This window comes from Sphingobacterium paramultivorum (assembly GCF_014109745.1).
Taxonomy (GTDB): domain Bacteria; phylum Bacteroidota; class Bacteroidia; order Sphingobacteriales; family Sphingobacteriaceae; genus Sphingobacterium; species Sphingobacterium paramultivorum.
Map to the genome: position 1 here is coordinate 3,459,147 of NZ_CP058555.1, position 115,343 is coordinate 3,574,489.

The 115,343-nt window shown below is 39.9% G+C and carries 91 protein-coding genes and 1 pseudogene (2 of these 92 cut by a window edge); 38 read left to right on the forward strand and 54 right to left on the reverse strand.

Annotated elements, in window-relative coordinates; genetic code table 11:
• From HS960_RS14680 to HS960_RS14745, 14 genes are all read right to left on the reverse strand, one after another.
• Positions 1 to 1,288: the 5' portion of a DUF4832 domain-containing protein gene (locus tag HS960_RS14680; protein WP_228280021.1), read on the reverse strand. It extends 278 nt beyond the left edge of the window; the window shows 1,288 of its 1,566 coding nt (coding positions 1–1,288); the start codon lies at positions 1,286 to 1,288; the stop codon falls past the left edge of the window.
• A 44-nt stretch (positions 1,289 to 1,332) separates the two neighbouring features.
• Positions 1,333 to 2,547, reverse strand: coding sequence for a SusE domain-containing protein (locus HS960_RS14685; protein WP_200845622.1), 1,215 nt, complete (start codon positions 2,545 to 2,547; stop codon positions 1,333 to 1,335).
• A gap of 123 nt (positions 2,548 to 2,670) precedes the next feature.
• Positions 2,671 to 4,311: a RagB/SusD family nutrient uptake outer membrane protein gene (locus HS960_RS14690; protein WP_120335571.1), complete on the reverse strand. Its 1,641-nt coding sequence runs from the start codon at positions 4,309 to 4,311 to the stop codon at positions 2,671 to 2,673.
• A 16-nt stretch (positions 4,312 to 4,327) separates the two neighbouring features.
• Complete coding sequence (locus tag HS960_RS14695) at positions 4,328 to 7,324, reverse strand: SusC/RagA family TonB-linked outer membrane protein (RefSeq protein WP_182329804.1); 2,997 nt, start codon at positions 7,322 to 7,324, stop codon at positions 4,328 to 4,330.
• Positions 7,325 to 7,759: 435 nt separating this feature from the next.
• Positions 7,760 to 8,989 carry a glycosyl hydrolase family 28 protein gene (locus HS960_RS14700; RefSeq protein ID WP_228280026.1) on the reverse strand — a complete coding sequence of 410 codons (1,230 nt, stop codon included), beginning with the start codon at positions 8,987 to 8,989 and terminating at the stop codon, positions 7,760 to 7,762.
• Between the two features lie 78 nt (positions 8,990 to 9,067).
• Positions 9,068 to 13,042, reverse strand: a complete 3,975-nt coding sequence (locus HS960_RS14705; RefSeq protein WP_182329808.1) for a hybrid sensor histidine kinase/response regulator transcription factor — start codon at positions 13,040 to 13,042, stop codon at positions 9,068 to 9,070.
• A 290-nt stretch (positions 13,043 to 13,332) separates the two neighbouring features.
• On the reverse strand, positions 13,333 to 14,103 hold the full coding sequence (locus HS960_RS14710) for a hypothetical protein (protein WP_182329810.1): 771 nt from the start codon (positions 14,101 to 14,103) through the stop codon (positions 13,333 to 13,335).
• A 14-nt stretch (positions 14,104 to 14,117) separates the two neighbouring features.
• Positions 14,118 to 16,883: a sugar-binding domain-containing protein gene (locus HS960_RS14715; protein ID WP_228280027.1), complete on the reverse strand. Its 2,766-nt coding sequence runs from the start codon at positions 16,881 to 16,883 to the stop codon at positions 14,118 to 14,120.
• Between the two features lie 86 nt (positions 16,884 to 16,969).
• Entirely contained in the window at positions 16,970 to 18,757 is a 1,788-nt protein-coding gene (locus HS960_RS14720; protein WP_182329812.1) for a glycoside hydrolase family 2 protein, read from the reverse strand.
• Positions 18,758 to 18,785: 28 nt separating this feature from the next.
• Positions 18,786 to 20,174, reverse strand: a complete 1,389-nt coding sequence (locus tag HS960_RS14725) for a DUF4832 domain-containing protein (protein WP_228280028.1) — start codon at positions 20,172 to 20,174, stop codon at positions 18,786 to 18,788.
• A 616-nt stretch (positions 20,175 to 20,790) separates the two neighbouring features.
• On the reverse strand, positions 20,791 to 23,343 hold the full coding sequence (locus HS960_RS14730) for a tetratricopeptide repeat protein (RefSeq protein WP_159729629.1): 2,553 nt from the start codon (positions 23,341 to 23,343) through the stop codon (positions 20,791 to 20,793).
• 228 nt (positions 23,344 to 23,571) lie between these two features.
• On the reverse strand, positions 23,572 to 24,021 hold the full coding sequence (locus HS960_RS14735) for a nuclear transport factor 2 family protein (RefSeq protein WP_182329816.1): 450 nt from the start codon (positions 24,019 to 24,021) through the stop codon (positions 23,572 to 23,574).
• Between the two features lie 355 nt (positions 24,022 to 24,376).
• On the reverse strand, positions 24,377 to 25,012 hold the full coding sequence (locus HS960_RS14740) for a hypothetical protein (protein WP_182329818.1): 636 nt from the start codon (positions 25,010 to 25,012) through the stop codon (positions 24,377 to 24,379).
• A 595-nt stretch (positions 25,013 to 25,607) separates the two neighbouring features.
• Complete coding sequence (locus tag HS960_RS14745) at positions 25,608 to 26,054, reverse strand: nuclear transport factor 2 family protein (protein WP_182329820.1); 447 nt, start codon at positions 26,052 to 26,054, stop codon at positions 25,608 to 25,610.
• A gap of 68 nt (positions 26,055 to 26,122) precedes the next feature.
• On the opposite strand from HS960_RS14745, the gene HS960_RS27160 reads away from it, so the two are divergent.
• Entirely contained in the window at positions 26,123 to 26,239 is a 117-nt protein-coding gene (locus HS960_RS27160; protein ID WP_153847003.1) for a zinc-finger domain-containing protein, read from the forward strand.
• A gap of 471 nt (positions 26,240 to 26,710) precedes the next feature.
• Positions 26,711 to 29,098, forward strand: a complete 2,388-nt coding sequence (locus HS960_RS14755) for an ABC transporter permease (RefSeq protein ID WP_182329822.1) — start codon at positions 26,711 to 26,713, stop codon at positions 29,096 to 29,098.
• 38 nt (positions 29,099 to 29,136) lie between these two features.
• Here HS960_RS14755 and HS960_RS14760 read toward each other — a convergent pair whose 3' ends face one another.
• From HS960_RS14760 to HS960_RS14770, 3 genes are all read right to left on the reverse strand, one after another.
• Positions 29,137 to 30,459: a BNR repeat-containing protein gene (locus tag HS960_RS14760; protein ID WP_153847007.1), complete on the reverse strand. Its 1,323-nt coding sequence runs from the start codon at positions 30,457 to 30,459 to the stop codon at positions 29,137 to 29,139.
• A 69-nt stretch (positions 30,460 to 30,528) separates the two neighbouring features.
• Entirely contained in the window at positions 30,529 to 31,770 is a 1,242-nt protein-coding gene (locus tag HS960_RS14765; protein WP_153847008.1) for a DUF2264 domain-containing protein, read from the reverse strand.
• Between the two features lie 13 nt (positions 31,771 to 31,783).
• Entirely contained in the window at positions 31,784 to 32,899 is a 1,116-nt protein-coding gene (locus HS960_RS14770) for a glycoside hydrolase family 88/105 protein (protein ID WP_182329824.1), read from the reverse strand.
• A gap of 322 nt (positions 32,900 to 33,221) precedes the next feature.
• Here HS960_RS14770 and HS960_RS14775 point away from each other — a divergent pair, with 322 nt between their 5' ends.
• Positions 33,222 to 37,283, forward strand: coding sequence for a hybrid sensor histidine kinase/response regulator transcription factor (locus HS960_RS14775; protein WP_182329826.1), 4,062 nt, complete (start codon positions 33,222 to 33,224; stop codon positions 37,281 to 37,283).
• Positions 37,284 to 37,355: 72 nt separating this feature from the next.
• Here the strand turns inward: HS960_RS14775 and HS960_RS14780 are convergent, their stop codons facing one another.
• From HS960_RS14780 to HS960_RS14810, 7 genes are all read right to left on the reverse strand, one after another.
• Positions 37,356 to 40,538: a glycoside hydrolase family 2 TIM barrel-domain containing protein gene (locus tag HS960_RS14780; RefSeq protein WP_228280029.1), complete on the reverse strand. Its 3,183-nt coding sequence runs from the start codon at positions 40,536 to 40,538 to the stop codon at positions 37,356 to 37,358.
• Between the two features lie 86 nt (positions 40,539 to 40,624).
• Positions 40,625 to 42,379, reverse strand: a complete 1,755-nt coding sequence (locus HS960_RS14785; RefSeq protein ID WP_182329828.1) for a family 43 glycosylhydrolase — start codon at positions 42,377 to 42,379, stop codon at positions 40,625 to 40,627.
• 157 nt (positions 42,380 to 42,536) lie between these two features.
• Positions 42,537 to 44,534: a RagB/SusD family nutrient uptake outer membrane protein gene (locus HS960_RS14790; RefSeq protein ID WP_182329830.1), complete on the reverse strand. Its 1,998-nt coding sequence runs from the start codon at positions 44,532 to 44,534 to the stop codon at positions 42,537 to 42,539.
• 11 nt (positions 44,535 to 44,545) lie between these two features.
• Complete coding sequence (locus HS960_RS14795; protein WP_182329832.1) at positions 44,546 to 47,746, reverse strand: SusC/RagA family TonB-linked outer membrane protein; 3,201 nt, start codon at positions 47,744 to 47,746, stop codon at positions 44,546 to 44,548.
• 507 nt (positions 47,747 to 48,253) lie between these two features.
• The gene (locus HS960_RS14800) at positions 48,254 to 48,700 is read right to left on the reverse strand and encodes a nuclear transport factor 2 family protein (protein ID WP_182329834.1); all 447 of its coding nucleotides are present in this window, start codon (positions 48,698 to 48,700) and stop codon (positions 48,254 to 48,256) included.
• Positions 48,701 to 49,214: 514 nt separating this feature from the next.
• A complete protein-coding gene (locus HS960_RS14805) occupies positions 49,215 to 50,429 on the reverse strand; it encodes an outer membrane beta-barrel protein (RefSeq protein ID WP_182329836.1) in 1,215 nt (404 codons plus the stop codon).
• Entirely contained in the window at positions 50,426 to 51,004 is a 579-nt protein-coding gene (locus HS960_RS14810) for an RNA polymerase sigma factor (protein ID WP_120335478.1), read from the reverse strand. Before HS960_RS14810 ends, HS960_RS14805 begins: the two co-directional genes overlap by 4 nt.
• A gap of 162 nt (positions 51,005 to 51,166) precedes the next feature.
• Between HS960_RS14810 and HS960_RS14815 the strand changes: the two genes are divergently transcribed.
• The 4 genes from HS960_RS14815 to HS960_RS14830 are packed head-to-tail and all read left to right on the forward strand — an operon-like array spanning position 51,167 to position 53,966.
• On the forward strand, positions 51,167 to 52,024 hold the full coding sequence (locus HS960_RS14815) for a hypothetical protein (RefSeq protein WP_182329838.1): 858 nt from the start codon (positions 51,167 to 51,169) through the stop codon (positions 52,022 to 52,024).
• Positions 52,025 to 52,047: 23 nt separating this feature from the next.
• Positions 52,048 to 52,455, forward strand: a complete 408-nt coding sequence (locus HS960_RS14820) for a c-type cytochrome (RefSeq protein WP_182329840.1) — start codon at positions 52,048 to 52,050, stop codon at positions 52,453 to 52,455.
• Between the two features lie 10 nt (positions 52,456 to 52,465).
• Entirely contained in the window at positions 52,466 to 53,017 is a 552-nt protein-coding gene (locus HS960_RS14825; RefSeq protein WP_182329842.1) for a YceI family protein, read from the forward strand.
• A 19-nt stretch (positions 53,018 to 53,036) separates the two neighbouring features.
• Positions 53,037 to 53,966 (forward strand): DUF5777 family beta-barrel protein, encoded by a 930-nt coding sequence (locus tag HS960_RS14830; RefSeq protein ID WP_182329844.1) that lies wholly within the window; start codon positions 53,037 to 53,039, stop codon positions 53,964 to 53,966.
• Between the two features lie 155 nt (positions 53,967 to 54,121).
• On the opposite strand, the gene HS960_RS14835 is transcribed toward HS960_RS14830, so the two are convergent.
• Both HS960_RS14835 and HS960_RS14840 read right to left on the reverse strand, forming a co-directional pair.
• Complete coding sequence (locus HS960_RS14835) at positions 54,122 to 54,307, reverse strand: CsbD family protein (protein ID WP_046672091.1); 186 nt, start codon at positions 54,305 to 54,307, stop codon at positions 54,122 to 54,124.
• Between the two features lie 127 nt (positions 54,308 to 54,434).
• Positions 54,435 to 54,830: a hypothetical protein gene (locus tag HS960_RS14840; RefSeq protein WP_182329846.1), complete on the reverse strand. Its 396-nt coding sequence runs from the start codon at positions 54,828 to 54,830 to the stop codon at positions 54,435 to 54,437.
• Positions 54,831 to 55,157: 327 nt separating this feature from the next.
• On the opposite strand from HS960_RS14840, the gene HS960_RS14845 reads away from it, so the two are divergent.
• The 5 genes from HS960_RS14845 to HS960_RS14865 all read left to right on the forward strand — a co-directional run bounded on the left by HS960_RS14845 (position 55,158) and on the right by HS960_RS14865 (position 62,095).
• Positions 55,158 to 55,523, forward strand: a complete 366-nt coding sequence (locus HS960_RS14845) for a hypothetical protein (RefSeq protein WP_182329848.1) — start codon at positions 55,158 to 55,160, stop codon at positions 55,521 to 55,523.
• Between the two features lie 79 nt (positions 55,524 to 55,602).
• On the forward strand, positions 55,603 to 56,133 hold the full coding sequence (locus HS960_RS14850) for a sigma-70 family RNA polymerase sigma factor (RefSeq protein WP_120335467.1): 531 nt from the start codon (positions 55,603 to 55,605) through the stop codon (positions 56,131 to 56,133).
• 44 nt (positions 56,134 to 56,177) lie between these two features.
• Complete coding sequence (locus HS960_RS14855; protein ID WP_182329850.1) at positions 56,178 to 57,203, forward strand: FecR family protein; 1,026 nt, start codon at positions 56,178 to 56,180, stop codon at positions 57,201 to 57,203.
• Positions 57,204 to 57,228: 25 nt separating this feature from the next.
• Positions 57,229 to 60,585, forward strand: coding sequence for a SusC/RagA family TonB-linked outer membrane protein (locus HS960_RS14860; protein WP_182329852.1), 3,357 nt, complete (start codon positions 57,229 to 57,231; stop codon positions 60,583 to 60,585).
• A 10-nt stretch (positions 60,586 to 60,595) separates the two neighbouring features.
• Positions 60,596 to 62,095, forward strand: coding sequence for a SusD/RagB family nutrient-binding outer membrane lipoprotein (locus HS960_RS14865; RefSeq protein ID WP_182329854.1), 1,500 nt, complete (start codon positions 60,596 to 60,598; stop codon positions 62,093 to 62,095).
• Between the two features lie 352 nt (positions 62,096 to 62,447).
• Here HS960_RS14865 and HS960_RS14870 read toward each other — a convergent pair whose 3' ends face one another.
• Together HS960_RS14870 and HS960_RS14875 are read right to left on the reverse strand one after the other, a co-directional pair.
• Positions 62,448 to 63,338, reverse strand: a complete 891-nt coding sequence (locus HS960_RS14870; protein WP_182329856.1) for a DUF6694 family lipoprotein — start codon at positions 63,336 to 63,338, stop codon at positions 62,448 to 62,450.
• Between the two features lie 362 nt (positions 63,339 to 63,700).
• On the reverse strand, positions 63,701 to 64,255 hold the full coding sequence (locus tag HS960_RS14875) for a hypothetical protein (RefSeq protein WP_182329858.1): 555 nt from the start codon (positions 64,253 to 64,255) through the stop codon (positions 63,701 to 63,703).
• A gap of 302 nt (positions 64,256 to 64,557) precedes the next feature.
• On the opposite strand from HS960_RS14875, the gene HS960_RS14880 reads away from it, so the two are divergent.
• Complete coding sequence (locus HS960_RS14880; RefSeq protein ID WP_182329859.1) at positions 64,558 to 66,321, forward strand: LVIVD repeat-containing protein; 1,764 nt, start codon at positions 64,558 to 64,560, stop codon at positions 66,319 to 66,321.
• A gap of 123 nt (positions 66,322 to 66,444) precedes the next feature.
• Here the strand turns inward: HS960_RS14880 and HS960_RS14885 are convergent, their stop codons facing one another.
• The gene (locus HS960_RS14885; RefSeq protein WP_182329861.1) at positions 66,445 to 67,380 is read right to left on the reverse strand and encodes a hypothetical protein; all 936 of its coding nucleotides are present in this window, start codon (positions 67,378 to 67,380) and stop codon (positions 66,445 to 66,447) included.
• Between the two features lie 250 nt (positions 67,381 to 67,630).
• Here HS960_RS14885 and HS960_RS14890 point away from each other — a divergent pair, with 250 nt between their 5' ends.
• From HS960_RS14890 to HS960_RS14900, 3 genes are all read left to right on the forward strand, one after another.
• Positions 67,631 to 68,227 (forward strand): porin family protein, encoded by a 597-nt coding sequence (locus HS960_RS14890; RefSeq protein WP_182329863.1) that lies wholly within the window; start codon positions 67,631 to 67,633, stop codon positions 68,225 to 68,227.
• Positions 68,228 to 68,431: 204 nt separating this feature from the next.
• The gene (locus HS960_RS14895; RefSeq protein WP_182329865.1) at positions 68,432 to 69,337 is read left to right on the forward strand and encodes a sensor histidine kinase; all 906 of its coding nucleotides are present in this window, start codon (positions 68,432 to 68,434) and stop codon (positions 69,335 to 69,337) included.
• A 9-nt stretch (positions 69,338 to 69,346) separates the two neighbouring features.
• Entirely contained in the window at positions 69,347 to 70,075 is a 729-nt protein-coding gene (locus HS960_RS14900; protein ID WP_202883689.1) for a LytR/AlgR family response regulator transcription factor, read from the forward strand.
• Here HS960_RS14900 and HS960_RS14905 read toward each other — a convergent pair whose 3' ends face one another.
• The 5 genes from HS960_RS14905 to HS960_RS14925 all read right to left on the reverse strand — a co-directional run bounded on the left by HS960_RS14905 (position 70,076) and on the right by HS960_RS14925 (position 74,090).
• A complete protein-coding gene (locus HS960_RS14905) occupies positions 70,076 to 70,984 on the reverse strand; it encodes a DUF6268 family outer membrane beta-barrel protein (RefSeq protein WP_153847031.1) in 909 nt (302 codons plus the stop codon). It lies immediately after the preceding gene.
• Between the two features lie 138 nt (positions 70,985 to 71,122).
• Positions 71,123 to 71,884: an SDR family NAD(P)-dependent oxidoreductase gene (locus HS960_RS14910; RefSeq protein WP_153847032.1), complete on the reverse strand. Its 762-nt coding sequence runs from the start codon at positions 71,882 to 71,884 to the stop codon at positions 71,123 to 71,125.
• A gap of 36 nt (positions 71,885 to 71,920) precedes the next feature.
• The gene (locus HS960_RS14915) at positions 71,921 to 72,769 is read right to left on the reverse strand and encodes a TraB/GumN family protein (RefSeq protein WP_153847033.1); all 849 of its coding nucleotides are present in this window, start codon (positions 72,767 to 72,769) and stop codon (positions 71,921 to 71,923) included.
• A gap of 79 nt (positions 72,770 to 72,848) precedes the next feature.
• Positions 72,849 to 73,061 (reverse strand): hypothetical protein, encoded by a 213-nt coding sequence (locus HS960_RS14920; RefSeq protein ID WP_153848488.1) that lies wholly within the window; start codon positions 73,059 to 73,061, stop codon positions 72,849 to 72,851.
• Positions 73,062 to 73,646: 585 nt separating this feature from the next.
• Positions 73,647 to 74,090 (reverse strand): SRPBCC domain-containing protein, encoded by a 444-nt coding sequence (locus HS960_RS14925; RefSeq protein ID WP_153848487.1) that lies wholly within the window; start codon positions 74,088 to 74,090, stop codon positions 73,647 to 73,649.
• A 224-nt stretch (positions 74,091 to 74,314) separates the two neighbouring features.
• Between HS960_RS14925 and HS960_RS14930 the strand changes: the two genes are divergently transcribed.
• From HS960_RS14930 to HS960_RS14945, 5 genes are all read left to right on the forward strand, one after another.
• Positions 74,315 to 76,954 (forward strand): alpha-L-rhamnosidase, encoded by a 2,640-nt coding sequence (locus tag HS960_RS14930; protein WP_182329868.1) that lies wholly within the window; start codon positions 74,315 to 74,317, stop codon positions 76,952 to 76,954.
• Positions 76,955 to 77,194: 240 nt separating this feature from the next.
• Positions 77,195 to 77,449: a hypothetical protein gene (locus HS960_RS26800; protein WP_200845629.1), complete on the forward strand. Its 255-nt coding sequence runs from the start codon at positions 77,195 to 77,197 to the stop codon at positions 77,447 to 77,449.
• Complete coding sequence (locus tag HS960_RS14935) at positions 77,450 to 78,451, forward strand: FN3 domain-containing metallophosphoesterase family protein (RefSeq protein WP_202883691.1); 1,002 nt, start codon at positions 77,450 to 77,452, stop codon at positions 78,449 to 78,451.
• 119 nt (positions 78,452 to 78,570) lie between these two features.
• On the forward strand, positions 78,571 to 79,050 hold the full coding sequence (locus tag HS960_RS14940; protein ID WP_182329870.1) for a GNAT family N-acetyltransferase: 480 nt from the start codon (positions 78,571 to 78,573) through the stop codon (positions 79,048 to 79,050).
• A gap of 193 nt (positions 79,051 to 79,243) precedes the next feature.
• Positions 79,244 to 79,780: a GNAT family N-acetyltransferase gene (locus HS960_RS14945; RefSeq protein WP_182329872.1), complete on the forward strand. Its 537-nt coding sequence runs from the start codon at positions 79,244 to 79,246 to the stop codon at positions 79,778 to 79,780.
• A gap of 24 nt (positions 79,781 to 79,804) precedes the next feature.
• On the opposite strand, the gene HS960_RS14950 is transcribed toward HS960_RS14945, so the two are convergent.
• From HS960_RS14950 to HS960_RS27025, 3 genes are all read right to left on the reverse strand, one after another.
• Positions 79,805 to 80,662 carry an alpha/beta hydrolase gene (locus tag HS960_RS14950; RefSeq protein ID WP_182329874.1) on the reverse strand — a complete coding sequence of 286 codons (858 nt, stop codon included), beginning with the start codon at positions 80,660 to 80,662 and terminating at the stop codon, positions 79,805 to 79,807.
• Between the two features lie 172 nt (positions 80,663 to 80,834).
• A complete protein-coding gene (locus tag HS960_RS14955; RefSeq protein WP_182329876.1) occupies positions 80,835 to 81,056 on the reverse strand; it encodes a methyltransferase type 11 in 222 nt (73 codons plus the stop codon).
• A gap of 157 nt (positions 81,057 to 81,213) precedes the next feature.
• Positions 81,214 to 81,342: a hypothetical protein gene (locus tag HS960_RS27025; RefSeq protein WP_256602545.1), complete on the reverse strand. Its 129-nt coding sequence runs from the start codon at positions 81,340 to 81,342 to the stop codon at positions 81,214 to 81,216.
• A gap of 762 nt (positions 81,343 to 82,104) precedes the next feature.
• On the opposite strand from HS960_RS27025, the gene HS960_RS14960 reads away from it, so the two are divergent.
• Positions 82,105 to 84,564, forward strand: a complete 2,460-nt coding sequence (locus HS960_RS14960) for a glutaminyl-peptide cyclotransferase (protein WP_153848482.1) — start codon at positions 82,105 to 82,107, stop codon at positions 84,562 to 84,564.
• A gap of 71 nt (positions 84,565 to 84,635) precedes the next feature.
• Here the strand turns inward: HS960_RS14960 and HS960_RS14965 are convergent, their stop codons facing one another.
• A complete protein-coding gene (locus tag HS960_RS14965; RefSeq protein ID WP_227550356.1) occupies positions 84,636 to 85,235 on the reverse strand; it encodes an HD domain-containing protein in 600 nt (199 codons plus the stop codon).
• A gap of 178 nt (positions 85,236 to 85,413) precedes the next feature.
• Here HS960_RS14965 and HS960_RS14970 point away from each other — a divergent pair, with 178 nt between their 5' ends.
• From HS960_RS14970 to HS960_RS14995, 6 genes are all read left to right on the forward strand, one after another.
• Complete coding sequence (locus HS960_RS14970) at positions 85,414 to 86,436, forward strand: LLM class flavin-dependent oxidoreductase (protein WP_182329878.1); 1,023 nt, start codon at positions 85,414 to 85,416, stop codon at positions 86,434 to 86,436.
• 12 nt (positions 86,437 to 86,448) lie between these two features.
• Positions 86,449 to 87,564 carry an NAD(P)-binding domain-containing protein gene (locus HS960_RS14975; protein WP_182329880.1) on the forward strand — a complete coding sequence of 372 codons (1,116 nt, stop codon included), beginning with the start codon at positions 86,449 to 86,451 and terminating at the stop codon, positions 87,562 to 87,564.
• A 271-nt stretch (positions 87,565 to 87,835) separates the two neighbouring features.
• A complete protein-coding gene (locus HS960_RS14980; RefSeq protein ID WP_182329883.1) occupies positions 87,836 to 88,150 on the forward strand; it encodes a hypothetical protein in 315 nt (104 codons plus the stop codon).
• A 145-nt stretch (positions 88,151 to 88,295) separates the two neighbouring features.
• Complete coding sequence (locus HS960_RS14985; RefSeq protein WP_153848478.1) at positions 88,296 to 89,069, forward strand: helix-turn-helix domain-containing protein; 774 nt, start codon at positions 88,296 to 88,298, stop codon at positions 89,067 to 89,069.
• A 409-nt stretch (positions 89,070 to 89,478) separates the two neighbouring features.
• Complete coding sequence (locus HS960_RS27165; protein ID WP_394353595.1) at positions 89,479 to 89,769, forward strand: anthrone oxygenase family protein; 291 nt, start codon at positions 89,479 to 89,481, stop codon at positions 89,767 to 89,769.
• A 408-nt stretch (positions 89,770 to 90,177) separates the two neighbouring features.
• Entirely contained in the window at positions 90,178 to 90,681 is a 504-nt protein-coding gene (locus tag HS960_RS14995) for a hypothetical protein (RefSeq protein ID WP_182329885.1), read from the forward strand.
• 527 nt (positions 90,682 to 91,208) lie between these two features.
• On the opposite strand, the gene HS960_RS15000 is transcribed toward HS960_RS14995, so the two are convergent.
• Positions 91,209 to 92,015, reverse strand: coding sequence for a LexA family transcriptional regulator (locus HS960_RS15000; protein ID WP_153848475.1), 807 nt, complete (start codon positions 92,013 to 92,015; stop codon positions 91,209 to 91,211).
• Between the two features lie 341 nt (positions 92,016 to 92,356).
• Here HS960_RS15000 and HS960_RS15005 point away from each other — a divergent pair, with 341 nt between their 5' ends.
• The gene (locus tag HS960_RS15005; RefSeq protein ID WP_153848474.1) at positions 92,357 to 92,929 is read left to right on the forward strand and encodes a hypothetical protein; all 573 of its coding nucleotides are present in this window, start codon (positions 92,357 to 92,359) and stop codon (positions 92,927 to 92,929) included.
• A gap of 150 nt (positions 92,930 to 93,079) precedes the next feature.
• Here the strand turns inward: HS960_RS15005 and HS960_RS15010 are convergent, their stop codons facing one another.
• The 3 genes from HS960_RS15010 to HS960_RS15020 are packed head-to-tail and all read right to left on the reverse strand — an operon-like array spanning position 93,080 to position 94,410.
• Positions 93,080 to 93,595, reverse strand: coding sequence for a hypothetical protein (locus tag HS960_RS15010; protein ID WP_153848473.1), 516 nt, complete (start codon positions 93,593 to 93,595; stop codon positions 93,080 to 93,082).
• Positions 93,552 to 93,929, reverse strand: a complete 378-nt coding sequence (locus HS960_RS15015; protein ID WP_153848472.1) for a hypothetical protein — start codon at positions 93,927 to 93,929, stop codon at positions 93,552 to 93,554. Before HS960_RS15015 ends, HS960_RS15010 begins: the two co-directional genes overlap by 44 nt.
• Complete coding sequence (locus HS960_RS15020; RefSeq protein ID WP_153848471.1) at positions 93,916 to 94,410, reverse strand: N-acetylmuramoyl-L-alanine amidase; 495 nt, start codon at positions 94,408 to 94,410, stop codon at positions 93,916 to 93,918. Before HS960_RS15020 ends, HS960_RS15015 begins: the two co-directional genes overlap by 14 nt.
• A 734-nt stretch (positions 94,411 to 95,144) precedes the next feature.
• On the opposite strand from HS960_RS15020, the gene HS960_RS15025 reads away from it, so the two are divergent.
• The 3 genes from HS960_RS15025 to HS960_RS15035 are packed head-to-tail and all read left to right on the forward strand — an operon-like array spanning position 95,145 to position 97,210.
• A complete protein-coding gene (locus tag HS960_RS15025) occupies positions 95,145 to 96,041 on the forward strand; it encodes an SIR2 family protein (protein WP_182329887.1) in 897 nt (298 codons plus the stop codon).
• Positions 96,042 to 96,077: 36 nt separating this feature from the next.
• Positions 96,078 to 96,932 (forward strand): DUF2071 domain-containing protein, encoded by an 855-nt coding sequence (locus HS960_RS15030; RefSeq protein WP_159729750.1) that lies wholly within the window; start codon positions 96,078 to 96,080, stop codon positions 96,930 to 96,932.
• Complete coding sequence (locus tag HS960_RS15035; protein WP_075991365.1) at positions 96,929 to 97,210, forward strand: hypothetical protein; 282 nt, start codon at positions 96,929 to 96,931, stop codon at positions 97,208 to 97,210. Before HS960_RS15030 ends, HS960_RS15035 begins: the two co-directional genes overlap by 4 nt.
• Positions 97,211 to 97,270: 60 nt before the next feature.
• On the opposite strand, the gene HS960_RS15040 is transcribed toward HS960_RS15035, so the two are convergent.
• Together HS960_RS15040 and HS960_RS15045 are read right to left on the reverse strand one after the other, a co-directional pair.
• Positions 97,271 to 98,428: an FAD-dependent oxidoreductase gene (locus tag HS960_RS15040; protein ID WP_182329889.1), complete on the reverse strand. Its 1,158-nt coding sequence runs from the start codon at positions 98,426 to 98,428 to the stop codon at positions 97,271 to 97,273.
• Positions 98,429 to 98,458: 30 nt separating this feature from the next.
• Positions 98,459 to 99,220: a helix-turn-helix domain-containing protein gene (locus tag HS960_RS15045; RefSeq protein WP_228280031.1), complete on the reverse strand. Its 762-nt coding sequence runs from the start codon at positions 99,218 to 99,220 to the stop codon at positions 98,459 to 98,461.
• 476 nt (positions 99,221 to 99,696) lie between these two features.
• Here HS960_RS15045 and HS960_RS15050 point away from each other — a divergent pair, with 476 nt between their 5' ends.
• The 3 genes from HS960_RS15050 (at position 99,697) to nudK (ending at position 102,852) form a co-directional block, all read left to right on the forward strand.
• The gene (locus tag HS960_RS15050) at positions 99,697 to 100,926 is read left to right on the forward strand and encodes a hypothetical protein (RefSeq protein WP_159729754.1); all 1,230 of its coding nucleotides are present in this window, start codon (positions 99,697 to 99,699) and stop codon (positions 100,924 to 100,926) included.
• A 31-nt stretch (positions 100,927 to 100,957) separates the two neighbouring features.
• On the forward strand, positions 100,958 to 101,797 hold the full coding sequence (locus HS960_RS15055) for a helix-turn-helix domain-containing protein (RefSeq protein ID WP_159729756.1): 840 nt from the start codon (positions 100,958 to 100,960) through the stop codon (positions 101,795 to 101,797).
• Between the two features lie 473 nt (positions 101,798 to 102,270).
• Complete coding sequence (gene nudK / locus HS960_RS15060) at positions 102,271 to 102,852, forward strand: GDP-mannose pyrophosphatase NudK (RefSeq protein WP_159729758.1); 582 nt, start codon at positions 102,271 to 102,273, stop codon at positions 102,850 to 102,852.
• Positions 102,853 to 102,875: 23 nt separating this feature from the next.
• On the opposite strand, the gene HS960_RS15065 is transcribed toward nudK, so the two are convergent.
• The 7 genes and pseudogenes from HS960_RS15065 to HS960_RS15095 form a co-directional block, all read right to left on the reverse strand.
• Positions 102,876 to 103,304, reverse strand: a complete 429-nt coding sequence (locus HS960_RS15065; RefSeq protein ID WP_159729760.1) for a hypothetical protein — start codon at positions 103,302 to 103,304, stop codon at positions 102,876 to 102,878.
• A 136-nt stretch (positions 103,305 to 103,440) separates the two neighbouring features.
• Positions 103,441 to 103,701 (reverse strand): Ada metal-binding domain-containing protein, encoded by a 261-nt coding sequence (locus tag HS960_RS15070; RefSeq protein ID WP_159729762.1) that lies wholly within the window; start codon positions 103,699 to 103,701, stop codon positions 103,441 to 103,443.
• A 10-nt stretch (positions 103,702 to 103,711) separates the two neighbouring features.
• Positions 103,712 to 104,425, reverse strand: a pseudogene (locus HS960_RS15075) (2OG-Fe(II) oxygenase).
• Between the two features lie 112 nt (positions 104,426 to 104,537).
• On the reverse strand, positions 104,538 to 104,969 hold the full coding sequence (locus tag HS960_RS15080) for a MarR family winged helix-turn-helix transcriptional regulator (RefSeq protein WP_159729766.1): 432 nt from the start codon (positions 104,967 to 104,969) through the stop codon (positions 104,538 to 104,540).
• A 46-nt stretch (positions 104,970 to 105,015) separates the two neighbouring features.
• Complete coding sequence (locus HS960_RS15085) at positions 105,016 to 105,651, reverse strand: nitroreductase family protein (protein ID WP_182329891.1); 636 nt, start codon at positions 105,649 to 105,651, stop codon at positions 105,016 to 105,018.
• Between the two features lie 12 nt (positions 105,652 to 105,663).
• Entirely contained in the window at positions 105,664 to 106,032 is a 369-nt protein-coding gene (locus tag HS960_RS15090) for a DUF1304 domain-containing protein (RefSeq protein ID WP_145327696.1), read from the reverse strand.
• A gap of 3 nt (positions 106,033 to 106,035) precedes the next feature.
• On the reverse strand, positions 106,036 to 106,461 hold the full coding sequence (locus HS960_RS15095; protein ID WP_182329893.1) for an organic hydroperoxide resistance protein: 426 nt from the start codon (positions 106,459 to 106,461) through the stop codon (positions 106,036 to 106,038).
• A gap of 166 nt (positions 106,462 to 106,627) precedes the next feature.
• Here HS960_RS15095 and HS960_RS15100 point away from each other — a divergent pair, with 166 nt between their 5' ends.
• The 3 genes from HS960_RS15100 to HS960_RS15110 all read left to right on the forward strand — a co-directional run bounded on the left by HS960_RS15100 (position 106,628) and on the right by HS960_RS15110 (position 109,327).
• Positions 106,628 to 107,542 (forward strand): helix-turn-helix domain-containing protein, encoded by a 915-nt coding sequence (locus HS960_RS15100; protein WP_182329895.1) that lies wholly within the window; start codon positions 106,628 to 106,630, stop codon positions 107,540 to 107,542.
• Positions 107,543 to 107,635: 93 nt separating this feature from the next.
• Positions 107,636 to 108,397, forward strand: a complete 762-nt coding sequence (locus HS960_RS15105) for an SDR family NAD(P)-dependent oxidoreductase (RefSeq protein ID WP_159729776.1) — start codon at positions 107,636 to 107,638, stop codon at positions 108,395 to 108,397.
• A 192-nt stretch (positions 108,398 to 108,589) separates the two neighbouring features.
• Positions 108,590 to 109,327 carry a metallophosphoesterase family protein gene (locus HS960_RS15110; protein WP_159729778.1) on the forward strand — a complete coding sequence of 246 codons (738 nt, stop codon included), beginning with the start codon at positions 108,590 to 108,592 and terminating at the stop codon, positions 109,325 to 109,327.
• Between the two features lie 140 nt (positions 109,328 to 109,467).
• Here HS960_RS15110 and HS960_RS15115 read toward each other — a convergent pair whose 3' ends face one another.
• The 3 genes from HS960_RS15115 to HS960_RS15125 all read right to left on the reverse strand — a co-directional run.
• The gene (locus HS960_RS15115) at positions 109,468 to 111,624 is read right to left on the reverse strand and encodes an IPT/TIG domain-containing protein (protein WP_182329897.1); all 2,157 of its coding nucleotides are present in this window, start codon (positions 111,622 to 111,624) and stop codon (positions 109,468 to 109,470) included.
• 61 nt (positions 111,625 to 111,685) lie between these two features.
• Positions 111,686 to 114,937 carry a TonB-dependent receptor gene (locus HS960_RS15120; RefSeq protein WP_182329898.1) on the reverse strand — a complete coding sequence of 1,084 codons (3,252 nt, stop codon included), beginning with the start codon at positions 114,935 to 114,937 and terminating at the stop codon, positions 111,686 to 111,688.
• Between the two features lie 100 nt (positions 114,938 to 115,037).
• Positions 115,038 to 115,343: the final stretch of a fasciclin domain-containing protein gene (locus tag HS960_RS15125; protein ID WP_159729782.1), read on the reverse strand. 693 nt of this gene lie beyond the right edge of the window; 306 of the gene's 999 nt are visible here — the last part of the coding sequence; its start codon lies off the right edge, out of view; the stop codon is at positions 115,038 to 115,040.

Sequence of the window (115,343 nt, forward strand, 5' to 3'; positions counted from 1 at the left end):
ATTGAGGAATATTATTCGGGAAATACCCCCAGCCCATATTCCGCCAGCGGTGGTTAATTGTTGTTTCAGTACCCGAATTGACTTTCTCCGGTAAATAAATACGATCGGGATACAAACGATAGCCACCTTCAGAAATAAAACGCTGGCATAAGGTAAAAGATTTGGTGAACCAGCTTTCAATTTCACCGATACGGAAATCCATCATATTTACAGCAGCTTCCAAGGAGCTGTCAAATTCGCCCTGCCGAACATCTTCGGGATGGTCTTGCCTGTATTTACCGCTTGGATCAGTCCAGTAACGGTGTGTACCAGTCGTAATCCAACCACCTTCCATAATAATCGGGCGTTTAAAATTCCAGACCTTGGCAAAATTCTTCTCCCAGCTTTGATAATAATCGGTCATTCCAAAGGCATCCTGACGCAGGCTGTACCCTTTATTGATCATCTTATTCAACAGCTTCTCCGAATTAGGATTAGGAGCTCCATTGCCCGCAGGGTCGCCAACTAAGCGGTGATAATTGATCAGCAAAGGCACTTTTGTAAAGTTCTTGGAATACACATCTGAAATCCAATCAACAACTTCTTCTTTGATCACCTCAATATTTTGGCCGGAAGGATTATTAGGATCTTCGTAAATGACACTATGTCCCTCCCCCCACAAACCGAGTCCATAAGCATCGACAAAGGAGGTTTTATTTAAATCATTAAAATCCTTCGCCAACTCTTCGATCAGCTTGCTATAATATTTCCGAAAAACAGGATCTTGCAGCACGGGTGTTTTTCTATCCGGAAAAGAAGCATTGGCAACATAATACTTGGCGCCTGCATCGAAAACAAACTGCGGCGTATTTGCTCCTTGATCGCGACCGTCGACGACGATACGAAAGGCGATTGGCAATCCTTTATCTTGTGCCCCTTTGATCATTTTATAGATTGCCGTGCTGGGATCCCTCCAGGCATATACGCCATCTACAGGATTAAAAGTTCGCCAGCTGGTACGGATATAACAGGCAGATGCATAGTCAATTGCTTTGACCGTTTTACCTAAGTCAGGTACATAGAATTGGGTGTCCCAATAGGAAGGAGTCCCCGAAGCTGAAGCATACATGACCCAGCCGTTTAAAGGGTTACGAAACATGGCACTGCGGTTGTAGCTGGGTTTCACCAAGGTCCCTGCTATATCTTTTTCGTTATCAGCACTATCTTTCTTGCATGAAACCGCTAGAAAGCAAAGCATGATAGCAAATGCGCTGAGGCAGGCTTTTTTATAGTTTATATTGTTTTTCACTTTCAGAAATGTTAAAATTAATTTAAATGCTTTGATACAATTGCTTACCGTTTTAGCCCCAGAATTGTCATGTTCCTTAGATCAAAAATCAGCACATTGGTCGTGGCCGGAATGGTGAAATAAGAATTTCGGTTCGCGCCAACGGTACCTCCGCCCAATTCTGCGACTTTTCCTAAAGTAAGCGTCAGGGTCTGAGCCACACCTTCAGTCGTAGGCGGAGCACTAAAAGCATAAGCCAGGTTTTTGTTATTACTGTTGTCTCCTGTCACGATAAACTTGGTGGTCCCGACTTTACCCCCAGTATAGACCAAAACCTGCGGATCCGCCAAACTTACCTGACAATCCATTTTTACCGGAGTTCCCCAGCCATTGATACTTCCGTGCATCCACAAATCCGCCACCGTGGTCGTATAAGGCTGATCCCCTGTCCATGTCACTATTTTGGGAGCAAGTGCTTTCGCTGGAGAATAAATGGTTGCTGTCGCTTTTTGCATATTGACCACAACGCGATACTCGCCCGCAGTTGCTATTTTCCAGGAGAATACGTTTTCTCTCATTTTGATGCCAACGGCATTTCCATCGTTTAGTTCACCGCTTCCATCGGAGGTAACAACATAATTGGTTTCACCGTTAAATTCGACCGGAATTTCCAGTTCGCCAGGCTGCAAATTCAATACATAAGCATACTGATCCAGATTTTCCAATGTTTTTGGCATCTCCACTTTGCTCCCGCCAACGGCACTTCCGCTCAAGAACACTTTATCGGCATCAAAAACAACCGTCTTGATCGGGTTTACTGTAATTCTTACAGTACGTACTTCGGGTGCCTCAAAAGTTGCACCGCCCTCCCATTGGGCAACCACTCTAAACTCTAGTGTAAAGCTTTTATTTGCTGGTATGCCCCACTTTTCATTTGCCCAATTTTGTAATTGTTCGGAAGTAAAGCTTCTGCTCAATACGTTATCGTCTTCATAGTTGAATATGGCTGTACCGGTACCAAAATTGTTCCCCACCACATCTAACATCGTACTGTAGCTGACCAAATGATCATCTGATTGTACCCTAGCGGGTTTCCAGTTAAATGTGACGATATCTTTGGTCAAATTGACTTCGTCCAGCGTAATGTTTTCCGACGAAGGCTGAAGGTCCATCGTTTCATTGACTTTGGGTATATCCTGAATTTCCTGTTTGCAGGATAACTGGCAAAGTACCATGCTTAAGAAAAATAAGGTTTTGTATAAATAATTGATGATTTTCATTGATTTATAGTTTTGCTAACGTTTGGATAGAATCATGCGCTTGACTAGCGCAACTGCTTTTTTGTCATCAGATGGGAAAGCTGCCGAAAATACGATTAGGATTTGGACAGCCTCCCATAACCATTAATTATAACCCGGATTCTGCGGGAACGGTGCCCCTGTATTGGCATCCCTGATCACCTGTGGAATAGGCCATAAGATATTGTTGTCCGTAATTTTATCCTTGATCGCATTATTATATTTTTTGACCCGCTCCACCAAAGTATTGGTACGCACCAGGGTAAATCTTCTGCTTTCTTCACCAACTAATTCGCGGATACGCTCATCGAGCAGGAAATCCATATTCATCTGAGCGCCGGTAATTTCGGACGCTCCCGCTCTTTTCCGCACTTCATTGACGGCTTGGGCAGCTTTATCCGGCATATTTTGTCCCAAATAGGCTTCAGCAAGCAACAGATAGGTTTCAGCCAAGCGGAATTTCATACGGTCTTTATAACTACCGGTCAAACTTAAATTTTCAGTACGTCCGTAAAAGAATTTTGTAATCGCTGGAAATAAGCTTTTTGTCGTAAACCAGGTCTGTTCGGTAATATTGGCTTTTTTACCATATAGCGAGGCCTCATTCGCGTTGTTGTAATACCAGTTGCGTTTAATGTTATAACCTGAATTACGGATATCATTTGCTTCGAAAATACCAGCGACATTGCCTGTAGCATTGGTACCTGTGGTGCCTACCCACCACTTCATTGGTACTAATTGTGCAATACCACGGCCGCCCAATGTGTCAGCCAAAACAAATCCTGTAATCGTCGAGTAATTGGGTATCCAAGCCCTACGCGTCCAGTCATCCGAATTGGTACCACCACCGATCGTGTTAAACTGGAACTGCAATACCCAGATACTTTCTTTATTGCCACTTTTTCTATTTTGGTTATTTTCCAGAAATAAATCGCTAAATACATCGCCTGGTTTGCTGCCATTTACGCCATATCTGTTTTTCATAAGGTTATAATACCCACTATTGATGACCGCCAATGCGGCCTTTTCTGCTTCGGCATGATTGCCCTGCAATAGGTAGATTTCGCTCAGCAAATGACTTGCGGCCCATTTGGTCAGCTTTCCTTCTTTTACGTCGTCCGGATTTGTAGGCAGGTTATCCACCGCAAACTTCAGGTCGTCTACCATGTGGCCGATGACTTCGGCTTTTGGTGTACGGGTAAAATTAAGCTGAAAATCATACAGGATAGTTTCCACATAGGGTACATCGCCATAGAGATAAACCAAGGTACGGTAAGCATAAGCCCGAAAGAAGCGAGCTTCAGCCTGAAAACGTGCCTTATCCGCAGGCGTATCCCAATTGGTATTTTTTTCGGAATAAACCAGCATCAGGTTTGCCGATGAAATGAGGTTGTAAGCCCAATTCCAGTAAGTACCCACAAACCGTTCTGAGGCAGTAAGTGTAAGGTTTGCAAAAGCCGTCAGCGAGCCATCGCTATTAATGGCATCGGCGATATCTGTAGATACCTGTAAAGCTTCATATGGGCAGGCACCATTATGGATGAAGGCGCCACCTTCGCCATAGGTATTGTATTCTGAACGTGTGAGTGTATACAAACCAGCACTCCCCACCTCGAAACCGTAGGTGCTGGTATAGGTATTGGAGGGGGCCAGTTCAGTTTTCAGTTCTTCCTCCAGAAACTTCTTACAGCCTCCTAAGGTTAACAATACGATAAGCCCTAAACTTGTTGTGATAATATTTTTCATTTTCATGTCCATTCGATTAGAAGTTTACATTTAAGCCAAACATATACGAACGTGCCGTCGGATAGGAGGCCATCCAGGTGTTGTCGTAATTGAGTACCTCTCTGATATTAGAAATCGTATTCAGATTGTTCACGCTAGCGTTTATATCAATACCATTTACACCGACCTTTTTAGCAATTTTGTGTGGCAATTTATAACCAAAGGTGATGTTCTTCACCTGTACGTAGCTCACCTTTTTATAGTACCCGTGTCCTAATGGATTGAGATAACCGGGTGAAACAATCGTCGCATTGGGGTTCTCCGGTGTCCAATAATTGGCATCGTGTACATAGTTGGTAATCCCGAAAGTCCAGGCCCCAAGATTGGCCATGTGATCATCGCGCCATACATCAAAAACCCCGGTTACCAACGCAGATGCATAAAAATTTTTGTAAGAAAACCGATTGGCTAAAGAGGCTGTATAGCGTGGATTTTTAGATCCGATGACCACCCTGTCACTCGCTTCTATCTTGCCGTTACCATCGCGGTCGTACAGCTTGGCAGCTCCGGGTGCTGCCCCATCCACAGTAATGGTTTCTCCATTTTGCCATACACCGATCATTTTATAATCGTAGAATACTCGTAATGGCTTACCAATAAACCAGTTGTTGGCAATATCATCGATACCATCCCCTCTCAACTCGACAATTTTGTCTCGGTTTAAGGAAAACACAGCGGTCGTATTCCATTGAAAATTTTCCCCTTTCACGTTCGTGGAGTTTAAGGTGACTTCAATACCTTTATTTTGGGTGGCGCCGATATTGTCCCAAATCCGGTTATACCCGTTCATGATAGGTACAGTGCGGGTCATCAGTAAATCTTTCGTTTTAGAGAGATAGGCATCGATAGTTCCCCCCAATCTGTTATTAAATAACTGAAAGTCCAGTCCCAGGTTGGTCGAATAGGTGGTTTCCCATTTCAAATTAGGGTTCCCCACACCATCACCGGCCAAATAGGCTGTCGTAACGGCAGTACCATCATCGCCCCAGATATATTTTACATTGGAGTATAAGCGGTCTAACGTGCGGTATGGTGTAATCGCCTGGTTACCGTTGGCACCATAAGAAAGGCGGATTTTCAGCATGTCCAGCCATTTGGCGTTATCTTTCAGAAAACGTTCCTCCCCGATTTGCCACGCCGCCGCTGCGACAGGAAAAAATGCGTATTTATTGTTGACACCAAATACAGAGGCTCCATCTGTACGTCCTGTCAGGGTCAATAGATACTTGCCTTTGTAGGCATAATTTATTCTGCCCATGTATGACAGCATCGCAGATTCCGATAAGGAAGCGCTGTTGGAAACAAGACGGCTGGCCGAACCGATCATAAAGTATTCGGTATCATCGGTTACAAAACCTGCACCGCTTTGGGCTGTTGACCAGCTTTTCGTTTTTTGCATACTGAATAAACCCGTCACATCAAAACGATGATCGCCGATCTGCCGCTCGTATTTGAGCAGGTTCTCCCAGGTATAATCGTTATAATTGGAATTGTTAATGGAAGCACTGCCTCCAGCCTGCGTACCCTGATCCCTGCCTTCAAAAGTATTGCGCCCGTAATAGGTTCCGGTAAATCCGTTCCGATAATTATAACCAAAATTTGATCGTAAGGAAAGACCCTCTACCGGCAGCAAAATATTGGCATAGCCAGAAAGAAAGAAGTTGTTATTATACCTATCCTGAATCGCGTTAACGTTGCGCATCGGATTGACGATCAATGAATACTCCATGGGCTCGGGTACATACTTCCCCGATTCGTCTTTATAGCTCCCATAAGGACTTTGTTTTATGGCATGTTCCAAATTTGGCGTAATACCACCGTCGCTTTTCCGGGTATATTGCAGGCCAACACCAGTGGTTAACCATTTATTAAAAGTCTGATCCACATTTGTGGTAATATTTAAACGGGACAACTTAGAATTGTATACCACACCCTCTTGATCCAAAGCAGCAAGGGCAGCCATATATTTTGTATTTTCTGTTCCACCGGAAATGCTCAACTGATGATCCATGGTCATGGCTTTTCGAAAGACGTAATCCTGCCAATTGTTAGTAATGCCTTTCGCATAATTACCGCGCTCTGTTACGCTAATAATATCCCCGGCGATAGGATCTAATAGCGCTCCAGTATAGCCCTGCCTAATTCGGGCAATATCTTGTTGAAAGCGGATATATTCATTTGGTCCCATAACATTGATGCGTTGCATAGGCTCGGCCATGCCGATCAAACCTTTATAGTTTACCTGAGCTCTACCCAGCGCCCCCCTTTTGGTTTGTATCAGAATAACCCCATTGGCCGCACGCGAACCGTAGATGGCCGAAGCCGAGGCATCTTTTAAGATCGAAAGGTTTTCGACGTTGTTGGGATCGATATCTGCCAGGGATCCGCTGTAGGGAATACCATCTAAAATAATCAACGGACTATTGTTGGCCGATATCGAATTTTCACCGCGTATCAACAGGGTCTGTGATGCTCCCGGCGCAGCCTCGCCGGTCGTAATGGAAAAACCGGCAACCTGTCCCACCAAGCGATCCATCAGGTTTGAGGTAGATACCATGCTTAGCTGCTCTTTTCCGACCACAGCCAAACCTCCTGTTAAATCTTTCTTCTTGGCTGTACCATACCCTACGACCACAACCTGATCCAGGACATTATTTCCTGACATCTTCACATTGATGATTCCTGATGGATTGACCTTTAATTCCTGGTTATTAAAACCGATGTAGGTAAAAAGTAGCGTAGCCGTGCGTGGCGCCAGAATGGTATAACGGCCATTTGCATCTGTCTGAACACCGGTTTTCGCCCCTTTAATCATAACCGAAACACCCTTAAGTCCTTCTCCCGCATCATTGGTGACCTGACCTTTGACATTTATTTGATCTGTTGCTTGCGAATAAGCATAATTAGCCGCCACCACCGATAGGGTAGCACTCATTATCCAGCTCCTGAGCCAGATATGTATCTTTTGTATCATTGATTTATAATGGTTAGTTTAAAATTTACTTGCGTTCTTTACTTTCCCTTTCTCGTAAAGAATATGAGTTTAAAATAGGTCTGCTTCAATAGGCTTGGATTTTTAATTTAAATTTTGTGATACATACTATCTCATTGCTGCAAATGCATGCGCAATGCCGATGGCAAGACTTCGTTTTCGTTCTTATTGACGAAACCTAAAATTCCGTTGCGCCTTGCTATTGATTTTTGTAAAGTTCGGATTACCCTGCGTGAGCCTAATCACGTGGTCGGGAGGAATTTTCATACACATATTTTGCTTTTTTAAAATTGGTTAAGACAAAACTATAATCATCACCAATTCGTAGGGTTCGTTTTTGTACGAAAATGGTTTGATTTTGTACAAAAGGCAAAAACATGTGTTTTTCGCTGTAAAATGGAGGTTAGAAGCGCTTTATTATTCTTTTTTTATACACATTAGATGATCTAGGATAACGGTATCGCTTGGTTGCACATCGATAGCTTCACCCCGACCTTTATAAATGATATCGCGGAAACTGGCCTGCGAGATACCTTTGGCTTTTATAGGTTGATGACTGATTAAATTTCGTACAAATAAGCCCTGCACATGCTCGCCATACTCGACCACCAAACCTTGTTTTGCTAGCGGACTGATGACCATATTCTCGATAAAAACATGACTTATACGGAGCTTACCCACAGGCATAATCCGTATGGATCGGTGTGAAATTGAATAGAAGTCCTGCCAGTTCTGGAGATAAATAGTTGAAATGTTGTCGATTTCGCCCCTATAAATCGAACCACTTACCACATTTACATTTTCTTCACCTGCTCCCACTCCGGTATCTGTCAACCCTATATTAATAAAGTCGTCACCGCTTTTACCTTTGCAGTTCGCAATAATAATATTTTTACAGCCAAAACGTATGCCCATGCCGTCTTGGTTCAAAATCTGTTTGTCTACTCCATCAACAGTTACTGCCTGCCTTACGTTAAAAGTAATATCGCTTACCTTACCGTTTGTACAGTGTTCCAATACCAGTCCATGCCCATGATAATCCTTTAATGTAATGCCGCTAACCTCAAATACATCAGTGTGAGCCAATATGATGGCGTGGTTCCGCCATCCACCTTTTTGGTTCTCTCCGGGCTTACCTGCATCTGTACCATAAGATTCTCCAAATCCGCTGGGATTTAAGGACAAGATTTTATTATGGTCACCGGTAGCTCTGGGATGATCAGCTCCTTCTAAAAGAACATTTCCTTTTCCAATAATCCGGATATTCTTTGTGGGTGCTATATCTTTAATTGACAGCCCTGCATTTGCAGAACGGATAAAATTATCCCGGCATTTATCCGATAGCTTAATGGTACAGTTATTCAATTCAAGTTCAAAATCGCCCGGAAGCAAAATGGCCTGATCGATGAGCCAGACACTTTTTTTTGTTACCGCATCGTATTTAGGGATCACTACTTTCCCAGTCGACTTTTTTGCTTCATTTATGGCTTTTTGTATACGTTCTGACTGGGAACCACTCTTGTATTTATTGGGGCTGATCGAAGTCTCATCTACCTTTTGGGCGACAGCCGCTGTCAGATAAATTACGTTAAACAAGCAAAAGCAATATGTAAGCAGAAGCGTTTTTCTAAAAATTGTCATTTTCATGATCGTTAGGATTTCAAAAATATAGAATGGCCTTTCACCTATCTGAAAGGGTATATCGGTCAACTATTGGCTGTATTTTTATTTCTTTCCACTGGAAACCTTTTTCTTAAACTCTGAAGGGCTCAGTTCAAACTGTTTTTTGAAACAGACGCTAAAGTATTTGGCATTGTTAAACCCGGTTTGGTAAGCAACTTCCGCTATCGTCAAATCCGATTTTTCTAACAGATAAGCACTTCTTTTCAGCCGCATATTCAAAATAAATTCTTTGATGGACATTCCCACAATATCATGTATTTTTTGATAAAGAATGGTTCTGCCTACGTTCATATCAGCCACAAAATCTTCTACGGAATAACTGGCATTGTCAATATTTTCTTCAATTACCTGAATGGCCTTAATCAGCAGTTCCTCGTCCATGGAGGTAACGGTTACATTGGAGGGATCTACCTGAATGTGTTTGCTGTATTTTTCTTTTAGTTCCCGCTGATTTCTTAGAATGGTTTCCGTCTGTTGCAACAGGTAGTCGACATGAAACGGTTTATCAATAAACACATTAGCGCCATATTCCAATGCTTTTATTTTATGCTGGTTGTCATCTCCCGTACCCGAAATCATAATAATAGGAATATGGCTCGTCTTAAAATTTTGTCTAAGGCTACGGCATACTTCCAAGCCATTGCGATTTGGCATGATCAAATCGGTAATAATAAGTTGCGGATAAATTTTTTCGGCTTTAATTAAGCCCTCTTCCCCGTCACTCGCCGTGTACACATTATATTTTTCGGCCAGACGCTGCTCCAGATAGACACGCAGCTGTTGGTCATCTTCAATGAGCAGGATATTATCTGTCTTTTTTATAGGGATCGATCCTGTTTCTGGGGCTGCAGTATCCTGCGTGATAATATCGTCGATTTCAGAAACGGTGTAATCATACACGTTAGGCTGCATGTCCCCTGCCCCGGCCTGTTTCCTTAACGGTAGTGAAAGGGTAAATGAAATTTTATCGGTCTTATTGACCATCCATATTTTACCCTCCAGCACATCTACCAGTTCTTTCACAATAGCAAGTCCAAGTCCTGAACTTTCTTCAAAAGTTGGCCGATGAGAAGATAAGCGGTTGAAAGAAGTGTAAAGTGTCGCGATCTGTTCTTCAGAAAAACAATCACCGGTATTTATAACTTCAATGGAGATGTATTCGACTTCCGTTGGATTTAACGAAGGAAACCGTTCTTTTTCTTCTGCTGTTGCACTATAGATACGTACGCCCACATACCCATTATCTGGTGTATATTTTAGGGCATTGGAGAACAGATTAGTCAATATTTTTTCGATAACATCGTAATCAAAGGCAACATATAAATTGTCCTTGTACGCGGAAATATTGGTTTCAACACCTTTTTTATTGGCATAGAGCTCAAACAGGCTAAATATATCCCTTACAAAATTGATAAAATCACCGACCTGCGGATTGAGCGTAATTTTTTGGCTTTCTATTTCGCGAAAGCGCAGCAATTGGCTAATCATCCGCTGTATTCTGGATACATTTTTCTCTATTAAATCCATGTATACCAAAGCAGTATCGTTGGATACAATAGTATCTTTGAGTTGCTTAAGCGGCTGTAAAACCAAGGTTAGCGGTGTTTTCAAATCGTGTGAGATATTGGTAAAGAAGTCGGTACGCGCCTGGTTCAGCTCTTGCATATTCTGTTCTTTTAAACGCTCGAGTGCTAATCGCTCTTTAAACACTCTTTTATTGCTGTAATATCTCATTATGAAAAAGAGCAGAGCAGAAACAAGTGCTGCATAGCAGCAATAAGCCCACCAGGACAAGAAAAATGGTGGATCGACATGGATATATAATCGTGATATTTGATCGCCCCATAGCCCATCATTGTTGGAAGCCTTGATTTCAAAGATATAATCTCCGCCCGAAAGGTTGAGAAACTGTACAGATTTCTGGTTGGCATGACTGATTTGCCAGTCTTCACCAAGCCCCAACATCCGGTAAGCGAACTGGTTCTTCTCTGCGGATAGATAACTATTTGCCGAAAACTTAATTTCTACATTGGACTGGCTACTGGAGAGCCTTATCTTGTCTTCTTTTTGATTGGAAAGACTACCAATGTCTTTCGTTAAAACTGATGAGCCATCCGCTGGTTTCACGAGTTTATTGTTGACCAGAAATCCTGTAAAAAAAACTTTCGGTTTTTGCAGATTTTTATTGAGGTACGCCGGATCGAAAAGTAGAAATCCATTGGTACCACCAAACAGCATTTCACCCCTAGAAGTTTTGTAAGCGGCATGAATATAAAATGAACCAATGTTATTTTCCTGATAAAATCTGGCTTTCTCAAATTTACTGGATTTCCAATTGAAACAAAAAAGACCATCACTGGTACTTAACCAGATATTTTTCGTGGCAGCATCTTCTAATATGCCAAATACCATTTTCGCCGGGAATCCGTTACTTACACTATAGTTGACATATGTCCCATCTCTTTTGAGTACATTTACGCCTTTACCCAATGTCCCCAACCATACTTCGCCATTTGAAGTCACTGTATAACTACACAGGTAATTTGCTGAATAGGAAGCATCTTTGAGCGCGTAGTGTTTCAATACCTTTAACGTATGGGGATTTACAACAAAAAATCCTTGATGGCTAATTAAACAGAGCTGATCTTCGTTATTCACATATAATGCTTCGACTTCGAGTTTCATTTTTTTGCCCTGCGCATCAAGGACGCTCACCATCTCTATAGGACCTAGCGGCTTCTTTCGATATAAAAATGATTTATCGGGATCTGTCATCCACCAGATGCCTTCCTTATCGTTTACAAAATCATAAACGGTGAGTGGTTGCTGGCTCTCCGGAGAGCGGAAATTGAAACTGCTGAAATGCTGATTGTCCACATCATAACTACCAATACCGCCGTTATAGGCTGAAATCAACAGTTTTTTGCTCGTTCGGTCAAATTTCAGGCGTTTAATCATATGGGGACTCGACGAACTACCCTTCGATTTTTCTAGAGGGTTAAACTGATCCTTTTTTCTATTCCAGTAATTCAGGCTCCCCCCCTCGGTACCGATCCATATATTTCCCAGATGATCTTCCTGAAAACTACTGACTATGGGGTGATTGAGTCCCCCTGGGCTGGGCTTGAAGTAACGTACTCGGGAATCGTAAAGCGAGCAATAAGCTATTTTACCACCGTAAGTACCTATCCAGGCCCCTTGGTCCGGATCTGGATAAATTGTCCATATCGAGTTATTCGGTAATGAATAAGCATCGTTCAAGTTCATTTGCAAGGAGCTGCTGCTTTCATTGGATGGATCATAAAGATACAATCCAGCTTGCGTAGCCACCCAGATCACCCCGGTTTGGTCCAAATATAATTTTTTGGTTAACACGGCTGAATTTCCCATTATGCTTACTGGGATCTTCTGTTTTAAGTTACCTGTTAAATCTGTTACATGGATTCCCCCTCGTTGTGTTAAAAAGTAATATTCCCCCCCGTACGCGACCGCATCGTTCACCTGATTTGTCGTACTACCAAAATCCGCAAACTGGATTAGGCGTTTTTTCGCCATTTCAACTTGGTACACGACAGCGCCTTGGCTTAGAAACACCTGATCTTTAGCACTCAATATATTTTGGAAAGACTTGTTTTTGGGCAATAAAAAGCTTTCTGTCTGTTTATTTTGCGGATTATAGCATAGTATGCTATTGTCTGACAGCATGTAAACCTGACCATCGCTATGTACACAAAGCGAACGGATCATTCCGGGAACCACGACATGAAAAGAAAACCGTTCGTAATCGAATTTTAATAAGCCTTGCCCAGAAGCTAGAAACAGATTTCCCTTTTTATCCCGAATTAAAGAACCATAACCCCATTTTTGCGCTGGTTTGATCGCAGAGACGATATCATTTAACTGATAAAAACTATTGCCATCGTACATGAAGAGCGCATCGGGCCCCGTGTACCAAATACGTCCTAAACTATCTTTTGCGATGCTCTGTATACCGCCATAATAGGAAGTTTCGGGCATCAGATGAAACCTATACCTCGAAAGATCGATACCGAGAACACATTGTCCCCAAAAAACGACGAAACAAATTATCAGACTGTATTTATTCATTTACCGATGCTACTAAAGCTGTTTAAATTTCTATCCAAGATTTACGCGTGCCAGGTTCAATCAAAATACCCTGCTGCTAATTGTTGATCAGTGGTTCTATAAACTTCGATTATCATACTATTAGGCAATGAGCTTCGTCGAAATTCTGGCCTTAGCTCTTTTTCAGCTGTTCAGATCCATGCGAAGCCAACAGTACCAATTTACTTAAAAACAGGCGTTGGGGACAAACTTATCTTCTTTTGCTGATTATTTTTGAGTTCGAAGATTACAAGTTCATTTTTTCCGGGTTTTAAATCCGTAGAAGGAATTAATATCGACTGCTGTTTTTCTTCCTCCCAGTAAGATCCCAAATATTTTTGATTTAACCATACCTCGCCCATTCCCCATCCTGTCATATTAAGATACTTGTTTCCGGACAGATTGTGTTCGAACTGACCTTTGTAAAAACCGGGGCTGTCATTCGCTGATCTTTGTTCAAAAACCAAATCCTTCAGTGGATAATTACGCACCGTTAAGGGGATCATTTTCCAGTCTTGAAGGTCGTTTCCGTCTAAAGTAATGGTGCCAAATATCCCTTTTGAATTATCTGTAATTTCTGGTCCGTAAGTGATCCGGCCAATATTCTCGACATAAAATTGAAGTAAGTGTTTGCCTGGATGTGTTTTGATGGCTAGTTTTTTACTCTTATCTGTCAGGCTACCCTGTACCTTACCGTCGAGATAGACCACGGCATAATCGCGTACGTTTTCTAATTCCAGCTCTTCGCTTTCGGCATCAGTGTTTATCTCGGTCTGATAAAGTACATAGCCCGATTCGATGTCCAAATCATTCAAAGATAATGCATTTTCCGCCTCGACAGCCTTATTATAAACCTGGTTTACAGACGCTTTCTCTTCTAACCTAATTTCCTGTGCCATGAGGGGCTGACCCCAAAAAACAGTCATCACAGATAATATCATTGTTCTTACCATTGTGTAAATCTTTCTTATTTCTCTAAAAATGATTGAATAAAAGTTTCGTCCACGGCCACTTGCGGCGAGAATTTCTCACTTTTTACATAATTATCAATACTGTACAACAATTGTTGGGTAGCGGGACGGTTATCCATATCATTTTTGGTATCCAATGCCAGTACCAGCAATTTCCCGCCGTGCAGTTTGGCTTCGAAACCTATACCCAATTTCTGGTTGTTGTCGTAGCTGTCGATGACCTGTATAAATGGACGCAGTTGTTGTGGTGCATGTTGCATTTCGATTACTTTTGCATGGTTCAGGATATCCCACCACTGCCAATCGGTATGGTATGAAGTAAGAAAATCATTAAACATGGCCTGCTTATGATGAACCAGATTGCCGATGGTCATCGGTGCCCATGCAAACATAATGGGGTTCCAAAAATGATTGTGAAACAGTGACTTTCGACCTTTCACCTGGTCTGGAGAAGGATAAAGAACCACGGTTTTACCCTGGGCCAACTGCCTTTTTGCAACATCATCGTAGACATCGGTGTACAATACATTAGCTGTAGACTGCATCAGATGTTGATGCTTTGGATATACCCAAATGTCCCAGCTATTCTTAATGCTATCGTTCACCGCAAGATGAACCGTAACTTTTTGGGTGCTGATGTTTTTTAGGGAAATCTCAAATTCACCTACCGGCGATACATTTTCGTTGGCAATGGTTTGCTTTTTCAGTGTTCCCTTTTTCAATACGTTGCCAGCGGTATCGGTCAACCACCATTTAATTTTCGCATTTTCAAGTGCAGAATTGCTAAAGTTATATACCTCGGCTTTTCCCCTAAATGTTTCTGTGTTGAAAAAACTGCTTTTATCGTAGCGCAGTAGAGCGACCGTTGGCGCGCAAAACTCGCTGAATTTTTCTGCTGTAACCAATCCTTTCGAATCCCAGAAAGGATCGAAGATCCCCACGGGCGCGTACCCTTGTCCCGGAAAGTCATTCATCGACAAAAGCTGAAATCCGGCAGATTTACCTGATCGCAACAGAGCTTCGATCACGGCTTTGTACTCCAGCACGGTTAACGCACCAGATGCTCTGAAGAAATCCTTTGCTTGGTCCAACATGCCATTTTTTTGTAATAGATCGCTAAATACTTCAAAATTGCGGGCCTCTACGGGACTGTTGGCATATTTCTTTATTTCATCAAAATTTGGATAAATACAGCGTTGTCCTGACTCGTGTGAAATGACGGGCACATCTACATCAGATTCCAAATTCTTGTCCCAATCGGTACCGGGCAGACCTTCGTACACCTTCACCGGCCCTTTATTGGTTTGCTGGGAAACGTAATATTGATCTGATTTAACGCGTGTTCGTGCCGTGGAACCGCTGTAAAGATGACGGGGATCAGCTTTTCTGCCTTCGGCAGTCAACTCCTCGATAAAGTCGAAATTCCCGGTAATTTCATTTCCGTTGCAGTACAGAACAAAAGAAGGATGGTTGCCATATTCTTTTAAAATAGCTTTAATTTCCCTACGGAAGAAGTTATATCTAGACTCGTCGGGTTCGGCATCTTTGCCCCACATAGGCATTTCCACTTCAAAATATATTCCATGTTTGTCTGCCATGCGAAAGGCCGCCGCCGGCGGGCACCATGAATGGAATCGTAAATGGTTCATGCCATACGCCTTCATCAGCACCATGATTCGTTCCCAAGAGGCATCGTCGAGCGGAGCATGGCCTGTTTTTGGAAACACTGCATTTTCTACATTGCCTCTTAAATGGATGGGACGATTATTGAGCAGTACATGGTTTTTTCCTTGTTTTACTTCACGCATACCAAAGGTTGTCGCTTTTTCATGTCGGTAGCTGTTTTTGCCGTCGGAGGTATTCAGTTGACAATTTATACGATAGAGGTTTGGGTTAAACTCATCCCACAATTTGATATGCTTACCTAATGGAATAGTGGTCTCTACGAAGGTCACCGAATCGGTACTTACCAGTGCAACTTCATCCTTAAGACTGTAGTTTGTTCCCTCGATGACGAAAGACACTTTGCCCTTTATCTGTTTTTTGGTCGCATTATTTACCCGTAATTTTACTTTTATGGACTGATCGGCTATATTTGGATATACCTGAAGATCTTCCAGATAAACTGGGTCTATGGCCAGCAGTTTTATTTCTCCTAGAATACCGTTCCAGTTAATCTGCGTAAATTCAGTATGCGCATGGTTCCATTTGTGTGTATTATACTGAAACCGGTTATCGATACAAATGGTCATGCGATGCTTCTTTCCGGGCTTTACAAATGAGCTCAGATCGTGGTTGTGGGGCACACTTACATAATCGATACTGCTGACTTCCTTGGTATCTACAAAAACTGAACTCAACCAGTGGGTACGCTCAAAGTATAGGAATATTTTTTTCCCTTTCCATTCGGCAGGGATTTCAATATCACGTTGGTACCATGCCGGTCCCATGTATTCGTATTTTCGGGTCAGGCGATCGATATATTTATAGGGATTTTTATATCCTATCTGATAATCATCGGTAATACCGGGAAGCTTAATTGTTTCTTGCAAAAGATGATTATAGCGGGGGGACAGCGATCCTCTACGGAAATCCATCACGTCCGTCTGGAACCCCCAAGTTCCTGATAAATCGATAGCATCTTGAGCCTTTAACAAGGATGCCAGCAGGAAAAACCCCATTAGGCACATCATTTTAAAGTATTTATAGATGCTTGTCCTGTATTCATCCATTTTGTGTTTCGATAGTTTAGGTGCTTTCATTCTTTTCAGTATATTATTTTTGTAGGCATCGAAAAAATAGTGTCACTGTGATACTCCTCTTTAAGCTCGGTTTCGTAATTGAAGTCTTATTTATTATCATAATAATGCTTCATCAGAAACCAGGCTTTCTTTCGGTAGCCTTGGTCTGAGATCAATCCTTTGCGGTTCCAGCCATCTTGGTTGGTCGGATGAAAACGGAACGGCGAACGGAAATCAAATAGCACCCAAGGTGAAGTTCCGCGCAGGTTTGGAATATGCTTAAACATTTCGAGGTTGTTTTTGTACAAAGTCGCTTGGTAATCTTCACTCCATGAACTGACGACATCCTTTTCGCCCGTTTTGCCATACAGCGCCTCGCCTCCAAATTCAGAAATAATTAAGGGCTGGCCTTTTGCCACATCCCATACTGCTTTATCAGGAGAAACTGGCCAGGAATGGTACCAGCCTAAATATTTGTTGACAGCTACGACGTCCAATTCTTTCGTAAAAGGATCATCCATAACAAAGGTTTCCTTCTCCTTATTGAAACGAACAAGATCAAAAGCAGCGGTTATAAGCCTGGTCGTGTCAATGGCTCTGCATGTAGCAATCAAATGCCTGATAAAAGCATTTCTAGGCTCGGATGGTTGGGTTTCATTGGCTACGCCCCAAAAAGCGAGTGCGCAACGATTTTTGTCTCGAGCAACCATTTCCCGCATCATTTTACCGGCTTTCTCTTTGGTCGATTCATTTTCAAAATTGATGCCTTGCCAAATGGGAATTTCTTCCCACAACAAGAAACCCATTTTTTCGGCCATTCTCACGATATATTCATTTTGTGGATAATGTGCCAAACGAATCATATTACAGCCCAAAGCTTTCGCTTCTGAAAGCAGCATCACTGCATCTGCCTGTGAAAAAGCACGACCTCTGCGCTGAGGTATTTCCTCATGAAATGAAATGGACTTAAGAAAAATAGCTTCGCCATTCAGGAAGATATCTTCCCCTTTTACCCAAATATTGCGAAAACCTATTTCCTCTTCTATTTGATCGTCGCGCGTTGAAATCTTCACGTTATACAGTTTAGGTGAAGTGGGCGACCAACGTTTGATTTTTCTCGATAGGAATGAAGTTTTTACTTCCCCCTGAGCATCTGTTTTAAGCGTTTGTTTTAGTTGTAGTTCCGGTATTTCGATAGTTACCGAGGAATTGGCCATCGTTTCCGAAAGTTTGACCTTCGCATTGATTTTATCGGCTTTGGTTTTGTCCAATTGAACAAAATAATCGTCGATAAAAACTTTTGGCGTGCTTACCAAAAAGACATCTCGGGTGATACCGCCATAGTTCCACCAATCAAAGGCCATTGCCGGAATGGCATCAACCTGCCGGCTATTATTTACCTCAACTGCCAAAAAATTATCGTTTTCTTTAGCTGCATCTGTTATTTCAATCTGAAAGGGGGTAAAACCACCTTCATGTTGTGCAATCTCTTGTCCATTGAGATATATGCGACAACGGTAACTTACCGCAGCAAAATACAAGAACAACCTTTTGTTATTTTCTTTCACTACATCGAACTTACGCCCATACCAGATGGTACCTTCGTAATATTTAAGTTCAGGCATTTGACTGTTCCAATCTGAAGGCACATTTAAACGGAGACCATTCTCGAAAGCGTATTCATAAAAATCAGTCTTGCTTTCGGCTTTTTTATTCAGGTAGATTTGGTTTTTTCTTCCCTGGTCGTACAAGTCTACAATAGCGTCCCACTTTCCATTTAAGGATTGAGCTCGCCTACCATACACATTGGCCATATTTTGCTGTGCAACAAGGTTGGAGGTTATCAGGCTAAAAAAAAGGGACAATATCAAAGATAGATTGATCAGCTTTATCATAATAGGTGTTAGTTGTTAATAAAATTTTCTATTTTACCTGTAATGCCGAAAGCTTTGTCCAACCCTGAGCCGTCAAATCTCCATCAAGAGCAAGTTGAATTGCAGGCTTATTTTCCTTGGTCGTATCAACAATGGCGACTGCCCAGCTATATATCCCTGCAGGTAGATCTACTTTTGCATTTATTTTATAACTCGCAGCAGCACCTTTCAACCAAGCAGACGGTTCACTCTGACGATCTACAAAAATCTTTTTAACATTCCCTTTGGCATCTAACAGTGCAAAAGCAACTTTATATTTGTAGTTCCATTGTGGAATATTATTAGGTAAGTAGCCCCAGCCCATATTCTGCCAACGATGGGCGATTTGCGCTACTTTTCCCGTCTTGATATCTTGAGGGAGGTTGATTTGGTCTGGATATACACGGTACCCCCCTTCTGTAATAAACCGTTGAACCAAATCAAAGGACTTAAACCAGGATTCAGTTTCTCCCCCCGCTCTAAAGTCCATCATATTGACATGGGCTTCGGCCGACAGGTCCAACTCACCTTTCCTCACATCCTCATCATGACCTTCTCTATATTTTCCACTGGGGTCTGTCCAATAACGGTGCTTACCTGGAGCAATAATCCAGCCTCCTTCCATGATGATAGGACGCTTAAAATTCCATTTCTTGGCAAAATCCTTTTCCCAATTCTGGTAATAGCCAGTCATGCCAAAAGCATCTTGGCGAAGGCTATACCCCTTATCAATAGCTTTATCCAATAAGCGTTCACTATTCGGGTTGACTGCTCCCCAACTTTCGGGATGACCGACCAGACGATGGTAGTTGATAACCAAAGGAACTTTTGTAAATGTGTTAGCATATAAGCTGGTCACCCATTCAAGGGTTTCTTCCTTTATTTTTTCAGTACTTTCGGGTGTTGCCATTTTAGGATCTTCATAGACAACATAATGTGCTTCGCCCCATTTCCCCAAGCCATAGGCATCAATAAAAGAGGTCTTTTCAGGATCATTAAATTCCTTGGCCAAAGCTGTGATAAATTTGGTATAGTATTTTCTAAATACCGCATCCTGAGGATAAGGTGTTTGCCTATCGGGATGATTTTCATTTTCCAAATAATATTTGGCTCCGAGGTCGAACACAAATTTGGGTGTATTTTGACCTTGGTCGCGACCATCTACCACAATACGGAGCGCTATGGGCAACCCTCTCGTTTGTGCGCCTTTAAGGAGCTTTCCTATTTTAGAGTTTGGATCATCCCAGGCATAAACACCGTCACTGGGATTCAGCGAAGACCAGCTCGTGCGTACATAACATGCCGAAGCATAATCAATGACCTTTACCTTTTTACCCAATGCTGGTACAAAATATTCGATATCCCAATACGTATCATCGGCATTACGGGGAGCATACATTACCCAACCATTTAATGGGTTGCGCAAGACTGAATGACCATCGTATTTTGGCTTTAATAAAATATACCCGGTGTTGCCCGAACCGCTTTTCCCTTCATTTTTTTGAGAAAAACCAAGCAATCCAGAAGTGCACAATAAAAGCGTTAAAAAAAATTTTATTATCCAATTTGAGATTAGCTGTTTGTTTATCATTTCGTATTTGAACATATTTTCAAGTCTATTGGTTATTGTAGTCTATGCTATATTGGTCTTCTTTAAATCAAATTGATCAAATGGGACGACACAAAAATAGCCACAGCAGATTTCCGCTATGGTATTGATTTGTTCAAAAAAGGTTCGTTTTTGTACAAAAATTAGGATTTAATCCGCTACGAAGGACGATGTGAATAAAATCATTCACTTATGGAGACTAAGTGATAAAGAAACAGATCTTCCTTCTTGGATTTATACCGTTTAAATTATTAGGGAGGTTTCTTATCAGATTTATAGCAGTCTACTTAATGCAAAAAGCCCGATTGTTGTCGGGCTTTTTAGGTTCATGTTCCATACGATCCTCTTCATTCGAAAGAAATGAAAAACGCTATCACATCTGGCGTATGCCAAATTTTCAGAAGTATTACTTCAACTTCTGTAAGCGCTCTTTCGCCGCGGGCACGATATCATCGTTTTTATCATAATTGTCAATCACACTTTTCAAGGTACTCTTCGCCTGGAAAGCATTGCCTTTACGCGCATAGGCATCAGCAAGCAATAGGAAGCTCTTGGCAACCCAATATTCTTGTGCTTCCCTATTGTTGATTACATCAAAGGCTGTTTCCAGCGCTTTATCATATTCCTTGTTATCATACTGTAGCTGCCCCACACGATACCGCGCTTCTGCGCCGACTGCCGATTGGCTTTTCAGCGCGGCCAGGTTGAATTCTTTCATGGCAGACGCTACATTCTTTTCTTTTAGCAAGGCTTTTCCACTATACAGATGCGCTTTCGCTATTTCTTCCTCCGTTGCTCCGTTGTAATTCTTGACCAGGCTCACGTACTTAGCCATTTGCTCCATATCGCCGAGTTCGAAGTAACACACCATCAGGTTCGTTACCGCATAGCCATAGTTCTTTTTATATTCTTCGTTGAGCTCCAATTTTTTGAGGTGCACAATGGCTTCATTGTATTCTTTAAGATCCAGATATAGCGCAGCAACCGTCAGCAAGGTATTCTCTGAATATTTGCTCGTCCAGTCGTTCAATATGATATTCAGATCGTGTAGTGCTTCCTGTGGATGCCCAGTGCGGTACGAACTCACCCCACGGATGTAACGGGCAAATTTTTCTTGTCTGGGTTTTGGAAATTTATCAAAATAGGCATTGATCGCTTCTACAGCCGCTCCGTATTCTCCCCTGGCGAATAGCGACTGCGCAGCCTGGAAAGCCATGTTATCTAGCTCTGCAGGACTCAGATTACTGACATTGGTACCGACAGCATAACGGATATAGCTTGAAGCATCCCCCTGATCGAGGTAAATATTTTCGATGAAACGCATGGCCTGCTCGGCTTCAGCAGTTCGGGTATATTTCTCCACCACCTTCTGAAAAGTCGCTTTCGCCGCTTCGGGCTCATCGTTATTGTACTGCACGAGCCCTATGGTCATTAAAGCGCGCGGAATATAACTGCTACGGGGGTACTTTTCGACCATTGCTTGCAATCCTTCGATAGCACGACCATAATCACCCATCGTGAAATAAGTATAGGGAATTTCAAAGGCCGCATCATCCGCATAGTTCGAAGATGGAAATTGCTTCAAAACGGACCGCAGCGTACTGAGCTTGGTTTCGTTGTTACCTTGCAGACCAAATAAGATACCGCGCTGGAATAGGGCATAATCCTGATTGGGCGCTTTGCTGTCGATCAGCTGATCATAGTACTTATTTGCCCGGCCGTAATCGCGCAGACACAGATACGAATCGCCTAGGCGTGCAATGACATCATACCGTATATTTTGATCCACCGCATTTCCTCCAGCAGCCAAAAAACGTTCAAAATAATTGGCCGCCAGTTCAAAACGGTTGTTTCGGTAAGCCGCATACGCCAGTCCATAATTTGCATAATTATACAGGTCGCTATTCCGAGCGACGGGCAGGCTCAGAAACTGGGAGAAGTTTTCTACGGCTTCACCAAATTTGCGGACTTCATACATGGCCTCTGCTTTCCAATAGGTCGCAAGAGCGGCCATTTCAGCATTGACGGGAAACTTTTCAGATCGCATAAACATGGATATGCTATTTTCGAAAGCACGCTCGTTATAAAACTCCAGTCCGCGGTAGTAGGTGACCTTTTGATAGATCGCATTGACCTCCCGACCGCGCTCTTTTAGCGATTCCAGCATACTAACACCGGCATGGAAGTTGGTGGTCCCACGTAGAATTTCAGCGGATAGTGTTTCGGCACTTTCCTTTCTTTTTGAACCCGGATCGACAGGTTTCACTTCTTGGGCGATATATTTTTCGAGGACTTTTTGTGCCGCTTGGGTGGAGTCCATTGCAAACAAGATTTTAGCATAGTTAAATAGCGCATCGGCTTTCACTTGCTGGTCTAAATCCAGTTTTGTCGCTTTGACAAAAGCATTTCGTGCAGCTTGCTTGTCGCCAGTCTCCAGAGCGATATGGCCTAATGTCATGATCGCCCCCTGATAAAAGGCATCCGAAGGTTTTATGGCCTCCAGCATACCGCTCGCTCTTTTGTATTCGCCAGCGCCATAAGCCAGATAGCTGATGCGATAATTATCGATATTACTTTGCGAAGCGTCTGGGTGCCGTTTCATCAATTCGTGATAATAGGCCTGTTTATATTTTTGCTGCGCTAAATAGGTGGCTGTGGCAATCTGGCGTAGCTCTGTCTCGATAGCATCGCGGTTGATATGCGTCATATCCGGACTGCGGCGTACCTTGACCGCATCGGCCAGCATAGGCCGGTAGTCGCGTACGACATCAATGGAATCCATGGTTTGAACCTCTCCGCCGCCACCTTGCACACTATGTTGCTGTTGCTGTTGTTTCTCTTTCTTTTCTTTCTGTTGTTTCCCCACTTCCTGCGCATAACCTGTAACCAGCAAAGCCGAAAGCGTACCAGTAAACAGGTATTTCAGGTAATTGTGACCGATTCTTTCTTTCAATATCATTGTTCGTCCGTATTTCTGAATTGTTCCAAACGTTCCTTTGCCGAGGAGACATAGGGTTATCCCTAACTAGTGTATTCAAAACTAAAGAATTCCAAGCACATTCGGTAATTTACACCTCATAGTTGCTTCGTTTCAACGATTTAGAACAAAACACGCTATTCCATTGCTCTATCGGCAACTGAATTTATACAATAATGGAGCCAAGAAGAAAAAATAAAAGAGTGGTTCTTACTGATAGGAATGGACTGACTTGGATACCTGCCAACTGCCATTCTCATAAACTAAAGTCACTACGTCAGTCATGCTAAAGCTGTCAAATTTCAATACAATTTTTGCAATCATATAATCTGTGGATTTTTCGACAATCTTGATATGCGTTTTACAGTTCAGAATTTCTCCCTGCTGTTTTTTTAAAGATTTAATCAAAGCCTGGCGTCCGTAGTAGGTCTGTATAGTGGAAGCCTGGATCCTTTGGCTGAAATCTTCCGCAAATAATTGCTCTAAACCCACAGATTCTCCAGCCATCGTTACAGCAACATAATGCTGCAAAGCGAAGTCTGCTGTGGAAAGATTAATGCTAATTTTTTCTGGTTTTGATGCTGGCTTTTCAGTTGCCATGGCAACTGACGATAAGCAGATTAAAGCTGCTGCCGTGAATGTTTTTACGAATGCTTTCATACTATCTTTTTGTTCTATTGTGTTAGTCTATATACCCTTACTTGTTGATCCAAAACTAAAGTTCAATATATCGCTGGCCTATGGACTTTAGACCAACGGTATTTGAATATCGGTGAATGGCGGAAATGTAAAGGTGAATATAACAACCATCTTAGCTGCTGCATGCCAAATACTATACCAGTGGCTACAATAAAAACATTTGTGCCTCTCAGCACATTTAAAGGCATTTTCAAGAATCTTTACGAAAAAGAAAATGTGCGCATACGAACAGTTTCAAAATAGATTGTTCGCATGCGCACACCGCATAAAAAGCCTAGCAAAAGATTAATGATTACTGTCTGCTGACCAAGTTGATTTATTTCGTTTTCTTAATTGGTGTATCGGCTGATAGCGCAAAAAAATCGTCAGGAAGTTCCCTCGCTTCTATCTTTTGAGCTACCGATTCCATTTTAAATTGCCCGTTATCGACCACAATTTTCAATGGAACAGACTTGGCTTTTGATAAATAGTAGTTCCAGTTTCCATAGCTGTGCATCTGAAATTTGGTAACGTCAATAGGATACTTTGATGTGTAGAAATAGGTTGTCTGCCCACCTTGCGTCTTTAAAATCAAGGCATCACAATCTTCCCCCAATATTTTCTCTTTATTCTTAACGAGCTCATAACTTATAACTGCATCTGATTTCACATCGGCATCAAACCAATAAAGTGTGTCGGATCGGCTCGTCTTATTGTAAAGTCTATTGGTTTCACCAATATATAACTGCATTGTTATACCGACACCATTTGTGCACGATTTATAGTTCCCCGATTTAATAAAATATTCTTGCTTATCACCTAGAAGAACCTTCATTTGTTCACTAGTAACGCTTGAATTCTTACTTTGAAAGCTATTTTGATAAATAATTTCCCCTTCAAATGCCTCTTGAGCATAGCCTTTCAATGTGACGGATAGTAATAATAAAAATAACAATAATCTATTTGCGTTCATTTGATATTAATAAGCTTTTTATGCTGTAACTATTAAAGTGGGAACTTCAACCGAGTGTCTAAACTAAATTGAATCACTTTTTGAATATAATACAGGTTAATGCCGCAAACTTAAGAATATTAGTCGTATTTCATTGATTTCACTCAATTAACCGATACACCACTATTGATCAAGATTTAGTTAAAAAAGAGAATTTTTAATGAAATAGCTATGCTTATTCCTTGCTGATTCTTTGCCGTTTCTTTGGTGTTTCTTTGGTGTTTCTTTGCTCTTTGTTCGGGTCTTCTTTGGGATTGGCTTGGGCTTCGTCTGCTATTTCTTTGGTGTTTCTTTGGTGTTTCTTTGGTGTTTCTTCGGTAAAAAAGCAAAGAAACACCAAGAGAATACGTATCTATAAGATAACTTGGTTCCTGCCATAAGTGAGCATTTGTCCCGAAAGAAGCAAATGATGATTAGCAAATTCACGTATAACGATGCTGAATGTTAGCGCACGTTTCGTAAGTTAGAGTTAGAAAAACGAACTGTCCGCAATAACATAAAAAAGCCACATCTCCTGATGTGGCCCTACAACCTATATATTGAATTAAAATGACTCCTATTTATACGAATTGATCGATTTGGAAACTTTCCAGTCATTTCCTTCACGGACAAAAGTCACTAGATCTGTCTTGCTGAAATCCTCAAATTTCAAGGTCACCCTGGCCACCATATAATCTGCTGATTCTTCAAGTACATCTGTACTCACTGTACAGTTAAGCTTTTCGCCTTTTTGTTTTTTCAAGGACTTAACCACTTCACTACGGCTATTTGACTTCAGTTTTGCCGTTTGGACCTTTTGATTAAAATCCTCAGCAAACAATTGTTCTACACCAGCCGATTCACCTTCAGTCATTACAGCAACATAGTGCTCTAAAGCAAAGTCTGCTGTTGATAGGTTAACGTTTGTTTTTGCTGATTTTGATCCGGGACCTTCAGCTGCCATAGCACATGTTGAAATTGCGATTAAGGCTGCTGCTGCGATTGTTTTTACTAGCGTTTTCATAATATCTTTATTTTATCGTGTAAGTTTTTCATCTAAATAATTTGTTCTTCAATTGTGATGAAGCTATCATGAGCATTTCCATCGATGCTCATGATGGTTTTTGTTCTTATTTGTTGATTCAAAATTACTGCTCTAGATGCTTCTTGCTCACAGACTTTAGATCAACAACCGGTAAAACTCGGTGAATGACTGAAATGAAAAGGTGAACTTCAAAATGCATAAAGAACATAATATCAATTTTATTAGCTCCGTGCCAAATACTATACCAGTTGTCCTGTGAGTTCAATAACGGCTTCTATGGGCTTTTAAAGCATATTCCATATCTTTTTCAGAAAAAGTAGCTGTACGGAAGCGAACAGTTTATAGCGATATTGTTCACATGCGTACACCCTATTAAATGCCAGCTAAAAGATGAATTGAAGCCATAAGATGTGAGCTGGCTAACTATGTAATCATTCTCCGTTCGCAAGCGAACAGTATTGTTCACAATCGAACAATTTAATACGGTTAAAAAAACAAACAAAACACTGAATATCAAAAACTTAAAGTTTAGGCAAAACTATTGATGCGTTTAAAACCAATTGATCTCAAGCATGTTGTATGAGATAAAAATGACATGAAATGCAATGAATTTTTAAGATTAAAATTAGGAAATCATGTATAATTACTTAAAAGTCGGTTGGCGGAAATTGTTCAGAAACAAAATCTTCTCCTTAATCAATATACTAGGATTATCGTTGGGCCTAGCCGCATGTTGGATTATCCTCTTATTTGTGAATGATGAATTGAGTTATGATCGTTATTTTACGCAGGCAGACCGTATATATCGCGTTGTTTCTCACGGAAAATGGGATGGCGGTTCCTTTGATATAACAGGAACTGCAGGTCCCCTGGCAAATGTTATTAAAGATGAATTTCCCGGCGTAAAAGAAGCCACGCGATTCGATATTGAGGGCGGAGGCATAATTACCATTGATAATCAACAAACAAAAGTCAACGAAATCTTCCTCGCAGACAAGAATTTCTTCAATCTATTTGACTATAATTTTCTTGCTGGCAATCCTGCAACGGCATTGGCTAATCCCCAATCTATTGTACTGACAGAAGACTTAGCCGTACAATTGTTTGGATCCGTAGAAACAGCAGTCAATAAAACGCTTTATTTCAATAAATCTGAACCCAGTCTTGTCACGGCTGTTATACAAAATGTACCTCAAAATACACATTTCAGCTTCAGAGCTATCCGTTCCTTTTCAAAAGACTTTAATCCTGATTGGAATCAACTTTACCTTTATACTTACGTACTATTAAAAGATCAGTCATACTTGCCCCAACTTCAAAAAAAACTTCCTTACATCGTAAAAAAATATATTCATGGACGGGATCTCGATTTTGATTATAAAATCGAATTACAACCAATTACGGATATCCATCTGCATTCTAATCTAAGTTATGAGCTCGGCAATAATAGCAATATCAAATATGTTTACATCTTTTCCATTGTCGGTGCATTAGTACTCTTAATTGCGATCGTAAATTATATTAATATCACGACGGCGCAGGCTTCAATAAGGATAAGAGAAATTGCCGTCCGGAAAGTAATCGGATCCAGCACTTTAAATCTAACAAAGCAGCTTCTTGTTGAAACGTCTTTAATCATCTTTTGTGCAGCATTGTTAAGCATATTGCTGGCCTCAACTTTTCTTCCATGGCTAAACCAAATGATCGGTAAGCAATTGGATTTATGGCATTTTGGAATAGGGAAAACCTTACTGTTTGTACTTCCATTTATCGTATTTTTAGTATTCACTACCGGTATTTATCCAGCTTTAGTACTTGCAGGACTAAAGACTATTCCTTCGCTAAAAAATCAGATCGGAACACATGGCTTCCAACATCTACTGAGAAAATCACTTGTGGTTTTTCAATTTGTAATCGCAGTATTGCTTATTGTATCCACCATGGTGATTTTTCTACAATTGAACTTTATGACTACAAAAAACCTGGGTTTTGACAAAAATCAGGTCATGGTTTTCCATCTGGACAATGAATCCACGCGCAATAAAGGCGACGAGCTCAGGAATAGCTTACTTGAAGATAGCCATATTACAGAAGTAGCGTTCGCCAGCAATCCAATTGGGAAAAACGACATTGGCGTGGGGACTTTCAATGTTGAAAATAATGGAAAAATTGATCCCAACTTTACACTCGCCAATACCTTAAAAATTGACCCTAATTTTATCCCAGCAATGCATATTCAACTGGTTAAGGGAAGAAATTTCGACAGTACCATGCCAACAGATAGCGCCTCTGTCATTATAAACGCAGCATTTGCAAAAAAACAAGGCTGGACAAACGCGATAGGCAAAAGGATCGAATTTGGAAGAGACACAACTGGAAAATCCATCCTGAAATCTGTTATCGGGGTGGTCGGCGACTTTCATATTTATTCGCTTCAGCACAAAATAGAGCCTCTTATCCTAGAACTTCCAGCTAATAAAATGGAAATGGACAATATTTATATTCGCATGAAATCGACAAATGTAGAGCATACAATTTCGCATATAAACAAAGTTTACAGTAAATATGTACCCGATTATCCTTTAGAATACACATTTTTAGATAAGACCTTTGAACATCAATACAATTCGGAAATAAAACAGGGTCAAATTCTCTTAATTTTCGCCTTATTGTCTATCGTTATTGCCTGTTTAGGACTATTTGGTGTAATCACATTTGCTATTCAATTGCGAATAAAAGAAATTGGTATACGCAAAACATTAGGTGCAACATTAAGCAACCTCGTTTATCTTCTGTGCTCTGATATGGTTAAACTGGTCGGTATAGCCCTGTTGATTGCACTGCCGCTCGGATGGTTATTGATGAACCAGTGGCTGCAAGAGTTCGCTTATCGCATTTCGGTCAGCTGGTGGATACTTGTAGTTGCCGGGATCATCGCACTGTTAATTGCTATTCTAACCCTATGTACCAGAGCAATAGCCGCTGCAAAAGCTAATCCGGTCGACAGCTTAAAAGTGGAGTAAGAATTTGTATCCACTATACTTTCGAGCTATCCTCTTGCTCAATCACGCCATTCTACTACCCGTATTGCTGTCGCGGGAGCATCAGCGAGTCCCTCAGCATCCTTTTGCACTGTAGACTGCACAAATAAAGCAACTTTACGTTTCTTTTGCCACAACTGGGTATCATATGTAGGTTCCCAAGCCCCTACCGACTGCTCACAAAGATCAATAATGTCATTTGCCTCTTGATGCATGCCATTCAACCTTAGTATCGAAGGTCGGTAACCGCGCTCTTGATCCCGAAAGACCAGCGTCAACATTATTTTATTGTCTTTTCCGCGAACCAACACCTGGGGCCTGGCAATTGGAATATCCTTTGTTCCACCACCACTCAAACTAAAGGGTGTTTTTCTAAAATCAAAAGACCGGATCTTCCATTCACCCTCTTGTAAATAGATTACCTTATATTGTGGGATCTGTGTTCCTGCATCACGCCAATAACTAGCGATAAAAGGATTCCCTTTTTCATCCGCAGCGATAGAGGTTTGATTAATCAATTCGTGCTGCTGGGGGATATGGGCCGCATACTCGACCGTAGATTCTTTCATGGGCAAATCGTACCGCATTCCATTACTCTTTTGCCAGGTTAATCCGCCATCTTTTGAACATGCATAAGCCATATCATGATTGCTTTCCACGTTGGGACTCTCCCGCCAGACCCAAGAAAGATGTATCGTCCCCCGACGATCCACATAACTTTGCCAATAGGCATTTCTCCGTCCCTCGCCATCAATCAGATTGCTATGCATCCGCTTCCATTTTTGCTGATTACTATCGTACTTATTGACCACAAGATTACCATGACCGGATCCGCCGTCACGATATAAAAACAGTAACTCGCCACTGGGCAACTTTAAGAATTCGGGATAGGTTACCTTTGACTCATTTTGTCCCAGCATGGCTTGCTCATAACCCAGCACAAGACTATTGGGATGAAGGGTACGTGCATATCTCAACTTGCTGTCATGCTGATCCCAACAAACGTGGAGATATCCAGCCTTATCCACCATAATACTAATCACATTATGAGCATCCTTCACAAGCCCAGTATAGCCGGTACGTCGCAACTTCCAGACCTTTCCAGAAAGTAATCGCTGGCCTAAAACTACATATCCAGCTTCATCATAATAAGCGATATATTGGTATTTACCATTGCTGGTTAATGAATTTTTACGAAATACGGTTGTGTTGACCGTGTTCTTTGCCCAGCCATTTCCGACAAGCGTATTCTTAATTTTCTGCCCTTGTGCATTGTAAATAAACAAGAGACACGCGCAAGTGAGCATCCCCACTCTTACTAGTTGATTTAGATATTGCTTCATTGAATTTTTTATACACTTGTTGAGTCCACCAGATCCTTTTGAAAGGAGTCTTATTCCCGGAATTTGGGGTTATTGAATGGCTTTACCCTGATCTTTATGCCAGTCCTGTCCTGACCAGATACGCCGTGCACTCCAGTCGCTCGCTTCACTTGTCCAAAAAGAATCTCCGTCGGGTAATCCCAAAGGCAAAAAAATAACTGAACATAAATAGGGGCTACCCTGATTATTGTATGGATCACCCAAGCCCGGCTGATTACCATACATACCCAGTGTCAACCAGCCATTTTCATACGTATTTGGGTTTTCGGTCGATTTTTTCAGTACTGCAGACAAGGCAGCCTTCACCTGTCCTTCGCTGAGTTCCCTAGGGAGTCGCCTCTTGAACGCCATATCTGCAAGATGGTGGAAAGCTGCCGCGCGATAGATTACAGACCTTCCTGTCGGGGGAAAGCTGCCGTCGGCATTGATCAGCCGCTCCTGAATAATGGCATAGCGCTCATTTCGAAGCTTGATTTTTGCAAACATCCCATCATAGTTTTTAGTTTTCAACTGTATGAAATCCATAATTCCGGCCAAGAAGGGATGGATAACATAACTATTATAGTAATCAAATGCATAATGCGGACCATCCATATACATTCCATCTCCAACATACCACTGTTCCAATTGCTGCAGCGCATAATCAACACGCATCACATCCCAATCATCAGAATATTTCGCTAAAAAAACTTCATTCATTGCTGAAAAGAGTAACCAATTTGAATAAGCCGGCCGAAATTGGCGTGTAATTTTTATGGATGCTACCAAATTCTTTTTTGTCTGATTGTCGATATGATCCCACAGCCAAGGACTGCGCATAAATCCCAAAGCGATAAATGAGGCATCAACAAGCTGTTGACCACCGAGATCAAAACGCATAAAATCACGTGCGCTGCTGTCCAAAGCATTTTTAAGTGCTTGAATAGTCCATACTCTGTATTGATCGCGTAACTTTATCTCTTCAGCCGAACCGCCATCCAAGGAAAGCCAAGGTGCTATGCCTGACAATACCCTTCCCAAGACTTCAACATATTGTACTTTGATGCGTTGTTCCTTATTATCCACGTGTATAGAAGTCATTTGTGGCATAGTTAACCGCAGGCTATCATGGGCCAGACTGCGGAGGACGGGACGCAGCATATGATCCATTTCTTTAAGCCAAAAAGCTCTATCCGTCTCTTTTGTTGATGCAGGTTTCTTCTTCAAGCCCTGTCCAAAGACAGTATGGCCTGTCAGAAGAATGGCCAAGAACAATAAAATCTTATTTTTCATTTTCAAATCCAGGCTATTTTTTAGCTAAATAACGATACATTTCCGAGCCGGCTAATAAAAACGCACCTACACCAAAAGGAGCTGTAGAGTTGGTATCCACTACTTGTCCGGGGATAGCTTTTTCACCGATAGGTTGTACATACCCAATTCTGCCATCGGGTTGTAAAGCGATCTCACTAAGGTATTTCCAGCCTTTAACCGCAGCATCTTTAAATTTAAAATCGCTTAGCAATCCATTATTTATTCCCCAGAGCAACCCATAAGTAAAAAAAGCGGTTCCGCTTGTTTCCCGACCGGGTGCATGTTCGGGATCTAACATGCTTCGAGTCCAGAATCCCTCCTGCTGTTGGCAATTAATGATAGCGGCTGCCATATCCTTAAAGCGCTCCTGATAGTAGGTATAATGTTTATCCTCCTGAGGTAGATCTTGAAGAACCTTTGCAAATGCAGCGAACACCCAGCCATCGCCACGAGCCCAAAAATCCTTTTTGCCATGTAAGCTCTGGTGTTTGGGGAAGACATATTTTGCATCGCGGTAATACAATTTCTCTTCCCGATCAAACATGATACTATCGGCGTATTGCAAATAAGTATACATCTTATCCAGATAAAGTGAATTTCCTGTCAATTTGTACATTTTAGCCATCACGGGCATCACCATATACAAACCATCGGCCCACCACCAATAGTCCTGTTTATTGGAGTGGATCTGATAGTCCATGACTTCCTGAGCACGTGCAATCTTTTCAGGGCTTGGCGATATATGATAGAGATCGATATAGGTTTGGAAACAAATTTGCCAGTCACCAAAAAGAACGTGTTCGTCTGTTTCCCCATAGTTGTATTTCCAAAGTTCTGTATTGGTAGACTTGGCACCTTTCCAATCATTGTATCTCGCCCAATCCTCAGCATATTTTAAGTCGCCCGCTGATTTTGAAATCTTATAGAATTCCATATTTCCGGTATGATAAGCTGCCTGATCCCAAAAAGCCCAAACCTCCGGCTTATGATGAGACTGCCAGTATTGGTTTGCCTTACTTAGCTGAGCAAGTACGGCTTCTTTGTTCAGTTGCTGTCCAAATGAAAAATGTCCTACAAACAATAGACATAAGATTAAATTGATCCGCATATATTTAGATGTATAGTATTTTTTGATAAACCAGCGCAAAAGCTACTTTAAATTGGTTTGTACACTATTTAATGGAGACACTCATTACTTTCTTCCCGATTTTTTTGCTTTATAAAGCAAAAATGTTAGCTGTAATACAGGTGTCCTTAAATAAACGTACAATATACACTTATTTTAAAAAACAATCGTATCTTTAGCCATACAATCTTCAAATTGACTGTTTCCGATTGCAAAAAGTCGTTTTCAAGATAATAACCTATGATAATGATGAATCGATAATTTTACCTGATATCGGAAATACCATACGAACAAAACTGCTAACATGCCTAGTTTCAACAGACTCCTATATTCTCGTCAGGCCTTGATCCTGGTATTCGTTCTTATCCTTGTTCACTCAAGTATGCTGACCCTAGCACAATTTCCCAAGGAGATGAATAGAGGTTTGTCCAATAGTTCGGTGAAATCCATATTTCAGGATAGTCAGGGCTTTATGTGGTTCGGTACCTTCGACGGGCTTAACAGATTCGACGGTTACGATATAAAAACCTATAGAAACCAACTAAATAACGAAAATAGCATTCCGCATAATTATATCTATTGTATAGCAGAAGACCACAATAAAAAATTGTGGATAGGAACCGGTCAAGGGATTGGAATCTACGACCGAAATTTTGATACCTTCTCCCGTTTAAATTATAGAGACCAAAAATCGAAACGGTCATATCATCTCAACGCCGACACGAAATCCATTCAAATCGATAGTGACAATAATATTTATATAGGCACAAACGGCTGGGGGCTATTTTACAAAAGCCATAAAGAAGCATATGCCATGCAAATCGCTTTTAAAGATTATAAATCGAACCTATCCAGCTTATACTACCATGTATCCGCCACGCATATTGATACGGCAGGCCGAATATGGGTTTTTATAGAGGGAAGCGGTTTATATACTTTCGATAAAAAAACACAGCAGTTGCATCTTGTATCAAAGGTCATTACCAGTGCAACCTGTATGGCTAGTACAAACAGTGGTGAACTCTTTATTGGTAATTACGAGGGACTATTTGTTTTGAAAATCAAAGACGGCAAGCTTTCGACATTGTATCCGCAGGAGCTTAAATCGAGTCAGATCAATATGCTGACGCTGGAAGGACAAAACAAACTTTGGATAGCCACCCAAAACAATGGCATTTTTATACTTAACCTATCTCATGGAAAAGCAGAAAACAAAAATGATCTACAGCCCGTTCAATTTTCACTGAATAGCAAGACCATTTATACGGTTTACATAGACTCTCAGCATAAAATATGGATCGGCACCGGAAAAGGCGGCATTGAGACGATTGATAACAACGGCTATAAATTTAATTATTTACAGCAGAAACATTATACAGGCTTTAACTTAGCGCACAAATTTGTCCGTTCTTTTGTTGAATATGATAACAAGATCTGGATTGGTACCGAAGGCAATGGTCTTTACGTATGGGATAACAAGACCAATCAGGTTCAGTCTTTTCAAAAAGGGCCACAGCAATTGCCAGACAATACGGTAAACCATCTTTTGACTGGAACTAATGGAGGACTATGGATAGCAACCGAAAGGGGCATTGCGCGTTACACAAAGGGTTCGGGATTTAAATATTATGTTTGTAGAACCCCAAATGGGGTTCTAAATAACAGTGTACAGTTACTTTTTAAGGATCAGGATGAGAAGCTCTGGGCAGCGACATTTTCTGAGGGAAGAGTATATACATATAATCCGACAAGCGACCAATTTGAAGTATTCAGCGAAGACATCTATGATATCAATTGTATGATTGATGATCAGAAAGGTAATATCTGGATGGGGAATTACAATGAGATCATACAGTTAAACAAGCAGACGAAAAAAATCTCGAGATATTTAATCGGAAAACCTGTTCGTGCCATTCAGCTCGGAAAAAATAACAGACTTTGGCTGGGAACAGAAGGAAAGGGACTCTTGGCATTTGATATCAGTTTAAAAAAGATTGTCGAAAATTATTCCACAAATGAAGGATTGAGCAACAATGCCGTACTTAATATTTTGGAAGATAAAACCGGAAAATTGTGGTTAAGCACCTTTAATGGGCTTTCGAAGTTCGATCCTTCCACTAAAAAATTTGTACGGTACGAAGAAACTGACGGACTTCAAAGCAACGAATTTTCCTATGGGGCAGCTCTTAAGCTCAAAGAGGGCCATCTTCTTTTCGGAGGAAACAACGGTTTTAACATCTTTGACGCCGATAGCATTAAACTGAAAATTTATGAACCTGCCTTAGCTATCACTAGCCTTAAAATTAACAATAAAAAGATTGCAGACCAGAGCGACCGGGTCGATATTAGAACAGATCATAGCATTCACAAATTGACGCTCCCCTACAATCAATCCACTTTTTCGCTGGAGTTTGCAGCCCTGGAGTTTGATTCCCCACAAAAGATAAAATACAGGTATCTATTGGAAGGATTGGACAAGGGATGGAACGATGCAGGGTCTACCCGATCAATAAATTACAACGGTCTGCATGAAGGAACTTATATTCTGCATATTCAATCGACCGACTCGGAAGGCAATTGGACGAATAAACAGATTAAGCTCGAGATTCAAATTCTTCCGCCTTGGTATAGAAGCTGGTGGGCCTACCTGCTTTACACGCTGGTTATTGCCTATATCGGACTATGGTATCTGCGCTATCGGAGAAGGCAAATCGCTTTAAATTACGAAATACAGCTTTCAAAATTTACCATTCAGAAAGAAAGAGAACTCAATGATAAGAGGCACGCATTTTTCACGAATATATCGCATGAATTTAGAACACCACTGACCTTAATTATTAATCCGATTAAAGATCTGCTTAAGACCAAAAACGAGTCCAAGGACAACGCTTCCCTTCAGGTTGTACATAGAAATGCCAAAAGACTGTTGAGCTTGGTGGACCAGCTGCTTGTATTTAGAAAAACAGAGGACGGTGCCGAACAGCTCAAAACAAGTATTTTTGACTGCCAAAGCTTTATGAAAGAAATATTTCTATATTTCGCTGCTCAGGCAAAATTGCAAAAGATAGATTATCAGTTCCAGGAGAATTCCGATCCGATTTATGTCAATGCCGACAAAGAAAAAATTGAGATCATCTTATGCAATCTCATATCAAATGCCTTTAAATTTACGCCTTCAAATGGTGCAATTTATATTGCCTTATCGCAACAGGGTCGGGAATTAACCATTCAGATCAAAGATTCGGGAAAAGGTATCCCCGAACATCTTGGCGATAGGATATTTGACAAATATTTTTCGGATCCACTTAATGGTCCCAAAAAACAAACAGGATTCGGGATTGGGATGTACCTTGTCAAAACTTTTGTTGAAATGCACGCCGGAACAATAAGTTACACGAGTTCAGCAACAGCGGGAACAACATTCGACCTCGTTTTGCCTATCTTAGCACAACAAACCCCAGCCCAAGAACCATTGGCAGATGTTGCGCTCCACAATGAGTCGGGGATTCAAATGCTATACGATTCGCAAGTAGTGACGGAAACCGTTCCCTTATTCCCGACAGCTATATCAAGCAAAAAATTCAGTGTCTTATTGGTCGACGACGACGATGCTATCCGCAGCTATCTTAAGGACATTTTTAAGGTAGAATACACGGTCTATAATGCCCGTAATGGTGTTCAGGCACTCGATATGATCAAGGAAAAACAACCTGATCTGGTGATAAGTGATATTATCATGGAAGAGATGGATGGATTGTCACTTTGCAAAGCCGTAAAATCTAATGCTACGCTCAACCATATTCAAATCATCCTACTTACTTCAAGTACCTCTGAAAGCACTAAATTGGCCGGAATTCAATATGGTGCCGATGATTATATCCATAAGCCATTTGATTCGGAAATATTGTTGCTCCGGGTAAAAACATTACTACAGAACAAAAAGAACCTGCAGGACTTTTTCTTTAATGCGATTACGCTACAGTCCAATGAGCTAAAGATACCGATCACAGATAAGTTATTGATAGAACGGTGCATTGAGATTATTGAAGAGAACCTGTTAGAAGAACTGACTGTAATAAGTCTTGCCGAAAAAACAGGCATGAGTCATTCTTCACTCTATAAAAAAATTAAAACTATTTCAGGCAAATCGATCAATGAATTTATCAGGTCGGTACGACTCAAAAAAGCAGCAGAGATGCTCATATTGACGGATTCAAAAATTAATGAAGTAGCTAACTTAACAGGTTTCTACGACCAACGCTACTTTAGACAGCAGTTCAGCAAATTGTTTGGCCATACGCCATCCGACTATGTCAAAAAGTATCGAAAAGCGTTTCAGAATGAATTCCATGTCGATCGGCCTTAGTCTGAATTGTCAAAAATAAAATAAGCCCTGTATAACAATTACGCGTGTTTGTTGCTATACAGGGCGTTATATTTATTCGACTGGTTTTATGATAAAGGAGAATGTATAATCTTTGTAAGGCAATGTATATTCATTCAGCGGCCATGCTCCCCAACTATTGATTCCACCCACGCCCATTTGTCTGAGGTCAATATTAAGTTGCGTTTGCTTTCTTTTAACAAGGTCAGCTGCATGACGTTGTTGTCGCTTGAGACCATCGTCCAAATCTTTATCAAAGTAATGCAAAGCGCTCATACTAAATGTAGAGTCAGAAGTAAAGAACAATCCCCGACCTTGTTTATTTTTTATTTCCATCCATCTGATATCGGTCTTATTGCCGGTCTCCTGTGGCATTACATAGGGAAAATACTGTTGATCGACGGTCTGTTTATAAATTCCGACATGTGATGCAAAATTACGATCGATGTAGTTCTCCTGTGGTCCCCTACCGTAGTAATTAATCGCCTCAAAGCCAGATGGCATAATCCATTGCATACCGAAACGTGGCAGAACTGCAACCTTTTTTGTGGTGTCGGCAAAGAATGACTGAGAAACACGCATTTCACCCAATTGATTAATGCAGTATTTCATTTCTAATTGCCCATATACCTGAGGCATCTGGTAAGTCGCATATACATAGGCCAGGCTATCGATTAATTCGGATCTAATTTCAAGCAGTTCAATCGAATCTGTAACCAGTTTCCAAGATTTCAGTTTTTCCGGCGTATTGGCACCGAAATCGTTATCATTCGGCGCACGCCAGAAATTAGTCTTAAATAGCGCATGTTCATCCAAAAAATCCTGTCCTTTATAATGATATTTCGCCAACCATCCTGATTTAAGGTCAAACTCCATCAGCAGCTGTTTTGCCGAGACAATCAGATTTCCATCTTTTCGCTCTGTCTTGATTTTGCCCTGTGCCAAAATGGCTGTTTTAGGCTGAAAAGCCCCCCCCAGAGGCAACTGTTCAGTTGCAATAATATGCCCTATGGGAAGTAAGGCCTCGGCTTTTTTCAATCGATAAGTCAGATTCAGAAATTTTTCCCCCGGAATATCTGCTTTATAAGGAATCGACAGTACAGCAGATTGTTGAGGCAACACATTCAAATGCTTGATTAAACCAGATTGCGTTCTTTTTCCGTCAACAATAAGCGCCCATTGAAGTTCAACATTTTCAAGTCCAGTAAAAAAACGTTCATTGTAAACCTGTATCTTTTTCTCGTTCAATAGGCTACTATGGATATCTTGATATACTTTTTTCATTTCCCAAGCATGTGGATAGGGTGTTCTATTGGCATAAAAAATTCCTTTGGAAGCATAATTCCAGTCCGTTATGGCTTCTTTAGGTTCATAATCTCCGCCATAAGTATATACCGTATCGCCTTTAGCATTGGTTTTAACAAAACATTGGTCCACAAAATCCCAAATATATCCGCCTTGAAATATTCCTTTGTTTGCCCGAATGATGTCCCAATAATCCTTAAAGTTTCCCAATGAATTCCCCATGGCATGTGCATACTCACATTGAATAAAGGGTCTTTGAGGCTTTGGGTTACGCGCTGCATAATTTTTCATTGCAGATGGACTTGCATACATAGGTACAATCAGATCCGTATTCCAGTCAAATCTTAATTCCCCATAATTATTCACAGCCCTTTCGTATTGTACAGGGCGACTTTTATCGAGCTCTTTCATCCGGAGGTAGGCCCGATAGAAATTGTAGCCATTTCCGGCTTCGTTGCCCATACTCCAAATAATTACGCTAGGATGATTCCGATCGCGCTGAATAAGGCGTTCAACACGGGCAACATGTGCTTTCTCCCAGGTCGGCCTATTGGCCATCGTATAGGACAGGTCATAACCCATGCCATGTGATTCGATATTAGCCTCATCAATTACATACAAACCATATTGGTCACAGAGCTGCAACCAATATTCGGCATTGGGATAGTGGCTGTTACGAACAGCATTGATATTGAATTTTTTCATGAGCTGTACATCGCGCAACATACTTTCTTTCGAGATCACATGACCAGTAACGGGATCTGTTTCGTGCCTGTTTATTCCCTTGACAAGTATGGGCTGTCCATTAACGAGCAACTGACCTTCTTTGATCTCAACCCTACGGAAGCCCACTTGCAGGGGAACGATCTCGCTGAGTTTGCCCTCAGAGTCTGTAAGTTTAACAGTCACCTGATATAAATTGGGCATTTCGGCCGACCATAGTTCAGGATGGTCTATGGTCTGTTCAATATCCATTTCCTGTCCGTCGACTTTAACAGTTTCAATTGACACAAGCAGACCGTTTCTATGAAGTGTAACCTCTGCCATTAGATCCCCATGACTGGCCTGGTTAAAGATCAGCTTAGTATTTAACTGTCCTTTATCAAAGGCATCATTGAGGGTCGGCGACAATTGAATATCACGTAGATGCACTGGTTGCCGAACCAGCAGATAACAGTCTCGCGTGATTCCACTAAGGCGCCACATATCCTGATCCTCCAAATAATTTGCGACTCCCCATCGCATGACACGCATTGTAATTAGATTTTTTCCTTTTCTCAAATATGCTGTTATGTCAAACTCGGATGGTAATTTGCTATCCTCCCCATACCCGACATATTGACCGTTTACCCAAACAGATAGATTTGATTTGGCTGCCCCAATATGGAGAATTACGGGCTTTCCTTGCCAATCCTCGGGAATGACTACCTCACGGCGATACACAGCTGTAGGGTTGAAATCCATCGGCACAATTGGTGGATTTGGTTTCCCGATTAAATAGGTAAATTCAAAACCTGAGGTAGTATACATCGGGAAACCGTATCCATTGAGTTCCCAGTTTGCAGGCACCTGAAAATTATCCCAATGACGATCGTCATAAGTTAATGATTCAAAGTTAGCTGGTAGTTTTGAAGGGCTATTTACCCATTTAAATTTCCAGGAACCATTCAAACTTAAATACGCAGAGGATCCACGCCAATCGCTGTTGATGATCTGAGACTCCTGCGGAAAGGTCACAAAATCTGTATGCATGGGCAGCCGATTTTCTTCGGTAATCGTTTCATCCAACCAAGGGATCCCTTTTCGGACAACAGTATCTTGCTGTTGCATTTTATTCCGCTCAAAAGTCAAGGTAACACTGGATTGCGCATACCCGAAAGTGAAGACAAAACTATAGAACAGAATAAGCACTAATTTATTCAGAGATTGCATTTTTTATTATTTATCGATTAATAAATCATTTCAAAAAGATTGATTTGTTTAACTGAATCTAGGTTAAATACAGCCATACGATCGAATTAGTGAAATACACTTAAATCCCACTGATCCTTCCAATTTATCTGTACTTTTTCATTCTGGAGATCAACCGGAAGCCAGATGTATCTGCTATCCATAAGATCTTTGGGATTCCAGCGGTCGGCCATAAAGATAAAGGAATCCTTTTTTCCTGCGACAGGAAGGATAAATGTCGATTGACCACCATAAGTCAACGCCGAATTCGGTCCTTGCATTGGATCCCCAAGGGATTTCCAAGGGCCAAAAAGGTCTGTAGCAACATGAAGCTCTGCACGATTTGGATCCCAGCCAGTGCATCCGCTGGTGATCAGATAATACTTATCTTTGTACTTGAATAAAGCTGGGGCTTCCCTATGATTCCGGAAGAGTAAGGAATCTTTCGCCGTCACATGCAGGTAATCATCGGTTAATTGAACCAGGCGTAAGGCATAGTTTTCATCCGATGAATAGATTTGGTAAGCCTTGCCATCGGTGTCAACAAATAGGCCCATATCGCGTGACATATTGTTATTTGGCCGGAAGCTATGGACAAACTGAAAAGGCCCAAGCGGAGAGTCACTGGTAGCAACGGCGGCCCTGGCTGCTGCATAGCCTTGCCCTTTTAGCTCGAGATGGAACCACATCACATATTTCTTTAGCTGCTCGTGATAGATAACCTTTGGTCGCTCCATAATACAGCCCCAAGCAATATCGTTTGTAGAATCTGTGCTAGGTGTGAGAGCCAATCCTTCAAACTTCCAGTTATACAAATCATTGGATGAGTACACATTGACTCCCTGGGATGTAGTTCCGCCACGTTTCTCACCGTACCAATAATATTTTCCATTTTGATGAAGTACGCCGCCGCCGTGCGCATTGATCACATGACCGGACTGGTCTTTCCATATTTCCCCTGGCGTAAAACTATGCATCTCAGCATGCTCCATTTTTTGATAAACCCGTACATAATCAATTTCATATTTTGCAGGAAGTAATTTATCAGCTATCGTGCCGCCATTTATTCCGCCGAGGGCCAAATTTAACAGGAGATAATGCGGTTGGGTAAATGGATTGAATCCGGTACCATCCCGATTGACCAGTTGATCCATAGGAACGTGAAGCATTTCCATATTGTCCACATAAAGCGTAATAGCGTCTTCATCCCAAATCATTCGCCAGGTATGGAACTGATCTGCCCAAGCCTTTCCGCCAAGATCTTTGACTGCTTTCGTCTTACCAAACCAATGTGCTTTCCAGCGTTGGTCAGTACCGGTTGCAATATTGGCCAATATATTGCCTCGGTAATATTCCATGATATCTATTTCACCATTGGATGGCCATTCTTTAGTGGTGCCTAACGTCCAGAATGCAGGCCAAAGGCCCTCACCAACTGGGATACGTGCCCGGATTTCAAAAATCCCGTATTTCCAACTCTGCTTTCCCAAAGTATTTATCGAAGCCGAAGTATAGGTTATCTTTTTACGGCCGGCAATCCAATCATGACTGCCCTGAATAAAACCCGGATGATTACGTTGTTCTTTTTTTGCTTCAATAACCAACAGGCCATTACGACAGGAAACGTTTTCCTTTTGATACCACTGCTCTTCCCGGTTACGTTTGAAACCTTCTTCATAACTCCATTTAGTCGTGTCGGGTGCACCATTATAATTAAACTCATCCGACCATACCAATGTATACTGTGGTGGGACGGGCTGTTGACTATATGCAGTAAAACAACTTGACAGCAAACTAAGACAGACAGATAAAAGTTTTTTCATGATTTAGTTTAAGTTTCTTTGAGCTAACAGTTCTTGATGATCAGTAAACAAAAATATCCCCCTTTTTCTGCGTGATCAAGGGGGATATTGAGTCAAAAAGAGGGATATATTCGTATTTGTGTAATAATGAGATGACACATATCCATTTTCATATTTTCTACAGTCCGGTTGGGGCAGTTCCACTGATAAGTGACCATCCTGGATTTTGATAAATAACAGAATTTTCTGCTGTTCCATCATCCGAAGCCAACTGGAAATGTTCTATGGCAATGGGGGCGAGGTAATGTGCCATGGCAAATTTTACACCGGTATAAGACAGTGCATTGCTTCTGATCTCCAATGGTCTGAGGTATTCACTCCGTGCGGGATCCGAAACGACAGATTTATCATTGGTAGCACCATAAATCAGCTGTTCGGGTTTATACCAATCTTTCATCGGTCCCCAAAGTTTAAAACCTTCAAAATGGTCTGCTGTTGTAATCAGCTGATCCATCGCACGCCAGCGCTTGAGATCCATCCAACGTAGACCTTCCGCCATGAGTTCGTTTCTGCGTTCGCGACGTATATTGTACAATGTAGGTGACACAAACTGTCCTGCAGAATACGCACCCCAATCTTTCTTCTCTTTCTCCATTTGTGTTGCCGCAATGGTTGCATTGAAATCTTGGTCGACCTTAGCACGTGTACGCAATGAGCGCCAATAGGCCTGCGCCTTCGTATCTAAATTTTGATTCTTTTCATAACAAGCCTCCATATAATTGAGGTAAGCTTCGGTAGCTCGGAAGGTAATGCTACCCGTAAATCCCTGACCGTTGAGCGTTTGTAAACCGTCGTATGAAATGCCTTTACGAATTGTATAACCTGTTGTGTAACGTCGTTCCCAATCGGTATCGTATACCGTCGGGGTGGGCTCTATGAGCGTGTAGTGCGTACCTTGTCCAATATTGACCAATACATTCTTTTGGCCAGGCTCTTTTAAAAACAATTGTAAACGACCATCGCGATTCTTCCGAACATCTGCGATGTAATCATCGCCAGCATAACCGCTGCCCGAAGCGTAAATAGGCAGTCCATTGGACATCAGGAAGCTTTCAACAAGGCCGCGTGTCAAACCAACCGCATAATTGCCACGCTGTGCATATACCGGTACATTGTGTGTCACCAGGCTTTGATTATATTGTCGCCACAAAAGTACTTCGCCATAGCTGGACATATCCACGGCACCAAACATGCTGAAATATGGATTCTCGTTATTGGCAGATTCTATTATCCCGGTATTGCTCACCAGCGGCACATTGTCAGCAACCGCAGCTGCCGATTCCATGGCCTGCGTTAAAAAGTAGTCGATCTCTCCAGTAATACTTCCAGTCGGGAATGCGTAATTGCTATTGTATGATTTTGCAGCCCCCGGCCATCCTGGTCCTTTAGGGACGAATGCGGTTCCGCTGAAGTATTTGAGCCATGTACCTTCGTACAAAGCTACTCGGGACTTGAATAGTTGCGCGACATTTTTTGAGATCCGCTGTTTTTTACCATCAGGAGAACTTTGGTTCAGCAAGGTAATAGCCGAATCCAAGTCAGAAAGAATAAAACGAGCGACTTCATTTCTTGGCGAACGCTTACTTGCTTCTACCAAAATATTCTTGTCCTTATCCGACATCACATTGCGAATAATAGGAAAATCACCCAAGGCCTGCAATTTCCCAAAGTAAACGTAGGCCCGTAAAAAATAGGCTTCACCGATATAATGTGATATATTACTGGAATTTCCGAGAATACGATTTTCTTTCCATTTGGGAACCACCGTATTTATAAAATAATTCATTTGATAAATACTTGAAAAATCCCAGTCACCGCCATTCGATCCTACGCGCCATTGGCCCGGAATAAATTTGTTATCGAGTGTTGGAATAGCCATATTGTCTGTGTTTCCGTCGATGCCGAAAGTGCCAAATGACCAGTTGCCGTGCGAAGGAAATAGTCCAGCATATTGATTTACGGTATAGGCAGCAAGTTGTGATTCCTCATCCAGATAGGCTTCAGGTATAATGGACGAAGGGGGTGCAATATCCAAATATTTATTGCAGGAAGCTAGACCTACCAAAGCGACAAGGCCCAATTGCATCAATCTAAAAATAGTACTATTGAATTTCATAATGAATCGACTTAAAATGTAACACTTAAACCTGCAGACCAGACTTTAGTCAATGGGTAAACGGTTCCGTTGCTTCCGCCATCAATAGTTTCGGGATCAAACATTCCCGCTACACTTGAGCCGGTCCAGATATTTTCTCCAGAAACGTATACACGTAAACGCTCTACACCGAAACGTTTTGTTGTTTCTTTCGGCAAGGTATAGCCCAGCTGAATATTTTTTATGCGGATGTAGGCTGCGTTCTGCAAAAAGCGCGTCTGCGTCTGCTGGTTTTTAGCAGTACCAAAAACAGGGCGTGCGTAATATGCTTCAAGATTTTCACCCAGGGGATTATCTGCAGTACGGAAATAATCAAGATGATCGACCAAGCCCGTTGACCACCATTTTGAAGTTGCTCCCCAAAAATAGTAGCCCCCTTGCCAATAATCGCGTTTCATGACACCTTGCATGAAAATGCTAAAATCAAAATTTTTGTAGTCCGCATTCAGATTCAATCCAAAGGAGTAACGCGGTGTGCTGTTACCAATCACACGACGATCACCCGGATCGGCCTCTGTATTGCTTCCACCATCTATTTTTCCGTCTCCATTAAGATCAGCATACATGATATCTCCTGCCCCCCATTGTGTTCCTAATGCATTTTGTCTACCATTGGGCAAGCTCGCCAGATGCTGGCTCATTTGTTCTTCTGTTTTGGCAATACCAAGGGTTTGATACCCCCATATTTCACCCAGCTTTTGACCTTCACGATAGTTTGATAATGACCCTATTGCGTTAGGATAGCGTGTTACTGTTGTGGTATAATCGGACAAGAGGAACTTTGCTCCATATGCAAAACCACTGGCAGTACGGTCATTCCAGCCCAGGGTAGCTTCAAATCCTTTTGTTTTTAAATCGGTATTGTTTGTTTGAGGAACTGTTGTGCCTAATGTATTTGGCAACTGCGGAGCTGGGCCGACCATATTAAATGTTTTCCGTTCGAAGACCTCAAAAGATCCAGAAAGACGGCTATTTAAAAAGGCAAAATCGACACCTAAGTTTTTCGTATTGATAGATTCCCAGGTCAATAAAGCACTTACGAGGCCTGGAGCCGATGCAGAATTTGGTCGCGCATTATTGATCAGCCAAGCACCATTGGCTGTCCCCGTTGGTTGGGTGACATAAGTCGGATACCAGACATCGGTATTTTGATTGCCTAGCTCTCCGTAGGAAGCTCTTAATTTCAGCATATTAATAAATGGTGCCGACTCTACAAGGAAGTTTTCTTTGGCGATGTTCCATCCTGCGGAAACTGAAGGAAACCAGCCCCAGCGGCTATCGCTACGGAAACGTGATGAACCGTCATAGCGCAAATTAGCTTCCAATAGATATTTTTCAGCATAATTGTAATTCAATCGGCCGAAGAAACCCGCTGTTGCCCATTTTTGATATTCGCCAGAGACGGAAGGCACTACTGCTTTTCCATTGATATCTGTGCCGGAAGTCAGATTCAATACCGGTTGATCCGGGATAATGATTCCATCACGTTGCACACCGAGATTGCGATAGGCCGTGTGTTCAATCTGACCACCGACCATAACTTTAAAATGATGGTCGCCCCAGCTTTTATCGTAATCAGAAAAGATATTGATGTTATAATAGTTTTCCTTTAAACCAAATTCGTAGACGTTTGAAGAGTTTTTATACAAATAAGGATCACCATTTACGTCATGATTGTAAAGACGCTGCGAATCCCAGTGACGAAATTGAGTTGTGGTCCTATAGTTAAAATTACCGGTTGTACGCCATCCTTTAATTGGTTCAAGGATCAGTTGTAACTGTTGATAAATGTAATCCTTACTGGATTTATCCTGTCCGCCTTCTTTCATGGCAAGTGCAGGTGAAGGAGAACTGAACAAGTATCCATTCGGATCATAAAGTGGCAGCGTTGGCCAGCCCTGTCTTCCTAAATCATCATAGAAACTATTGGTCAATGCCGCAGGACGGTCGTAGTCTTCACGTACCAACCTAGCGTTGTAATTTACCTGAAAGATGTCAGATACTTTAGAATTGATTTTAGCCGCAACAGAGTAACGGTCGTAATGGTCTGTATTGAAGGCCATCAATCCTTGTTGCTTCATGAAATTGCCAGAAAGGTAATAGGTTGTTTTTTCGGTTCCACCATTGAGACTTAGGTTGTGTTCCTGGGCAAAAGCCTGATCCCGGTACATGACATCGAACCAATCGTTATTGTCGTTACCATAGGCATATCCTTCAGCCCAGTACAACTTATTATTCGGATCGACAATGGTCGAATTTTTCAGGCTTCCGTTTTGATAATCCAAGATGCGCTGCAGATGCTCCGCGGAGAAATGTGGTGAACCGCCTGCATTGACTTCGGCCTGATTGAAGTATTGAGCAAAAGTGTAAGAATCCATCATCTTAGGCATCAATGTCGGTGCGTTCATACGAAAGCTATTATTATAATTTACCGAAGTACGTCCAGCCTTTCCAGATTTTGTTGTGACCAAAATAACCCCAAAAGCGGCTCTAGAACCATAGATTGAAGCAGCACCGGCATCTTTCAATACAGACACACTTTCGATATCTTGTGGATTTAATGCCGCCAAAGATCCTTCAGAACCGTCAATTAGGACCAATGGTGCCGAAGAAGATGTTCCGATTGTACCTGTCCCCCGGATATTAATGGATGGATTGGTTTCCATCGTTCCCGAGTTTTGGGAAATATTTAGGCCGGGGGCCAGTCCTTGCAGTGCCTGGATAGCATTTCTTACAGGTCTATTTTCCAGCTGCTTGGCATCTACCACCGCAACAGAACCAGTCAGGTTTGTTTTTTTCTGCGAGCCAAAACCAACGACCACCACTTCATCCAAAACATCTCCTTCGGAAGCATCAAGCTGCACGTTAAGCTCGTAGTTTCCTTGGCTGATCTGTTTAAGCTGACTGAATTCAAAGCGCTGTTTCGCATAACCTAGAAAGGTAAATTCTAATGCCGTGACTGTCGCAGCACTGAGTGTATATTTTCCCTGTGTATCTGTTTGCGCCTGCATTGTGGAACCGATATTTTTAACGGTCACTCCAGCAAGTGGCCTGTTATTTTCGGTAACCTGGCCCCGTACAGTTATTGACTGTGCATAAGTCTGCTGTAAGCTTAAAAGTAAAAAGCAGATACAACAAAGCCAGCGCTGTGTTAATACTATTTTCCTTTTCATAAGTAAAACTGTTTAGTGATTAAATAATATTTTGATGAAGAGTAACATGGCAATATGAGGTAGCAATATTGCGTTCCATTAGGAATTCAAGGATCAAACAATCCACTTTTGATTGGTAAATTCATCATAATTAAACTTGGTTATTTAGCTGTTTTTGAGTTTTAGCCAACTTACTTTCCCCCCACCTATTTTTTATGTGATTTGGAGCGGGTATTCATCTAATCAGGCAAACACTCTTGGTTATTTAACATCGTCAATACAATAAAACGTCATATTGACACTTGCAATATTATCAAAAACGTTACAGAGGAAGGGGGGTAGAATCTTCTTATTTTAAGGGGTAAATTCGTCAATTTAGGCTTTTTGACCTTGTTAAAGGATATTCTGGTTAAGGCAGACAAAAAAAGCCACATCTCCCGACGTGGCTTCTAAACTAAATTTATAAACATGTTATTCACTAGGGATCAGCTTTTGGTATAACTGAACTGGCCCCAAAATTATGAGCTTCTATTTATAGGAATTGATCGATTTGGATACTCTCCAGTCTTTACCTTCACGCACTAAGGTAACAAGATCGGTTTTGGTGAAATTTTCAAATTTCAACGTAACCCTGGCCACCATATAATCTGTAGACTGTTCAACTACATCTGTGCTAACCGCACAATTCAGGTGGATATTTTTTTGCTTTTTCAAGGATTTAACCACTTCATAGCGGCTATATGACTTTAAGGTGCCCGTTTGTACCTTTAGATTAAAGTCTTCAGCAAACAACTGTTCTATTCCAGCCGACTCACCTTCAGTGATCACGGCGACATAGTGCTCTAGCGCAAAGTCTGCGGTTGATAGATTAATGCTGACTGGGTTTGATTTTGAACCCGGTCCTTCAGCTGCCATAGCAAATGTTGATACGGCCATTAAAGCTGCTACTGTGAATGTTTTTACGAGAGTTTTCATACTATCTTTTTTTTGTGTTTTTTTTACCTTGCTTATCTGTTGACTCAAAATTATCGCTCCAAATGCTTGTTGCCCATGGATTTTAGATCAATAACCAGCAAAAGTCGCTGAATGGCTAAAATGGAAAAGTGAACTTCAAAATGCATAAAGAACATACGATCAATTTTATTAGCTCCGTGCCAAAGACCATACCAGTTGGCCCCAAGGTTCATTTATGCCTTTTAAAGCCCATTATGGGCGATCTAAGCTCTTCTTCAAAAAACGAAATGTACGTATGCGAACAGTTATTAACCGAATTGTTCACATACGTACAGCACATTAAAATGTAATAGAAGTTTAATTTTCTGTGCATTTTGAAGTGAATGACGATATACAGTAAAAAAGAAACGTACTTATTTGCCTGATCAGAAAGATCAGGTGCCAATTTTTTTCGGGGGGTACAAACGGGCTAGTAACAGGGTACAAGCTCGCTAAAATAGGTTTAGTTGGTCGTCTGCGACGGAATATATCCGAATTACAAACTCATTCCCAAGGTAAACGCGACGCCTTTAGATTCCAGGTCCACATTTCCGTAGCCTATCCCTGTCAATGGCATTTTAACAAAAGGTTTTACACCGATGTTAATTTTATCATTGATTTTCTTCTCAATGGAGATCGAAAAATCGGCAACACCGAAGATATGCTGGTTCTCTCCATTCACTTCATAGACGGCACTTTTCTGAGATCCACCGTAGCTACCTCCGTTTTCATAATCAAAAGTGTATTTTTCCTTTAGCATAAAATAACTCGAAAGTCCTGCGCTAACATTAAACTTCACTTTTTTACTTTTCAATACCGTATAACTTGCTGTCAATGGTACATCAATAACATCACATACAGCACTCACATTGCTTGGCAATTGCGTCATTTCCGGCGGATTTGATGGCGCATAAAACTTATAAGCTGACTTATAATTCTTTTTAGCATAGGTGGCTCCCACAGACACACTTAATCCTTTTGTGAGGGGATAAGAATAAGCCAAACCGATATTCTCACTAAGTGAGGATTTGCCTGCTCCACGCACGCTTGTGAGATCTGGTCCCGCCAAGAAACTTACAACCGACCGTTCTCTTTCCTGTCCTTCGGATCCGATACCTTCTTTAGGCTGATAGATGGCTGCCAGACGCTCCCCTAGCCCATCGACCGATTCTTCTCTTAACTTGAAATGAGGCAATCTCGGATTGTTATACTCCATGCGTGGAATTGTAAATTCAGTATTCAGTTTTCCTTCTTGCACGCCTATCGGATATGCATCGGCTATCTTTCCCAAACGAATATCCTGCAGTACTATAGTTTCATTTGAAATCTGTAATGCACGATTCGTGCGTTTGATCGGCTGAAACGCAATCCAACTCTGATCCCCTTTGGCCTCGTCTACCGAATTTTCCTTAGGTTGAACAGTTTTGATCTCCCGAACCTCTTTTTTGGGCGAAATACCGGCCTCATTTATTTCACTTTGTGAATTATTCGATTTAAATAACGCGCTATTCCAAATAAAAAAGACCGTTAAAACCGCAGCGAGCGTGGCTGCAAGGGTCATTAAAACGATGATCTTTCGTTTCTTTACACGCCTTTCATTGTCTAACCGCGATTCTATATCTTGCCAATGTGATTCATCAAAGTCAAAGTTAGTATCACTTAGGCCATCCTTAAATAGCTCGTCAATCTTGTTCTTATCCTTTTCCATCATCTTTTCTCTTCCGTTTTACCAAATTTTACCCCTTGAACTTCCACCATTTCTGCCAGTCGGCCACGTGCCTTATGCAGATTAGATTTTGATGTTCCAATGGCAATACCCAACATGCCACTAATTTCTTCGTGTCCATAACCATCGATCGCATAGAGATTGAACACTGTCCTATAGGCAGGTGGAAGCTGCTGCACCATGGCCAATAAATCTTCATAGTTTAACTTTTGACTGATGCTATCATCTTCAACAATGGTATGCTCATACATGGAAACATCGACCAAGATGCCCTGTTTAATCTTTGCTCGATAAAAATCAATTGCAGTATTTGTCATGATTTTTTTGATCCATATAGAAAAAGGCTTCTGAAAATCATATTTACTGATATTTTTAAAAACCTTGAAAAAGCCTTCATTTAAAATACTTATGGCATCCTCTCTGTGATTAGCGTAACGCAGACATATCCCTAAAGACATAGCGTAGTAGATAGTATAAAGATCTTTCTGAGCCCTGCGGTCCTCATCAATACATCCTTTAATAATATGGATAGATTTTTCGTCAACTTCTGTTATCGCCACTCGCTATTGCTTCTTTCTTTTGATAAATATAGTATTAAGTCTATTACGAGTAGATAATCGAAAAGGTTGCCTGCAAAAAATATTTTTTTTCAGCGCGATTTCAAAGCAACCTTTACGCTGACCTGATCGTAATATCAAGACATTATTTTAAAACATACAATTATGAAATCAAACCAAAAACAAGTCAAATTAACCTTTATAGGTGGTCTATTGGCCTTAGCGATGTTTTCTGCATGTTCAAAAAGCGATGGTGAGCCTGGCAATGTCGAAAATAAAAACAAGGGCGTGCAAATGTCTGCCAATACACAGTTTGGCAATATTCTGACCGATGCCGACGGTAAAACACTCTATTTCTTTTCGAATGATACAAAGGGAACTTCGACCTGCAGCGGTAATTGTATAGCCACTTGGCCGGTTTATTACAGCAGCGAAACAAGTACAGACCTGAAAATTGACAAAAGCCTGCTCGGTGAAATAACACGTGAAGATGGTTCCAAACAAAGTACATATAAGGGCTGGCCTCTTTACTACTATGCAGGCGATAGTCAATCTGGTCAGGTGAAAGGAGATGCTGTCAATAAAATATGGTATGTGGCCAAACCAGATTATTTACTCATGGTGGCCAATGCACAACTTATTGGACACGATACTAAAAACTATTTAGGTGACTACACCGAAGGAACCGGAAAAACAATTTATCTGACAGATGATAAGGGCAGAACGCTGTATGCTTTTAAACCCGACAAATTCAACAAAAACAATTATACTGCTGCAGATTTCAGTAATGATGCGACCTGGCCTATCTTTCAAAAAGAGACGGGAGCTCTGCCTTCCCTTGTTCGTACAGCTGACATTGCTGTCATTACCGTCTATGGAAAGAAACAATTAACTTTCAAAGGATGGCCCTTATATTACTTCGGCCAGGATATACAACGCGGAGACAACAAAGGAATAAGTTTCCCACGCGTTGGTGTTTGGCCAATCGTAAATGACAACACAGCCGTTGCTCCTGCTAACTAAGTCAAGACTAACTATTCAAACTTATGGAACAAAATCTAAAAACGACAAATCCTTGCCTCAGCGCACATCGTTACTTTGTTATTTCACTCTTGACCTTAACGGTTCTCTCGTTCTCGGCCTGTACCAAAAAGCAAGCACAAGAACTTACGACCAATCCAGATAACGGAACTGAAACGGTGACAGTCCAGAATGTGTCCTATACGAATTTTTCTAAAGCACTCTTTGAAACGAAATGTAGTTCATGCCACGCAGCAGGACGTTCGGCTAGTGGACGATGGACGTTCAGTGGTTATACCTCTGTCAAAGACAATATTGCAAAGATCAACAATGCAGTACTGGTGACCAAATCCATGCCACTGGGCGGCTCACTCACAGCAAAAGAAATAGAACTGCTGGATGCATGGATTAAGAGAAATTCACCTGAAAATTAATGTTATACCTATGAACAAAATCAACATTTATATAGCGCTCTTCATGATGCTCATTAGTATGAAGACATTTGCGCAACAAAAGGCTTCCCTTGTTTCAAAAGAGACCAGCATCACCTTTTTCAGTAATGCACCATTGGAAGACATCGAAGCCAAAAGTATCTTAGGCGCTTCAGCGATGAACCTCCAAAGCGGAGATATCATCTTTCGGGTAAAAAATACATCTTTTCAATTTGACAAAAAGCTCATGCAAGAGCATTTCAATGAAAATTACATGGAAAGTGATCGATATCCCCTATCAGAATTTAAAGGTAAAGTCGAAAATGCAGACAAATTAACAAAGGACGGCAACTATACGCTGAACGTAACGGGCACACTTCAGATCCATGGGGTTACCAAACCTTACAGCACGAAGGCTGCGTTTATTGTTAAAGATGGGACATTAAAAGCTGTTACAAGTTTTCAGGTAAAACTCGCCGATCACAAAATTTCTATTCCTTCCATCGTCGGAAAAAAAATTGCTGAAGTAGTAAAAATCACCGTTGATGCGACCTACAGACCATAATTACTCGAATTCATTGCAAATGAGAAAAACGCTATTTATACTCCTGTGCTTTACTTCCACAAAGTTACTAGCTCAGGAAGACCTGGATAAATTAGTCCATATCGATGGGGATAAAAATGAAAGAGTCACTGCAACGTTTAAATCCGGTAACCTGATCAATCTCAAGACGACAGAAACAATTCACCGACATGAAATGGACTTTAGAGTAGATCACCGTTTTGGCGATATCGCAGGCAGTGCCGGTGGAGGGAAGAATTTCTTCGGCCTCGATAATTCGACCGACATCCGAATCGGTTTTGATTACGGTCTATTAGATAATCTAAACATTGGAATCGCCCGCGCGAAGGGGGCAACAGAAGTTAGACAACTCTTTGAGGGTAATGTGAAATACCGATTTATCGAACAAACGGTCGACAATAATGTACCTGTTTCCGTTGCTTTTTTTGGAAGTACAACCCTATCTGCAATGGAAGCCAGCCCGGATAAATCTTCGGCAGCAAGCTTTGAAGACTTCAATGACCGATTGAGTTATGTGACGCAGCTCATCATTGCCCGTAAATTTAGCTCAAATCTATCGCTCGTTGTGGTACCGACCTATCTTCACCGGAACTATACGGCTTATAACGATCAGAATGATGTATTTGCTGTTGGTATTGGCGGGCGGGCCAAGGTCAGCAATAGGATCGCATTAGTAGCAGACTATACATTACCTTTCCGAAAGTCGTCGAACAAAAAATACCGTGAAGATGTAAGCGGACAGCGTTATTATAATGCATTAGGTGTCGGTTTGGAAATGGATACCGGAGGACATATCTTCCATCTCAATTTTACCAATGCCACCGCAATACAAGAATCTCAGTTTATTAGCGAAACAAATAGCTCCTGGGGTAAGGGACAATTCCGCTGGGGATTTAGCATTGCACGCCGTTTCAATTTTAACAAAAAATAAAAAGTAAATTGCTCCATCGGGGACTTGGAAAGAAAAGAATCTATCCAAAGCAATAGGAATTCAAAATGCTCAAAATCCTCATGAGTGATATGGCCTTAAATAAAAAAAGCGGATAACAATGCTGTTACCCGCTTTTTTATCACACAATTCTAAACCTACAAGTCATTTAACCACTTATTTACCTCATCTTGTGTTTTACCGGTCTTCTTTTGAAGTTTACCTACCAACTCATCTTCTTTGCCCTCGGCATACAATAGATCATCATCAGTAAGATCTGCATATTGTTGTTTTACCTTACCTTTGATTTCGTTCCAACGGCCTTTCCATGTTAATTCGCTCATAATTATTTCCTTTCGTTGTTTACTAATAGAACAGTATCGTACAGCTAATCGTTTAAAAAATAATGTTATAAAATGTTAATTCTATAACATTCACCTGGTAAACAAGCACTTTCTATTCTTCATAATATTATTTCCGGTTACAATTGGCCGTCCATACCTTGCTGTCTTTTGTATAACCAATTGTCAATTTACCGGCATCAATACGGATAACTCCTGTACCTGCCGAACCAATGTTGACCAAGACGTTATCCTTTTTTTCAAAATCTACGCCGTTGAGATTTGGAATCCCATTTCCAAAAGCGAAATTATAGGTATCGCCAACTTTTGTTACGGTAACTGTTCCTTCTGCAGCGGTAACATCATTGTCATTGTTATTCATATCATCATACGAGATAGTGCCTTCATATTTACCAACAAAAAGATCGTTGTCGGCCGGATCATCGTCTTTGCTACATGATGTAAAGCCTACTAAAACCGTTAAAATAAGCATACCTAGTCCCAGTGTTTGAATTAATTTTTTCATACGTTGATGTGTTAATGTGAATACTCTATTTTATTACAGCTGGGTAAAATTCAAACTTTATGCCAGTCCAAATAGAGTCTTACAAACACCCGTATCAAATACACAAGAAGGAGTATAAATACCGACCTAGCGAATAAATACACAACGATCGTATGCAGATATCCGTTAAATACCCCATTTCTATTAATAAGTCATTATGATTTTTTTGTATTTTTAAGACCATAACTGGTTTTTCCCACCACATTGGAGTAATCTAACTCCAATGTAGTGGGAAAAACCTCCGGTATAATGCATGATTAGATCCCATATAAAAAAACAGACTTATTTATGAAATTATTTTCCGTCCTTCTATTTTTTATTGCCCTCCAGTCTTGCACCGTTCAGCGGATAGAAAAAAAAGAAAAAGGCTCTTTGTATATCAATACATCAATCCCCGCACATAGTTCCTTAGCCATCTCAACAGAAGATGCCAGTCCATTTTCCATTACAGCTAAAAAAACATCGACCGGTCGGCTAAAAATTTTGAATGAATCAGAGGAGATTGAGATGGAGAAGAACAAAACATACACACTGAATGTCAACCAGAAAGGGAACATCGTATTCCTAAATCAATCCAATCAAGGAACTAATATCCAATTGAGAGTCTATAACCATACATCGAAGATCATTCAGAAAACAAATCTCATCCACTAAGAAAAGAGGCAAAATATTTTTTAAAAAACTTGCAGCGAAAGCGCATTATCGCTAAATTCATTTATTCCAAGCCTACACTATGGAAATCAATTATGCGCTTATCGTTCGAAGATTCGAGGAATATTTTGACCTATGGAGTTCCAAAGTATATCAATATGCAGTCCATAAAACCAAATCTTCTTATCTAGCCGAAGAAACTGTACAGCGTGTATTTATCAAACTCTGGAAAAATATGAGTGACAAAAATATCGATGCCACCATAGAATCCCAAATTTTCTGTATCACCCGAACAGTGGTGATCGATCTGGTCAAGGCAGAGTATAACCGCAAGAAACTTCTGGATCACGATCAGACATTTGTCTTGCGCCATAGCCCCCAGGATGATTTTTATGCCAAACAACTTACATCCACACTCCATGAAATTGTCGATAAACTACCGGAGAAACGCAAGGAGATTTTTATGCTAAGCCGATTTTCTAATCTTTCGCATAAGGAAATTGCGGACAAGCTGGCCATATCGACAAAAACTGTGGAGAACCAATTGACACTAGCACTAAAAACCATTCGAAAGGCTTTACTGTTCAGTATGCTGGTGCAAATTATTTTTTAATTTCTTTTTGGGGGGTACCTCATTTTCAATCGTAATCTTTATACATGAAGATTACAAAAACACTCATCGACAAATACCTAAGCGGTAAAGCCAGTACGGAAGAAATTGCCGCAGTAGAAAATGCGCTGGCCAATAACGAGTTTTATTGGGAGGATTTTATGCCGGAAACGGAATGGCAAGCATATGAGATGGATTCGGATTTTAAAAACCAAAAGGAAATAAAAGCACGTATTTTCAAACAAATAGGACAAAAAAATAAAGATCGTTTCAGCTGGTTAAAATATGCGGCTATTATCTTCTTCATTGGAATCGGGGCTTGGCTGGGATTAAACCAGATCGATTCTCCTAAATATAACACCGCATACCGTAGCGCGAAGAAAGTCCAGCCCACACCGCAGGAGCAAACAAGTAATTTATATTATATCAATTCAGGTAATACCATTCAACAAATTGCCGTCCCAGACGGGTCTACTATCGACCTATACCCCAATTCTGAAGTAAAATTCAGTTCAGATTTCACAACTATTAGCGCGCGAGAAATCCAATTGAAAGGTAAAGCCAAATTTACGGTAGCAAAGGATAAGACAAAGCCTTTTCGCGTTCATACGGCAGATTTGACAACAACCGCACTTGGCACTGTTTTCAGTGTAGAAGAAGGTGGTAGCGCGATTACGAAAATAAAGCTCTATGAAGGCCGTATTGAAGTCAAAAGCAATCAGCGTCCTGAAAATAAACAGACCTTAAATCTACAGTTTCAACCCAACGAAGAAATCAGCATTGATCGCAAGCTACAACAGATCATTGCCGAAACCCGAGTCAATACTTCTCAATCCAGCAAAAGGGGGTCTTACTTAAAAACTAGCGGACAGCTGATCTTTAAAAACCTCCCATTACAAGATGTACTTCACATCATCAGTCATAATTATGGCCTTAAACTAAGCTTTGAACCTAAAGATATACAAGATAAATACTATAGTGGAACGTATAAAAATACAGCATTAGCATACGTCAACATGCTAGCTGATATCCAAGCACTCCATAAAATAACCATTCATGTACAAACCGAATAAAATTCACTCACATAACCCACAAATTATGCACAATTATTTACCTTCCAAGCATAGTATCCTGACTATGCTATTGTTGAGATCCAACATTCGAGCCGACGTAAACTGGGCACTGCGTCTTGGCCTCGTGGGGCTTTTGTCAACAAGCTATCTTCTTGCTAATGCCCAACAAAATGCGTCCATTAACGGAGTAATCAAAGATGAAACAGGAAAGCCCATCCCCTCGGCGACGGTTACCATACGTAATGCGACGAACGGAATGAAAAAAACAACAACCAGTAGGCCTGACGGAACTTTTTCATTCGACCAGATTCCCGCTGGACAGGGCTACCAGATCAGCGTATCGTCTATCGGTTTTAAAAGCAGAGAACTGTTGGATTACACCATTACAGACAGAGACAAGCTAGCGATCAATATCAGTTTGGAATCGAGTGCGCAAAACCTACAGGAGGTTGTCGTTACAGCACTCGGTATCAAACGCGAAAAAAAAGCGCTCGGTTATACGGTCGCTGAACTCAAAGGCGACGAGCTGACGCAGGGTAAGGAAACCAATGTGGCGAATGCCTTATCGGGTAAAGTTGCCGGCGTGCAGGTGAGCCGCGCCGCATCCGGTGCCGGAGGTTCATCCAAGGTCGTGATACGTGGTAACAACTCACTTATCGGTAATAGCCAGCCGCTCTATGTTGTTGATGGAGTACCGATTGATAATCAAAACATTTCCTCTCCAAACCAATCTGGGGGAACCGATTATGGCGACGGAATCGGAAACATCAATCCCGAAGACATCGAAACAATGTCGGTATTAAAAGGCCCGAATGCGGCCGCACTTTATGGACAAAGAGGAAGTAACGGAGTTATCTTGATCACAACTAAATCCGGTAAAGCTGGTAAGACCCGTTTTAGCTATGGTACAGATTTTTCATTGGGCAATGGACTGGTCTTACCGGATTTTCAAAATGTCTATGGACAAGGATTGAACGGAACATTTACACATTTCAGAAAAGATGACGGCACCATTGTTTCTATGAGCGAAGCGCTGAAAAATGGTTACAGTGGTATGCCTAAAATGAGTGCCGGACGTGACCGTACGACACGGGCAAGCTGGGGTGCAAAAATGGAAGGCCAGACTTATGAAGATGCTTATGGCAACATCTTACAGTTAACACCAAAACCAGATACCTACTCGTCGTTTTTTCAAACGGAGAAACAGTTTGTCAACAACCTTAGTATCGATGGCGGAACCGACAAAGTAAACTACCGTTTTTCATTTGCCAATACAGATGTAAAGGGTTATATCCCAACCAATACGCTGAAGAGAAACAATTTCGGTCTGCGCACCCAAGCAAAAATAACCGATAAATTTCACATCGACATCAAGGCGAACTATATCGCGCAAAAGGGGCAAAACCGGCCAACACTGGCCGATGCTGCAGACAATCCTGCCTACCTATTTATCAGCCAGCCGCGAAGCTTGGGCAACGACATCATGGCACAGTATAAATGGAACGCACAGGAGATCAGCAGACAGCTTGGATTTTCGGGATTGACGGAAGGATTGGAGAAAACATATGCCACCAATAGTTCCACAGCCAACCCCTTTTGGACCATTCATGAAAACCACAATGAAGATCGTCGGGACCGCATCATAGGGTTACTCCGTCTGAGTTACGACTTTGCTCCTTGGCTTAAGGTCACAGCGACCGGGGGTACGGACTTCTATACCGATCAACGGTTTCGTTACCGTCCAATAAACACCTACCAAAGCTTGAACCGAAAGGGTGATATTCGCGAAGAGGTCATCAGAGCCCGCGAAGACAATTTTGACGTCCTCGCTAGCTCCAACTTCAAATTGACTGATGACATTAAACTCAGTGCCAACTTAGGGGCCAGCCATCAAAGCCGGTATTTGCGTATGACAGGAAATTCAGGCAATCAATTTATTGTTCCGAATCTCTTTGTAATCAATAACACCACGACAAATAGTTACATATTTGACCTGATCGAGTCCAAGATTAATTCGGCTTATCTATCGGGCCAGTTCAGTTACAAAGACTATTGGTTTGTTGATTTGTCTGCCCGTAACGACTGGTCTTCGACCCTGTCAAAGGAAAACAATTCGTTTTTCTACCCGAGTGTAAGTTCCAGTTTAGTCTTATCGGATGCCTTCAAATGGCAATCTGACGCACTGTCTTTCGCCAAAATCAGAGCTTCATGGGCCCAGGCCGGTAGTTCAGGAAACCCATATCAGCTGACAGGGGCATATAGTCTCAACCAGTATACCCATGGTGGTGTACCAATGGCTTCTTATACAGAAATTATTCCTGATCCGAATTTGAAAAACGAATTGACCACGTCTATCGAAGCTGGGGCAGATCTGAGATTTCTAAAAAACAGACTTTCTTTCTCCTTCACCTACTATCAGGCCAAGACAAAGAATCAGATTTTGGACGTACCAATCGCCCCTTCCAGTCTCTATGTAAAAAACAGGATCAACGCTGGAGAAATTAGCAACAGAGGTATTGAATTTGTATTGGGAGCAACACCGATCAAAAGCGAATCGGGTTTCGAATGGAATACAACCTTCAATTACAACCGCAACAGAAATAAAGTTGAATCACTCTATCCCGGTGTAGAAAGCTTTTTACTCGCTACAGACCGCGGGATAAATGTGGTTGCGGAGGTCGGAAAACCATTTGGCCAGCTAATTGGGACACAGTTTGCTTGGATCAAAGATGATCAGGGAAATAGGTTGATCGACCCTACCACTGGACTCCCTTTGCGCACAGCTGGACGTGTAGAAACCGATCTTGGAAATGCACAACCCGACTGGCTGGGTGGTTTTGCCAATACCTTTAAATATAAAGGTTTCAACCTCTATGCACTTGTCGATATCCGTCAGGGCGGCGTGATCTTCTCCCAATCCAATCGTGAGCAGATCATTTATGGTACTTCTAAAAAGACCTTGGAAGGCCGTGATGGTACCTACATTGCCGAAGGGATAGTCGGACAAAAAGATGGATCAGGAAACTGGACAAGCACAGGAACAAAAAACAGCAAGCAGGTTGCCGCACAAGATTACTGGAACATGGTTGCGAGTGACAAAGAAGTCATGGTATCCGAAGAAATGATCAATGATATGAGTTATATTGCCATGCGCGAAATCAGTCTCTCCTATTCTTTCCCTAAAAAGCTGATGCCACATAAACTTGTTAACTCCCTAAAATTGGGCGTCTATGGACGTAACCTATTTTATTTTCAACGGAAAACTGATGGATTTTCACCAGAAGCTTCTGCTTTCAATGTAAACAATAGCTCGATTGGTATTGAATCAACTTCACTTCCAATGATGCGCACATTCGGTATTAATCTCACTGTTGGTCTGTAAACCCTTTATCATGAAAAAGAAACTATTTAAAAATACATTCATCGTCGGACTTATTTCTTTGGCAGGATTAGGTTCATGTACCAAAGATTTCGAACGGATCAATACGCCGCCGACATCTGTCACCACTGTAGACCCTTCCTTACTCATAGCTCGCATTTTACGTGATGGTACTTTTCAGGAATCTGGGGAACTACCCAACAACAAGTTTGGCTCTTGGATCCAACATTGGGCTGGTGGACCGGTAGTGCCTGTTTCTCGATATTTTGAAGGACCCGAAAATCTTATTTGGTCGCAGCACTACACCTTGCTCCGCAATATTGTTCAGATCAAACAGGAATTGAGCGGCAAGGAAGACAATGCAGAAGGGAGAAGTAAACTGGCTATCGCCGAACTTTATGAAGCATACCTCTATCAGCGCCTTACAGACTTGTTTGGTGACATCCCCTACTCTGAGATCACAAAATCCAATAAGGAAATTAACCGTACGCCCAAATTTGACAAACAAGAAGAGATCTATCCGGCACTGGTTCAAAAGGTCGATGCAGCTTTAGCGAGGCTTACGAGCGGAGACCTGTCTTACGGCTCTTCAGATTTCTTTTACAAAGGCAGTATCGATAAATGGAAAAAATTTGGCAATTCGCTCAAGCTAAAGCTCGGCATGCGCATGCGGTACGCCAATCCTTCTTTGGCCCAGAAAACGGTTACCGAAGCAATGACTTCTGCTATAGGTCTATTCTCCAGCAACAGTGATAATGCAGCAGTACCGACCTACAACGATGCTCAAGCAGAAAACCAGAACCCGATTTTACGTCAAATGACTACCGGAAGTGCCGATCTACGTTATTTGGCTAATACCCTGGTTGACAAACTCAAAGAATACAATGACCCAAGGCTTCCTTTACTTGCCGAACCAGTCATTAGCAATGGAGTCGCAACCTATCAAGGTATTGGGGTTTCGTTAACCGATAACCAGCTATCACAACTGATTCGCGCCAACTATTCAACAGCCAATAAGTCGACTTGGTTCAGCCTTTCATTTGCACCGATCCCAAGCTATGCGTTTACGTATTCGGATATCTGTTTTTACAAAGCCGAAGCTGCACTTCTTGGCTGGGGTGCTACAAGTGCAAATGCCCAAACGTTCTTTACAGACGGTGTTAAAGCGGCGCTGGCACTTCCGCCGTACAATATGACGGCAATCCCTTCTTCATACGAACCTGTGCTCAATCTAAGCGGCTTGACAGACGAACAGAAAATGGAGAAAATAGCGACACAAAAATGGATTCACCTATTTGGCCGGGACATGGAAGCCTTTGCCGAATGGCGACGTACAGGATATCCTCGATTAACCCCCGGTCCTAACCCAGGTTCCACCAACGGACAAATACCGCGTAGAGCTATTTATTCCAGTGAAGAGGCTGAGTTAAACGCAGCAAATTTAAAAGAGGCTGCAGCACGCTTGACAAATGGTGACTCTTTCCTATCCAAAGTTTGGTGGGACAAGAAGTAACTGCACTTTTTTAGCCGAGATTATAGACAGAAAAAGCTGTTCACAATCATTCAAAGATGTGCTAATAAGTAGGGCCCTGATATTAATATCAGGGCCCTACTTATTTCTTCTCATCTCCAATTCGCGTGGTTGTCAGGTCTTACCAATAAAATATAAGTCAAACGATACTATCGGATCCTCTTAAATATTTCCGTTTTATTGTGCTGTATAATTTTCAACTCATTACCGCTTATGGAAAATTTTCCGGAGTAATAAATTAAGCTATCTTTACCCAAGTCATCATTCCCCTTTGGAGGGTAAAACAACAGTGAGTCCGCTGAAACACGAAGGAAGATTTTAAGTACTTCAAAAATTAGTTCAATTCCAAATCGTCAAGGCTAATTTTCTCTTTCTTTAGTTCAGTAATTTCCTTTTCTAATTTTTTTAAGTTTTCATCAATCAATGCTATACTACCTTCAGGAAGAACTGTCTCCCGGTCATTCGATTTGATCGATTGCGTCGTCACAACTAATTCTAGATCATAATCTGTCAGATTGATTCCTTTGACGGGATAGCGAGGAAAGCTCCAGAGTTTAGGATAATCTTTTTTTTGCTGATTGAAGACTATCGTATTGACACGAGAATCACCTGGCTGGAGCACACTGTCAGATTCGCCAAAAACAGCCTGTTCATTACTGATAATAGTTTGTGAAGAACGTTTTTTCAGCACATACGAAAAGCCCTGACTTCCTTTTAGCGGCTTTTTACCCATATACTTCATAGTCACTATAATTCTGGGAACAGGTTCGCCAAAGAAATCTTCGAGTCCCAGTTCAATAGGTTCCAACTGAAAAACAGCCAGCTCTTTCTTTACCTGTTCAAATTCAGTTTTATGTTTTTGTAGACTATCGATCTCATTTTGAAGATGAGCTATTTTCCTTTCCTGTTGTTTTTGAAGGATGTCATCGGCCAGGTCCAATACTGCAGCATAAGATTTTCCATCGATCATACCCAACGAAATACGATTTATTGATTCCTCATTATATTTTTGAGGTTCGTTCATTTTGAGCCACATCGCTTCGGATAGTGTCACTCGCAAGGCCTTTTCCAAGTTCGCTTTTTCTTTGTCATTCAGCTTCGCTTCTACCTTTTTACGGGAACTGTCAAAGGACGATTCGTCCTTTCCACTTAGTCTTTCGCTACAAGAGCTTATAGATAATGTCAAGAATAGTCCGATCAGTGCGATTTTTATGCATTGTTTCATTTTAAATAGTTTTAGTATACAATATATCGGCTAAGCTTGCATAAAGCTAATGCTTAGGTAACGCTGTTCTTAAATCAATTGAACGTTCTCTTACTGCTTATTCGTTAATATCGTTCAAGCAGAACATAAGAACACAGAATTTAACATTCAGTTTTTTTATGAGCTGATAAAAATATACAAAAAACGTTATCTTAAAAATTAATTCAACACAAAAAGCTACATTTCACAAGGTAGCACCCAACTGACACTTTCCAACTGTCGCTATTGGTAACAGCCCGCTGACTCAGCGATAATTTGTACTAGGTATTTTGGTCTAACACCTTAGAACAATCGGAAAATAAATGAATTCGAAAGGTGAAATTTTATTTTCTCCTGAGTAAAAGATGCAATTTATCGTAATCTTCCCAATCACCGAAACCTGCGAAATTTGGTTTTTCGCTCCATGAAACCATAGCTTTACAATCAAAACAGATCTTAGCGATCCCAATGCATTGCTTATTTTTATAGAACACAAGGATATCTCGAAATTCATAAATACAAGAGGTGTCGACATGATCTGTTCTTGTTTTTAAGAAAAATAGTGAGTCGACAGCACTATAGAGAGATTGACCCAGTGAGCCTCTAACATATCCTATATTCTTCAAATGAGGTAAAAGGGAAAGATCCAACTTATCATCTTCCAATACTGATAACAAAAGACGCTCTTTCTCAGATTTATTCTTTTTGTCCTCCAATTCACCTATTTTAAATAAATCAATATCCACAAAATAATACTCCAGTGAATCAAAATTAGATGGTATCGGGACTGAGGGCTCTTTTCCCCGCTGTTCTATAGTATTTCCACTATTCATGCAACCTTGCAGATAAATAGCACTGAAAAGTAGACATCCAATGGTAAAACATATTATTCTTTTCATAGCTGATAATTTACAGATTTTTGAGTGGTTTAGCTATTTTCAAAATTATCAATTTCATATCATAATCTAGTCGAAGAGAAAACCACATTTCTTAAGTACCTCATTACATAGCTGAAAGGGAGCTGTTGCGAGCGCTACAGATGCTAAACTCAGTTGAACAAGCTATGGAAAAATTTATGTTCACTAGAAGTTTACACAGCATAAAATGTAGTAGTAAAACAACTACAGCTTTATGAAAATTAACCGCAACAAAACTTAACTATAAGATTTTTCGTTTACTTTTGTGATAGATATATAATATTATGAAACAGAAATTTTACCTGCCTCTTTTAGCATTCACCTTGACCGCAATTATTAGCTGTAACAAAAACAGTGATAACATTGATGATCCTAAAAATCAGTCTGTTGTTATTGACAATAATGCAAGTCAACTGAATGCACGTTTAGATCATCAAAATGCTGGTTTATTGCCGTTATCTAATCTTTTAGCATCCGGTAAGCGAGCAGCCAATGGTTCGACAGTCACTGCCACTCAAAACCCAGACTTCTCATTAGCTTTGGTCGCACAAGTCGCTCCTCCGGATTATGAAGGCAATAAGCTTCGGGCAACCCATGTTGCTGTTTCGGGCAACTACGCTTATGTAAGTTACAATACCGAAGGCGATCGATATCTTGGTGGTGTCGATGTCATCGACATTTCAGATATTAATAACCCACGTCTTATCGTAAATGCTAAATTGCCGAATATCGACATAAGCTCATTGGCAGTTGATGGCAATAGCCTACTCTTAGCTGGAGCAGCAGATGAAGGTGTATTGGCAAAAATGACCTCCCCTGCAGTTCTTATTGTTTTACCGCTTCAGAATGGCTTACCTACCGATGCTTATCGTTATACAGGTCTACCAAGCTATGTGGCAACAGATGTTACTTTTAACAACGAAAGCCAGTATGCTGTTTCAGGTAATGCGGGTGCTATTTCCAAAATCAATAAATCTTCGGGTGCTATCGAAAAATCGGTAACTATTGCGGATCTCCTATCTGTAAGAACATACCAAAATCAAATGTATGTGCTTTCAGGAACACAGGGGATAAAAGTTGTATCCAATAATCTTGATCCGGTTAAAACAATCAATGTGGGTCAAAATCCAAGTTCAGCAAAGCGTACTATCGATTTTTACAGCAATTATCTTTTAGCTTCTGAAGGCGCTCAGGGCTTGGGTATTTATAATATAAATACAGGAGCTTTGGATAAACGCATTAGTATTCCAGTAAGTCCTGATGACAGCAACATGGATCCAGAAGATATTGTGACCAATGCTGTATCCACAAACGACAAACGTGTATTTGTTGCCAACGGTGGTGCTGGTATCGCAGCCTATCAATTTGATACACAAAACAACTTTAACTATATCGGTAGTGCAAGTTTCAATGCGATTGACAACAGTTCAAGTAATTTTGTGATCAGTAGAGATAACTATGTTTTTGTAGCAACGGGAAAAGGTGGCTTAAAAATTCTTAAACTCATCGATCTGAAACCAACAACTCCAAGCTGTAATGGTACTTATCCAGCTTTCACAGGCAGTACACAAGGAGACCTGAATGTTAATAATGAAGCGAGCTACTCAGATACAAAAACATTTGCCTCAAATGTCAATATCAACCGGAATTTTAACTGGTGTGGCACACTTAATATCAATGGAAATTCTGTTAACATCAACAGCGGTGTATTCAATATGTATGGTTCAATCGCTTTGAAGCAAAACATTAACATCAATTCAACAATGAATTTGGTGGGCTCAGGTGTTATTGGTGGAACTTTTACCGTAAACGGAAGCGGTATCTTGAGTGTAACAGGTTCACTTTCTCAGGGAACTGTCGGATCAAAATCCACTTCATTTATCAATGGTAAGATGGTTATTGACGGTGAAGTTGTCGTATACGGTAACTTGACTATTAATGGTAGCGGAAAGGTAGAATTTGCCAACAGTAAGTCCAAATTAATTGTTTATGGAAGTCTTACAAATTGGGGAAGCGTTACTAACGGAACAATTACACAAGTCAAATAAGACATTGTATAGCCATTAAGCAGAACACAAAAAAGCCACATCATCTGATGTGGCTTTTATATTTACCGAGAATTACAAAAAGGTCATTATATTGTTGTTATGCTTAAAACCTCATAAATAATCTTATTGCAAAATAGTCCGTGGGGTCAGCGGAACCTTTTGCTTCCAGGTACCCTTCACTTGGAATTCGTGTCCGGATGTTTTATTCTTGATCGTGAAGATATAATTGCAAGTTCTTTCGAGGTATTTGAATTCACCTCTCGCGGTTATCTGGGCATTGGGCTTGAGCAGCAGTTCTTGTTTATCTCCAGATTTAATATAATTTTCAAAAGTTTTGCCTTTGCTGTAAGGAACTTTACCTTGCCAGCGAACTCCACCATTTACCATTAATTCATCCATGAAGATCGTAGAGTCTGTTTTATTGAGCCAGTCAAAAGCGCCGTAGCTGTCACTTATGAATTCGGAACTATACTTTACGTCCTTAAAAATGGCAGTGATATCGACTTTTCGCTCCCGATTTGAGCTATTTACCAGATTCATCGCAGTACACCCTTCGGTACTGACATAGATTTTCCGGCTTTCCTTCACTTCTTCGATTTCTTTTTTGACCAACTCATATCCATCAGCTCTAGTTTGAATAAAATTCACTTCATCCATTTTATCCGCTGATAATATGCCAATAGCAAAATTCCTAGGCTGATCACTAAAATTTTCCAATAAGGTCAATTTAAGCTCGTTATTAATTGTTTTTTCCAACTGTAGCCACCCGCCGTCAACCCCAATCGAGCCCGTACGCTCCAACTTGAGCTTTTTTCCAGTGGAATCTTTCAATATTTCTCCTGTAAGGGCATCTTTGACATAGGACACATACCATAAATCCGCTTTGATCGGAATTACATTTTCCTTGATTCCGGTTTGTAAGTTGACAGCTTTAAAACCGGGATCTATTAGACCTCCTTGTGAATTAAGTCCCTCTTTAGAACAGGATGTTAGTATAAGCAGACAAAAGGGCCATACCAGATAAGAAAAGGAAAACGTTAGCTTCAATGGATTTTTCATAAAATCGATTATTTGTACAACACAATTTACCAAACAAAATCTATCTTGTAAGTTAAAAAAAACAATAGACCTTTTCCCATCAATCCTGAAAAAAATACGCTTAAGCCAGAAATCTTGACAAACAAATAGAAATCTTGACAGACTAATCATCCCTATATTAACCTTCGTCACTACAAAAATGCCGTTCGTCAAACTCTTTTTGCCAAGGAATTGATCCTTTGTTCTTTTGAACAAATCAAAACAATATAAAATGAATAACAAAGCAATTTTATCATGCATCGTATTATTTGCCATGATGTTTAGCAAAAAACTGTTTGCTCAGGAGCAACCTTTCATTCAATTGGGTATTAAAGGGGGAAGTAGTCTCAACAAACTCAATACCGAATTAGCAGACTTAGATGACAAATATGCCATAGGGTTACACGTAGGGGGTATGGCAAGAGTTAATCTTGGAAGAGCCTATATCCAGGGTGAAGCTCTTTTCAATAAGCGTAAAGCAGCACTTAAACCGCAAGGGCAAACCGAAAGCAAACTCAAATGGAATGCGATTGATATCCCCGTCGTTGCAGGCTACAAAATCTACCAAAATCAGGACATCAATTTCCGGGTATTAGCTGGTGCAATTTACAGCTATACGCTAAACGACAACTTGCCGCCTCTAAAAGCAATACAACAGGGAATGAAACATTTTGATAAATCAAACTTACAAGTTACCGGCGGTCTGGGAGTCGATATTCAGCGATTTACACTCGATGTTCGTTATGAACGCGGTTTTTCTGACCTTAATAAATCTTTTAAATCCAAACCACAGGCATTTTCCATTGGATTGGGTTACTTTATCTTCTAAAACAATGAATAAGTTTTACCTTTGGAGCTACCTCGGGATCAGGCTCCAAAGGTATTTTTTTTAAATCGTCATATGTTCAAAAAAAACTATTTAAATAAACATCTTTTTCTCATTTCTTTTTGGTTCGTTCTTGGGTTTGCTGTATGGATTCAAATAAAAGGCGAGTTCGATTCGCTCCAGGCGTTACTGCACACCTCGCTAATCATGGCTTCTTCGATTATTGTATCGCAGTGGCTGAGTGACCGGGTTCTACCACGAGCGATCAAGGCTCAACAAATGAAACCTTTTGTACTAAAAGCAGTGCTTTTTGTAGTTATTTTAGCTATTTTAATTGGAAGTATAGATTTCTATTTCATTCTCACCAAAGAAGGAATAGCTAACCATGAAAGGACAGAGCTAATACTCACTCATTTCTATCAAGCAATTCCATCTTCCCTACTGATCAATGGTACGGCCTGCGGAATTAGATTTTATCAGGAACATGCAGATATTCAACGTATCCATAGTCAATTGCAGCAGAATTTTCTTGAAAGTCAGGTAAAATTTTTACAGGATCAGGTCAATCCTCATTTTATGTTTAATGTCTTGAACCATATTCATATCCTCATGAAAAAGAATGTGGAAATGGCCGATTATTTGCTTCTGAAATTTTCGGACATTCTGAGGTATCAGCTCTATGAGTGCAACCAACCGCTCGTACTTTTAACACGCGAACTGCAATATTTACAGGATTTTATAGCCATAGAAAAAATGCGGTGGGGTAACGAACTGGATGTAAGCTGTTCATGGAATCAATCTTCAAAGGATTTATATATTGCACCATTGATGCTCATCTGTTTTGTCGAAAACGCATTTAAACACGTAAACCGCCTTCCAAATCAAAAAGGAAGCATAGAGCTATCCTGTGTTGAGGAAGAAGGAAAACTTCAATTCAACATCAGTAATAGTTATCAGGACTATCCGCAATTAGCTTCGACAGGACACTCGGGCATAGGGCTGGAAAATGTAAAAAAAAGACTGGAACTGCAATATGAAAACAACTATTCGTTAACAATACATAAACTTGACAACAGTTTTACTATACAACTGACCATCGATCTTAACAGCTAACTATTGACAATGGAAGAAATTAAAATGAAATGTATCATCGTAGACGATGAACCTATGCTGCGGCAACATATTGCCGAAATGACCGAGCAGATCGATTTTTTGGATTTAGTGGAAACATTTCCTTCAGCACTAGCTGCAACTTCGAGGTTACAGCAGGGCGATATAGATCTTATTTTTTTAGATATTAATATGCCCTATCTCAATGGTATAGACTTTTTAGACTCCCTTGAAAACCCGCCTTTATGTATCTTCATCACGGCTTATTCAGAATATGCGTTGGAAGGATTCAGACTTCAAGCTGTTGATTACCTGCTCAAACCTATAATTTTCCAGCGTTTCTATCAGGCCAGCACCAAAGCTTATCAGCTTTTTGTACAGCGGAACAAACCCTTACAGGAAAGTAGTCCGAATGACAATATGTTATTTGTAAGACAGGGGGATGCTTTTGTTAAAATCTCCTGGACAGATATTCTGTACGCGGAAAGTATGCAAAATTATACAAAACTTCACTTTAAAGAACGTACAATTACAATCCATCAAACCATGTTAGCTTTGGAAGAGGCATTACCCGGCAACCATTTTTTTCGTATTCACAAATCCTACCTAGTCAATGTAAACCACATTGATATTATTACTGGGGGGAGAGTATATATACAGGAAAAAGAATTACCGATATCGCGTACAAAAAGAGAGGAGCTTCTCCAAAATGTTGTTTTTAAGAAGCTCCTCAGCAGATGATTAAGGCATATTCCATTTAAGTGCTATGGAAGTATAGAAGGTTGGAGAAAACCGGGGATCCGCCTGACTTTTGTTCTTGAATAAACTTTTCAGCGACCTATCATTCTCTACATACAATCTGGCAAGTGTGCTTCCGCCGGTCAGCTGAAGTTTAAGGCTCTTGCCCAAATTGAACTGAGGCTGAAGCCCAGCTGTCAATAACATAAAACCAGCCAAAGTAGATTTCCCATTCTTTTCTCGCTCTGCAGTCATACCATCTAGATTAACGACAGCACGAAGATCAACCAATTCATTGAGGTGATAGGATGCGGAAAGACCCTGTGGGAAATTCACATTGAACTTCACTTTTCCATTTGTTTTCCAGTCAAAATACAAGCCAGGTAAGATCATTGGCACGCCAAAACTATTGCTCAACACAGGGCCAAAACCAAAAGCTAAATTCGGTCTAAATTTTTTGATAAAAAGCACTCCCCCCTGCCCCAGTACATCCTTACCATTTACTTTAACGAGGTCTGAATAAATCCCAACGGAGGCGAAAGTCAATAGAGACCAATTTTTCCTTAATGAGGTCAGGTATTGAAGTCCCATTTCTGCATTGAGCATTTCAGTCGGGAATAAGGGCTCTTCGTACCCTCTATTTTCCATCTTTGCATAAGCTGCCCCTATCTTCCAGGACCAGCGTTTTATATTGCCAGAAGAATCTATTTTGGTAGATAATGGAACTTCCAGGTTAAACTGTATCCGCCTAAAATCGCTCTTTGAACCTGTCTTAACACTATCTTCAGGGCGAATATAATTTGATAGTGGGACATAATCCACAGCAACCTGTCCCGATACTGCATTTTGAGCATGTGCAGCCAGCGTAGTAAAACCGCTGAGTATAACTGCACATAATACTTGTTTCCTCATGTTTTTTCAACAAAGGAAGCTTTTGGACGGCTCAAGCACCAATCTTTTTGATATAGTGCATGTATACGTTGACCAAATGCAAATTTATCGCGATGTCAAAAAATTTATAACGGCAAGAAGTGCGGATCAAAAGCAATGTTATAGATTAAAATCACACATTGCCGGCATATTAATTTCCTTTACACAGCTTGCCGCCGAAGTAGAGATAATAAATCGTAATGCCTGGATTACATCTTGCAGGGGAATAAGATTACCTTGTGTTTGTACAATAACGTTTTCTATTGTTTCATTATGATCAAATTCTGTCGCTAAATAGCCCAAATTTAATATGGAAACACCTATTTTATCTTTTCTAAGGTTTTCTCGTAAGGAATGGACAACACCACGTAATGCAAACTTTGTCGCAGAGAATGCAACTTCTTTTCCACTATGGTTATCTAAACCCCAAGTAGAACCAATCAATATAATCTTAGCGTTGGACGATTGTCTTAAATTATCTATTACCGACTGTACATTTAAAATGCAAGACGTAATATTCGTATTGATTAAGTTTATTATTTCGGAGGCGCTGCTATCTGCAAAATTATACGCTTCCGTAAATGCATCTTTTTCCCATATCCCAACATTATAGATAAAATAATCAATCCGCTGATTTCCTATTATTGCCTTTATCGTCTCCGAAGATTCTTTCGGTTGGGATAGATCGGTAGCAATCCATCGGATGTCTGAATTGGCACTTAAATAATTTGGTTCATTCCTGGAAATACCAAATATTAGATCATTCTCATTTGGCAAATTCAACGCTATAGCTCTACCTAATCCCCTACTTATACCAAAAATCAAATATGTCTTGCCACCTGTTTTCAATATCTCTACTGTTTTGTTGTGCTCGGATGCCATTTTTTTCTTAGTTTTAAATATCCACTAAGATAAGATTTATTTTACGGCCTCTACTTTGAATCCTTTTTCTCGGAGTAAGGTAATCAGCCCCTGATCACCGGCCAAATGCCCTGCGCCAACGGCAATAAAACAGGATTCTTCATTGATCATAGGGGGTATCAGGTTACTCCAATTCAAATTTCTCCCGATTAACAATTTTTCCTTTTGTTCTTTCGTCATCCAGGCTGGATCTTGGAGCAATTTTGTCAACTCTTCCAAATTCTCTGATTTATAAGCTTGAACCATCTTAACGGTCAATGCAGGGTATTCCTCCAACTGAAAAACAGATTCCATGAACAATTTAGGTGTAATGAGATCCTTCAGCAAATTAAATTGAAAATCAGGTGTCTCCAACTCTCCTATTACCTTTCCTTGGCTGGTCGCAAGTGCTGACAGCTCAACCTCATAAGACTTCATCTTTGTAGGATCCGGGCAATTAAATCCTTTCATCGAGAACAAGGATATAACAGCAACAGGTGATACATAATCCAACAATTTGATTGAAAGCTGCTGTGCGATCAACACGCTGTCCATCTTTTTGATGTCGTCTTCAGAAAATGACTTTATAAAATTCGGATCCGAAACAGTAAATGCCTGTAGAGATTTTGCATTTTCTGGTTTGGAAAGATCAACTTCAAAAACTACCTTTTTACTAGCATTGAGCGCATCTAAATTCTTCTGTTTGATGACAAAGTCGTCTGGACACAACATATGGATCGTACCGAACAAATAAGAATCTTGTTTTAGACCATTACCGGAAATTTTCCATAACATCGAACTGCCTTGGGCAAAGCTATTAATGGTCATACAAATCAGCAGCGCCAATAGAAGTAATGTCTTTTTCATAAGATCGTATAAATTGATTTTTTATATAAAAAATATAATTTTTGGCTTTTCACCAAAATATTATCTACTGTTTATGGTATTAAATGCTAGTCCCCCAAAATTCTCGCTGCTGTTTTTCGCTTTTAATATCTTCGATATTTTTTTCAATCAACCAGGCTCTAAAATGCTCCGGATCTTGTGGTGTAAAATGGATTACTTCACCACATTTTAAAAGTAGGGAAAAGATTCCGCTAGCGGCAGCGAATTTTACGATTTCGTTAGAATGGTATCCAAGTTGGGAAAAATACTCCATTGTTCTTATTCAATTCTAGAAATAAATGCTTTCCACATCAATGCGGATCCATAGGTCCATTGATCTTTCAGAAAGCATATTAATTTTTATTTCCTCACAGTTTTATAATTCATTCAAATATCGTAAATTATTTCAATTATTTCATCAAACAGATTATTAATTTAATTGTTATTTTCATAAATTAATCAAACAATTAACAAAGCTTCTACAAGAAATTATAGCTATCATAGTTCCATTGTATTCAGATCCAATCAATTTTTCCACAGTGGAGAGGTTTATTTCGACCGTGTCATTCTACATGACATCAGGAGTAAATCTGAAGATGAGCTGGGATCCAATGGATATGTGATAGACAGCTTAGAATCAAGCCTATGTTACTTTTTTTGGGAAAGAAAAATTATAGGGGCACTCTGTTTTAGGGATTATTAATCTTCGAGGAGAGACAGATACTGGAGCCCCCCAAGGGCTGGCTCTCAGTTATATATTTTATTATGGTAAAAAATCCATTCCGGAAGCTTGGTTGCCACATCCAGCCCACTATGAAGATAGTAATACCTTAACAGAAGCTATATTTGCTAGCAAGGATCAATTCGAAAAAGGCTGTCCTTTACCTGTTTTAATATATGCTTCTAAACTTTTCACAAATTGTCGCCATCCATCTGTACAAATATCATAGCATTCGATTTCAGGGGATAAGCCAATATGTTCAAGTTGCAACACAATCCCGTTTTCTTTTTCAGTGATGTCCCAAACGATCGTTGTGCCAATCCATTCTTTTTGATTTTTCAATCCAGGAAGGGTTATCAATGAATCTTCGACATGCCAAACAACTTTTGCATTTTCATATAAGTCTTCCACTTGCATTACTTTGTAAATAAGATCGCCAAAGCGAATTGTAAATCTATCGCCCTTCTTATTGGAAGAGCCCTCAAACATGGTTGTCCACCAAAATGGTATTTCATCGGTTAGCGCTTTAAAAAGCCGATCCTTTGTTACACCCAACTGGATAGTTTGACTATAATTTTCCATTGTCAATTTTTATTTTTTGAATATTAAACACGGCCTGGATTTTCCGTTATTATTAACGAATTTATAGATAGATTTCCCAATCGACCTTAGCATAAGACAAGTTTTTCTTTAGTGTCAGGATAGTACATGACGCTTATATAAAATTTATTGCGGATAATAGCTATATTACTATTATACTCCAAGCAACACGTTACTAATCAAATATAAAACCATCTATGAAGACTATGCTTCAAAAATTAGGAATATTAGGATTTCTGATCGTACTAAATCTCTCCACTTTCGCTCAAAAACTAGAGGTAATTGACCTAAAGGTAGAACATCTGAGCAATCCATTGGCCGTTGAAACCGAGATTCCGAGATTGAGCTGGAAAATAAACTCTACGGAGAAAAACACGCAACAAGCCGAATATGAAATCCGAGTGGGAACAGACAAAGTTTTCTTAAATAAAGATAAAGATCTAGTTTGGAAACATCGTGCTTCCACAGATCAATCTGTGTTAATTGACTACGCGGGATCTCCCCTTCAGTCAAAGAAAAAATATTTTTGGCAAGTTCGGGTAAAAGACAATCATGGCAATACATCTGCCTGGTCCACAATTGGATTCTTTCAAATGGGAATCTCAGCCTCAGATTGGTCTGCACAATGGATCACTGCCTCAGGAAAGGACACTTCGTCCCGAAGTCCACTTTTCAGAAAAGAATTCAGCCTGAAAAAAAAGATAAAATCAGCGATGGCCTATATTACGGCAAAAGGCCTATACGAAGCCAAGCTTAATGGCGCCCGTATAAGTGACACATATTTTGCTCCGGGATGGACCAGCTACAAGAACCAGTTGCAATACCAAGTTTACGATGTTACAGCATTGCTTAGGATCGGTTCGAATGTGCTGGGCGCAAGTCTCGGCAATGGCTGGTATAAAGGCCGTATTGGATTTGGAAACCAGCATAATTTCTATGGCGATACACGGGGACTGCTTTTACAACTTGAGGTCGAATATACCGACGGCACAAAGGAAACAATAAATACGGATGAGAACTGGAAGTATACTTATGGGCCTATTATGGCGTCGGATATCTATGATGGAGAGATTTACGATGCTAGAATGGAGATTACTGGATGGGATAATACTGATTTTAAAGAAGATAGCAACTGGAAGAATGTAAATGTGATGAACAAAGGAACGGAAAAGCTTATCGCGATGAGCGGTCCTCCTGTTAGGAAACATGAGCAGTTTAAAGCCCTCAGCATTTTTAAAACCCCAAAAGGGGAAACTGTGGTAGATTTTGGGCAAAATTTGGTGGGATGGGTGATTTTGAAGGCACAGGGTCCTACTGGAACAAAGATTACACTAAGTCATGCTGAAGTACTTACTAAAGAAGGTAATTTTTATACAACAAATCTACGATCTGCCAAGGCTCAGGACAGCTATATTTTAAAAGGTGGGGCCGAACAAGTCTTTGAACCGCATTTTACTTTTCAGGGTTTTAGGTATGTAAAAGTTGAGGGCTATCCCGGAGAATTAAAATCCGATGATCTAACGGCCGTGGCTCTCTATTCTGATATGGCGACAACGGGTAAATTTACGACTTCCAATCCCCTAATCAACCAATTGCAGCACAATATTCAATGGGGACAAAAAGGAAATTTCCTAGACGTACCTACCGACTGTCCACAACGCGATGAACGCTTAGGTTGGACAGGCGATGCACAAGCTTTCGCGAATACCGCGGCTTACAACATGGATGTAGCAGGATTCTTTACGAAATGGTTAAAGGATGTCAAAGCTGACCAACAACCCAGCGGACTCATTCCTCATGTCGTACCAAATGTACTCGGGATCAATGATGGTGCGTCAGCTGGTTGGGCCGATGTAGCCACAATTATTCCTTGGGATATGTACCGCGCTTATGGAGATCGCAGAATATTAGAAACACAATACGAGAGTATGCAAAAATGGGTGGGTTATATTACTTCTGTTGCGAAAAATAATCTCTGGAATTCAGGTTTTCATTTTGGGGATTGGCTTTTTTACCGTCCGAATGATGATAATGATGGAAGAGCCGCTGTAACCGATAAATATCTAATCGCACAGACTTTTTATGCTCACTCGACGCAACTACTGATTAATGCAGCGGAGGTCTTAGGCAAAAAAGAAGACGTTGCCAAATACACGGCATTACTTTCTAACATCAAAGCAGCCTTTGCAAAGGAGTATATGACTCCAACAGGTCGCCTCGTATCCGGTACACAGACTGCTTACGTACTGGCACTGCAATTTGATATGTTGCCTGAAGGATTACGAGCCGCATGTGCTGATCGCCTTGTTGCCAACATCCGGGATTATGGCAACCACCTCACGACAGGTTTCTTGGGCACCCCTTATATATGCCATGTCTTAACTCGATTTGGACATAATGACGTTGCATACGATCTATTGATGCAAGAGAGTTATCCCTCGTGGCTCTACCCCGTGAAAATGGGCGCTACCACCATCTGGGAAAGATGGGATGGTATTAAACCTGATGGATCTTTTCAAACTCCAGACATGAATTCCTATAACCATTACGCCTATGGCGCCATTGGTGACTGGATGTATCGAACAATAGCTGGAATTAACTCGGCAGCAGATGCTCCGGGTTATAAATCTATCGTTATTGCCCCAAAACCGGGAGGTAAATTAACACAGGCATCTGCAGAACTTGAAACGGTGTACGGTACGGTAAAATCGGCCTGGGTCTTAGAGAATAATCTATTGAAACTAGATGTCACCGTCCCGGCAAATACACGGGCAAAAATTGTACTCGTTGATTCCAGCCATGATATAGGTTCGGGTACTTATCATTTTGAAAGTAGTGTCAAATAAACATAAAAGCCACGTCTCACGACGTGGCCTTAAACTAAACATATGAAACAATTGTATTTTCTGTATCAACAGCTGGAAGATTTTTTAACTCTTTACCTGAAATTTTTGATATCTCTACAATAGCTTTTGTGCAGAAGGTACTTTCATAAGTGATTGCCACACCCTCGTCAATAATACCGAGTGTTTCGACCAAGGTGAAGACTATTTTGCCACCTTTTAGTCTAGCAAGACTGTTACATTATGATTGATGGCTTTTTTACACATTTTTATATCTTTAAATTGAAAAAAATCATTTACGGAGGAACATCAATTATAGACCCAAGCACTAAAATGACGAAACTAAAATGCATCATCCTATTGTTGTTCTTCAATCGTTTTATGGCAGTTGGTCAGGATGCGATTAGAATAAATCACTTACCTTTCATTCAAGGTTTGACAGAGCAATCTGTTTCTATAATTTGGACAACAGACAAACCAGCTACCGGTTGGGTTTAGTTGGCCCTAGATGACTCCAGCCACTTTTACTTTAAGGAAAGACCAAAATATTATGCGGCTGCCTATGGCTTCAAAAAAGTAGGCACCTTACATCAAGTTACATTGACCAATTTAAAACCTGGAACACGCTATAGATATCGTGTGTATAGTCAGGAAGTTCTCAAACATGTTGGAGTCAATGTGCAATATGGAAAAGTAGTGGCCACTGATGTCTATCAAAAGGCACCCCTAGTTTTCCAAACCTTTGGCATGGCCAAATCTACCCATTTTATGGTAGTTAATGATATTCACGAACGCAATGAGGTTCTCGATAAGCTATTGGATATCGGCGGTCTAAAGACTAGTGACTTTGTGGTATTCAACGGTGATATGGTTAGTAACCTATTAAGTGAAACACAACTATATGAAGGATTTATGGATACCGCCATTAAAAAGTTCGCCAGCGAAAAACCAATGTTTTATTCAAGAGGCAATCATGAAACACGTGGACCTTTTGCCACTGAATATCCCCAATATTTCCCAACACCAACAGGTAAACTATATTACCAATTTAGGCATGGAAATGCTGGTTTTATCATTTTAGATTGTGGTGAAGATAAACCCGATACCGACATTGAATATAGTGGCATTGTAGATATGGATAACTATAGAAGCGAACAAGCGGCCTGGTTAGCTCAAGCTATTGAAGATCCGTCATTTAAAGATGCCAAATATAAGATCGTAATCTGTCATATGCCCCCTTTTGGTGGTTGGCATGGGGAACAAGAGATTTTAGAGAAATTTGTTCCTATCCTCAACAAAGCAGGAACACAGATCATGCTATCAGGACATTTACATAGACACATCATCAAAAATGCGACAAATACGATACAATTTCCGGTCATTGTAAATTCCAACAATAATGTGCTTCGCGTAGATTTAGACGATGAAAAAGGAATCTTCAAAATTCTCGATCAGCAGGGGAAAACGGTGGACCAAGTGATCATTAAGCCGTTAAAATAAAACAACAAATTTGCTCATGAATGAGGACTATACGGCCATAACCGTATGTTGTAAAACTACCATATAGATAGTTTAACTCTATTCTTTATAATTCAGCAAATTATGGTAAATTAATCTAAATGAATACAATATCGACTGAATATCTGATGACCTCAGAACTTGACAGGAACGAAAAAATTGCTATCATGGGATTATGGAATGAAGAATATCCCGCAGTTATGGCATATTCCAGCCTATCGACCTTTGAGAACTATCTGGAAAGCTTAGGCCAACCACAACACATCCTTGTCAAACAAAATCAACAAATTGTCGGTTGGTGTTCAAAATTTGATCGCGATACAAAACGCTGGTTTCTTATTATACTTTCAAGTCTTTTACACAAAAAAAGAATAGGTTCCAATCTACTTGACAGATTGAAATCTGAAGAAACGGAGCTTAACGGCTGGGTGATAGACCATCACATGGAGAAAAAAAATAATAATTGCCCGTATAATTCACCGCTAGGTTTCTATATGAAAAATGGTTTTGAAGTCGAACCGAATCAACGTCTTGAGACTTCCAACCTATCAGCAGTAAAAATAAAATGGTCAAGAAGATAGCGCAGGAAATTTACCTGCACTTTCATATGCAAATGCTAATAGCAAATCGTACTGCCGTCAATTTCTAACAAAAAAGCTTCGAAAGAGCCAAGAAAAACGCCCCATGTGCATCTATCAGGGGAACGAGCATTAGCTGAAGAGCCTTTGAACCTGAATAAATTTTGAAAATAATGAATGCAATATACCTTAAACCATGGTCAACTTAAAACCACTCTCTGTTGAAGATGTCTCACCATTTTATGAATGGCTCAATGACGATTTATCTATTAAATATTCCCTCTCTCTTTTTCAGTCACTCCGATCAAAGGATCATATAGACAATTGGTTTTTATCCGTTGTCAACGATTCTAAAAATTTTAATCGTGGAATTTTCCTAAACGATTCGAATAAACTGATTGGGTATGCGGGCATTTGTAATATTTCCAAGCTAAACAGATCCGGAGAGTATTTTATCTTTATAGGGGATCGCCAAGAATGGGGAAAAGGGATAGGCTCTTTAGTTACCAAATTAATCCTAGATATAGGGTTTGGAAATCTAGGGCTCAATAGAATTATGCTTACGGTATCTGAACCGAATTATGCAGCGATAAAAGCATATGAAAACGCAGGATTTCAATTGGAAGGAAGAATGCGTAAAGCCTGTTTTAGGGATAATCAATTTCACGACAAGCTATTGATGTCAATTCTGGAAGATGAATGGCACGATAGAATAAACCTAGGTATAAAATAAAATTAATCGCTACATATCTCCACACTATTTTGAATAAAATGTTTTTGGATACAACTTCTTAAAAGCGTTGTAGACCGCTTGATGTATTACAGTGGAATGCAATTCATCAGGCATGTAATCAAATACAAAATGAATTTTTTTATTGTTATTAAGTATATCAGATAACGCTATGGCCTCGTCATACATTCTCACATCTTCTTCTTTATTGGGCACACCAAGATAAACTTTTACATCTTTTTTCAAATTACCTTGTAGAAACTTCTCCGCTTTTTTAAATAATGACTCCTCGCCCCACCACAAACTTGGGCTTATAATGATATAGTCATCAAATAGTTCGGGTTGTTTTAATAGTATCTCTACGGAAAGAAGTCCCGCCAGTGATTCTCCTATTAAAGTCTGTTTTCCATTCGATTTATAATTGCCACTTATGTAAGGAATCAATTCATTTTTCATGAAGGTTCTATATTTATCGGAACCACCATACGAGGGAAAGCTAGCTTTTTGAAAACCTTCCTTTTCTATAAAATCTGTATTTTCAACAGGGAAGGTAAAATCTCTTCTACGTGTATTTCCACCTATTCCAACAACAATACTTTGAGGGAATCTATCGATCCAGGGTTGTGTACTGAAACGGACAATACCCGCAATATGAAAAAAATCTTCATCAACACCACCATCAAGAACATATACAATTGGATAGCGAACAGAATCATTGGGGTTATAATTGTCGGGAAGATAAATGTTGATCATTCTGTCTTCACCCAAAACTTTTGAATGCAAAATCTCTGACCTCCCCATCAATAAAGGAGTACCATTTTGTGCCAAACAATCTGTATTAAAAATAAAGAAAATTAAAAGAATGAGCATTCTATTACCAATCATATCCGATATATTGCGCTTACTAACAATGTTTTTTTGAATAATCCTATATTGAAATCCTTGACTATTCGACATAATATCCCTAAGACCTGCCAACAGTTTTGTTCAACAAATTACCAGCACAATTTACAATGAAAATTAATATAATTGTTAGTTTTTTATTTTTTGAGCATAATTAAATGATTCTTTCACAACGATAACCCCACTCAAACATCTTTCTAACAATGCTGTTGGTCTCAATTTCCAATTGTGAAGATTCAATTCTTAGAATACGTTCTTCATCGTCAAGATCGAAATTAATTTTATAAGAGGAAAACAGGCTGACAAGAGTTGCAACAATTCGCTGTGCATCCTTCATTCGATAAATATTGGTTTTAAATATTTCGACTCGTTTCATTAGATCTGATTAAGTTCAATTCAAGAAATACGGTGTTAATCCTATTCTATTTACTCATTCTAAACTACAATACAGCGCGTGCAACAGCTACAAAATTTAGATAAACACAGTAAAAAACTCGGTAAGTATGGTAAATTAAACGGTAAACACCAGGTTGCTATTTGATAACTGAATTATAACCGTTCATAAATCCCTGAATAAGTTCAGGCAGATTCAATAATAGAAATACGCAAATGACAATAGCAATAATGGCATAAAAAAACCACGACGAACTTTTCTTTTTCATAACAAGCTATTTAAGAATAATCAATTTAAAAAGATAGGCTTTCACAAAGATGGAAATTGCGCTAGAGCGCTGCAAAACAGAACAGACACCCTAACATACCCTCTTGATTTTCAATATAACTCAATATACGAAATTAATCTATATAACAATAAAGTAATTTAAAAATTATATTTTTCAAAAAATAAAACAGTCACTTCAAATAAGAAAGTCAATGTTACAAAATAGAATCTTTGTAATCCATGTATAGTCGAACCTTATCTTGTCGCATATTGTGTAGGATACTGGGCTTAATAGCGCGATTGATTGAAGATTTATACTCTATCATAGTGTCTCCAATATTGGCCTGGGAATCTTTGGTTTTCACGTTGGTAGAGATGGTTATCAATCCTACTATAGTTAAAATTACCAATGAATTAAAGAAGTGTATCATAAATAAAGATTGAATAGTTTATCAATCCAATTTCAAAAAATAAACTTAAAAAAATCATAAGTTTTCGGTGAAAGAACAATTTCCATCGGTAAACAACAGACTTTTACCTATAAACCGATCAGCTTTTGCTATAAACAATTACACAAGAGAATTTCATACTAAATTTTCTGTCATATATTATTTTTTTTTTGCAAACAGATTTTCAGAGGCTCTTGACCATATTAAAAAACAACGCGTTATAACCTACGCTAAGTTCGCGGTCCAATATTAAGTTTTCTTTAATTTTGAAGCTTCCTATTTAGTCTGACTACTCAATTTCGTAAATATGTCCCATGAAAAGAATAGGAACATTCATTTTGACAACGTGCATGTTTGCAACCTCGCAGCTCACGTTCAGTCAAAACAATATACAAAATAGGATTAGTCCAATTTTGGAAAGCAATAAAGTTGGACTACCAAATGGTTGGACACTAACCCCTGTTGGGAAACAAATAGAACTCGGAGATTTACCACTGAACTTAGTTATCAATCATCATAAAAAGCTTGCAGCTGTCAGCAACAATGGACAAAGTACACAAACAATAGATCTTATCGATCTAGCTTCACAACGAAAAATCGATAGTATTGCTATACCAAAATCTTGGTATGGATTGGCCTTTTCGAGCGATGATAATACACTGTATGCTTCTGGAGGACATGATAACATGATCAGGATCTATAAGATCAACGGTGAAAAAATTGCATTCAAAGATTCGATTGTTCTTGGCAAGCCATGGCCCAATAAAATAGGGATAGCTGGATTGGCTGTAGATGATAAAAACAAACAGCAATTATACACCGTCACCAGAGAAGATAAAAAACTATATGTGGTAGACTTAAAAACCAAAGCAACGAAAGCAACTTATGATTTGGGAGCTGAGGGTTATACCTGTCAGCTAACACCTGATGCAAAACAACTCTATATCAGTGTCTGGGGTGGAGAAAAGATTTTAGTATGGGATGTTACACAAAATAAGATAACCAAAGAAATCCCTGTAGGTAGCCACCCAAATGAAATTACGTTTAGTAAAAATGGTAAATGGCTTTTTGTCGCCAACGCAAACGACAACTCGGTATCCATAATCGATACCAAAACAGGCGCAGTGGTAGAAACATTGAATGCGGCATTGTATCCTAATGCTCCAAGTGGATCGACCAGCAATGGTGTTGCTTTGTCCACAGATGATAAAACCCTTTACATAGCCAATGCAGACAACAATTGTTTAGCAGTATTCGACGTAAGTAAGCCTGGCCGATCTATTTCGAAAGGATTTATTCCAGTGGGCTGGTATCCAACGAATGTAAAAGTAGTCGGTAAAACAATTCTGGTTACAAATGGTAAAGGCTTATCATCCAAAGCTAATCCACAAGGCCCTAATCCGACAGACCAAAAGGAAAAAGTCGATCGTCATGCGGGCGACCTCAACAAACCAAAAGAGATACAATATATTGCTGGTCTTTTTAGGGGAACGCTAAGCTTTATACACGATCCTAAACCAGAAGAACTCGCCCTATATTCTCGTGCGGTATACCGGAATACGCCCTATTCGAAAGAAAAGGAGCTGCAAACAGAGGGTGAAGTCGGCAACCCTATCCCAATGAAAGTTGGAGAACCCTCTCCGATCAAATACGTATTTTATGTCATCAAAGAAAATCGTACCTACGATCAAGTTCTAGGTGATGTTAAACAAGGAAATGGAGACACTTCACTTTGTTTATTCGGCGAAAAAATCACACCTAATCAACACAAAATTGTCAATGAATTTGCACTTCTAGACAATTTCTATGTCGATGCGGAAGTTAGTGCGGATGGGCACAATTGGAGTATGGGTGCTTATGCCACCGACTATCTCGAGAAAACCTGGCCATCAAGCTATGGCGGTCGCGGCGGTACTTATGGAGGAGAAGGGGAACGAGAAATAGCCAACAATAAAGGCGGATTTATTTGGGATAATGCCAAGCGACATCAGGTATCTTATCGCACCTATGGTGAATTCGCAGACAAAGGAAAACCTAACGTAAAATCTTTGGAAGGGCATGTTGCCACTGGATATACAAGTTATGACTTGAGTGTTGCCGACACCACACGTATAAGACAATGGAAAGCTGATTTTGATCAACTCATCCAAAAAGGAGAAATGCCCCAATTGACAACCATTCGAATCAGCAATGACCATACGGAAGGGATGCGTGCCGGCAAAAAGTCCCCTTATGCACATGTAGCGGACAATGACCTCGCTGTTGGGATGTTTGTCGATCATATCAGCAAGAGTCCAATATGGAAAGAATCTGCGATCTTTATACTGGAAGATGATGCCCAGAATGGTCCTGACCATGTGGATGCACACCGTAGTCCGGCCTATTTGATTAGTCCCTATGTAAAAAGAAGATCTGTAGATCACACCATGTATTCAACCTCAGGGATGATTAGAACAATAGAGCTGATTTTAGGAATGAAACCCATGACGCAATACGACGCCGCTGCAACACCCATGTGGCGATCGTTTAGCACTAGCCCCGACTATACTCCATTTGACCATATCGACGCAAATGTAGATCTCAACGAGCGCAATCCAAGTAAAGGGAAATTAGCTATATGGAGTGACAAATATGATTGGTCGAAAGAAGACGCTGTGCCTGATTTGGTATTCAATGAAATTCTATGGCAGGGACTTAAAGGTGAATCCGCTCCAGCTCCAAAAAGAGCCGCCTTCCTAAAGGTAAGCGAAAAAAAAGAGGATGATGACGATTAATGTATATTTATAAAACCACAATGGTCAGCAATAGTATCGGGATTACTGCTGGCCATTGATCAGTATCCTAACTACTTTCCCTTTTTGAGAATCCCTCGAGCAACTCCAGCATCGATCAATTTTTCTGCATATCCCCACAATACTGCTGAGCCATCCTTAATGACAGATTTTTTTGCATAAACCTTTTCATAATTTACACCAGGTTCATTCCAGGTTCCACCATTATTGGAACTATTCTGTAAAAGTGGCTCCAATCGATCCATCGCTCGCGCGAACTGTGCTTCTGGCGTTTGACCAGCTTCAAATTCTTCCCAGATCGCAATGAGTTCCTCCGCTTGCTCCCCAGGCAAAATTCCAAAAATCCGCTGAGCTGCCAAACGCTCCGCACCTGTATTGGTATGATTTTTTTCGGTATCATAGATAAAAGTATCACCAGCATCAATTTCGACGATATCGTGTATCAATACCATTTTGACTACCTTCAATAAATCCACTGATTGATTTGCGTGTTCTGAAAGTACAAGAGCCATGAGGGCAAGATGCCAACTATGTTCAGCGTCATTTTCGGGACGGTCACTATTGAAAAGTTTTGTCCTGCGCTGGATATATTTAATCTTATCGATCTCCTTAATAAACTCGATCTGTTGTAATAATTTGTCTGAAAGCATCATCCTGAATCACTTATACAATTGAATAATACATAAAATTACTCTTTTTGAGCCACAGCCTACTTTTCATTTGGCAAATTCATTCAAACCATATATTATTGACACCCATCGGACAATGTAAACTACCGAAATAATCGCAACATTTATTAAATTTGATTGACATCAAATCCCATTGTGATTTATGAAAAAAATAGGCTTTTTATCTTTTGGCCATTGGTCCAAGCATCCCGCATATAGTACGCAGACCGCAAGCGATACTTTATTGCAATCCATCGATCTAGCAGTAGCTGCTGAAGAAATAGGCATAGATGGTGCATATTTCCGTGTACACCATTTTGCGAATCAGCTAGCATCTCCTTTTCCTTTATTATCGGCCATTGGAGCCAAAACCTCAAAAATTGAGATCGGCACCGGTGTCATCGATATGCGCTATGAAAACCCCCTTTATATGGTGGAAGACGCGGGAGCTGCAGATCTAATCTCCGGGGGCAGATTGCAGCTCGGCATCAGCAGAGGATCGCCTGAACAAGTAATAGATGGTTGGCGTTACTTTGGTTACAATATCAACGAGGGCGAAACAGATGCTGATATGGGAAGGCAAAAAGCATTGGATTTTTTAGAAAAACTTAAAGGAATTGGTTTCGCTGAACCAAATCCCTATCCAATGTTTCCAAACCCGCCCGGTTTGCTGAGACTCGAACCCCATTCGGAAGGGTTACGTGATCGTATCTGGTGGGGAGCAGCATCGAATGCCACGGCTGTATGGGCTGCTCAAAACAAGATGCACCTGCAAAGTTCCACTTTGAAATATGATGAAAATGGCAAACCTTTTCATATTCAGCAGGCCGAACAAATACGTTTATACAAAGAGGCCTGGAAGGAAGCAGGGCACCCTGGTGAACCCCGCGTTTCGGTCAGTCGATCCATATTCGCTCTGGTCGATGATTTAGATCGTTATTACTTCGGGCAAGAGGCTGACAAAACAGATAAAATTGGGTTAATCGAATCGGACAAGCGGACGATTTTTGGGCGAAGTTATGCCGCAGAACCAGATCAACTCGTGAAAGAACTAGCGCAAGATGAAGCAATACAGGAAGCAGACACGCTATTATTGACAATTCCAAATACGCTAGGGGTCGACTACAATGTCCACATTCTTTCAGCCATTTTGGAACACGTAGCTCCCGAACTTGGTTGGCGTTAACTCCGCTCTCGTATGATAAAGAACATTCGCTACAAAACAAAAATTGCAGTCATTGGTGCGGGTCAGGCTGGACTTTCTGCTGCTTATCATTTGAAGAAGCTCGGACTTAAAATCGGGCCGGATTTTATCATCCTGGATGAAGCCTCTGCACCCGGAGGAGCCTGGCAATTTCGCTGGGACTCCCTTACCTTAAGTACAGTCAATAAAATACACGATTTGCCCGGCATGTCGTTTGAGGAGACTTTATCAACAAAAGGGGCGGAAGTTCAAGCCAACACCGCTGTTCCCCATTATTTTAAACTTTATGAAGAAAAATTTGAACTTCAAGTATATCGACCAGCTAAAGTAGAAAAAGTCTACATGTACCAAGATCGCTTTCATATCGATACGGCAGAAACTCTTTTCTCAGCACTCGGTATTATCAACGCCACTGGAACATGGGAAAACCCCTATATTCCTACCTATCCAGGTGCAGAATTATTTCGGGGCGAGCAACTTCACACAAAGGATTTTAAAACTGTAGAGTATTTTCGTGGCAAACATGTTATTGTTGTCGGAGCTGGTATTTCCGCCATTCAGCTATTGGACCAAATTTCCCAGGTTACAACGACAACCTGGGTAACACGACGACCGCCTTTATTCAGAGAGGGGCCATTTGATGACATGGCTGGCCATAATGCGGTTGCTATGGTAGAAGAACGTGTACGATTAGGGCTTTCACCTTTGTCTGTCGTTTCCGTTACGGGCCTCCCCTATTCTACAGAAATCCAGGAGATGGAAAAACGGGGTGTCCTTCAACGTTTTCCAATGTTTCAAGAAATAACCGAAAAGGGGATCAAATGGGCCGATGGAACAGAACAAAAAGCAGATGTTATACTTTGGAATACAGGTTTTAAAAGTTCATTGAGCCATCTAGACGCAGTGCTACCAAAAGAAAAACAGGGCGGCATTCAAATGGCAGGCAGACTAGCGACCATGGTCGCTAAAGAACCAAGAATTCACCTCGTGGGTTATGGTCCATCAGCATCAACAATCGGTGCAAACCGTGCAGGTAGCGCCGCAGCTAGAGAACTTCTAAAAACGCTTTCAGCAGCCGACCTGAACACAAGCTCGTATACAATAAGCTAACCTTAGGGATCAGGTCAACTTTAAACACAATCAAAAAATCGGTCTATATGATATAATAACAACCCGACCAATCTTAAACCCACTACAATCGCTGTTATCAGATAACGAAAACAGAAGCTTAATAAGTCATTCAATATAATACAACTACACCATTTAATTTACATAAGCTACCTCAAACAACAGCTTCGCATAAAAAGAATAAACTTACCCTGGAAATTGTTGCTGGGACTACTCGCCGTTGCATTCTTTAGTTGTAACTCGCACAACAAGCATGTGCAATTATCAGAAAATCAGCATTGCAACATTGGATAATTTCGACACTTATGATTATCCCTCGGTTGACAGTTGCGTGCAGGCTATTAAATGTTATACTCCTCCCTACAGGGGACGTTACAGCAAAATAAGCATTTGGAATGTTGGGACAGCAGTGGATTCGGTCATTTTAAAAAGTGACCTGAGTCATTACAACCCTTCATTGGATTCAAATTGGATTGCCAATTATTGGCAAAATAATTATGTTAAATTACTGGAACATGCACAATTATTTCAGGTGAGAAGAAAAAATCCCCTTTTTTATTTCAAATAAGTCGGCTTGCATGGGTAGAATTTAGATATACCATGATATTACAAATCCGCTAATGAAAATCTTAGGGCAACTCCACCTTATAATAGATTTTTCAGTATATTTAAACGTACAACAGGTCGTAATCAAAAACCAACAAAGTTAATTGATGAATTCTCAAATTATCAGCCCTGATACATCCATTACATTATTCGTAAAGGCGATCCTGGTATTTGAAAGTCAGAAAAATGATCGCGTAAACTTACCTTTTTATGCTGATGGTTACCCCGGTCTATTGTTTCAACGATGCTATGGTGATTTTACAATCAAGCCTCATGATAAAAAGATGCCGACGATTTTTCTCTATGGTCAGACAATAAAACCGATTTCAATAGATGTAACAGGACCTTTTCAGATTATCGTTTTTCAATTTTACCCATTTGTATTACGCCGATTTTGGGGTATCTCGCCCGAAAGCATAAACGACGGCTGCTATGATCTAGATGCTCCTTCAAATAGAGCCTTCCACCAACTAAGCAGTACATTATCCTCATCTTCAAACGCTGAAAACAGCATCCAACTATTAACACAATCGCTCCTCAGCTTTTTCGATAGCAAGAAATATAACATAGATTTTTCGATTCAGCGAGCAATTCTCGAAATCATCGAAAAAAAGGGCCAAATCATTATTAAGGAAATTGCAAAAAAAGAAGCATTGAACATCCGAACTTTTGAAAGAAGGTTTTTCAAGGAAACTGGGGTGTCAGCTAAACAATTCGCTAAAATGGTACAGTTTCAGGCCGCTTTGAAACAGCTTAATAGCAAAGATTTCCAAAAGCTAACGGAAGTTGTTTATAAAAATGGGTTCTCCGACCAATCGCACTTTATTCGTGTCTTTAAGACTTTCACAGGAACAACTCCAACATCATTTAACAAAAAGTAGGTTACTGTCGTTTTTATTCTATATTGACTCACTGTTTATCACAACTTTTGTATTGTCTAAGGGCGAGCTCAACGAAAGTGTGTAATTTCTTTAAGCCTCAACTTCTTCGAAATATTTGCTATAAGAAAACAATGCTTTGATAAATTAGAACATCTAGACAATTAAGTTCAGTAAAACATTGTACATCAAAAAAAATATAGACATGAAATCGCAAGACATTATTTTAGCGCTGGCAACAATATTTTCGGCTATCATATCAGGTTTGTTTTTTTCGTATACCTTTTCGGTCAATTTAGGTCTACATAAACTCAACGATAAAGCCTTTTTGATGGCCATGCAAAATATCAATAAAGAAATACTAAACTCAGCTTTTTACTGCTGTTTTCTAGGCACACCAATTTTGTTATTCATGGCTACCATATTATTTTTTGATCTGTATTCACCAAAATTTTATCTAATCCTAGCAGCATGCCTAAGCTATATTATTGGTGTAATTGTGGTTACAGGCACGCAAAATGTACCCTTAAATAATCAATTAGCCTCGATAGACCTATCGATATCTTCAGAAAAATCGTTAAGACTTGCACGTGACGCCTTTGAAAAACCCTGGGTATTTTGGAATAACATCCGAACTTGCTCTTCTTTACTTACACTCACTTGTTTAGTTATTAACTTGGTCTTTTTTAAATCAAAAAATTGATCATAACATTGGGCTAATAGTATAAGATCAAATCCATTACAACCTGTCTACAGACATTTCCGCCGAAATAAAACTTGAGTTTATCATTTACCTATCTCTTATAGACGAAAAAAAGCCCAAGGCATGCGAATTTAAATTCATTCCCCCCGAATTTAAATCAAGTGCTAAAACCTCTTCCTCAATACCTTACTTTTATAAAAATTGATCAACGGATGTTATTGAATGTGAGCTTAAATCATCATGAAGGCATGTATATTGATGATTCAAAGAAATCTTCAAGAAACTGCCAAAACATAAATGAGCAGAAGTTGTCTATCAATAAAAAGGGTCTTTACAATTAAAAAAGGGGCATAGCAGTATGAAGTATGTTATGCTCAAAATAATATACAATTAATGAAATTTTTCCCCATGAAAACAAAACACTTAATTTCAACATCATTGTTAGTATCTTCTGCCATAGCGTTGTTCACATCTTGCAATGGCAGTTCTGTCGATACGGTAAAAGCTATCGAATCAAACTATGACAATCAAAACAAAACCATTACGTTAACAGGTGAATTTGATGCACCATCCTTTACATTCTCATCAGGTAAATCAAAAACTATGGCCATGAATTTCGTAGTTAAATCCCATGCATTTAGTTCTGAAAAATTCACTGCATTCAGCGTTATATTACCTGTAGGGACAGAAAAAAACAATGTTTTATTTGAAATTCCCGCAGATCAGAAAAATTATACGCTTAAGAACTTTTATGTATTTGACGATAAGGGAGAAAAAATCAATCTAGATTCCCATACAACCTTCAAGATGAAGGGAACCGTTCACTACAGTGAAATGGAAAAACCTGAAAATGAACGGGAAAAAGATAATTTTTCCTATAAAATAACCGATGTAAGGTTTGTAAAAGACTAAAATTAACAACAATTGATAGCGTAAGAAATAAAAAAGCCAGATTTCAAAACCTGGCTTCAAAAATAAACATATGATGATTAGTAAATGGTAAGTCCATAGGTACAACTTAGTAAATAGTTCGATTTATTCAAAAATGCCTCAACCCCGCCCTGACAACCTACGCACATGTACCTATTATTTCAATTGAACGCCACGGACATGCCTGAATAATGAGCAACCAATATTCTCGTCACGTTATCAGCCTTCTTAACGTTAAATATATACTAGGAGCGCCAAGACAGCACGCAACAACATGTCCGCATACGTTCAATTTATAGTCAAATATAGAAATAAAAACTAATTATATTAGTTTTTATTTCTATATTTTTTAGCAAACACATAAAGACTTGATACGGAGAACTTTCAATTTAATAGCGGGCGATTGGATTAATTTATCGCACATATAGCCGAAACAAAAAGGTCCACCTATAAACGTTGATATGAAGAGACGAACCACCAAAACGATCATATTATGAGTTAGGCTGTTCCTAAAGCGAACGGCTAATATCTACAACATTAAAAATTTGGTCAACATCATCTAAACTTACTTCAAAATCCGGGTATCTTGTTTTATCAGCATTTAGCGAACGAAGGGTAAGAATTCCGTTATTGACATCATGATGAGCAATTTCTTTGATAATAACTCCTTCATATTTATGTACAACAACCCAATAACGATATTTGTGGGTATGAAATTTTGATTGCCATAACTCCCTTTTAATCAAACGTCCCGTCACAATATCGCCGTCCAATACACTTGCATCGGTTCCATCGGTCATACTATCACCACTAACTTCAAAAGAACGATAGGCACCTTTATGAAACTCATTGACCGTAATAAAATGTGCCGGTAAATCGTCCATATATTCAGCATCAGAAAAGCCAGACAAATACCCGGCTTTAGCTTTCTCTGTCACAAGTTTTGTCTGCATCAAATATCGTCCTGGGGAAACTTCAAAAAATATATTATTTTTATTTTCGTCAATAAACTTGACGTCCTCCGAAAAATACCCTATTGACTTACCGTTACCAATACTAAGCATTGCTATCGTGTCGGGGTGCATTAAAGGAGTTATCTCTACTCTTTCACCCTTTCCATATAACAACCAGTCATACTGAACCTGAGGAAAAGCTGCTTGAATACGTGTTTTCATCGTAAGTCCAATAGGATACTCTCCTTTTTTAATACGCGAGTACACCTGTTCGCGTACCCCCAATAAAGACGCGAATTCACGGTTGGTAACGCGCATCTCCAAGCGTAAAACTTCAAAGTTATTATTTGGATAAGTTTCCATAGTCGATCGGGTATTTAACAAATGTTACACAAATATATAACAATCTGACACTAAGTTACACAACTTATTAAACCTAAACAAACAGACAATCAAAATAAAACAATAAAAACCTAATTACCAACAAATTATAGTTAAACAAATAAGTTTATATTTTCATATAAAAAGTAAAAATAAGCTTCGAATAAACTTGCTTGATTAACAAATTTGTTTAACTTTGTTTAACATCAATAGACTATATTAAATTCATAGAATAGACGAACAGGGTAGTAAGTAAATTAGCTATTCACTGGATTTGCAATTAGCGAGACTAGAATCAGTTCATACTTAAAGATAAAAAGAAAATGGAACAGCTCATGACACAACACCCTAGACAGCACATTGTTTACGCAGTAGATTATCATCAACGACAAAAACACAACAGTAATTTAAGAAAAGAAGAAAGCAGTACAATAACCGACAAAAATAGCTCACAAGGTATGAACTCACTATATTATTCATTCATCATGAGTTTCTTGAAAGAAAATCATCCTGAAATACTAAAATCCATCGATAAGATATATGAATCTGACCTTTCCAAAATCAGTCAAGTAATTGACTGCTATTGTCAATTTGTGGGTATACCTTCTCAACAGATTATGGGTGAATATATCAATTATAAGGATATTCAGCATCGTTACAAAGCTATCGCCGTTGTTCTACGTATTTTTCAGCCGGAAAAATTAGATAATCTAAAAACAAAAGTAAAAAGTAGCATATATAAGGAACTTGGCCCTTATTTAAAAATAAATAATGACACATTACAGAAATCTATCATCTGTGCTTGCAATCAATTTGACCTCTATCGTGATTTCAAAAAGGAAATTAAACAGATTGCCAATTATTACCTTATTGACAGGCATTTCGATGGGGTTTAGTATTATTTGCACAATCACACCAGCTCTGCTAATTCGGCAATTCTGCCCGGTTCCAAAAATATAGTCCTTGAATTTTAAATACTCAAGGACTATTTTGTGCTTCTTATCTGAATTGCATTAAAAATAATAGTAACATTTTTTAATCGGAAACTACCAAGACTCAACAAACTTACGTTTCTTTATCCACCAAATAATCAAACCGACCAATACACCGCAACCCATTAAAAAATAAAGAAGGCTTGACACCGCTGGTTTTGAAACCTCTTTTGATTGTGCTTTGCGTAGCTCCATTTTCGTTTCAATTTGTTGACGACTTTCTACCTTCTGAGCTTTCCAATTGGTATCGAACCTACTCTCAAGCTGCAGCTTTTCAGAATAATGTTCCTTTTTCGTATAGACTTTTCCCTTACGTAGCTGAAAAGCACCATCCTGCATAATCTGGATCCCTTCACCTTCAATTTGCATCACATATTCATCTGTTACCAAAGCCTCTTTATCTGATCGAACAATTTGTATATGTTCCGTGTGCTGTGCTATAGTAGCATAATTGGTATTTTTCTCTTTGACACCAAACTCTTGTGATCCCTTGGTTTTCTCAACCTTTCTAAACAAACCGCAGCTGCTAACCAGTAGCAGCATTGCGATTACCTGTAGTGTATTCTTCATTTTTAACGCGCTTTAATTCAATCTGTAACCTATTATAAAGTTTCATGAGATCATCATATTTCACTTGCAAATCCGCTAAGGTCTTAGCGCAAGACGTACGTTCGTCATTTGCCAAACGTAACCCTTCATTAAGATCTTCAATGATCGTCCGTAATTGCTCAATATCTTTCTCTAATCTATTGGCATATCCTTCCCATTTTTCAATTACCTTTCCGGCATTCTCAACATTTGTTGCCTCCACTTCAGCTTGCTGCTTGGGCCTTCCAACAAAATACCCCCCTACAGCTGTCACTACAGGGATAATCAATTTCTCCAAAATCTCAAGTAATTCCATTATAACTTCCTTTTGTTAACGGTTTAAATTTTTCCCAGGGAAACTGTATCCCTGGATCCTCCTTTCTTCCAGGCGCAATATCCGAATGCCCCAAAATCTCCCGAATTGAATAAGTACGGACAATTGTTTTACACACAGCTATCGCCACATTAATCTGTTTTTCGGTGTAGCTCTCCGTACCCTTATTTTGCAATTCAATTCCAATGCTACAATTATTCAAATCTCTTTGACCAGCCCAGGTACTAAGGCCCGCATGCCAACATTTAATATTAAATGGGGCCAATTGCGTTATAACACCATCACGGCTGATATGAAGATGGGCGGAGACCTTGCTCCGGGAATCAGTCATCCAATCAATTGCACTCGTTGCATTGGATGCACCATCGTAGTGCATAATAATATAAACGGGTTTAATAATTCCACCTTTGTTTGGTGTATCTCTATAAGAAACACCGATCAATTTGTTTTCTTTAATTTCCATATCACGAACTTTTTTATGACTTAACCTGTTTCTACGCTAAAAAAATTGCCATTGTGTATTAAAAAAGGGAAACACACTTTATCAATCGTCATTTAGCTTCTATTTTTATACAAAGTTAAGTGTGATCCTCTGTCGCAGAACGGACTATTAGCTGGATGTAAGCGGTAGGTTACAGATACCGAATATTACACAGAATTTTCTTCGGTGTACGCGTTCACCAAAAGTGAGTTTAACAGGACTAACTCTTCATAGTCCCCTCAAAAGCAGACAATAACACAACAAAATATTACTGAAATTTATGAGGGAACATGTTACCAAGACCGTGATATCATTGTCAAGCCATATCACAACAGACCTCACATCATTGACGAGGCATCAAACATTTCCTGTACTGCTTTGTTATTTGTTTGTTATAGCATATAGGATGAGTTATACCGTGAAGGCTAGGAAGTTGGTTCGCCTAGCCTTTTTTGACGAATAAAAACAACATATCTGACTGATCCGCCCATCGCAATGACATAATCATTTTTTACAGAGGTTTCAATTTACACTATATTGCTTCCATGGCCCTGCAGACAATACCATCACAAATCTAGTTGACATAAATCCTACGATTTTTTATTAAATTCGTAGGAGAGAAATCTAAATTCAATAGATTATATGTTACATCCAAAAATGCGATTGATCGACATCGTCATTTAACTTTACATGCGTGAATCTTGATATATAATACAATGAACAAGGTTGCTTTATTAGTCGGAAACGACATTAATAATATTTCACCAGGAATAAGCTGGAGTGATTTGCTACACAAAATCAAAGAAAAGTATAAAGTGAGCTCATTAGAAAATGGACAAAAACCTTTTCCTATGTTGTATGAGGAAATATTCCTGAACGCAATTCGAGAAAAACATATTAATGAAAGAGAACTTAAAACCTATATATCGGATTGCGTCTCTCAAATCAATCAAAACGAAATACACCAATTAATTCGGGATCTTTCGATCGAAAACATAATCACCACTAACTATGAATTCAGTTTAGAAGGAGAAATCGCCACAGCAAATACCGGCTTAATCCGTGAAACGACCTACAGTGTATTTCGTAAACACCAAATCGGCAACACGAGCTATTGGCATATACACGGTGACTGCCTAAATCCATCTTCCATTAACCTAGGTTATGAACATTACTGTGGTCAATTGCAAAAAATGAGGGATTATGTGGTTAATGGGACAAATTATAATTCACAAACGGTCTACAAGGCTGCACTAATTAAAAGATTAAGCCGAAAAAAGGATACTAAACTCCAATCCTGGATTGATTTATTTTTCACACAGGATATCCACATTCTAGGTCTATCGCTTGATTTTGTAGAAATAGACCTTTGGTGGCTGCTAACCTATCGCGCCAGAAATAAGTATTATAGACGAAGCGCCTTTATTGAAAATCAACTCTTTTATTATACAACTAAAAAATGGTATGCACTCTCCAAAGATAAAATGCAATTACTTCAAGCAAACGATGTTGAAATTGTCGTTATTGACGAAACCAATAAAACTAAATACTACAAGAAAGTCCTCGCAGGCATAAAAAATAGATATAAGCTGCCCAGCAAAATTTTAAGTTGAACCACAGAGCAATTCATAGATTTTCAACTTGTTATCATGTCATTAATAGAAAAAGAATTTCGCGCTGTCAAACTCAACAAGTTTACATTAAGCATTGAAAACTTTCTGAATAGTCTATTCTTGAGGAAAACAAAGTTTATACTTACCAAACCCTTTTCAGCAATAAAATTGAAAAGTGAAATTAGCCATGTAGTTTATTTAAACTGGATGGTACCTCTCGCCAAAATTCAACAATTCGTCCCCTCAGGAATTGCCCTCGATCTTATCGGTGACCATGTTTTATTTTCAGTGCTAACTTACCGCCATGGCCATTTCGGCCCTGCAAAACTATATCATTTAAAATCCTTATATGGGTCACCTCTACAGAGTAATTGGAGACTTTACATCAGTCAAACCCAAAAGCAATTTAAAGTGCCTACAGTCCTATTTCTCGCAAATGTAATGAGTAGCCAGATCTATTGCATCGGTAGTCGTTTATTCAGTAGCATGATGTATACACATCAACCTTTGGCTTTCCAACATAACCATATCGGCGTTCAAACTCACACCAAAATAATCCCTGGAAGAAGCAATGCACCAGACTTGGAGGTTGTTTGCCACCCCTGTGATCACTGGAATATTCCAAGTCAATTTCTCCATCTGTCGAAAGATATCAATCAACTCCTGAATAAAATAATTATTCAGGACCAAGCCTTAACTCCACTGGACAATGGCCTATTCCGACAGGCGAATATTGCGTTAAAGTTCGATCCAAAAGACATAAGACCTTTAAAAATTGATTTTTTTAAAAGCGAAACATTAGCTGATATCGTTCAGCATGAAAAGTGTTTTGCTTTCGAAATACCGGCGGTCTCATTTTTTATGAATCACGAAAAAACAATAAAATTATGAACTTTATCGATTTTAGTATAGCTGTATTGCTCGCGAACGCGATGCCCCATTTTATTTTTGGAATAACAAAAGTTCGCTTCTTGGGGCTTTTTGGTTATACGGCAACGGCAAATATTTGTTATGCACTATGCCAATGTATAGTCGGAATCGGTCTGTTTCATCATAAATACGGGCTAGATAAACTTTTTAGCAATGGTTTTGCACTTGGCAGCACATTAGTTCTGATACTTTATTTTATTTTCGGTAGCTTACTGCTTGTGAAGTTCCAGAAAAAATAAATATTCTTTTTCTGGAAACTCCCTTTGTTGCTCCATACAGCTTTAGGCAATTTAAGGTTGTTAATCCCCCGATGGATGGGTAAAAAATTCCAGCATGACAGATAAAGCAGTAGCCGAATGCATGCGATCACTATTTTCCAATGTATCCTGTGTTGCTTCTGCCCCCCTTCTTATCATATCTTTTTCAAAATAAGATAATGCTTCCAGCAAAGATTCATGTTTCCTATTTGTCAGGCATTCAGCCAACTCGAAGGCATCCTGCATTGCTACATTCGCCCCCTCACCAGCAAATGGCGGCATGCGATGAGCTGCATCTCCGATCATTGTAAGGTTAGTCTGTGTTTCCCAGTGTTGATCAAGAGCAAAATAATATTGGGGACGGGGTATAAACTGTACATTGTCATTCACAAAAAACTCATCCCAAACCGTGGTCCATCCAGGGAAATGATCTTTAAACCATTGCGATACTTGCTTATTGTCCTTAAAATCAATTCTAGCCTTATTATAATCATCTTCTAGAATCTTTGTACTTGCAACAAACATCATTGAACCGTCACCTTTTGTACCATATCCGATAAATTGTTCCGCTCCAAAAGCCATCACTTTACCACCGTTAGCCAATTTAAAAAGATGAGGAGCATTCTTTTCAGCATCATAGATATTTCCCTCAACCAATGTAATTCCCGAATATATAGGCGTTAAATGACTTAAGTAAGGACGTACTCTTGAATTTGCCCCATCTGCTGCGATCACCAGATCGGCATATGCATCCACTGCATGTTTAAAATGCAACAACCAACCTTCACCATATCTTTCCATTCCAACGAATTGACTATCCCAAACAACGGTATGCGATTCCAAAGCATTCAATAAGATATCTCGCAAAGGGGCTCGGTCTATTTCCGGCCGATTTTCGGCGACTGACTGCTCTTCATCATGGTCATCAAATTTTACGATGAGATCCTGATCAACAATACGCAGCTTACTCGCAGTCGGTCGATGATATTTATAGAACTCTTCTATTAATCCTGCGCGTTTCATCGCTTCAAGTCCCGCCCCTTCATGAAGATCCAAAGTAGAGCCCTGTACACGAACTTCAGGATTTAAATCCCGCTCATAAACGGCTACATCAGCCCCCTTTAACTGTAATAATCGAGCTAACGTAAGGCCTCCAATTCCACCGCCAATTATGGCTATTTTTTTATTTTCTATTAACATCTTATTTGTTTTAAAATTCATAAAACAAAACTATTGAGATGTAAGCGATGATAATAGTATAAATCGGTCGTTTTTATTTTTTAACAGCTCTTTGGGAACTACTCCCGAAAATTTCTTAATCTCTTTAATAAAATGAGTCTGATCGAAAAAATGTTCCTCTGGAAAAAGTTTCCCTTTTGCAATGTGATTCAATGAGGACCTAAAACGTAAAATATTACAGTACGACTTTAAAGAAAGTCCAAATTGCTGATTAAAATAACGATTGATTTGCCTGCTGTTCCAAAAAATCTGTTCGGAGAGTTCGGCAACTGAAATCGCTCCCTTACGCTGATAGATCAGTTCAAATAACTTACGCTTTCGCTCATCAATCATAGAAGGAAGAAGTGACTTAATAATTTGTACAGATTTAACAACAAATAACTCAAAATCAACTAAATCCAATTCACAAAAACCCCAAAAATCAGTCGAAAGAAACTTACCCGTATTGATGATACCGGCAATACTTTCTTTTAAAATATACTCCGCCCCAAGCAATTTAAAGCTGATACAAAATAGTTGTCCGTCAATAGGAATAGTCGCTTCTTCATGGGGCATTGTTCCTAGACCAAGTAAAACGATCCGAAAGTTATCTACAGAAGATTTGAAAAGAAACAAATCAACACGTCCATCTGGCAAACCGATGGTTTCCTTTATAACGCCAGATTCATTACGCAAACACCAAAAGCTATCCACAAAACTTGCGATCGCTTCATCAGGTTTAACTATTGTATATTGTAGGCCATCTTCCATCATCAATTGTCCTTATCATTCGTATTTTGAGTATGCTAATTGATAAAACAACATAAAATTAACGATTAAATCTTAAGTTTACTTATTGTCTAAAACCTGAACAATAAGGTCTTGACTTCATCACCAACGAACTTATTTCCCCGACTAAGCCACAAGATGATGAAACAATGAATAACTTGCGCTACGCAACCGTTCTTTCGTACTGAAAACGATTGGCTGTTAAAGTCAATGAAATTACACGTTCAAATCTTTCCCAATTGATGGATTAAACAAGGGGTACAAGGACGGATTCCACATCATAAATACAAGTCAAAAAGACATTTATAAATCAGAAAACCAAATATTTACGACATATAAAATATTTTTTAAAATCGATTTTGAGAAATAAAAAAAATAGATCATTTTTGCTATCATTTAGCTAAGATTAACAGGGAAAGTAAGACCGTAAGGTACTATCATTTATTTTTTATTGATTCTATATGTCATTTAAGAGAATTGCCTATTTCTTTTTGGGATTTTTGTTATTTATTGGTTGTAAAAGAGATATTCATCCAGGAATTGTACCACCTGATCCCGAAGTCATTGAAAAAGATAAATTACCCATTCCTACAGGTTTCACAAGTGATCTAGGTTCAATAAAAATTAATACAATTGCCAATGCAAACCAACCCGGCGAAGAATTCCCAGGCTGGATACGCGATATCTCTGGCAATAGTGCGAGTTATTGCCACCCAGATGTTGAATATTTCCCTGCCGGTTTCAAAGGATACAAATATTGGATGGTATTTACGCCATATTTTGGCATAATCGGGTCAGACCGTACCGCCTCACTCTATGAAAATCCGACTGTGGTAGTTTCTAATGATGGAAAAGAATGGATTACTCCGGTAGGATTAATAAATCCTATTCAACGACGTCCGGCACTAGAAGATTCTTTCATCCAAAAGGACGGCAGCCCTAATCAAGGTTATTGGTCCGATGTAGACTGGAATTTCAACGGTGAGGAATTCGAACTATATTATAGAGGTTGCTTTTTCTCAAGCAAAATTTTAAAAAAATGGGGCGCCAAAAGCGCAAACAACAATAAAAAATTAAATGAAGAAGCTGAACGTGTTATTGTAAGACAAACATCAAAAAATGGGATTGACTGGACACCGCTGGAACTCGTGTATAATAGTAATGAACCTACATCTTTCCAAGATAACCATATCCTTTCACCAACATTTGTGAGAAATTCGAAAAACCTAACGACGAGTTACGAAGTGGATTTCATGCCAAGCTACAAAGCACCAATTATGACCAATATCCTATCGCGTATTTCTACAAATGGCTTAGATTTCACCGCTTATCGCGACAGTAAGAAAGTTGAATTTATGAATAAACCTTGGCTAGAATTCAGCAAGGGATATTCGACTTGGCATCTGCAAGGCTCCTATATTGATGGATACTATTTTCTATGTCTGGCAATTGGAAACGTCGATCGATTTACCTCAGATATGAATTATCTAGCCTATTCAAAGGATGGTCTACACTTTCGCGTCTTCGAAAAACCTTTAGCTGCGGCCAATGTATACCGCTCTTCTGTATTCCCAAAGACCTCTTCCTCAAAAAGCATTGAATTTGGTGCTGTAATTGGTTATAAGTCTGGAGCCTTTGGCTATCGTGAATTCACCATCAACAAACAGGTACTGGAAGATGGTTTAAAATAAAACACCTATATTTAGGTTCAAAATCATTTCGATGGAGTTATTTCCGACAATAGATATTCAAGAATTTAGAAAAGACCAGCTTGCAGGTAATCAAGGATATTTATACTCAGAATTACGTGGTGAACATCATATAGCGCGTCCACATCAACATCACTTTTTTTTATTGGTTCTTTTTGACCAAGCAGAAGGTGTCCATACGATTGATTTTAAAGATTATCACATTGATCGTCATCAAATCCATATCCTGTTTCCAAAACAAGTTCATAGCTGGAAATTAGGGGCCAATACAACTGGTTTCCAATTGATGGTTGATAGAGAATACTTCGAGAAATTTTCACCCAATTTCCGTTTTTCATTCGCTTACTATCAACGTAATCCTGTTATCTCACTCTCCAACGAAACATTTGCTCTACTTTATTATGAATTTAATGCGATAAGAAAAGAACTTGAGGACCACAATTGCGTTCCTGCTATTATCTATTCTCGCACAGCTGTGATCGCATCGATACTAAGCAAAGAGGTACAAAAGGTAGTCCAAAATGAACAAAATAATGAATCCAATCCACGTCTCTTAAAGTTACAGGAGTTAATTGATATCCATTTTCGGCATGAGAAGTCGGTATCTTTCTATGCGAAAGAACTTAATATATCCACCCCGCACCTTACTAAAATCTGCCGTCAAAAGCTCGAAGTATCTCCAAGCCAGCTCATTCAGCAACGAACTATCTTGGAAGCAAAACGATTGTTAAAAGCAACCGATCTATCTATCAAAGAAATTTCGTTCAAACTTGGTTTCGTCGACTCTCCTTACTTCTCCAATTTCTTCAAACAACATACAGGTCTGAATCCAAAGCAATTTAGAACGGACTGAGGTTCGCCAATACCTAGCATAAACTAAATTTTGCTCCAATACTTCTTCGTTAAAAATAAACAGCAAGTCCATTTGCGAAACAAAAACTTGTTATTTTTACATAAAAGCACCATTATCAATGATTTCTGAGCTTATTAACCTTGTAATGGACACAACTCTTTTCATCTTTGGCCAAGGCTCCAGTAACGAACGGCCAGAGAAAGAAAAAATAATTTCAAATTTGTGCCTCTCTTTGACGCTAGTTACTGCTTTGGTTGTTACGCTACTTCGCCACAGTCGGATTGCACCAATTGATTTCTTTTGGATTATACCTGTTAGTTTATCAATGGGTTTTATCCTACTTTTTATCCCGCTTCGACTACGCTGGGTAGCACCATGGAGAATCGCGACATACATCAAAGCTTCTCTTAGTTTTTCCTGCTTAGTTTGGATTGCAATTCTTATTTTTATATTTTGACTTTAACGCGCTAAAAATGGCAATAAAAGATATTAAAATTGTAAAAACTGAAATTCTATCAGACAACTGGTACACTTTAAAAAAAGTGACTTATCAATACAGCAAACCCGATGGCACGGTACAGCAACAAAGCCGAGAAGCTTATGATCGTGGCAATGGAGCTGTCATTTTACTCTATAATACCAGTACTCAAACAGTCATATTAACAAGACAATTTCGAATACCCACCTACATCAACGGAAATGAATCAGGCATGCTTATCGAAGCTTGTGCAGGTCTACTTGATCAAGATTCTCCCCACGACTGTATACGAAGGGAAACAGAAGAAGAAACAGGCTATCAGATCAAGGAAGCAAAAAAGATATTTGAAGCATATATGTCTCCAGGTTCTGTAACTGAAATTCTACATTTTTTTATAGCAGAATACACTAATAACATGAAAGTTGGCGATGGCGGTGGTTTAGAAGAAGAGGAAGAGCATATTGAAATTCTAGAAATCAATATCGAAGAAGCACTACATATGATTGATACAGGTGAAATCAAAGATGGAAAAACCATTATGCTACTACAATATATTCGTTTAAAAAATATACTGTAGACGCCTATTTTAGATGATTAGGGCTAGTGATTAACTTTCTCAAAGATAAACTTTGGGTCTTGGAAATTGACGGTTGAAGGTATATAATGTGGAATTCCCATATACACTTGCTCCGCTCCTGTACCTAAAATATACAGAGACCCTTTTTTTAATAAAACAAAGGGTCTTCTTTTTTTCTGTCCCCAGCCAAATGGCGTATAATAATAGTCCCCAAGCAATGTGTCTTTTTGGATATTGCCGCGAATATCTCCTGAATCAACCTCACCTCCAGGTCTATAAAAGAACAATTTACCATGAAAACGGCTCTCGAAAAGATTAAGATCCAAACGGGCACTATCCCGTTCACTATGCGCTATATAACTCAATACTTTAGTATCTCGCCTCCGCTCTTCACAGCTTATCAACAGCAGAGCCGAAAAAATAAAATAAACAGCAATCGAAAATAAACGCATTTTTCTTTTGATCTACGATAATTAACCCTGCCTCAAGATAAACACAAAATTCAACAATACACAAGGAAATTGACATAAGATGCTTTTTCCAAACTCGATTTACTTAGATGCTCTATATAAGAGAACTTAATGCGACCTACACTTCACCAAATCTCCTATTTTTTTCCTTCCATTCAACATAGTTCGCTTTTAAGCAGTGCCCACAAGGACGATATTGATGCTGTAGCGCTTCTTGCTTAGTGGCAAAAAAGACCCTGTTCTCCCGCTTCATCCTTTTTCCCGAAATACAACAAAGCAATCCATAAATTTTTAATTTTTCATTGCCTCCTAAGCGAATTTCTCCCGTTCGAATCTTGGCGTGCAATGAAGCATCTGATATATTTTTATGCCATTCCATTGTGCGGGTTTTATCTCTCGGCGTCGTGAAAAATAATACCCAACGCATGGCGTTCACCTGCCGTAACTTCACTCACCCCGTGTTTCATATTAACCCTAAAATATCCGATTCGTCCTTTCTCAGGCCTAAAATTTGTCGCAAATAGCACGAGATCTCCCTTTTGGGGTTTCAAAACAATAGCCTTTGACTGCGTTCTAGGTATTTGTTGCGTTAGGACAAATTCCCCCCCTGTAAAATCTATTTCTGGCTCGTTCAACATAAACACCGCTTGCATCGGAAAATAGATTTCTCCATATAAGTCCTGATGTAGGGTATTGAAACCTCCTTGACTATATTTCAAAATCAATACTGTTGCCTGTTGTTATCCTTTCAAGCGGCAATCAGTCAAAAGGTCTTCATGTTTCATCGAAAACGACTTATCGACTTTCAGCGCGCGAAACCAAGCATTAGCAATGACGGCCAGATGGGGATAAAGTTGGGATCGAATTGTTTGAATCAACTCTGGTAGTGGGTAGTCAAAATATTTGTACTCTCCTATTCCGAATCGATATCTCTCCATAACGACAGTTTTACGGTAGAGCGTCGAATCGCTATACCCTTTTTTTAATAGATCGCATTGTAAATCTGTCAATAGATTTGGAATGACCACATAACCCTGTTTATGCATTTCTTCTGTAATTGCAGGCCAATCTAGATTTTCTATGTTTTGAATGACATTTTCCATACCACGAATCTCCACATTATAGTCCTGTCAAAAAATCCGAAATATGCTAAAATGATGTATAATAAAAGGCACGTGAACATTTATAGCTCAAGACAATCCATATCAAAAAAAACTAGCTGTTTCCAACATTATTCACGATTTTTTCTGCCAAGGCTTTAAGCTGAACCATATCCGCATAGTCGAGCTTTAAGGCTTCAAAAATCTGCATGGGAACACAGCTCGCCTTTTCCTTTAATTGCAATCCTTGTACGGTAAGCCGTACTTTCACCACGCGTTCATCTTCTTTGCTTCGTGTCCGGGTAAGCAATGCTTTCGTCTCCAAACGTTTCAACAGTGGCGTAAGCGTTCCATTATCTAGAAATAGCTTAGCCCCTAATTGATTTACTGTTTGCTCATCATTCTCCCATAAAGCCATCATGGTGATATACTGGGGATAGGTCAAGTCAATCTCTTCAAGGATAGTTCGATATTGCTGCATAATTTCTCTATGTAGCACATAGACTGAAAAGCAAAGCTGCTTATCTAATTTTAATAAATCATCCATCTTACAAAGATATTGAGTTTTTAAGGGATTGAAAAACAGTAATCAACTATTTGTACTCAACAACAAAATCTTCCTTGGGTATTCGAACCTTCTTCATTGTTGAGATCCAATCCCGGGAACTGTCTGCGACACCAACATACATTAACGAGACACTTTTTAATCCATGTTTTTCCAATTGCAATACCGTATCCACCACATGGTTATCGAAGCCTTCTGCAGGGGTAGAATCGACACGAAGTTCAGCTGCCTGAGCCAAAGCCAAACCTAAGGCTATATAAGTCTGTCTTGCCGTGTGCGCAAAATTTCTTTCTGCAGCTTCATTCAGATAAATTGACTTTAACTTCTCTGTATAGGAACCAAAACGTCCACGAGGTAGTTCTCGTTCATCCGTTGTAAAATCATAAACTTTATCAATACGTTCTTCCGTATAGCGATCCCATGCAGCGAAAACAAGCACATGTGAACATTCACGCATACAGTCTGGATTTAGTGCTCCTTTTGCCAATTCTTCTTTCAATGCCTGATTTTCAACAATCAATATTTTAAATGGCTGTAAGCCCGAGGAAGTCGGTGCAAAGCGTGCTGCCTCAACGATTTTATCTACATTTTCCTGACTAACTTTTTTTGTCGGATCGTATGCTTTCACAGCATGACGCCATTGTAAATCTTCTATTAGTGACATATAATTATTTAATTATTTTAAGAAAATCATGGATAATATTGCTAACAATGCAGGAACTCCTTGTACAAAAAATATCTTTTTGCTCGCTGTGATTCCACCAAAAACCCCAGCCACAAGGACACAGCCTAGAAAAAACAGGCGTACATTTCCACTCCAGACCGGATCATTGATAAAAAAGGACCAAGCTAAACCCGCAACTAAAAAACCATTATATAAGCCTTGATTTGCGGCAAGTCCTTTGGTGGGTTTGAAAAGCTCAGCAGGGAGAGCCTTGCCAAAACTACGTTTTCCTGCAGTTTCCCAAGCAAACATTTCCATCCATACAATGTATACATGTTCTAAGAGTACGAGCGCTGTCAGCACATTAGCCAAGTTATTCATCTATTATTCGTTAGTTGATACAGTCAATTTAACATCTATATTACCCCTTGTTGCATTTGAGTAGGGACAAACCTGATGTGCTTTTTCAATCAATTGCTGGGCGACTTCCAAACTCACTCCCGGAATATTGGCATGTAATTCTGCTGCAAGCCCAAAGCCTCCATTTTCCAATTGCCCTATGCTCACACGAGCAGTGACAGAAGTTTCTCCAGTTTTTACCTTTTCTGATCTGATCACCAAATTCAAGGCACTATCAAAGCAGGCGGCATAACCGGCAGCGAAAAGCATCTCTGGGTTAGCATAATCGTCATTTGCTCCACCAAGACCTTTAGGCATGCGAACCGCTAAATCCAATACACCATTTTCACTTGTTACCTGACCGTTTCGTCCTCCTTTGGCTGTCGCGCCGATGTTATATAACGTTTTCATATCTTAATTTGTTTTGACTGCACAAATGTATAACAAGAAATTATATTGTGCAAAATATAATTTCGCAATTTACATTAAGATGAGAATAACGAAATCCAAAAATATCACCGCAAGTATTGAATTTAATATAAAACAATTACATTTGATTATTGCAAATAGATTTTAAATGAAAACGACTTCCATAGAACAGTTTTATCAGGAGATCAATGCCGGTATTCCAAAGGAAATAGCAAGAGAAATTGGTCATTTTAATGTATTCAGCTTTGAGGAGCTTGCAGCTAAATTAAAAGACAAACCGGTCATGCCCTACAATAAGCGCACCTACTACAAAATAAGCTTAATCACAGGGAAAAACATAGCCGAATATGCCGATAAAGTAATCGAAATCGATGAATCAGCACTTGTATTTGCCACACCGAAAGTTCCTTACCATTGGATACCAAAGGACGAAGATCAAAAAGGTTATTTTTGCGTTTTCACCGATGAATTTCTGGCAAGGAATAAAAGTGGTGTGATCATAGATGATCTGCCGATCTTTCAACCTGGAGGACTTCCTATTTTTCAAATATCACCTGAGCAACGAATTGAAGTAGAAGAAATTTTTCTAAAAATGAATAAAGAGCTATCTTCAGATTACGTGTTTAAATATGATCTACTGCGAAATTATGTACTGGAAATTATCCACTATGGGCAAAAACTCCAGCCAAAGAGTATGACGAATCCAACGTCTAATGCCTCAAATAGAATCACATCTCTATTTATAGAATTGCTAGAAAGGCAATTCCCCATTGAATCCCCAATGCAACGCCTACAACTACGAACAGCTAATGATTTTGCGGAACGGCTTGCCATACATGTCAACCACCTGAATAAAACCCTAAAAGAAAATACAGGTAAAACAACAAGCCATGTCATTGCCGCTAGGATCGTACAGGAAGCTAAAATATTGCTACGACAAACCGATTGGAACATTTCTGAAATCGCATTTTCACTTGGCTTTGAAGAGATAGCCCACTTTTCAAATTTTTTCAAAAAACAGACAGGTTTGGCACCAAACAATTTCCGCTCTCAAACGTTATAATTTGAATTTTACAAATATCCATTTGCTTATTGCAAAGGAGAATCCGTCTTTTTAAAGGACCTTTGTGTTGTTGAATCTTAAAACAAATCAAAAATGACTACAAATAAAATAGCTTTGGTAACAGGCGGAAGTCGTGGCTTAGGTAGAAACATGGCAATTAATCTCGCGAAAAAAGGAATCGATGTCATCTTAACCTATAACAGTAATCGAGAAGAAGCAGATCATGTGGTTTCACATATACAGTCTTTGGGACAAAAGGCTGCCGCATTCCAATTAGACGCAGGCAATGTGCAGTCTTTTGATCTCTTCATCGAACGAGTTACACAGCATATAAAACAAGAAACAGGACAACCAAACTTCGATTTCTTAATCAATAATGCCGGAACAGCATTATACGCCCCTTTCATGGAAACTACGGAAGAGCAATTCGATACAGCTTATAATATCCATTATAAAGGAGTATTTTTTCTCACGCAGAAAGTTCTTCCCTATTTGAACGATGGTGGACGTATTATCAATATTTCTTCTGGTCTCGCACGTTTTGCATTTCCGGGATCATCTGCCTATGGCTCGATGAAAGGAGCAATCGAGGTATTGACGAGGTATCTTGCCAAAGAACTTGGTCCCCGTGGTATTGCAGCAAACGTTGTCGCTCCCGGTGCAATCGAGACAGACTTTGGCGGCGGGCATGTGCGGGATAACAAAGAAACAAATGCGCATATTGCAGCTGTTACAGCTTTAGGACGTGCTGGTGTACCTGACGATATCGGCGGTGTGGTTGCCTTCCTTTGTACCGAAGACGCAAGATGGATCAACGGACAACGTATTGAGGTATCCGGCGGGATGAATCTTTAGTAACGTACCACCTAAATAAGCACATAGCTGAGGCTATTAGCTATGTGCTTATTTTAAAGTATTTCTTCACCAATTTCAACCAATTTCTCCCCTTTTAGCATAAAAATTATAATGCTATTATCATTTTCTTCCTTAGCTCATAAATTGTACGTTGACTGATTACCCGAATGATTATGTTTGTAGTATAAGAATATGATACAAATTGCCATAATAAGTGATATTCATGCCAATTTAATTGCATTGGATGCGGTATTAACAGATATCAAAAATAGAGGATTAACACAAATCTACTGCTTAGGTGATCTTGTTGATTTCGCACCTTGGGGTAATGAAGTCATTGACAGAATACAAGAAAAAAACATTCCATGTCTACTAGGAAACCATGACCAGAGAATTGCTTTTGACGAAGCCATTATCCCTTTACCACACCATGATGTAATAGAGACTTCAAATCGGGAAATCGCCATCAACATAAGTAAAAAAGAGATATCGGCCCCTCATAAAAAGTGGTTAGCAACATTACCCTACAACATTGAACTAACCTTCAAGCTTGGAACGAGCCTCAGGAAAATACTGCTTGTGCACGCGAGCCTTCAAAGCAACGACGAGTACATCCATGAATCAACTCCAAAGCATGCTCTATCGACTCAATTAAAGCAAAGAGCAATCGATATTCTGGTGATGGGGCATACACACCATTCTTATATTCAACAGGATGGAGACGTCTTGTTTATCAATGGTGGTTCAGTCGGGCGTAGTAAAGAAAAAGACAGAAAAGCGACCTACGCAATAATAACCTTATCTCATAAAGAAATTAATGCCGAGATCGTTAAAGTAGATTACCCAATAACAGCTGTCGCAAATGCAATTTACGAGAGCAATATCCCCGATTTCTACGGAGACTTCTTACTTGCGAATAATACACTTTAATCATTGTCTATTTGCCTCAATAGTTAAAGGTGTCCTTTCAATTTTAACATAAAAATCCCCGACACATACTCCGCATTATTTTCAAAGAGAGGATCTCCTAAAAAAACAATACGATTGCATCGGGGATTTATGTACAATTGTTATTTCAGAAACAGTTTCCGAATAGCTTTATTACCAACATCCAGAAGATAGATATTACCATCTTTATCTACTACCACATCTTTTATCAGACCAAACCGTGCTGTCGATAAAGTACCATCCACATATCCATTCGTTCCCTTTATCAAAGTAGTCACTTCTCGTGTCGACATATTGACCTCCCGAATAGCATAATTGTAGTTATCGGCAACAATCAATCTGTTATTTAATCCTGCTGTGATACCGCCTATTCCGTTGAAATATGTGTTCGTTCCAATCCCATCTTGATAGCCCGCATCCGAACCTCCAACCCAACGTTCCCCACGTGCATCACCCGGTCTTACAATTTCGATCCCGTTATTGCTGCTCGTATTCTGATCCGAATAATACAAAACTCCTTGACTATCCACAAAGGGCTTAGCCATTACCCAACTAGGTCCGGGTACCTTAGTATAATTTCCAGCCACGTTGACTTTGTTTATACCCTGCGCAAAACCAGCTACTGCGACATATAAATTCCCTGACAGATCTAAACACATTGAACCCGGAGAAAATCCTTTTGCATGTATAGTGCGTTTGCCCGCAGGTGTAATTTTAAAGATCTGATTTGTTCGCTGATCGCTGACATAAATATTGTTTTGTGGGTCAACAACTATTCCTGTAGGATAGTCGAATACAGCATTGGCACCATCTACCTGCAAAATAGATACACTTCCAGTCGGGGATACCTTTTTAACTTGTTTATTCTCTGGATCTGCGACATATAAATTTCCCTGCGCATCTATCGCCATTCCAGCTAGGTTATTGCCGAATACCGTACTTCCTGGCCCCCCTACGAATGTCATTACACCTGCGCGACGGAACGGTTGCGGTGCTAAAGCATCCTGACCGCCAACGATTACCTTTACCTCGCCTGTTGCAACACCCTGTGGTGCCTCCATAACCAATTTATCCTCACTAGCACTTGTCACAGGGGTCAAAACGCCATTAAAATAAACCCTATTTTCGGCAGCATTTGTACTAAATCCAGTTCCCAATAAGGTTACACTTGTTCCCGCCAAACCATTGTCTGGACTTATAGAACGAATACCAAGCGTCTGATCCTTAAACTGTGGTCCTTCCACGGATTGATCGTTGACTACAACCCTTACCTTTCCGGATCCAGTTCCTCCAGGGATGATCAACTTAAGCTGATTTTCACTACTTGAAGAAACAGCAACTTGCTTTCCATTTATAAAAACCTGATTTTCGTCAAGTTCTTTACTAAACAATAGCCCACTTATTGTCATTTCAGCCCCTTTTGGGCCACTCAAAGGAGAAACTGCGCCAATTTCAGGCTTGCCTACAACCGTAAATTTCGGACCTGAAATTTTCTGTTCATTGATATTCACGGATAGAAGTCCTGTACTGACGCCAGCTGGAGCCACTACGACAATTTTTTCAGGACTAGACTCCAATACGACCGCGATCTTTCCATTGAAATCAACGATATTCCCCGAACTGACTTTTTCGAAGCCTTCACCCGTTAGGGTAACTTTGGTTCCCGCCCCACCTGTTAATGGTTTAATACTGCGGACGACCTGATAAGTAAAATTCTGTCCTTGCGACTTTTTACCATCCACACGAACTTCTACAGCACCGTACCCCGCATCTTCGGGAATTTCTGCAACGATTATTTTATCTGTGACACTTACAACCAAAGCTTTTTTGCCATTAACATAGACTTCTGCAGGTTTATCTGTACTACCAAACCCCTCCCCATCAATCCGTAGCTGGGTGCCTCCTGTACCATTTGTCGGAAAAATTTTTGAGACTGAAAGATCTTGATAGGTATAAGTACCAACATCAAAACTATTACTTCCATACTTCAAGACAATTCCTCCACTTTTGTCACCTTTTGGCACACGTAAAACAACCGATGTTGGAGTAGCGCTAATCACTTCTGCCGAACTCCCTGCAACTGTTGCAGAAAATTCTGTAATTGCCCCGCTGAAGCCCTGTCCTTCAATCGTAACTAGTGTGCCAGCTTTACCAGAATTAGGGTAATAACTATCCACTTTAGCCGGAATTTTATCGACCAATTCTTCCTTTTTACTGCAACCGATCGTCGCAATAGCCATCCATATAGATATGATGACTAGATTAATTGTATTTTTCATTGGAATAAATTCTTGTAACTATATATCCGCTATCCTTTTAGGTTTTTCCCAAATGACCAAACTAGAATGTATATCGAACCCCACATTGTATTTGTGCTCTTGAGTTAAAATAATCGATGCTATAAGGCTGCCCAGGATCACTAAAGGTAAATACGGGCCAGCTATCAGCATTTTGCCTCGGCGGAAATAATGATGGGGTAAGGCCCACACTACTCGTCGAATTAAATGTATTGGGTGAAAAATATTGAATACCCCATTTCTTGGAGATTAGATTAGTCAAGTTCATAACATCCACCGAAAATGTTATAAATTGTTTCTTTGACTTCTGAAGAAAGAGATCATGTGCAATTCGAAGATCTGCCTGTACATTCCATGGTGTACGTCCCATATTACGCTCTGTAAAATCACCCCTACGAGAGCTCAGATAATCATTACCATCAATGAACCGATTAAAAGCATCTGCTTGCTGCTGAGCAGAAAGACCATTTGCAAGATCTTTAAAGTAATGAATTGCTTCCGTCGGTCTTGGAATATAAACCAAACTTACTTGCTGTGGCAAGCCTTGTATGCTGTTATTGACGATACCATAGGTAAATGGACTTCCAGATTGCGCACTGACATACAAGGTAAAATTCGTACGTCCTGCATTACGCCAAGTTTGTTCGTAATTTATACTCGAAACGATACGGTGACGGATATCGAAATTGCTGTAAGCTAACTTTGGATTATTAGGGACAAGTGACTGATTCAGTTGCCAGTTACTTTCCATAGAATTACGTACGCCATTACTTAAATCCTTTGATTCTCCATAGGTGTAGCTCAGTGTAGCATTCAATTTTTCTTTGATCGTTTTCCCAATGGTCCCTGTTATACTATAGCGGTACCCCTGATTGGTATTACTCAGAAGATATACATTCGAGAAACGATTATCCACAGTACCGCTATAAACAGGTTGTTGTTTATTGACGTCATACCCATACCATAATGGGTTATCCTTGTTGTTCAGCTGCTGAAATAGAACATCTTTAATATTCTTTGTATAAATGCCTTCAATCGTAAATTTCCAGCTTTCAACTTTGTAATCTATACCCAAGCTGGACCGCAGCACCTGCGGCAGCACAAAATTGTTATCGACCAGATCAACCTGTGTTTTTCCGGTGCTTGGATCATTAATGACAGCGCCATTCTGCGCTATAAACTCACCTATTCCATTCGGACTTGGCTTTATAGGGTCAGACCCAGGTGCAAATGGTTTCTGATCTGCTTTTTGATCGAAAGCACCGTAACTGTTACCCGTATTATAGTATGCATAAGCCAACCAAGCAAACGGTATACGCCCTGTAAACAAACCGGCGCCCCCCCGGACAGTCAGTTGTTTATTGTCCATTGCCTCCCATCGAAAGCCAATTCTCGGAGACAACTGTATCCTATTTAGAAACTCATTTCTTAACCGATTCGGTGGTGTATAAGTGTAGGTTGTACCAAAAGTAGGGTCAGACCACATGTCATTGACTTTATCACTTCGTGTCGGCATTGTTGGCAAAGCTGCCAAATCCGCACGGAGCCCAGGTATGATTTGGAAACGATCATTTATACGGATTTCATCCTGAATGTAGAGACTATACATATCAACAGAGAAGTTAGCCGCGGGATGATCCAAAATGTAAGAACGGGAATTATCCTTATAGTTGTAACTTCCTCTTACACGATACGGAACATTCGCGACGAAATCTGCAATACTATTGTAATCAACCCGACCATTCCAACTATTAACAAACCCATACCGAATGCGATAAAGCTCATTATGTGTTCCAAATAACAATTTATGCCTACCTTTTGTCCAATTTAGATTGGCCGTAATCTCCCAGGTACCTTGTCGCATGTTAAATATACTAGCTTCACGATCAGTTCCAAGATAAATTGTTGTGCCCGGTGTACGTCCTTGTATCTGTACCTGAGGTAAGGAAGGATCACTTAAGGGGTCACGTCGATCATTTACCTGTGTATATCCCAACACAATATTGGAAGAAAGATTATTACTAAATCTACTTTTCAATTCTGCAACGGTACTTGTTTGGTTGTTCTCTTGTTCAAAGGCCATACTACTGAACCGAAAATCCTGTTGATCCCGATCCATGTGAGTTGCCTTACTAAAGATTGTATTGTTACGGATTGCCAACTGATGTTTGGCATTTATATTCCAGTCTAAACGATTGAAAAACTTGGTTGACCGGGACCAATTTGTATAATTACCTGCGGTTCCAATATTAAAAATATCACCATAACGAGAACGAGCAGCTTCGGCTATTGCTTCTACATCACGCTGCTCTAGGATATGAGCTGTTTCGATAGTTCCAACACGCAACTGCGTAGGATCTTGACGCCTGGTAAACTCTTCATTACTGAAAAAGAATAATTTATCTTTTATTAAAGGAAATCCTATTCGGAAACCTGTTTGATAATCATAAAAATCTTTATTCATTTTCCCCAAAGTTCCCACACGGTCCTTACCCGTTAATGCGGCATTCCGTCCATAGGCGTAAACCGAACCTTCAACTTGGTTTGTACCACTTCGAGTGACAGCATTGACCGAACCACCTGTAAAATTTCCAATCTTGACATCGTAGGGAGCCAAATATACTTGCATATCCTGGATGGCATCTATTGATATGGGGTTTGTTCTTGTACTGCTCCCCGCCATTCCTGAGGTCCCCGTTTGTCCGCCAAGAGAGGGGCTAAAACCTATTGCATCATTATTGATGGCACCGTCTATCGTGACATTATTATACCTAAAGTTTGTACCACCGAAACTATTATCGCGACTTCCTTGAGGGGTAAGCCGAGTTACATCCGTAATCGAACGGTTGACTGTAGGCATATTCCTGACTTGCTCGCCACTGAAATGATTTCCGGTCCCTACTGTCCCTGCCCTTGTATCAGCTTTCCGGCCAGTCACAACTACCTCACTAAGTGTTTCATTACGCTGTTGCATAATAAAATCAGCTTGCAAGGATTCTCCCAAACGCACAAATATATTTTCTTTACGCTCTGTTTGTAATCCAATGCTGCTTACATCAACTGTATATGGACCTCCAATACGAATATTATTTAAAGTAAAACGTCCATCTTTATCGGTCGATTGCACATAACGGGTCCCCGTTGGTGTGTGTATCACAGTAACGGTCGCCTTCTCCACAAGAGTTCCACTGCTACTTTGCACCTTTCCGTTAATTGTACCCGAAGTTTCCTGCGCAAAAGAATTGAGCGCTTGCAAAAGAAACAAAAAGAGTAAAATTAGCTTTAGTATTGACATTATAGGATAGAAAGTCATGGTTGATCTTCCTATGCATATACTGTCATATTGATATCTATTCATTGCTATGTTTCATTAATTCGTTAGATAAATCTTCTTATTACTGTGTTAGCCGTAGACCCTGATCAACAATATGTAGTACCCCATCTCCGGTAAGGATATCCTGTTTCTGTAATAAGACATCATTTGTATTTCCCAAACCCCGAAGTGTTATACCGCTAAAAGAGCCCGGAGAGCTGGTATTTGGAACCAACTTAATGTCTACACTGTTACCATCTAGCATGGTTTGCTTAGACATATTTGTATTACCCGTACTCAAGATATAGTCGTACACAAAACGACGGTCATGGAGAATATGATAGCGGACTAATTTTTTCAGATCGTCTAAATTGGCCAGCTCCACATC

What these genes read in the sequence shown, in the direction of transcription:
- HS960_RS14685 (WP_200845622.1), bottom strand. Translation starts at nt 2,547, where the DNA reads ATGAAAATCATCAATTATTTATACAAAACCTTATTTTTCTTAAGCATG.
- HS960_RS14690 (WP_120335571.1), bottom strand. Translation starts at nt 4,311, where the DNA reads ATGAAAAATATTATCACAACAAGTTTAGGGCTTATCGTATTGTTAACC.
- HS960_RS14695 (WP_182329804.1), bottom strand. Translation starts at nt 7,324, where the DNA reads ATGATACAAAAGATACATATCTGGCTCAGGAGCTGGATAATGAGTGCT.
- HS960_RS14700 (WP_228280026.1), bottom strand. Translation starts at nt 8,989, where the DNA reads ATGAAAATGACAATTTTTAGAAAAACGCTTCTGCTTACATATTGCTTT.
- HS960_RS14705 (WP_182329808.1), bottom strand. Translation starts at nt 13,042, where the DNA reads ATGCCCGAAACTTCCTATTATGGCGGTATACAGAGCATCGCAAAAGAT.
- HS960_RS14710 (WP_182329810.1), bottom strand. Translation starts at nt 14,103, where the DNA reads ATGGTAAGAACAATGATATTATCTGTGATGACTGTTTTTTGGGGTCAG.
- HS960_RS14715 (WP_228280027.1), bottom strand. Translation starts at nt 16,883, where the DNA reads ATGAAAGCACCTAAACTATCGAAACACAAAATGGATGAATACAGGACA.
- HS960_RS14720 (WP_182329812.1), bottom strand. Translation starts at nt 18,757, where the DNA reads ATGATAAAGCTGATCAATCTATCTTTGATATTGTCCCTTTTTTTTAGC.
- HS960_RS14725 (WP_228280028.1), bottom strand. Translation starts at nt 20,174, where the DNA reads ATGTATGCTCCCCGTAATGCCGATGATACGTATTGGGATATCGAATAT.
- HS960_RS14730 (WP_159729629.1), bottom strand. Translation starts at nt 23,343, where the DNA reads ATGATATTGAAAGAAAGAATCGGTCACAATTACCTGAAATACCTGTTT.
- HS960_RS14735 (WP_182329816.1), bottom strand. Translation starts at nt 24,021, where the DNA reads ATGAAAGCATTCGTAAAAACATTCACGGCAGCAGCTTTAATCTGCTTA.
- HS960_RS14740 (WP_182329818.1), bottom strand. Translation starts at nt 25,012, where the DNA reads ATGAACGCAAATAGATTATTGTTATTTTTATTATTACTATCCGTCACA.
- HS960_RS14745 (WP_182329820.1), bottom strand. Translation starts at nt 26,054, where the DNA reads ATGAAAACGCTAGTAAAAACAATCGCAGCAGCAGCCTTAATCGCAATT.
- HS960_RS27160 (WP_153847003.1), top strand. Translation starts at nt 26,123, where the DNA reads ATGAGCATTTCCATCGATGCTCATGATGGTTTTTGTTCTTATTTGTTG.
- HS960_RS14755 (WP_182329822.1), top strand. Translation starts at nt 26,711, where the DNA reads ATGTATAATTACTTAAAAGTCGGTTGGCGGAAATTGTTCAGAAACAAA.
- HS960_RS14760 (WP_153847007.1), bottom strand. Translation starts at nt 30,459, where the DNA reads ATGAAGCAATATCTAAATCAACTAGTAAGAGTGGGGATGCTCACTTGC.
- HS960_RS14765 (WP_153847008.1), bottom strand. Translation starts at nt 31,770, where the DNA reads ATGAAAAATAAGATTTTATTGTTCTTGGCCATTCTTCTGACAGGCCAT.
- HS960_RS14770 (WP_182329824.1), bottom strand. Translation starts at nt 32,899, where the DNA reads ATGCGGATCAATTTAATCTTATGTCTATTGTTTGTAGGACATTTTTCA.
- HS960_RS14775 (WP_182329826.1), top strand. Translation starts at nt 33,222, where the DNA reads ATGCCTAGTTTCAACAGACTCCTATATTCTCGTCAGGCCTTGATCCTG.
- HS960_RS14780 (WP_228280029.1), bottom strand. Translation starts at nt 40,538, where the DNA reads ATGCAATCTCTGAATAAATTAGTGCTTATTCTGTTCTATAGTTTTGTC.
- HS960_RS14785 (WP_182329828.1), bottom strand. Translation starts at nt 42,379, where the DNA reads ATGAAAAAACTTTTATCTGTCTGTCTTAGTTTGCTGTCAAGTTGTTTT.
- HS960_RS14790 (WP_182329830.1), bottom strand. Translation starts at nt 44,534, where the DNA reads ATGAAATTCAATAGTACTATTTTTAGATTGATGCAATTGGGCCTTGTC.
- HS960_RS14795 (WP_182329832.1), bottom strand. Translation starts at nt 47,746, where the DNA reads ATGAAAAGGAAAATAGTATTAACACAGCGCTGGCTTTGTTGTATCTGC.
- HS960_RS14800 (WP_182329834.1), bottom strand. Translation starts at nt 48,700, where the DNA reads ATGAAAACTCTCGTAAAAACATTCACAGTAGCAGCTTTAATGGCCGTA.
- HS960_RS14805 (WP_182329836.1), bottom strand. Translation starts at nt 50,429, where the DNA reads ATGATGGAAAAGGATAAGAACAAGATTGACGAGCTATTTAAGGATGGC.
- HS960_RS14815 (WP_182329838.1), top strand. Translation starts at nt 51,167, where the DNA reads ATGAAATCAAACCAAAAACAAGTCAAATTAACCTTTATAGGTGGTCTA.
- HS960_RS14820 (WP_182329840.1), top strand. Translation starts at nt 52,048, where the DNA reads ATGGAACAAAATCTAAAAACGACAAATCCTTGCCTCAGCGCACATCGT.
- HS960_RS14825 (WP_182329842.1), top strand. Translation starts at nt 52,466, where the DNA reads ATGAACAAAATCAACATTTATATAGCGCTCTTCATGATGCTCATTAGT.
- HS960_RS14830 (WP_182329844.1), top strand. Translation starts at nt 53,037, where the DNA reads ATGAGAAAAACGCTATTTATACTCCTGTGCTTTACTTCCACAAAGTTA.
- HS960_RS14835 (WP_046672091.1), bottom strand. Translation starts at nt 54,307, where the DNA reads ATGAGCGAATTAACATGGAAAGGCCGTTGGAACGAAATCAAAGGTAAG.
- HS960_RS14840 (WP_182329846.1), bottom strand. Translation starts at nt 54,830, where the DNA reads ATGAAAAAATTAATTCAAACACTGGGACTAGGTATGCTTATTTTAACG.
- HS960_RS14845 (WP_182329848.1), top strand. Translation starts at nt 55,158, where the DNA reads ATGAAATTATTTTCCGTCCTTCTATTTTTTATTGCCCTCCAGTCTTGC.
- HS960_RS14850 (WP_120335467.1), top strand. Translation starts at nt 55,603, where the DNA reads ATGGAAATCAATTATGCGCTTATCGTTCGAAGATTCGAGGAATATTTT.
- HS960_RS14855 (WP_182329850.1), top strand. Translation starts at nt 56,178, where the DNA reads ATGAAGATTACAAAAACACTCATCGACAAATACCTAAGCGGTAAAGCC.
- HS960_RS14860 (WP_182329852.1), top strand. Translation starts at nt 57,229, where the DNA reads ATGCACAATTATTTACCTTCCAAGCATAGTATCCTGACTATGCTATTG.
- HS960_RS14865 (WP_182329854.1), top strand. Translation starts at nt 60,596, where the DNA reads ATGAAAAAGAAACTATTTAAAAATACATTCATCGTCGGACTTATTTCT.
- HS960_RS14870 (WP_182329856.1), bottom strand. Translation starts at nt 63,338, where the DNA reads ATGAAACAATGCATAAAAATCGCACTGATCGGACTATTCTTGACATTA.
- HS960_RS14875 (WP_182329858.1), bottom strand. Translation starts at nt 64,255, where the DNA reads ATGAAAAGAATAATATGTTTTACCATTGGATGTCTACTTTTCAGTGCT.
- HS960_RS14880 (WP_182329859.1), top strand. Translation starts at nt 64,558, where the DNA reads ATGAAACAGAAATTTTACCTGCCTCTTTTAGCATTCACCTTGACCGCA.
- HS960_RS14885 (WP_182329861.1), bottom strand. Translation starts at nt 67,380, where the DNA reads ATGAAAAATCCATTGAAGCTAACGTTTTCCTTTTCTTATCTGGTATGG.
- HS960_RS14890 (WP_182329863.1), top strand. Translation starts at nt 67,631, where the DNA reads ATGAATAACAAAGCAATTTTATCATGCATCGTATTATTTGCCATGATG.
- HS960_RS14895 (WP_182329865.1), top strand. Translation starts at nt 68,432, where the DNA reads ATGGCTTCTTCGATTATTGTATCGCAGTGGCTGAGTGACCGGGTTCTA.
- HS960_RS14900 (WP_202883689.1), top strand. Translation starts at nt 69,347, where the DNA reads ATGGAAGAAATTAAAATGAAATGTATCATCGTAGACGATGAACCTATG.
- HS960_RS14905 (WP_153847031.1), bottom strand. Translation starts at nt 70,984, where the DNA reads ATGAGGAAACAAGTATTATGTGCAGTTATACTCAGCGGTTTTACTACG.
- HS960_RS14910 (WP_153847032.1), bottom strand. Translation starts at nt 71,884, where the DNA reads ATGGCATCCGAGCACAACAAAACAGTAGAGATATTGAAAACAGGTGGC.
- HS960_RS14915 (WP_153847033.1), bottom strand. Translation starts at nt 72,769, where the DNA reads ATGAAAAAGACATTACTTCTATTGGCGCTGCTGATTTGTATGACCATT.
- HS960_RS14920 (WP_153848488.1), bottom strand. Translation starts at nt 73,061, where the DNA reads ATGGAGTATTTTTCCCAACTTGGATACCATTCTAACGAAATCGTAAAA.
- HS960_RS14925 (WP_153848487.1), bottom strand. Translation starts at nt 74,090, where the DNA reads ATGGAAAATTATAGTCAAACTATCCAGTTGGGTGTAACAAAGGATCGG.
- HS960_RS14930 (WP_182329868.1), top strand. Translation starts at nt 74,315, where the DNA reads ATGCTTCAAAAATTAGGAATATTAGGATTTCTGATCGTACTAAATCTC.
- HS960_RS26800 (WP_200845629.1), top strand. Translation starts at nt 77,195, where the DNA reads ATGATTGATGGCTTTTTTACACATTTTTATATCTTTAAATTGAAAAAA.
- HS960_RS14940 (WP_182329870.1), top strand. Translation starts at nt 78,571, where the DNA reads ATGAATACAATATCGACTGAATATCTGATGACCTCAGAACTTGACAGG.
- HS960_RS14945 (WP_182329872.1), top strand. Translation starts at nt 79,244, where the DNA reads ATGGTCAACTTAAAACCACTCTCTGTTGAAGATGTCTCACCATTTTAT.
- HS960_RS14950 (WP_182329874.1), bottom strand. Translation starts at nt 80,662, where the DNA reads ATGATTGGTAATAGAATGCTCATTCTTTTAATTTTCTTTATTTTTAAT.
- HS960_RS14955 (WP_182329876.1), bottom strand. Translation starts at nt 81,056, where the DNA reads ATGAAACGAGTCGAAATATTTAAAACCAATATTTATCGAATGAAGGAT.
- HS960_RS27025 (WP_256602545.1), bottom strand. Translation starts at nt 81,342, where the DNA reads ATGAAAAAGAAAAGTTCGTCGTGGTTTTTTTATGCCATTATTGCTATT.
- HS960_RS14960 (WP_153848482.1), top strand. Translation starts at nt 82,105, where the DNA reads ATGAAAAGAATAGGAACATTCATTTTGACAACGTGCATGTTTGCAACC.
- HS960_RS14965 (WP_227550356.1), bottom strand. Translation starts at nt 85,235, where the DNA reads ATGATGCTTTCAGACAAATTATTACAACAGATCGAGTTTATTAAGGAG.
- HS960_RS14970 (WP_182329878.1), top strand. Translation starts at nt 85,414, where the DNA reads ATGAAAAAAATAGGCTTTTTATCTTTTGGCCATTGGTCCAAGCATCCC.
- HS960_RS14975 (WP_182329880.1), top strand. Translation starts at nt 86,449, where the DNA reads ATGATAAAGAACATTCGCTACAAAACAAAAATTGCAGTCATTGGTGCG.
- HS960_RS14980 (WP_182329883.1), top strand. Translation starts at nt 87,836, where the DNA reads ATGTGCAATTATCAGAAAATCAGCATTGCAACATTGGATAATTTCGAC.
- HS960_RS14985 (WP_153848478.1), top strand. Translation starts at nt 88,296, where the DNA reads ATGAATTCTCAAATTATCAGCCCTGATACATCCATTACATTATTCGTA.
- HS960_RS27165 (WP_394353595.1), top strand. Translation starts at nt 89,479, where the DNA reads ATGGCTACCATATTATTTTTTGATCTGTATTCACCAAAATTTTATCTA.
- HS960_RS14995 (WP_182329885.1), top strand. Translation starts at nt 90,178, where the DNA reads ATGAAAACAAAACACTTAATTTCAACATCATTGTTAGTATCTTCTGCC.
- HS960_RS15000 (WP_153848475.1), bottom strand. Translation starts at nt 92,015, where the DNA reads ATGGAAACTTATCCAAATAATAACTTTGAAGTTTTACGCTTGGAGATG.
- HS960_RS15005 (WP_153848474.1), top strand. Translation starts at nt 92,357, where the DNA reads ATGGAACAGCTCATGACACAACACCCTAGACAGCACATTGTTTACGCA.
- HS960_RS15010 (WP_153848473.1), bottom strand. Translation starts at nt 93,595, where the DNA reads ATGAAGAATACACTACAGGTAATCGCAATGCTGCTACTGGTTAGCAGC.
- HS960_RS15015 (WP_153848472.1), bottom strand. Translation starts at nt 93,929, where the DNA reads ATGGAATTACTTGAGATTTTGGAGAAATTGATTATCCCTGTAGTGACA.
- HS960_RS15020 (WP_153848471.1), bottom strand. Translation starts at nt 94,410, where the DNA reads ATGGAAATTAAAGAAAACAAATTGATCGGTGTTTCTTATAGAGATACA.
- HS960_RS15025 (WP_182329887.1), top strand. Translation starts at nt 95,145, where the DNA reads ATGAACAAGGTTGCTTTATTAGTCGGAAACGACATTAATAATATTTCA.
- HS960_RS15030 (WP_159729750.1), top strand. Translation starts at nt 96,078, where the DNA reads ATGTCATTAATAGAAAAAGAATTTCGCGCTGTCAAACTCAACAAGTTT.
- HS960_RS15035 (WP_075991365.1), top strand. Translation starts at nt 96,929, where the DNA reads ATGAACTTTATCGATTTTAGTATAGCTGTATTGCTCGCGAACGCGATG.
- HS960_RS15040 (WP_182329889.1), bottom strand. Translation starts at nt 98,428, where the DNA reads ATGTTAATAGAAAATAAAAAAATAGCCATAATTGGCGGTGGAATTGGA.
- HS960_RS15045 (WP_228280031.1), bottom strand. Translation starts at nt 99,220, where the DNA reads ATGATGGAAGATGGCCTACAATATACAATAGTTAAACCTGATGAAGCG.
- HS960_RS15050 (WP_159729754.1), top strand. Translation starts at nt 99,697, where the DNA reads ATGTCATTTAAGAGAATTGCCTATTTCTTTTTGGGATTTTTGTTATTT.
- HS960_RS15055 (WP_159729756.1), top strand. Translation starts at nt 100,958, where the DNA reads ATGGAGTTATTTCCGACAATAGATATTCAAGAATTTAGAAAAGACCAG.
- nudK (WP_159729758.1), top strand. Translation starts at nt 102,271, where the DNA reads ATGGCAATAAAAGATATTAAAATTGTAAAAACTGAAATTCTATCAGAC.
- HS960_RS15065 (WP_159729760.1), bottom strand. Translation starts at nt 103,304, where the DNA reads ATGCGTTTATTTTCGATTGCTGTTTATTTTATTTTTTCGGCTCTGCTG.
- HS960_RS15070 (WP_159729762.1), bottom strand. Translation starts at nt 103,701, where the DNA reads ATGGAATGGCATAAAAATATATCAGATGCTTCATTGCACGCCAAGATT.
- HS960_RS15080 (WP_159729766.1), bottom strand. Translation starts at nt 104,969, where the DNA reads ATGGATGATTTATTAAAATTAGATAAGCAGCTTTGCTTTTCAGTCTAT.
- HS960_RS15085 (WP_182329891.1), bottom strand. Translation starts at nt 105,651, where the DNA reads ATGTCACTAATAGAAGATTTACAATGGCGTCATGCTGTGAAAGCATAC.
- HS960_RS15090 (WP_145327696.1), bottom strand. Translation starts at nt 106,032, where the DNA reads ATGAATAACTTGGCTAATGTGCTGACAGCGCTCGTACTCTTAGAACAT.
- HS960_RS15095 (WP_182329893.1), bottom strand. Translation starts at nt 106,461, where the DNA reads ATGAAAACGTTATATAACATCGGCGCGACAGCCAAAGGAGGACGAAAC.
- HS960_RS15100 (WP_182329895.1), top strand. Translation starts at nt 106,628, where the DNA reads ATGAAAACGACTTCCATAGAACAGTTTTATCAGGAGATCAATGCCGGT.
- HS960_RS15105 (WP_159729776.1), top strand. Translation starts at nt 107,636, where the DNA reads ATGACTACAAATAAAATAGCTTTGGTAACAGGCGGAAGTCGTGGCTTA.
- HS960_RS15110 (WP_159729778.1), top strand. Translation starts at nt 108,590, where the DNA reads ATGATACAAATTGCCATAATAAGTGATATTCATGCCAATTTAATTGCA.
- HS960_RS15115 (WP_182329897.1), bottom strand. Translation starts at nt 111,624, where the DNA reads ATGAAAAATACAATTAATCTAGTCATCATATCTATATGGATGGCTATT.
- HS960_RS15120 (WP_182329898.1), bottom strand. Translation starts at nt 114,937, where the DNA reads ATGTCAATACTAAAGCTAATTTTACTCTTTTTGTTTCTTTTGCAAGCG.